This is a genomic window from Rhizobium sp. CC1099, assembly GCF_029714385.1.
Classification (GTDB): domain Bacteria; phylum Pseudomonadota; class Alphaproteobacteria; order Rhizobiales; family Rhizobiaceae; genus Rhizobium.
Window position 1 is genome coordinate 1,378,887 of the sequence record NZ_CP121642.1, and the last position, 113,199, is coordinate 1,492,085.

At 58.9% G+C, this 113,199-nt stretch carries 110 protein-coding genes, 1 tRNA gene and 10 pseudogenes (2 of these 121 running past the window's edge); 52 read left to right on the forward strand and 69 right to left on the reverse strand.

From position 1 onward, the window contains the following. The 4 genes and pseudogenes from QA644_RS27740 to QA644_RS27755 form a co-directional block, all read right to left on the reverse strand. A protein-coding gene (locus QA644_RS27740) for a hydroxyacid dehydrogenase (protein WP_283072537.1) crosses the window boundary here: on the reverse strand, positions 1-343 show its 5' portion. The gene continues 689 nt to the left of window position 1, outside the view; 343 of the gene's 1,032 nt are visible here — the first part of the coding sequence; the start codon lies at positions 341-343; its stop codon lies beyond the left edge, outside the window. Positions 344-419: 76 nt separating this feature from the next. Further along, a pseudogene (locus tag QA644_RS27745) lies at positions 420-518 on the reverse strand (isoprenylcysteine carboxylmethyltransferase family protein); the annotation flags it as partial. 29 nt (positions 519-547) lie between these two features. After that, positions 548-733, reverse strand: coding sequence for a hypothetical protein (locus QA644_RS27750; RefSeq protein ID WP_349254120.1), 186 nt, complete (start codon positions 731-733; stop codon positions 548-550). A 296-nt stretch (positions 734-1,029) separates the two neighbouring features. Continuing rightward, on the reverse strand, positions 1,030-1,536 hold the full coding sequence (locus tag QA644_RS27755; protein ID WP_239600549.1) for an Hsp20/alpha crystallin family protein: 507 nt from the start codon (positions 1,534-1,536) through the stop codon (positions 1,030-1,032). A gap of 335 nt (positions 1,537-1,871) precedes the next feature. Between QA644_RS27755 and groES the strand changes: the two genes are divergently transcribed. From groES to ugpC, 10 genes are all read left to right on the forward strand, one after another. Further along, a complete protein-coding gene (groES, locus tag QA644_RS27760) occupies positions 1,872-2,186 on the forward strand; it encodes a co-chaperone GroES (protein ID WP_074072045.1) in 315 nt (104 codons plus the stop codon). A gap of 41 nt (positions 2,187-2,227) precedes the next feature. Further along, positions 2,228-3,859: a chaperonin GroEL gene (gene groL / locus QA644_RS27765; RefSeq protein ID WP_283072538.1), complete on the forward strand. Its 1,632-nt coding sequence runs from the start codon at positions 2,228-2,230 to the stop codon at positions 3,857-3,859. A gap of 53 nt (positions 3,860-3,912) precedes the next feature. Further along, entirely contained in the window at positions 3,913-4,149 is a 237-nt protein-coding gene (locus QA644_RS27770) for a hypothetical protein (RefSeq protein ID WP_283072539.1), read from the forward strand. Between the two features lie 246 nt (positions 4,150-4,395). Continuing rightward, the gene (locus QA644_RS27775; protein ID WP_022716313.1) at positions 4,396-4,683 is read left to right on the forward strand and encodes a hypothetical protein; all 288 of its coding nucleotides are present in this window, start codon (positions 4,396-4,398) and stop codon (positions 4,681-4,683) included. A 145-nt stretch (positions 4,684-4,828) separates the two neighbouring features. Then, positions 4,829-5,857 (forward strand): LacI family DNA-binding transcriptional regulator, encoded by a 1,029-nt coding sequence (locus QA644_RS27780; RefSeq protein WP_074072047.1) that lies wholly within the window; start codon positions 4,829-4,831, stop codon positions 5,855-5,857. A gap of 40 nt (positions 5,858-5,897) precedes the next feature. Beyond that, entirely contained in the window at positions 5,898-7,136 is a 1,239-nt protein-coding gene (locus tag QA644_RS27785; protein WP_283072540.1) for a sugar ABC transporter substrate-binding protein, read from the forward strand. Between the two features lie 75 nt (positions 7,137-7,211). Beyond that, positions 7,212-8,126, forward strand: coding sequence for a sugar ABC transporter permease (locus tag QA644_RS27790; protein WP_283072541.1), 915 nt, complete (start codon positions 7,212-7,214; stop codon positions 8,124-8,126). Continuing rightward, a complete protein-coding gene (locus QA644_RS27795) occupies positions 8,123-8,986 on the forward strand; it encodes a carbohydrate ABC transporter permease (protein WP_283072542.1) in 864 nt (287 codons plus the stop codon). Before QA644_RS27790 ends, QA644_RS27795 begins: the two co-directional genes overlap by 4 nt. A gap of 22 nt (positions 8,987-9,008) precedes the next feature. Next, the gene (locus QA644_RS27800; RefSeq protein ID WP_283072543.1) at positions 9,009-10,937 is read left to right on the forward strand and encodes a glycoside hydrolase family 127 protein; all 1,929 of its coding nucleotides are present in this window, start codon (positions 9,009-9,011) and stop codon (positions 10,935-10,937) included. Position 10,938: 1 nt separating this feature from the next. Next, positions 10,939-12,015 (forward strand): sn-glycerol-3-phosphate ABC transporter ATP-binding protein UgpC, encoded by a 1,077-nt coding sequence (ugpC, locus tag QA644_RS27805; RefSeq protein ID WP_275593320.1) that lies wholly within the window; start codon positions 10,939-10,941, stop codon positions 12,013-12,015. A 34-nt stretch (positions 12,016-12,049) separates the two neighbouring features. Here ugpC and QA644_RS27810 read toward each other — a convergent pair whose 3' ends face one another. Genes QA644_RS27810 through QA644_RS27840 form a run of 7 tightly spaced genes read right to left on the reverse strand, consistent with a single transcriptional unit; the run spans position 12,050 to position 19,628 of the window. After that, entirely contained in the window at positions 12,050-12,661 is a 612-nt protein-coding gene (locus QA644_RS27810; protein ID WP_283072544.1) for an alkylhydroperoxidase domain protein, read from the reverse strand. Between the two features lie 12 nt (positions 12,662-12,673). Further along, on the reverse strand, positions 12,674-13,306 hold the full coding sequence (locus QA644_RS27815) for a CMD domain protein (RefSeq protein ID WP_074072055.1): 633 nt from the start codon (positions 13,304-13,306) through the stop codon (positions 12,674-12,676). Between the two features lie 30 nt (positions 13,307-13,336). After that, a complete protein-coding gene (locus tag QA644_RS27820) occupies positions 13,337-14,386 on the reverse strand; it encodes a putative FMN-dependent luciferase-like monooxygenase (protein WP_283072545.1) in 1,050 nt (349 codons plus the stop codon). Continuing rightward, positions 14,383-16,083: an ABC transporter ATP-binding protein gene (locus QA644_RS27825; protein ID WP_283072546.1), complete on the reverse strand. Its 1,701-nt coding sequence runs from the start codon at positions 16,081-16,083 to the stop codon at positions 14,383-14,385. Before QA644_RS27825 ends, QA644_RS27820 begins: the two co-directional genes overlap by 4 nt. Further along, the gene (locus tag QA644_RS27830; protein ID WP_283072547.1) at positions 16,080-16,997 is read right to left on the reverse strand and encodes an ABC transporter permease; all 918 of its coding nucleotides are present in this window, start codon (positions 16,995-16,997) and stop codon (positions 16,080-16,082) included. The genes QA644_RS27825 and QA644_RS27830 overlap by 4 nt, the downstream gene beginning before the upstream one ends. After that, positions 16,994-17,938, reverse strand: a complete 945-nt coding sequence (locus tag QA644_RS27835; protein WP_074072061.1) for an ABC transporter permease — start codon at positions 17,936-17,938, stop codon at positions 16,994-16,996. Before QA644_RS27835 ends, QA644_RS27830 begins: the two co-directional genes overlap by 4 nt. A gap of 52 nt (positions 17,939-17,990) precedes the next feature. Next, entirely contained in the window at positions 17,991-19,628 is a 1,638-nt protein-coding gene (locus tag QA644_RS27840) for a TIGR04028 family ABC transporter substrate-binding protein (RefSeq protein ID WP_283072548.1), read from the reverse strand. A 350-nt stretch (positions 19,629-19,978) separates the two neighbouring features. On the opposite strand from QA644_RS27840, the gene QA644_RS27845 reads away from it, so the two are divergent. Next, positions 19,979-20,707 carry a YoaK family protein gene (locus tag QA644_RS27845; protein ID WP_283072549.1) on the forward strand — a complete coding sequence of 243 codons (729 nt, stop codon included), beginning with the start codon at positions 19,979-19,981 and terminating at the stop codon, positions 20,705-20,707. A 17-nt stretch (positions 20,708-20,724) separates the two neighbouring features. Here the strand turns inward: QA644_RS27845 and QA644_RS27850 are convergent, their stop codons facing one another. Then, entirely contained in the window at positions 20,725-21,330 is a 606-nt protein-coding gene (locus tag QA644_RS27850; RefSeq protein WP_194731048.1) for a class I SAM-dependent methyltransferase, read from the reverse strand. Positions 21,331-21,615: 285 nt separating this feature from the next. Here QA644_RS27850 and QA644_RS27855 point away from each other — a divergent pair. Beyond that, positions 21,616-21,691 (forward strand) — tRNA-Val (locus QA644_RS27855). Positions 21,692-21,787: 96 nt separating this feature from the next. Here QA644_RS27855 and QA644_RS27860 read toward each other — a convergent pair. The 8 genes from QA644_RS27860 to QA644_RS27895 form a co-directional block, all read right to left on the reverse strand. Beyond that, positions 21,788-22,876 (reverse strand): hypothetical protein, encoded by a 1,089-nt coding sequence (locus tag QA644_RS27860; RefSeq protein WP_283072551.1) that lies wholly within the window; start codon positions 22,874-22,876, stop codon positions 21,788-21,790. Positions 22,877-22,966: 90 nt separating this feature from the next. Continuing rightward, positions 22,967-23,458, reverse strand: a complete 492-nt coding sequence (locus QA644_RS27865; protein WP_283072552.1) for a hypothetical protein — start codon at positions 23,456-23,458, stop codon at positions 22,967-22,969. A 2-nt stretch (positions 23,459-23,460) separates the two neighbouring features. Further along, the gene (locus QA644_RS27870) at positions 23,461-24,048 is read right to left on the reverse strand and encodes a hypothetical protein (protein WP_283072553.1); all 588 of its coding nucleotides are present in this window, start codon (positions 24,046-24,048) and stop codon (positions 23,461-23,463) included. Positions 24,049-24,209: 161 nt separating this feature from the next. After that, the gene (locus tag QA644_RS27875; RefSeq protein ID WP_283072554.1) at positions 24,210-24,350 is read right to left on the reverse strand and encodes a hypothetical protein; all 141 of its coding nucleotides are present in this window, start codon (positions 24,348-24,350) and stop codon (positions 24,210-24,212) included. Continuing rightward, complete coding sequence (locus tag QA644_RS27880) at positions 24,347-24,490, reverse strand: hypothetical protein (protein ID WP_283072555.1); 144 nt, start codon at positions 24,488-24,490, stop codon at positions 24,347-24,349. Before QA644_RS27880 ends, QA644_RS27875 begins: the two co-directional genes overlap by 4 nt. A 377-nt stretch (positions 24,491-24,867) precedes the next feature. Beyond that, positions 24,868-25,398 carry a hypothetical protein gene (locus tag QA644_RS27885; protein WP_283072556.1) on the reverse strand — a complete coding sequence of 177 codons (531 nt, stop codon included), beginning with the start codon at positions 25,396-25,398 and terminating at the stop codon, positions 24,868-24,870. A gap of 149 nt (positions 25,399-25,547) precedes the next feature. After that, complete coding sequence (locus tag QA644_RS35230; protein ID WP_349254121.1) at positions 25,548-25,787, reverse strand: DUF2293 domain-containing protein; 240 nt, start codon at positions 25,785-25,787, stop codon at positions 25,548-25,550. Positions 25,788-26,885: 1,098 nt separating this feature from the next. Then, positions 26,886-28,085 (reverse strand): IS256 family transposase, encoded by a 1,200-nt coding sequence (locus QA644_RS27895; RefSeq protein WP_283070916.1) that lies wholly within the window; start codon positions 28,083-28,085, stop codon positions 26,886-26,888. 123 nt (positions 28,086-28,208) lie between these two features. On the opposite strand from QA644_RS27895, the gene QA644_RS27900 reads away from it, so the two are divergent. After that, positions 28,209-29,123, forward strand: coding sequence for a hypothetical protein (locus QA644_RS27900; RefSeq protein WP_283072557.1), 915 nt, complete (start codon positions 28,209-28,211; stop codon positions 29,121-29,123). 728 nt (positions 29,124-29,851) lie between these two features. Here QA644_RS27900 and QA644_RS27905 read toward each other — a convergent pair. The 9 genes from QA644_RS27905 to QA644_RS27945 all read right to left on the reverse strand — a co-directional run bounded on the left by QA644_RS27905 (position 29,852) and on the right by QA644_RS27945 (position 41,664). After that, complete coding sequence (locus tag QA644_RS27905) at positions 29,852-30,523, reverse strand: hypothetical protein (RefSeq protein ID WP_194731047.1); 672 nt, start codon at positions 30,521-30,523, stop codon at positions 29,852-29,854. 20 nt (positions 30,524-30,543) lie between these two features. Further along, a complete protein-coding gene (locus QA644_RS27910; protein WP_194731046.1) occupies positions 30,544-31,728 on the reverse strand; it encodes a hypothetical protein in 1,185 nt (394 codons plus the stop codon). 43 nt (positions 31,729-31,771) lie between these two features. Continuing rightward, positions 31,772-32,533 (reverse strand): TfuA-like protein, encoded by a 762-nt coding sequence (locus QA644_RS27915; protein ID WP_239600529.1) that lies wholly within the window; start codon positions 32,531-32,533, stop codon positions 31,772-31,774. Between the two features lie 7 nt (positions 32,534-32,540). Then, positions 32,541-33,767, reverse strand: a complete 1,227-nt coding sequence (locus tag QA644_RS27920; RefSeq protein WP_283072558.1) for a YcaO-like family protein — start codon at positions 33,765-33,767, stop codon at positions 32,541-32,543. Then, the gene (locus QA644_RS27925; RefSeq protein WP_194731044.1) at positions 33,754-36,822 is read right to left on the reverse strand and encodes an AAA family ATPase; all 3,069 of its coding nucleotides are present in this window, start codon (positions 36,820-36,822) and stop codon (positions 33,754-33,756) included. The genes QA644_RS27920 and QA644_RS27925 overlap by 14 nt, the downstream gene beginning before the upstream one ends. 746 nt (positions 36,823-37,568) lie before the next feature. Next, positions 37,569-37,847, reverse strand: a complete 279-nt coding sequence (locus QA644_RS27930; protein ID WP_283072559.1) for a hypothetical protein — start codon at positions 37,845-37,847, stop codon at positions 37,569-37,571. A 242-nt stretch (positions 37,848-38,089) separates the two neighbouring features. Further along, positions 38,090-39,730 (reverse strand): chaperonin GroEL, encoded by a 1,641-nt coding sequence (gene groL, locus QA644_RS27935; RefSeq protein ID WP_283072560.1) that lies wholly within the window; start codon positions 39,728-39,730, stop codon positions 38,090-38,092. 25 nt (positions 39,731-39,755) lie between these two features. Beyond that, positions 39,756-41,018, reverse strand: coding sequence for a 5-aminolevulinate synthase (hemA, locus tag QA644_RS27940; protein WP_283072561.1), 1,263 nt, complete (start codon positions 41,016-41,018; stop codon positions 39,756-39,758). A 25-nt stretch (positions 41,019-41,043) separates the two neighbouring features. Continuing rightward, a complete protein-coding gene (locus QA644_RS27945) occupies positions 41,044-41,664 on the reverse strand; it encodes an SCO family protein (protein ID WP_283072562.1) in 621 nt (206 codons plus the stop codon). 248 nt (positions 41,665-41,912) lie between these two features. On the opposite strand from QA644_RS27945, the gene QA644_RS27950 reads away from it, so the two are divergent. The 10 genes from QA644_RS27950 (at position 41,913) to QA644_RS27995 (ending at position 51,122) form a co-directional block, all read left to right on the forward strand. After that, entirely contained in the window at positions 41,913-42,629 is a 717-nt protein-coding gene (locus QA644_RS27950; RefSeq protein ID WP_239600525.1) for a carboxypeptidase regulatory-like domain-containing protein, read from the forward strand. A 100-nt stretch (positions 42,630-42,729) separates the two neighbouring features. Continuing rightward, a complete protein-coding gene (locus tag QA644_RS27955; protein ID WP_074072072.1) occupies positions 42,730-43,869 on the forward strand; it encodes a metallophosphoesterase in 1,140 nt (379 codons plus the stop codon). Between the two features lie 11 nt (positions 43,870-43,880). Further along, positions 43,881-44,348, forward strand: coding sequence for a hypothetical protein (locus tag QA644_RS27960; RefSeq protein ID WP_194731040.1), 468 nt, complete (start codon positions 43,881-43,883; stop codon positions 44,346-44,348). A 47-nt stretch (positions 44,349-44,395) separates the two neighbouring features. After that, the gene (locus tag QA644_RS27965; protein ID WP_283072563.1) at positions 44,396-45,847 is read left to right on the forward strand and encodes a cbb3-type cytochrome c oxidase subunit I; all 1,452 of its coding nucleotides are present in this window, start codon (positions 44,396-44,398) and stop codon (positions 45,845-45,847) included. Continuing rightward, positions 45,844-47,514, forward strand: coding sequence for a cbb3-type cytochrome c oxidase subunit II (locus tag QA644_RS27970; RefSeq protein ID WP_283072564.1), 1,671 nt, complete (start codon positions 45,844-45,846; stop codon positions 47,512-47,514). Before QA644_RS27965 ends, QA644_RS27970 begins: the two co-directional genes overlap by 4 nt. A gap of 3 nt (positions 47,515-47,517) precedes the next feature. Then, positions 47,518-47,706: a hypothetical protein gene (locus QA644_RS27975; protein WP_283072565.1), complete on the forward strand. Its 189-nt coding sequence runs from the start codon at positions 47,518-47,520 to the stop codon at positions 47,704-47,706. Further along, a complete protein-coding gene (locus QA644_RS27980) occupies positions 47,666-47,881 on the forward strand; it encodes a hypothetical protein (protein ID WP_283072566.1) in 216 nt (71 codons plus the stop codon). Before QA644_RS27975 ends, QA644_RS27980 begins: the two co-directional genes overlap by 41 nt. A gap of 179 nt (positions 47,882-48,060) precedes the next feature. Then, positions 48,061-48,183 carry a hypothetical protein gene (locus tag QA644_RS27985; protein ID WP_283072567.1) on the forward strand — a complete coding sequence of 41 codons (123 nt, stop codon included), beginning with the start codon at positions 48,061-48,063 and terminating at the stop codon, positions 48,181-48,183. 33 nt (positions 48,184-48,216) lie between these two features. After that, the gene (locus tag QA644_RS27990; RefSeq protein ID WP_283072568.1) at positions 48,217-48,933 is read left to right on the forward strand and encodes a sulfite exporter TauE/SafE family protein; all 717 of its coding nucleotides are present in this window, start codon (positions 48,217-48,219) and stop codon (positions 48,931-48,933) included. 56 nt (positions 48,934-48,989) lie between these two features. Beyond that, positions 48,990-51,122, forward strand: a complete 2,133-nt coding sequence (locus QA644_RS27995; protein WP_283072569.1) for a cation-translocating P-type ATPase — start codon at positions 48,990-48,992, stop codon at positions 51,120-51,122. On the opposite strand, the gene QA644_RS28000 is transcribed toward QA644_RS27995, so the two are convergent. The 10 genes and pseudogenes from QA644_RS28000 to QA644_RS28045 all read right to left on the reverse strand — a co-directional run bounded on the left by QA644_RS28000 (position 51,074) and on the right by QA644_RS28045 (position 60,372). Further along, entirely contained in the window at positions 51,074-52,339 is a 1,266-nt protein-coding gene (locus QA644_RS28000; protein WP_349254122.1) for an NAD(P)/FAD-dependent oxidoreductase, read from the reverse strand. The genes QA644_RS27995 and QA644_RS28000 overlap by 49 nt on opposite strands. Then, positions 52,336-52,707 (reverse strand): c-type cytochrome, encoded by a 372-nt coding sequence (locus QA644_RS28005; RefSeq protein ID WP_194731034.1) that lies wholly within the window; start codon positions 52,705-52,707, stop codon positions 52,336-52,338. The genes QA644_RS28000 and QA644_RS28005 overlap by 4 nt, the downstream gene beginning before the upstream one ends. Before the next feature lies 1 nt (position 52,708). Next, positions 52,709-53,011, reverse strand: coding sequence for a thiosulfate oxidation carrier complex protein SoxZ (gene soxZ / locus QA644_RS28010; RefSeq protein WP_283074039.1), 303 nt, complete (start codon positions 53,009-53,011; stop codon positions 52,709-52,711). A gap of 45 nt (positions 53,012-53,056) precedes the next feature. Next, positions 53,057-53,506: a thiosulfate oxidation carrier protein SoxY gene (locus tag QA644_RS28015; protein ID WP_283072571.1), complete on the reverse strand. Its 450-nt coding sequence runs from the start codon at positions 53,504-53,506 to the stop codon at positions 53,057-53,059. Positions 53,507-53,753: 247 nt separating this feature from the next. Continuing rightward, positions 53,754-54,043, reverse strand: a pseudogene (locus QA644_RS28020) (cytochrome c-type biogenesis protein); the annotation flags it as partial. 14 nt (positions 54,044-54,057) lie between these two features. Further along, the gene (locus QA644_RS28025; RefSeq protein WP_283072572.1) at positions 54,058-56,040 is read right to left on the reverse strand and encodes a heme lyase CcmF/NrfE family subunit; all 1,983 of its coding nucleotides are present in this window, start codon (positions 56,038-56,040) and stop codon (positions 54,058-54,060) included. Further along, positions 56,037-56,174: pseudogene (locus QA644_RS28030) on the reverse strand (cytochrome c maturation protein CcmE); the annotation flags it as partial. The pseudogene QA644_RS28030 and the gene QA644_RS28025, both read right to left, overlap by 4 nt. Before the next feature lie 2 nt (positions 56,175-56,176). Next, positions 56,177-56,959 carry an ATP-binding cassette domain-containing protein gene (locus tag QA644_RS28035; protein WP_283072573.1) on the reverse strand — a complete coding sequence of 261 codons (783 nt, stop codon included), beginning with the start codon at positions 56,957-56,959 and terminating at the stop codon, positions 56,177-56,179. Beyond that, a complete protein-coding gene (locus tag QA644_RS28040) occupies positions 56,952-59,207 on the reverse strand; it encodes a sugar ABC transporter permease (RefSeq protein ID WP_022716257.1) in 2,256 nt (751 codons plus the stop codon). The genes QA644_RS28035 and QA644_RS28040 overlap by 8 nt, the downstream gene beginning before the upstream one ends. 82 nt (positions 59,208-59,289) lie before the next feature. Further along, the gene (locus QA644_RS28045) at positions 59,290-60,372 is read right to left on the reverse strand and encodes a substrate-binding domain-containing protein (RefSeq protein ID WP_283072574.1); all 1,083 of its coding nucleotides are present in this window, start codon (positions 60,370-60,372) and stop codon (positions 59,290-59,292) included. Positions 60,373-60,734: 362 nt separating this feature from the next. Between QA644_RS28045 and QA644_RS28050 the strand changes: the two genes are divergently transcribed. Beyond that, positions 60,735-61,376 (forward strand): alpha/beta family hydrolase, encoded by a 642-nt coding sequence (locus tag QA644_RS28050; protein WP_283072575.1) that lies wholly within the window; start codon positions 60,735-60,737, stop codon positions 61,374-61,376. A gap of 298 nt (positions 61,377-61,674) precedes the next feature. Here QA644_RS28050 and QA644_RS28055 read toward each other — a convergent pair whose 3' ends face one another. Together QA644_RS28055 and QA644_RS28060 are read right to left on the reverse strand one after the other, a co-directional pair. Beyond that, complete coding sequence (locus QA644_RS28055) at positions 61,675-62,658, reverse strand: AraC family transcriptional regulator (RefSeq protein ID WP_283072576.1); 984 nt, start codon at positions 62,656-62,658, stop codon at positions 61,675-61,677. Positions 62,659-63,050: 392 nt separating this feature from the next. After that, positions 63,051-65,012 carry a methyl-accepting chemotaxis protein gene (locus tag QA644_RS28060; RefSeq protein ID WP_283072577.1) on the reverse strand — a complete coding sequence of 654 codons (1,962 nt, stop codon included), beginning with the start codon at positions 65,010-65,012 and terminating at the stop codon, positions 63,051-63,053. Between the two features lie 305 nt (positions 65,013-65,317). Between QA644_RS28060 and QA644_RS28065 the strand changes: the two genes are divergently transcribed. Then, entirely contained in the window at positions 65,318-66,058 is a 741-nt protein-coding gene (locus tag QA644_RS28065) for an SDR family oxidoreductase (protein ID WP_194731027.1), read from the forward strand. Here the strand turns inward: QA644_RS28065 and QA644_RS28070 are convergent. Together QA644_RS28070 and QA644_RS28075 are read right to left on the reverse strand one after the other, a co-directional pair. Continuing rightward, on the reverse strand, positions 66,009-66,947 hold the full coding sequence (locus QA644_RS28070) for a LysR family transcriptional regulator (protein ID WP_283072578.1): 939 nt from the start codon (positions 66,945-66,947) through the stop codon (positions 66,009-66,011). The genes QA644_RS28065 and QA644_RS28070 overlap by 50 nt on opposite strands. A 133-nt stretch (positions 66,948-67,080) precedes the next feature. After that, positions 67,081-67,896: a class I SAM-dependent methyltransferase gene (locus tag QA644_RS28075; RefSeq protein ID WP_283072579.1), complete on the reverse strand. Its 816-nt coding sequence runs from the start codon at positions 67,894-67,896 to the stop codon at positions 67,081-67,083. Between the two features lie 101 nt (positions 67,897-67,997). Between QA644_RS28075 and QA644_RS28080 the strand changes: the two genes are divergently transcribed. The 5 genes from QA644_RS28080 (at position 67,998) to QA644_RS35235 (ending at position 72,502) form a co-directional block, all read left to right on the forward strand. Continuing rightward, entirely contained in the window at positions 67,998-69,128 is a 1,131-nt protein-coding gene (locus QA644_RS28080) for an ABC transporter substrate-binding protein (protein WP_283072580.1), read from the forward strand. Between the two features lie 92 nt (positions 69,129-69,220). Then, positions 69,221-70,357 carry an ABC transporter substrate-binding protein gene (locus QA644_RS28085; protein WP_283072581.1) on the forward strand — a complete coding sequence of 379 codons (1,137 nt, stop codon included), beginning with the start codon at positions 69,221-69,223 and terminating at the stop codon, positions 70,355-70,357. After that, on the forward strand, positions 70,357-71,424 hold the full coding sequence (locus QA644_RS28090; RefSeq protein WP_283072582.1) for an iron ABC transporter permease: 1,068 nt from the start codon (positions 70,357-70,359) through the stop codon (positions 71,422-71,424). Before QA644_RS28085 ends, QA644_RS28090 begins: the two co-directional genes overlap by 1 nt. Further along, positions 71,418-72,170: an ABC transporter ATP-binding protein gene (locus tag QA644_RS28095; protein WP_239600502.1), complete on the forward strand. Its 753-nt coding sequence runs from the start codon at positions 71,418-71,420 to the stop codon at positions 72,168-72,170. Before QA644_RS28090 ends, QA644_RS28095 begins: the two co-directional genes overlap by 7 nt. A 164-nt stretch (positions 72,171-72,334) precedes the next feature. Further along, positions 72,335-72,502, forward strand: coding sequence for a Thivi_2564 family membrane protein (locus tag QA644_RS35235; protein WP_338112404.1), 168 nt, complete (start codon positions 72,335-72,337; stop codon positions 72,500-72,502). Between the two features lie 109 nt (positions 72,503-72,611). Here the strand turns inward: QA644_RS35235 and QA644_RS28100 are convergent, their stop codons facing one another. From QA644_RS28100 to QA644_RS28110, 3 genes are all read right to left on the reverse strand, one after another. After that, positions 72,612-72,782 (reverse strand): hypothetical protein, encoded by a 171-nt coding sequence (locus tag QA644_RS28100; RefSeq protein WP_167521918.1) that lies wholly within the window; start codon positions 72,780-72,782, stop codon positions 72,612-72,614. A gap of 112 nt (positions 72,783-72,894) precedes the next feature. Continuing rightward, positions 72,895-73,104 (reverse strand): cold-shock protein, encoded by a 210-nt coding sequence (locus tag QA644_RS28105; protein WP_022716241.1) that lies wholly within the window; start codon positions 73,102-73,104, stop codon positions 72,895-72,897. Positions 73,105-73,446: 342 nt separating this feature from the next. Continuing rightward, entirely contained in the window at positions 73,447-73,752 is a 306-nt protein-coding gene (locus QA644_RS28110) for a DUF982 domain-containing protein (protein WP_283072583.1), read from the reverse strand. Positions 73,753-74,299: 547 nt separating this feature from the next. On the opposite strand from QA644_RS28110, the pseudogene QA644_RS35240 reads away from it, so the two are divergent. After that, positions 74,300-74,506, forward strand: a pseudogene (locus QA644_RS35240) (helix-turn-helix transcriptional regulator); the annotation flags it as partial. 407 nt (positions 74,507-74,913) lie between these two features. On the opposite strand, the gene solA reads toward QA644_RS35240, so the two are convergent. From solA to QA644_RS28145, 6 genes are all read right to left on the reverse strand, one after another. Further along, positions 74,914-76,080 carry an N-methyl-L-tryptophan oxidase gene (solA, locus tag QA644_RS28120; protein ID WP_283072584.1) on the reverse strand — a complete coding sequence of 389 codons (1,167 nt, stop codon included), beginning with the start codon at positions 76,078-76,080 and terminating at the stop codon, positions 74,914-74,916. Between the two features lie 10 nt (positions 76,081-76,090). Continuing rightward, positions 76,091-77,584, reverse strand: a complete 1,494-nt coding sequence (hutH, locus tag QA644_RS28125) for a histidine ammonia-lyase (protein WP_239600497.1) — start codon at positions 77,582-77,584, stop codon at positions 76,091-76,093. Then, on the reverse strand, positions 77,581-78,357 hold the full coding sequence (locus tag QA644_RS28130; RefSeq protein WP_283072585.1) for an ATP-binding cassette domain-containing protein: 777 nt from the start codon (positions 78,355-78,357) through the stop codon (positions 77,581-77,583). The genes hutH and QA644_RS28130 overlap by 4 nt, the downstream gene beginning before the upstream one ends. Positions 78,358-78,385: 28 nt before the next feature. Beyond that, positions 78,386-79,090 (reverse strand): ABC transporter permease subunit, encoded by a 705-nt coding sequence (locus QA644_RS28135; protein ID WP_283072586.1) that lies wholly within the window; start codon positions 79,088-79,090, stop codon positions 78,386-78,388. Positions 79,091-79,099: 9 nt separating this feature from the next. Next, positions 79,100-79,825: an ABC transporter permease subunit gene (locus QA644_RS28140; protein WP_283072587.1), complete on the reverse strand. Its 726-nt coding sequence runs from the start codon at positions 79,823-79,825 to the stop codon at positions 79,100-79,102. 95 nt (positions 79,826-79,920) lie between these two features. Next, positions 79,921-80,763 carry a transporter substrate-binding domain-containing protein gene (locus tag QA644_RS28145; protein ID WP_283072588.1) on the reverse strand — a complete coding sequence of 281 codons (843 nt, stop codon included), beginning with the start codon at positions 80,761-80,763 and terminating at the stop codon, positions 79,921-79,923. 197 nt (positions 80,764-80,960) lie between these two features. Between QA644_RS28145 and hutC the strand changes: the two genes are divergently transcribed. After that, positions 80,961-81,716 (forward strand): histidine utilization repressor, encoded by a 756-nt coding sequence (hutC, locus tag QA644_RS28150; RefSeq protein ID WP_239600493.1) that lies wholly within the window; start codon positions 80,961-80,963, stop codon positions 81,714-81,716. Positions 81,717-82,077: 361 nt separating this feature from the next. On the opposite strand, the pseudogene QA644_RS28155 reads toward hutC, so the two are convergent. Further along, positions 82,078-82,230: pseudogene (locus QA644_RS28155) on the reverse strand (four-helix bundle copper-binding protein); the annotation flags it as partial. A gap of 224 nt (positions 82,231-82,454) precedes the next feature. Here QA644_RS28155 and QA644_RS28160 point away from each other — a divergent pair. From QA644_RS28160 to QA644_RS28190, 7 genes and pseudogenes are all read left to right on the forward strand, one after another. Next, positions 82,455-82,862 (forward strand): hypothetical protein, encoded by a 408-nt coding sequence (locus QA644_RS28160; protein ID WP_283072589.1) that lies wholly within the window; start codon positions 82,455-82,457, stop codon positions 82,860-82,862. Positions 82,863-82,954: 92 nt separating this feature from the next. Next, positions 82,955-83,181: pseudogene (locus QA644_RS28165) on the forward strand (hypothetical protein). Beyond that, a complete protein-coding gene (locus QA644_RS28170) occupies positions 83,178-84,644 on the forward strand; it encodes a TolC family protein (RefSeq protein WP_283072590.1) in 1,467 nt (488 codons plus the stop codon). The pseudogene QA644_RS28165 and the gene QA644_RS28170 overlap by 4 nt, the downstream one beginning before the upstream one ends. A gap of 14 nt (positions 84,645-84,658) precedes the next feature. Continuing rightward, entirely contained in the window at positions 84,659-86,005 is a 1,347-nt protein-coding gene (locus QA644_RS28175; protein WP_283072591.1) for a copper oxidase, read from the forward strand. A gap of 33 nt (positions 86,006-86,038) precedes the next feature. Then, positions 86,039-86,518 (forward strand): plastocyanin/azurin family copper-binding protein, encoded by a 480-nt coding sequence (locus QA644_RS28180; protein WP_283072592.1) that lies wholly within the window; start codon positions 86,039-86,041, stop codon positions 86,516-86,518. A gap of 22 nt (positions 86,519-86,540) precedes the next feature. After that, positions 86,541-86,828 (forward strand): copper-binding protein, encoded by a 288-nt coding sequence (locus QA644_RS28185; protein WP_194731007.1) that lies wholly within the window; start codon positions 86,541-86,543, stop codon positions 86,826-86,828. Positions 86,829-86,883: 55 nt separating this feature from the next. Then, positions 86,884-87,345, forward strand: coding sequence for a DUF411 domain-containing protein (locus QA644_RS28190; RefSeq protein WP_283072593.1), 462 nt, complete (start codon positions 86,884-86,886; stop codon positions 87,343-87,345). A gap of 352 nt (positions 87,346-87,697) precedes the next feature. On the opposite strand, the pseudogene QA644_RS28195 reads toward QA644_RS28190, so the two are convergent. Beyond that, positions 87,698-87,883: pseudogene (locus tag QA644_RS28195) on the reverse strand (peroxiredoxin); the annotation flags it as partial. A gap of 217 nt (positions 87,884-88,100) precedes the next feature. On the opposite strand from QA644_RS28195, the gene QA644_RS28200 reads away from it, so the two are divergent. The 5 genes from QA644_RS28200 (at position 88,101) to QA644_RS28220 (ending at position 91,523) form a co-directional block, all read left to right on the forward strand. Next, complete coding sequence (locus QA644_RS28200; RefSeq protein ID WP_283072594.1) at positions 88,101-88,589, forward strand: cupin domain-containing protein; 489 nt, start codon at positions 88,101-88,103, stop codon at positions 88,587-88,589. Between the two features lie 208 nt (positions 88,590-88,797). Then, positions 88,798-89,532, forward strand: coding sequence for an MBL fold metallo-hydrolase (locus QA644_RS28205; protein ID WP_283072595.1), 735 nt, complete (start codon positions 88,798-88,800; stop codon positions 89,530-89,532). Between the two features lie 522 nt (positions 89,533-90,054). Then, positions 90,055-90,546, forward strand: coding sequence for a BA14K family protein (locus QA644_RS28210; RefSeq protein WP_283072596.1), 492 nt, complete (start codon positions 90,055-90,057; stop codon positions 90,544-90,546). An 80-nt stretch (positions 90,547-90,626) separates the two neighbouring features. After that, positions 90,627-91,019 carry a hypothetical protein gene (locus tag QA644_RS28215; protein WP_283072597.1) on the forward strand — a complete coding sequence of 131 codons (393 nt, stop codon included), beginning with the start codon at positions 90,627-90,629 and terminating at the stop codon, positions 91,017-91,019. A 39-nt stretch (positions 91,020-91,058) separates the two neighbouring features. Continuing rightward, positions 91,059-91,523: a hypothetical protein gene (locus QA644_RS28220; protein ID WP_283072598.1), complete on the forward strand. Its 465-nt coding sequence runs from the start codon at positions 91,059-91,061 to the stop codon at positions 91,521-91,523. Between the two features lie 140 nt (positions 91,524-91,663). Here QA644_RS28220 and QA644_RS28225 read toward each other — a convergent pair whose 3' ends face one another. The 5 genes and pseudogenes from QA644_RS28225 to QA644_RS28245 all read right to left on the reverse strand — a co-directional run bounded on the left by QA644_RS28225 (position 91,664) and on the right by QA644_RS28245 (position 94,276). After that, entirely contained in the window at positions 91,664-92,452 is a 789-nt protein-coding gene (locus QA644_RS28225) for a GNAT family N-acetyltransferase (RefSeq protein WP_283072599.1), read from the reverse strand. Between the two features lie 170 nt (positions 92,453-92,622). Further along, positions 92,623-92,934 (reverse strand): hypothetical protein, encoded by a 312-nt coding sequence (locus QA644_RS28230; protein WP_283072600.1) that lies wholly within the window; start codon positions 92,932-92,934, stop codon positions 92,623-92,625. 55 nt (positions 92,935-92,989) lie between these two features. After that, positions 92,990-93,172, reverse strand: a pseudogene (locus tag QA644_RS28235) (IS1595 family transposase); the annotation flags it as partial. Between the two features lie 165 nt (positions 93,173-93,337). Then, complete coding sequence (locus tag QA644_RS28240) at positions 93,338-93,733, reverse strand: NUDIX hydrolase (protein WP_283072601.1); 396 nt, start codon at positions 93,731-93,733, stop codon at positions 93,338-93,340. Positions 93,734-93,862: 129 nt separating this feature from the next. Next, the gene (locus QA644_RS28245) at positions 93,863-94,276 is read right to left on the reverse strand and encodes a GNAT family N-acetyltransferase (protein WP_283072602.1); all 414 of its coding nucleotides are present in this window, start codon (positions 94,274-94,276) and stop codon (positions 93,863-93,865) included. A 242-nt stretch (positions 94,277-94,518) separates the two neighbouring features. On the opposite strand from QA644_RS28245, the gene QA644_RS28250 reads away from it, so the two are divergent. From QA644_RS28250 to QA644_RS28265, 4 genes are all read left to right on the forward strand, one after another. Further along, a complete protein-coding gene (locus QA644_RS28250) occupies positions 94,519-95,412 on the forward strand; it encodes a Ku protein (protein WP_283072603.1) in 894 nt (297 codons plus the stop codon). Between the two features lie 12 nt (positions 95,413-95,424). Continuing rightward, complete coding sequence (locus QA644_RS28255; protein WP_283072604.1) at positions 95,425-96,240, forward strand: Ku protein; 816 nt, start codon at positions 95,425-95,427, stop codon at positions 96,238-96,240. 472 nt (positions 96,241-96,712) lie between these two features. Continuing rightward, on the forward strand, positions 96,713-97,333 hold the full coding sequence (locus QA644_RS28260; protein WP_283072605.1) for a hypothetical protein: 621 nt from the start codon (positions 96,713-96,715) through the stop codon (positions 97,331-97,333). A gap of 50 nt (positions 97,334-97,383) precedes the next feature. Then, positions 97,384-98,373 (forward strand): hypothetical protein, encoded by a 990-nt coding sequence (locus QA644_RS28265; protein WP_283072606.1) that lies wholly within the window; start codon positions 97,384-97,386, stop codon positions 98,371-98,373. Positions 98,374-98,678: 305 nt separating this feature from the next. Here the strand turns inward: QA644_RS28265 and QA644_RS28270 are convergent, their stop codons facing one another. Then, positions 98,679-100,370: an adenylate/guanylate cyclase domain-containing protein gene (locus tag QA644_RS28270; protein ID WP_283074040.1), complete on the reverse strand. Its 1,692-nt coding sequence runs from the start codon at positions 100,368-100,370 to the stop codon at positions 98,679-98,681. 270 nt (positions 100,371-100,640) lie between these two features. Beyond that, positions 100,641-100,905: pseudogene (locus QA644_RS28275) on the reverse strand (substrate-binding domain-containing protein); the annotation flags it as partial. Between the two features lie 221 nt (positions 100,906-101,126). On the opposite strand from QA644_RS28275, the pseudogene QA644_RS28280 reads away from it, so the two are divergent. Beyond that, positions 101,127-101,204, forward strand: a pseudogene (locus tag QA644_RS28280) (SOS response-associated peptidase); the annotation flags it as partial. A gap of 205 nt (positions 101,205-101,409) precedes the next feature. Here the strand turns inward: QA644_RS28280 and QA644_RS28285 are convergent. The 8 genes from QA644_RS28285 to QA644_RS28320 all read right to left on the reverse strand — a co-directional run bounded on the left by QA644_RS28285 (position 101,410) and on the right by QA644_RS28320 (position 110,452). After that, a complete protein-coding gene (locus QA644_RS28285) occupies positions 101,410-102,741 on the reverse strand; it encodes a hemolysin family protein (protein ID WP_283072607.1) in 1,332 nt (443 codons plus the stop codon). A 168-nt stretch (positions 102,742-102,909) separates the two neighbouring features. Further along, positions 102,910-103,674 carry a FadR/GntR family transcriptional regulator gene (locus QA644_RS28290; protein ID WP_194731001.1) on the reverse strand — a complete coding sequence of 255 codons (765 nt, stop codon included), beginning with the start codon at positions 103,672-103,674 and terminating at the stop codon, positions 102,910-102,912. Between the two features lie 24 nt (positions 103,675-103,698). Continuing rightward, positions 103,699-104,760, reverse strand: a complete 1,062-nt coding sequence (locus QA644_RS28295) for a four-carbon acid sugar kinase family protein (RefSeq protein WP_283072608.1) — start codon at positions 104,758-104,760, stop codon at positions 103,699-103,701. Next, on the reverse strand, positions 104,757-105,749 hold the full coding sequence (locus QA644_RS28300) for an oligopeptide/dipeptide ABC transporter ATP-binding protein (RefSeq protein ID WP_283072609.1): 993 nt from the start codon (positions 105,747-105,749) through the stop codon (positions 104,757-104,759). Before QA644_RS28300 ends, QA644_RS28295 begins: the two co-directional genes overlap by 4 nt. Next, positions 105,749-106,753 (reverse strand): ABC transporter ATP-binding protein, encoded by a 1,005-nt coding sequence (locus tag QA644_RS28305; RefSeq protein WP_283072610.1) that lies wholly within the window; start codon positions 106,751-106,753, stop codon positions 105,749-105,751. Before QA644_RS28305 ends, QA644_RS28300 begins: the two co-directional genes overlap by 1 nt. Continuing rightward, entirely contained in the window at positions 106,753-107,712 is a 960-nt protein-coding gene (locus QA644_RS28310) for an ABC transporter permease (protein WP_074072113.1), read from the reverse strand. Before QA644_RS28310 ends, QA644_RS28305 begins: the two co-directional genes overlap by 1 nt. A 2-nt stretch (positions 107,713-107,714) precedes the next feature. Further along, a complete protein-coding gene (locus QA644_RS28315) occupies positions 107,715-108,671 on the reverse strand; it encodes an ABC transporter permease (protein WP_028739795.1) in 957 nt (318 codons plus the stop codon). Between the two features lie 134 nt (positions 108,672-108,805). Continuing rightward, on the reverse strand, positions 108,806-110,452 hold the full coding sequence (locus tag QA644_RS28320) for an ABC transporter substrate-binding protein (RefSeq protein WP_194730996.1): 1,647 nt from the start codon (positions 110,450-110,452) through the stop codon (positions 108,806-108,808). 281 nt (positions 110,453-110,733) lie between these two features. Here QA644_RS28320 and QA644_RS28325 point away from each other — a divergent pair, with 281 nt between their 5' ends. The 3 genes from QA644_RS28325 to QA644_RS28335 form a co-directional block, all read left to right on the forward strand. Next, entirely contained in the window at positions 110,734-111,639 is a 906-nt protein-coding gene (locus QA644_RS28325) for a dihydrodipicolinate synthase family protein (RefSeq protein ID WP_283072611.1), read from the forward strand. A gap of 10 nt (positions 111,640-111,649) precedes the next feature. Further along, positions 111,650-112,837 (forward strand): exo-alpha-sialidase, encoded by a 1,188-nt coding sequence (locus QA644_RS28330; protein ID WP_239600482.1) that lies wholly within the window; start codon positions 111,650-111,652, stop codon positions 112,835-112,837. A 278-nt stretch (positions 112,838-113,115) separates the two neighbouring features. Next, positions 113,116-113,199: the beginning of an iron-containing alcohol dehydrogenase gene (locus tag QA644_RS28335; RefSeq protein WP_283072612.1), read on the forward strand. The gene runs 1,050 nt beyond the window's last position; the window shows 84 of its 1,134 coding nt (coding positions 1-84); its start codon is at positions 113,116-113,118; the stop codon falls past the right edge of the window.

The following is a 113,199-nucleotide window of genomic DNA, read 5'->3' on the forward strand; positions in this document are numbered from 1 at the left end:
TTTCCGCCACGGGTTCGGCAAAGACCTGTCCCGTTGTGACGACGTGAATGCCGCGCTGGAAGAGGATTTCATAAGGCATGTTGTTGATGAGATTGCTTTCGACGTTCAGCACGCAGCGTAGTTCGGGCATGCGCGCCAAGGTCCCGACCGACAACGGCGGCTGGCCGATGATGTAACGCGCCTTGCCGAGAACGTCATCGCCGAGCCCGGCGACATTCTCCGGATCGGCCTCGATGATCTGATATTTGGCGTGCAACAGTTTTCGCGCCTCGTCGGTAAAGATCAGATCGAGCGTGCGCGGTTCCGGTGCACTGATCGCCAGTGGCCGCTCGTCATATGCCATCTCTTCTCCTCCGCAGCCCTTCAGGGGCTGCCTGCTTTAACGCACCCTAGAGCAAACCCCGCATTCGTTCGCGAAGCTACCAGATGCCTGGCACAAGCCGGTGCTTCACCTTCCGGCGATAGCGATCATAGCCGGATAATTCCTTGACCAGGTACTTTTCTTCGTCGAGCAGCCTGGGACCAGGCCTGTAGCGGCAGACGCCTCTCAGTGATCGAGGTCAAGTTTGAGCTGCTCGCCGCCGCGGGTCTTTACGAGATAGGGGTTCGGCGGTCTCATCAACTGGATCCGCTCGAGCAGCTTTTCACGGCGTTCCAGATCGCGCTCGCGCGCCGAGCGGGATGCAGCAACAAAAGCCAAGGCATTCTGTATAACGAGTTCTGCGTGCGTCATGAGCATCTCCGTTACATTTGTTCCCTATATGTTCTCATTCATCGGCAAAGTCAACCTGCGACGCCCCGGTGCACGGCGATTCCCAGCGTCGCTTTTCCACAGACTACGGCTGAAGTGAGGCTTAAGCATTCACCGCGGGCGCCGATGCAACTGACGATATCCTCCTGGCGCTCGCTCAAAGCCGAATATAGCATCCATTGTCGCCAAAGGCCGAGGCGACGAGAACGGGGTCGCTGCCAGCGGTCCCGCCCTGTTTCTCGGCCCACGGATGCGGTTTGGCAACGGTGTTCGGCGGCCTAGCTGTTGATCGTAATGCGCTTGGCGGTCGATTGCGCCGTTTCCGAGCGTGGCAGGGTGATCGTCAAAACGCCGTTTTTGAACGAAGCGTCGACCTTGTCTTCCTGCACCTCGTTATTGAGCGACAGGCGGCGCTCGAAGCGGCCGTAGAACCGCTCGGAGAATTGCCGGTCCTTGTCCTCGCTGTCGGCCCGCTTTTCACCGCGGATCGTCAGGATGCCATTGTCGATCAGAAGTTCGATATCCTTCTCGTCCATTCCTGGGATTTCGGCGACGATACGGATGTCCTTGTCCGTCTCCGCGACTTCGATCTTCGGCCAGGCCGTTTCGAACATGAAACCGGACCCGACAGTCGGAAAATGGCCCTCGACGCCGCGGAAGACATCATCGAACAACCTGTTCATCTCGCGATGAAGCGCAAGGAACGGGTGCTGGTCTCTGCCTGCATAGCCTGTCGGGACCGGACTGTTGCTGCGGCCCCAGGGAATAAGATCACGAACGCTCATCTAAGCCTCCATGTTTTCAACGCGCCAGATCATCCGGCGCACTCGCCTTTGCCCTGGCGGGTATCAGGCGACAAGTCACTCTTCGGAATACACTTGACACTGCGCAGAACTGCCTGCGCCGCATCACAGATTAAACGCTGATGGGGAAGCTTCCGTTCCGCGCGTTAGCACTCTCCTGACACGAGTGCTAATTTTTTGCCGTCGCCCTCTTGAAATTCGAAAAAATCGGTAGCAGATTTTTTCCGCCGAGCGGTCAGCAAGGCTCGGTAGCCGCCCGGATTGGTCGCCTGGTCCGGGAGCGTGATAAGTGATCATCATCGTCCATGGAGGAAGACATGACGTTCCGACCGCTTCATGATCGCATTCTCGTCCGCCGGGTTGAGTCCGAAGAAAGGACCAAAGGCGGTATTATCATTCCCGACACCGCCAAGGAAAAGCCGCAGGAAGGCGAAGTCATCGCCGTCGGCCCCGGCGCGCGCAATGACGCCGGCCAGATCCAGCCGCTCGACGTCAAGGCGGGCGACCGTATCCTGTTCGGTAAATGGTCCGGCACCGAGATCAAGATTGACGGCGAAGACCTGCTGATCATGAAGGAAAGCGACGTAATGGGCATCATCGAGGTTCCGGCGGCCGGCAAGAAGGCCGCTTGAGGCGCCTTTCAGCTAACGCTACCCAATGGAGGAGTGAAGACATGGCTGCTAAAGAAGTCAAATTCCACAGCGACGCGCGTGACCGCATGCTGCGCGGGGTCGACGTGCTTGCCAACGCGGTGAAGGTGACGCTCGGCCCGAAGGGCCGTAACGTCGTGATCGACAAGTCCTTCGGCGCGCCGCGCATCACCAAGGACGGTGTTTCGGTCGCCAAGGAAATCGAACTTGAGGACAAGTTCGAAAACATGGGCGCGCAGATGCTGCGCGAAGTCGCGTCGAAGACCAGCGACGTTGCCGGCGACGGCACGACGACGGCAACCGTTCTTGCCCAGGCGATCGTTCGCGAAGGCGCCAAGGCCGTTGCTGCCGGCATGAACCCGATGGACCTGAAGCGCGGTATCGATCTTGCTGTCGATGCCGTTGTCAAGGAACTGACGAACAACGCTCGCAAGATCTCCAATAATGCCGAAATCGCCCAGGTCGGCTCGATCTCCGCCAACGGGGATGTCGAAATCGGCAGTTTCCTTGCTGAAGCCATGCAGAAGGTCGGCAATGAAGGCGTCATCACCGTCGAAGAAGCCAAGACCGCCGAAACCGAACTCGAAGTCGTCGAAGGCATGCAGTTTGACCGCGGCTACCTGTCGCCGTACTTCGTTACCAATCAGGACAAGATGCGGGTCGAGCTTGAGGATCCCTATGTTCTCATCCACGAGAAGAAGCTCTCGAACCTGCAGTCGATGCTTCCGGTTCTCGAAGCCGTCGTGCAATCGGGCAAGCCGCTGCTCATCATCGCTGAAGACGTCGAAGGCGAAGCACTTGCCACGCTCGTCGTCAACAAGCTGCGCGGCGGGCTGAAGATTGCTGCCGTCAAAGCTCCGGGCTTCGGCGACCGCCGCAAGGCCATGCTCGAGGACATCGCGATCCTCACCGGTGGTACGGTCATCTCCGAAGACCTCGGCATCAAGCTCGAGTCCGTTACCCTCGACATGCTCGGCCGTGCGAAGAAAATCGTTGTCGAGAAGGAAAACACCACGATCATCGACGGCGCCGGCGCCAAGTCCGACATCGAAGGCCGCGTTGTCCAGATCAGGGCGCAGATCGAAGAAACCACCTCCGACTACGATCGCGAGAAGCTGCAGGAACGTCTTGCCAAGCTCGCAGGCGGTGTCGCCGTCATCCGCGTCGGCGGCTCGACGGAAGTCGAAGTGAAGGAAAAGAAGGACCGCGTCGACGATGCACTGCATGCGACCCGTGCGGCAGTCGAGGAAGGCATCCTGCCAGGCGGCGGTGTGGCGCTGCTGCGCGCCGTCAAGGCGCTCGACAACCTCACCACGGGCAATTCTGACCAGCGTGTCGGCGTCGAGATCGTCCGGCGCGCAATCGAATCCCCGGCGCGCCAGATCGCCGAGAATGCCGGGGCGGAAGGTTCGATCGTTGTCGGCAAGCTGCGTGAAAAAGCCGAATTCTCCTACGGCTGGAATGCTCAGACCAATGAATATGGCGATCTCTATCAGATGGGCGTGATCGACCCGGTCAAGGTCGTGCGCACAGCGCTTCAAGATGCTGCCTCCGTTGCCGGCCTGCTGGTGACGACGGAAGCGATGGTGGCGGAAAAACCCAAGAAGGAAGCCGCCGCCCCTGCCATGCCCCCCGGAGCCGGCATGGACTTCTAGGTTGACATACGGCCCGCCCGGCAACGGGTGGGCCGTACGGAATGGAGGTCAAGATGGTTCAGACGATCATAAACAGATCGGACGTGCCGCTCGATACCCGTGACCTTGAGATGTGCCAATGCGTATTCGACGAGGTTCGATCGGAAGCCAAAGTATCCAAGGATTCCGAAGAAGCGGAGCGGATTGCTGCCATAACGATCGAACTCTATCGCCAGGGCGTGCGCAGGCCCGACCATCTGAAGGTCATGGTAGAGGCGGCTCGCGGTCTTATCGCGCAGCGCGAAAAGTAAAATGAATGGAGCCCAGGACTGTCATGGCCGTTTGAAACCCGCAAACGGGCAGGCAGTTGAGATGGGAAGACAAACGTTCAATAGTCAGGGACAGACGGTCTGCCGGCGACGCGCTGATGAAATTCTTTGCGGCCCTGTATGTCCGCCGCTTGCCGATGATCTGATTTTTTGCCCCTTTTTTGAGGAGGTTCCATGAATCTGTGCTAAGTCGCGGCAAAGAACGCCACCATAGGACTTATCGAACCCATGATTGAACTTACGCCATCGCAGGTCGCAGCACTGAAACTCGCAAGGGACGGCGATCTTTATCCTCAGCCGATGAAGAAGTGGACGCACCAAAACGCCACGGTGACTTACGCGAAAACCGACCGTTGGAAAGAACGGCCGCAGAAAGTGAAATCCGTAACCAGCAAGGCGCTGGACGAATTAAAAGCGTCCGGGTTTCTGGAACGGCGCCATCTCGATCATGATGCTTCAAAGGACGTCTACGGGATCACGATGGCTGGCAAGATGTGGCTGCTAAAGAACAAGTAGGCCTTACCGGATCCTCATCAGATCTTTGATGCTGACCAGTTTTCCGTTCGGCACAATCGCCTAAGATCGTTTCCCAGAAGGTGAGAAAACGTTTTCGCAGTTGACATTTTTGTTGCGAAAAGGTTTTCTCTTATGGGGTGGAAGAATGAGACTGGACCACACAGGAAGAAAGCAGAGCCGCATCACGATCCACGATCTTGCCGCTGCGGCCGGGGTCAGCATCTCGACGGCATCGAAGGCGCTGAACGATACGGGCCGCATGGGCGAGGAAACACGCGAGCGGGTCAAGCGCATCGCGCGGGAAATTGGCTTCAGGCCGAACGCGCTGGCGCGTGGCCTCTTGAGCAAGCGCAGCTTCACTATTGGGCTTTTGACCAACGATACCTATGGCCGCTTCACCCTTCCGGTGATGGCAGGCATTTCGGAAGCGCTTGTCGATCACGGAGTTTCGGTTTTCCTGTGTGCGATCGAGGACGATCCGGCCCTTGGGCAGATTCATGTGGATGCGATGCTGGACAAGCAGGTCGATGGCATCATCGCATCGGGAAAACGGGTCGATCGGCAGCTTCCGGTCGATTTGTCGAGCCTTCCGGTACCCGTGGTCTATGCCTTTACGGAAGGTATGCCGGGCAGCGTCAGCTTCCGCTCGGATGACGCACAGGGCGCAAGGCTCGCTGTGGAATGGCTGATCGGGCTCGGGCGTTTCCGCATCGCCCATATTACTGGTCCTGAAAGCTTCTTTTCGGTGCGCGAACGCGCTTTTGCCTATCGCGAACTGGCAGGTGACGGTGAACCGGTTCTTTACGGCGTGTGGGCAGAGGCCTGGGGCCACGAAGCGGTCGACCAGATATGGAGCCGCGCCGGAGAAAAACCCGATGGCATCTTCTGCGGCAACGATCAGATTGCCCGCGGCGTCGTCGACGCGCTGCGCGAACGGGGCGTCAAAGTACCGGAGGACGTTTCTGTGGTCGGCTTTGACAATTGGGAGATCGTCGCCGCACAGACGCGGCCGCCGCTGACGACGATCGACATGGAATTGAAGGAGCTCGGGCGTCAGGCAGGATTGACCGTGCTTGCCCTCGCCGAAGGCCGACCCGTCGAGCCCGGCGTGCGGAAATTGCCGTGCCGTTTGATCGTGCGGCAGTCATGCGGGAGTGATGCCCGCGAAGAATGAGAAGCGGCGCGAGGAGACGCGCCATATTGGGAGGAATGTCATGATCAAGCGCCTAATAGCAGCGACCAGCATCGCTACCCTATGCCTGGTATCCGGAGCATCGGCCGCCGAAAAAGTTGAAATGTGGGTCCGCTCGGGGATCGGCGACGCCTTCAAGAAGGTCGTCGAAGCCTATAACGCCAACCACGAAAACCAGGTCGTCGCAACCGAGGTGCCATTTTCCGAACTGGTGCAGAAATATGCAACCGCGATTGCCGGCGGACGGGCCCCCGACGCCCTTTCGATGGATCTTATCTATAACCCGGCCTTTGCTGCGGCCGGCCAGTTGGAGGACCTGACGGACTGGGCAAAATCTCTGCCTTACTTCAATTCGCTGTCGCCGTCACACGTTCGCCTCGGAACCTATCAGGACCGCATTTACGGCCTGCCGCTCTCCGTCGAGACATCGGTCTTCGCGTGGAACAAGGATCTCTACAAGAAGGCCGGTCTCGACCCGGAAAAGGCACCGGCAACATGGGACGAGATTACCGCCAACGCGGAAAAGATCCGCGCGCTCGGTGAAGACACCTACGGATTTTATTTCTCCGGCGGCGGCTGCGGTGGCTGCATGATATTCACCTTCACGCCGCTCGTGTGGGGTGCCGGCGCCGATATCCTGTCTGCCGACAGCAAGGCAGCAACGCTTGATACCCCGCAAATGCGCAAGGCCGTCGATATCTATCGCAACATGGTCAAGAAGGACCTCGTGCCGGCGGGAGCTGCAAGCGACAACGGCGCGAACTTCCTCACCTTCACCAATGGCAAAATCGGTCAGCAGAGCCTCGGCGCCTTTGCCATCGGCACGCTGGTGACCGAACATCCGGACATCAACTTCGGGGTAACGCTCATTCCCGGCGTCGACGGAAAGCCGTCCTCCTTCGCCGGCGGCGATAATTTCGTCATCACCAAGGGCACGAAGAAGATCGACGCCGTGAAGGAATTCCTCGAATACGTCTACTCAGTGGATGGCCAGAAGGTCATGGCGAAATACGGCAGCCTGCCGACGCGAGGCGATATCGCCGACAAGGTCCTGGAAGGCCTCGATCCGCGCATGCAGGTCGGCCTCAAGGCCATTGGCGTTGCCAAGACACCCTATACGCTGCAGTTCAACGATCTGATCAACAGCGCCAACGGCCCATGGGCCAGCTTCACCAATGCCGCGATCTTCGGCGACGATGTCGACGGCGCCTTTTCAAGCGCCCAGTCGGAAATGCAATCGATCATAGACAGCGGCCAATAATCCTCTCCCGGCCGCGGGCCGGGAGGCGGTGGCAGCTTCCCGGCCAACCTCAACGACAGATGCGGAGCGTTCTCGATGACAGGTTCAGGCTTACCGCGCCAATCTTCCGCGCGCAGGCGTCGGAGATCGCAATGGCGCGGCCTTGCCTATATCGCGCCGGCCATGGCGCTCGTTATCGTCTTCTTCATCATGCCGGTGCTTTTCACCGGATGGATGAGCCTTCACAACTGGCCGCTGATGGGCGCTTCTCGCTGGATCGGATTCAACAACTATTTTCGCATGTATAACGACGGTCGCTTCATAACAGCGCTGAATTTTACGGCCTATTATACCGTGATCGTCACGATCGCGATCTTTTCGGTGGCCTTTCCGCTCGCGATCTTCGTCGAGAAAGAGCGGCAGTTTGTCAGCGCCTACCGCACGGTCATCTTCCTGCCTGTGGTCGTCGGCCTTGCGACGGCCTCGCTGCTTTGGGTTTGGCTCGCCAATGTCGACAGCGGTTTCATCGGTCCCGCCTTGAAAGGCCTCGGCCTCGTGGCAAAGAGCCCCAACCTGCTTGCGACTTTCGACACGGCGTTTCTGACGATTGTCGTGATGGTCGTCTGGAAGATCGCAGGCTTCACCATGATCATCCTCCTGACCGGACTTCAGGCTATTCCCGCCGAACTCACCGAGGCGGCCCGCATCGATGGCGCCGGGCGTTGGCAACGCTTCGTGCACCTGACACTGCCGCTGATGCGCAAGACGATCGCACTGGCACTGATCGTCTCCGTCACCGGATCGATCCTCGCCTTTGACCAGTTCTACATCATGACGGCCGGCGGACCGCAGAACAAGATGATCTCGGTCGTCTACTACATCTTCAATCAGTCCTTCGTGTCCTTCAATCTCGGCTATGGCGCAGCGCTCTCGATCGCGCTGCTCGCGATCCTGGTGGCTATCAGCATCGTGCAGCTCTGGCTGCTCCGTGTCGGAGGGGATCACCCATGATTTCCGCGAAGGAAAAACGTGCACGAAAGCGCTTGCGCCAGAAATCGGCCTATCACCTGACCGGGATCGCCATCGCAATCTTCTTTCTGGCGCCTTTCCACGTCACGCTGCTTGCCTCGTTCCGGCATGGAACCGAAGCGAGCCTGCCGCCCCTGCCACCATGGCCGACCGCGGGAATAAGCTTCGATTCCTACAGATTGCTGGATACCTTCGGCGCCGGCATCTGGCGGCATATGATCAATTCTCTGCTTGTTTCCCTTGCCACCGTGGTGCTCACGGTTGCAGTCAGCCTGCTAGCGGGCTACGGATTTTCGCGCTACCGCTTTCCTCTGAAGAACGTGCTCTTCGTGCTGATCATCACGACACTGATGATCCCGTTCCAGTCGATCCTGACGCCGCTTTTCATCATCCTTGCAAAGCTCGGTCTCAACAATTCGCTGCTCGGGCTGACGCTCGTCTATGTGACGCTTCAGCTACCCTTTTCCGTCTTCATGATGCGAAATGCTTTCGACGCCGTGCCGAAGGAAATCGAGGAGGCTGCGCGCATCGACGGCGCCCGTGATTTAAAACTCCTCGGGCGCGTGCTATTGCCCCTCGTCTTGCCGGGTGTCGCCACCGTCGCGATCTTTGCGTTCCTGAATGCCTGGAATGAGTTCCTGGCAGCACTTGTGCTGCTCTCCAGCAACGAGAAATACACCCTGCCGGTTCTCATGACGGCGGTGCGCGCCGGCCGCCTTGGCGCCATCAACTGGGGTGCTGTGCAGGCGGGCGTCGTCGTCATGACGATCCCCTGCCTCATCGTCTTCCTGCTTTTGCAACGCTACTACATGCGCGGGCTGATGGCCGGCGCGGTAAAATGAACCAGCTACAACGGATGAAGCCATGAACAAGCCAAAACGAGACCGCCAGTTCCGCCCCCTGCCCGTTCCAAGCGTCGAGCTTTACGGGATCTTCGGTGACCGTCAGGATGCCATCTGCGAGTCCACGGCTGAGACACTTCTCGACCGCTGCGTGGAGGCGGGCATGCTGCGCGCGATCGATACCAGCCAGCCAGGCCCCGGTGTCGTCATTCCAATTCAGCCCTGGGGCGGTACGACGCAGATGTTCTGGGACAGCGACCTTGGAAAGTCGATCGAGACGGTCGCCTATTCGCTCTACCGGCGCCCCAATCCCCAACTTGAGGCGCGCGTCGACGAAATCATCGACATGTACGAGAAACTGCAGGGCACGGACGGTTACCTGAATGCCTGGTTCCAACGCGTTCAGCCCGGTCGCCGCTGGACCAATCTGCGCGATCACCACGAGCTTTATTGTGCCGGACATCTGATCGAGGGCGCCGTTGCCTATTATCAGGCGACGGGCAAGCGAAAGCTGCTCGACATCATGTGCCGGTATGCCGATTATATGATCAAGGTCTTCGGCCATGGCGAGGGCCAGATACCGGGCTATTGCGGCCATGAGGAGATCGAGCTCGCGCTCGTGAAACTCGCTCGGGTGACCGGCGAGAAGAAGTATCTGGATCTTGCCAAGTATTTCATAGACGAGCGTGGCACAGAGCCGCATTTCTTCACCGAAGAGGCGACCCGCGATGGGCGCGATCCGGCAAATTTCATCCAGAAGACTTACGAATACAATCAGGCGCATCAACCGGTGCGCGAGCAGAAGAAGGTGGTCGGCCATGCGGTGCGTGCGATGTATCTTTATTCCGGCATGGCCGATATCGCGACGGAATATAACGACGACACGCTGACTGCAGCGCTCGAAATACTCTGGGACGACCTTACCACCAAGCAGATGTATATTACAGGCGGCATTGGCCCGGCCGCGGCAAATGAGGGCTTCACCGACTACTACGACTTGCCGAACGAAAGCGCCTATGCGGAAACATGTGCTTCGGTCGGCCTTGTCTTCTGGGCAAGCCGCATGCTCGGCCGCGGCCCGAACCGCCGCTATGCCGACATCATGGAACAGGCGCTTTACAATGGCGCAATGGCCGGTATTTCGCTCGACGGCCGCACGTTCTTTTATGAAAACCCACTTGAAAGTGCCGGTAAGCATCATCGCTGGATCTGGCATCATTGCCCGTGCTGTCCGCCGAACATTGCCCGCCTGCTTTCCTCCATCGGGTCGTATATGTATGCCGTTGCCGACGACGAGATCGCCGTACATCTCTACGGAGAAAGCAAGGCCCATTTTGAAATTGATGGCTCCAAGATCACGCTCGCGCAGGAGACGCGCTATCCTTGGGATGGCGCCATATGTTTCGACATCGTAACGGAAAGGCCGGCGCGTTTCGCAGTGTCGCTTCGTATCCCCGAATGGGCAAACGGCGTCGCGATCAAGGTGAATGGCGAGGCGCTTGAGCTTTCATCCGTGGCGCTCGACGGCTATGCCCGCATCGAGCGGGAATGGAAAAGCGGCGATCACGTCGATCTCGACATTCCCCTTGCGGCGCGCTCGCTCTTTGCCAATCCGCTGGTGCGCCAGGATGCCGGCCGCACCGCTTTGATGCGCGGCCCTCTGGTCTACTGCGTCGAGGCAACCGACAACGGCACCGGCTTGAATGGAATCCGGCTCAATGGCGACGTTTCGAAAGCGACAACTTCCGAAGTCGCCGAGCTTCGTGGTGCCGTCGCTCTGGATTTGCCCGCAAGGCGCGATGAGGCCGATTGGGGCAGCGCCCTTTACAGGGCGTCGCCGCCGCATGCACGCGAAACGACTGCGCGCTTCGTGCCCTATCCATTCTGGGACAATCGAGCGCCAGGTGAGATGCTTGTCTGGGTAAGAGCAGGTGAAGCACGCGGTGAGTAAACTGGCTGACACTGGCGTCGTGCTGGCGGGCGTCCGCAAGAGTTTCGCCAGCCTCGATGTCATTCATGGCATCGACCTCGAAATTGCCGAAGGCTCCTTTGTTGTCTTCGTGGGACCGTCCGGCTGCGGAAAGTCGACGCTGCTTCGCATGATTGCCGGATTGGAAGAGGTCACCGACGGCGAGATCGAGATCAAGGGACGCAACGTCACCGATCTCGATCCTTCCGAGCGCGGCATTGCCATGGTGTTTCAGTCCTATGCGCTTTACCCACACATGAGCGTGCGCGAAAACCTCGCCTTCGGACTGAAGATGGCGAGAACGGCGGCAGCAGAGATCGAAGCACGTGTGAAGGCCGCGTCCGCGATCTTGAAGATCGAGCACCTGCTCGACCGCAGGCCCGGACAACTCTCCGGCGGTCAGCGCCAGCGCGTAGCGATCGGCCGGGCAATCGTGCGCAAGCCGGACGTGTTCTTGTTCGACGAGCCGCTATCCAATCTCGATGCCGAATTGCGGGTCTCGATGCGCATCGAGATTGCTCGGCTGCATCGCGAACTCGGCAACACGATGATCTATGTGACGCATGACCAGACCGAGGCGATGACGCTTGCGGACAAAATCGTCGTTCTGCGCGATGGGCGTATCGAACAAGCCGGAACGCCGCGTGAAGTCTATGAGAACCCGGCCAATGTCTTCGTAGCGGGTTTCATCGGCTCACCGCGGATGAATTTACTGCAAGCGACATGGTCAGGCGACGGCACAATCAGCATCGCCGGGACCGTCATCCCGGCGCCGATTGCATCTGGAAAGCTTTCGGCGGGCGAAAGGCTTACATTCGGCGTTCGCCCGGAGCACTTCATGGTCGCTGAAGCTGCGGCGCAGACGCTTAGAGCGCGCGTTGATTTTTTTGAGTACCTGGGCGGAACTCAGTACCTCTACTGCCAACTCGATGATGGCCAAACCGTTACCGCTGAACACAGGTCTTCGCTCACAATCGAGGCCGGCGACACCGTCCATCTTGCAAGCGAGATGACCAAGCGCCGCTTCTTCGATGCAGATGGAAAGCGGCTGGCGGATTAAAATCTTCTCTCTATCGAGATAAAATTCGGCGCCATCAGGCTTCAGCCGCAGGTGTCGGCTCGCCCAGCGAGAGCATCAGTCGGTTGGCCCAGTTGAAGAAAGCGGCACCATGGATGACGTCGGCAATTTCCAGATCGTTCAGACCTTCGGACCGCAACCGGGCGATCTCTTCTTCATTGAAGGCGGATGGTGTCGCCGTCAAAGCGACCGAAGCCTCGACGATTGCATTCCACCTGCGGCTGCCGAGGTCGGTATCCGTTCCTTCGTCGAGCAGGCGCTGAACATCGCTGGTGCGCTTGGAATAATGAGAGGCAAAACGGGAATGGACCGAGGCGCAGAAAATGCAGCCGTTCAGCCGCGACGCGGCCGTCGCAGACAGCTCCCTATCGGCGCGCGGCAGACCGGCCGCCGTATTGTAGAAGATGTCCTTGTCGGTCTTCGTGCGAGCCTCTAGGATCTCCGGATCGCGTACAAGCAGCATGAAGTAAGCCGACTTGGCGCGCGATGGATCAACGAGCCCGGCCCAATGCCGGTCTGTCAGTTCCTCTTCTACGAGCGGTGCCAGCCAGGGTGTCCAGCCAATCTCGGCCTGTGTGAAGGCGCTCGGGCGGTGCTCGAGCTCAGGATGGATTGCAATCTCGGTCATGTAATCGTCTCCTTATTCGGCTGCTGCCGAAGCAAGTGTTCCCTCGCCCGCCTTGGATAGCGCCGCAAGCCCCGTGACCACGCGGATCTGGAATGCAAGGAAGGAAACGATCTGCGAAAGCGTCACGATCGCCGTCGTGCTCCATCCGGCATCCAGCAATTTTTGCAAGGCAGCCGGAGACGCCTCTCGCGGCCGGAACACCAGCAGATGGCTATGTTCAAGCGCCGCCGAAAGCTTAACTCCGAGAGCGACGCGTCCAAAATCGGATACCTCAAAGACCAGGCCCGACTTGTCTCCAACCGATAGGGGTGCCGCACGATACTTGCCGTAGGGGCCATGCGTGCGCCCCTTCTCGACCTCTGCTCTGACGGCTGCGGCAAGAGAAGCGCCGCCCGTCGTCTCGATGATGCCGGCCGTATAGAATTCTGCTGCCGCGCTTGCATCGTGCAATCCCGCAACGAAGGCCGCAACGGCAAGCCGCTCCATCCGCAAGATGCCTCCTTCCTGTACCGGCTCGAAAAGTGCCAGATAGCTCTTCTGCGCATTTGAGCGTGTTTCAGGCCGTTCCGCACGAATGCGATCGACGAAGGATCCGGCGCGGATGCCGGCTAAAAGATCGATAACGTCAGGTGTCGAAGAGGTCATGGTCGTTACCCTTTCTTGGAGAGCCGAAAATCAGGCGTTGGCTGCGAGCCGCCGCTCGTGATGAAGCAGAGCCTGGCCCGTCCAGCCAAGCGCGGGCGCCACGATGGTTGCCGTCAATTCCAGCGAGCGCAGGATATGCTCTTGCGGCGGATCAACCGAATGCACCTGGAAGACGAGATCGGTCACTCGCGACAGCGCAGTATCGGCCTTAAGCGACGCAATCACGTCGTCCGGCGTTCCGACATGCACATCGAATGCCTTGATGAGGTCTTCTGTCGTCGTGCCGGTAATCTTATGACCGCTTGCGACAAAGCGCTCGACGCTGCGCTTAAGCCCGAGTTCGGCAAAATGCAGCGCCTCCTTCCGGTCATCGGCGACAAAGAGGCTGCGGGAACCGAGAATGCGCGGCGCGCGGCGGTCGGCCAACGCTCCGAGATAGGTATCAATGATCGGATTTTGCAATTCCCAAAGCGCCGCAGACGGGGCTTCAAGCGGACGCGGCTGCGTCCGCGAAAGCATCAGACCATCACCATCACGGCCAGCACGCTCGCCGCCGTCGACGGAAAACGTCGCCTGCCAGACATGATCAAGCAAGTGCGGCGCATCTGGATAGAGGCGGTTGCCGCCTTCCAGCTCGCGGCCGGCCCAGGCGCCGCGCACCATCGCAAGGCTCTTAGCAAAGACCTGGCCGCGATCGGCACTTTGCAGGCCGAACGGCAGGAAGGCTGCAGGCGTGCCGCCCGTGCCGAAACCGATTTCAAGGCGGCCATTCGAAAGGATATCGAGAACCGCCGTGTCCTCCGCAACACGAACCGCATTCTCCATCGGAAGCGTGATCACGCCTGTTCCGAGCCGGATGCGCGATGTTCGCGCCGCAAGTTCGGCAAGAAGGATAAGGGGTGAAGGAAGTCCCCCTTCTTCGCCATTGAAGTGGTGTTGGGCAATCCAGGCGCTGTTAAATCCGAACTTTTCCGCATGGATGACCTGCTCGACAACCAGCCGGTAGCGGGTTGCCGGATCGGCCTGGTCGAGTACCCGACTGAAAAAGCCGAGACGCTTCGGCTGGACTGGATATCTCATGGATTCGTTCCTGCATTGGTCAACGACGGCCGCCTCGGGATCGGCGGATACTTCTTGCCGGGAATGGCAGCGATCAACTCACGCGTGTAGGCATGCTGCGGATCGCCGAAGACACCCTCCACCGGCCCACTGTCGACGAGCTTGCCTTCTTTCAGCACCGAGACCGTGTCGGCGATCTGGCTGACCACGGCGAGATCGTGGGAGACGAAAAGATAGGTGAGCCCGAGCTCGCGCTGCAGTTTGTCGAGCAATGCCAGGATCTGCGCCTGCACGGTAACGTCGAGCGCTGAGACCGCCTCGTCGAGAACGAGGACCTGCGGACCAAGGACCAGCGCACGGGCAATCGCAACGCGCTGACGCTGTCCGCCGGAAAGCGCATGCGGCCTGCGCTGCAGCATATCGAGCGTCAACCCCACCCTTTCGAGTGTGCTTGCGACCCTTTCAGCCCGTTCGGCGCGTGAGATCGGATCAAAGTTCAAAAGTGGCTCCTCGACAATCCGTGCAATGGTCTGGCGCGGATCGAGTGAGCCAAAGGGATTCTGATAGACGAGCTGGATCTTCTTGCGAAAGAGCCTCAGCGTTTCACCGCCCAGACGAGCCAGGTCTAGACCATCGACGAACACGTTCCCCGCCGTCGGTTTCTGGAAGGCCGCCACAGTACGGATTGTCGTTGTCTTGCCGGATCCCGATTCACCGACAAGCGCATGAGTCGTGCCGCGCCGGACCCGAAACGAGATGTCGTCGACTGCGCGAAAGTGGCCTTTCTGTCCGCCGAGGCCGAAATCCTGGATTAGATTTTCGACAACGATGATATCGTCCGGCTCTGTGGCCGGCGCTCCTGCAGCAGCCGGCACGCGGCGTCGACCGGCATTGAGAGACGGCGCGTTGGCAAGAAGCTGTCGCGTATATGCACTTTGCGGCGCCCTCAGGATATCGCCGATACGGCCTTGTTCCTGAATGCGGCCATGTTGCAGCACCACCAGCTTGTCGGCCCGGTCGGCGGCAACTCCAAGATCGTGCGTCACCAATAGGAGCGCTGTCCCACATTCGCGGCGCAGCGCGTCGATGAGGTCGAGAATGTGCTTCTGGACCGTCACATCGAGCGCGCTCGTCGGCTCGTCGGCAATAATCAGCGAGGGTCTCAGTGCAATTGCAATCGCAATCAGCACGCGCTGCTTCATGCCGCCGGACAGCTCGTGCGGATACTGCTGGGCACGCAACGTCGGCTGATAGAGGCCGACGCGCCCAAGCAGTTCGATTGCCTGAGCATAGGCAACCGGTCCGGAAGATTGGTCGTGGATTGCGAAGATCTCCGCCACCTGTTTGCCGATAGTCTTAACCGGATTGAGCGCGTTGCCCGGATCCTGCGGTATCAAGCTCACGACTGAACCGCGAATGCCATCGAGCCGCTTCTGAGGCCAGCCGGCAATCTCCTGCCCGTTCAGCCGGATACTGCCTTTCTCGAGGCGTCCGTTTTCCGGCAGAAGGCCGATGATTGCCTGCGCAGTCGAGCTCTTGCCCGAACCTGACTCGCCGACAAGCGCCACGACCTCGCCCGGATCAACGCGAAAATCGATCCCGCGCACCGCAGTACGCGTTCCGTTCCGATCGCTGTAGGAGACCGTCAGCCCCGACACTTCGAGGACTGCGGCGGGCTGGGTCGCGCCGTTCGGCCGATTGACCGGTTGGATCGTCATCTCTGCACCTTTCCGATTGCCTGGCTGACCCGGTTAACCGAGAGAACGACGAGCACCACGGCGATGCCGGGTGCGGCCGTCAGCCACCATGCGGTTGCGATATAGTTGCGGCCTTCGGCAATCAGCAGGCCCCATTCCGGCGTCGGCGGTGGCGCGCCGTAGCCCAGAAAACCGAGGGTCGAAAGTTGCAGGATGGCCGACCCGACCTGCAGCGCTGCAAACGCAATGACAGATGTCAGCGAATTCGGCAGAACGTGCCGCCACAGCACTTTCAGGAACGTGGCGCCGCTGCCGAAGGCCGCCTCGACATATTCGCTGCGGCGCACCGTCACGACCTCCGAGCGCACGATACGGGCAAAGCTTGCAATCGACGTTACGCCGACGGCGATGGCAGCGTTTGTCGTGCCGAATCCGAGAAGGATGATGATACTGAGCGACAGCAATAGGGCCGGGATCGAGAGCAGCACATCCATGAGACGCATGATGACCCCGTCAACCAAACCGCCTAAGGAACCTGCAAGAAGGCCGAGCGCCGTGCCGATGGCAATGCCGATGGCGACAGCCGCAAGCGCGCCGGAAAGCGTATGCACCGAACCATGAACGAGCCGCGCGTAAAGATCGCGGCCGAGCGAATCCGTACCGAGCAGATGCGCTGTCCCAGGCGGTTTCAATTGCTGACCCGCCTGCCCCTGGATCGGGTCATACGCGGTAAAGAGCCCTGGAACGACAGCCCATAAAAGGACAAGGGTTAGGATCACAACAGCGAGCACAAAGTCGGGCTGGACGCGGATGCCGTGCCTCTTTCCTTCGGCGGTCGGCAGCGTCTCATCGGCGACCGGTGCTTCCGCGATCCAGTCGACCGGATCCGGACTTTTGATATTGAGGTGCCGTTCTGCACCGTCGAGCTGGGTCATCGCGCGGTCCCCAATTTGGTTTTCAGTCGCGGATCGAGCACGGGATAGAGCAGATCGATCGCAAGGTTTATGGCGACGAAGGTGGCTGCAGATATGACGACGATCGCCTGCAAAACCGCGACATCCTGGAAGGTCACTGCCTGTTCGGCGAGGCCGCCGATTCCGTTGAGGCCGAAGACGGCTTCGGTCACGACGGCACCGGCCAGCAGTTCGCCGAAGAGCACACCAGCCACCGTCAGTACTGGCAGCAGTGCGTTCCTTGCGACATGGCGCCACAACACCCAGGAATGCGATGCGCCCTTGGCGCGCGCAACAGCCACGAAGGGACGCGTAAGGACCTCATCGATGTTCCGAAGCAGGATTTGCGCCATCGGTGCGGAAATCGGAACGGCAACGGTCAGGACGGGAAGGATCAGTCCCTCCCATGGCCCGGGATTGATCACCGGCACGAGTTTCAGCCGGAACGAGAATATCTGGATCAGCATGATGCCGAGCCAGAAAGTGGGCACGGAGACGAACAGCGAAGGGATAGAATGAATGAACGAACGAAGCCGGCCGAGGCCCGGAATGTTGCAAAAGATCGCAAGAATGACCGCGAGGGTTAAAGCGGTGGCAAAGCCGAGCCCTGCAAGCCGGATGGTCGAGGGCAGGTTGACCGCAAGCTGCGCGCTGACGGCGACACCGCGCTGCAGCGAATAGCCGAAATTGCCTGTCAGGAAGTTGCCGATTGTTTGGAGATATTGCGACGCCAGAGACCCGTCTGCTGCGTAGGCTGCACGAATATCGGCCAGCTGTTCCGGGCTGAGGCCGTATTCCGGGTTCTGGAATTTGATCAGCACCGCGTCGCCGGGCATCGCCTGCAGCAGCACGAAGGAAATCGTGAAGGCGGCCCAGAGCACCAGAAGCGCCTGCCCTGTGCGTGAAAGAACATATCTTGCCATGGCAAACTCCGTCTCAGCGAACGAGCCCGGCTCTTGCCGGGCTTTCGGCCGGTTAGTGTTCAGCAAGCCAGATGCTGTAGAAGCTCGGGCGGCCGACCGCCTCGAAGGCTACCCCCTGCACATAAGGTGCGCCGGCAAAGGCCTGCGGCTCTTCAAAGATCGGGATGGCATAGGCCTGATCGATCACGTAGTTCTGAACCTCGCCGGCAATCGTCAGGCGCTTCGCACGATCGGGTTCTGACGAAAGCTGCTCAAGCAGGCCGTTCAGCCTGCCGTCCGCAAAGGACTTCACCTTGTCGCTCAATCCGCCCTTCTGGCGAAGCACATCGCGGTTCTTCGGATAGTACTGGCTCTTGATGACGTCGGGATCGGCGCGGCCCACCATCGCCGGCGAAACGGGCGTCTTTTCCGGATCGAGATCATCGACCGTCTTGCTGCCGGCATCGCCTGCAAGAACATTGAGCGTCACGCCGAGCTTCGCCCATTGCTGCGCGACAAGCTGTAGCGTTGCCTTGTTCTGGGGCTGCGGCGGCGATTCATAGGCTGTCAAGATAAGTGGCTGGCCGTCTTTCGCACGCACGCCATTGGCGCCGGCCTTCCAGCCGGCATCGTCGAGCAGCTTTGCGGCTTCGGCAGGGTCGTAGGCAAGCTTCGAGGACAGATCGACATAGCCCTGCGCCGTCGAAGCGATGATCGATTTTGCCTGGGGATAGTTGACGGAAAAGAGCGTCGACACGATCTCCTGCGTATTCGTGCCATGCAGCAGCGCCCGTCGGACGCGCAGATCGGCAACGAGCGGGTTGTCTGGGCGGAAGACGACGCTGTTGTTCACGCCGCGCGTGGGCGGCGTGAAGATCTTATAACCCTGGCTTTCGACCTGCTCTTCGTCATAGGCCTGCACTTGGCGGATGAAATCCGCCTGGCCGGAAAGCAGCGCGCCGATCCGCACGCTGTCCTCCCCGGTGATGACATATTTGATGCCGTCGACGTAGGCGCGGCCCTGATGTTTAAACTTTGCAGGACCCCAGTTGTAGTCTTGGCGCGCCTTCAGCGAGAGTTCCTTGCCGAGCGTTTCGCTTTCGACGACAAAGGGGCCTGAGCCAATGATCTTGGTTGCATCCCCGAGCTGTTCGAACGGCAAAGCCAGCGTCGTCAGCGAAACTAGGCCGGAGCCGATAACCGACGTTCCCTGCAGAAATCCCGGCGATGGCCTTTTGAAGTAGAATTTTACGGTGAGCGGGTCGATAACTTCGGAATGGTCGTAATTGTTGATGACTTCCGAAACCGGCTGCTTCAACGCTTTGTTGCCGAGACCGAACGTATCGTAGTTTTTCGCAACCGCATTCGCATCGAGCGGCGACCCGTCCGAGAAAGTCACGCCTTCGCGCAACTTGAAGGTATATTCCGTCGCATTCTCGTTGACCGTCCAGGACTGCGCGATCCAGGGCTCGATCTCGAGCGTCTTCGGATTCTGATAGGTCAATTTATCAGTAATCTGATTGAGCACGCCGCCATTCGGATAGAAACCGCCGGCCGGGGGATAAAGATTGGTGTGCGCCTGCTGCTCGAGATAGATCAGCGTGCCGCCCGTAACCGGCTTGGCCGCATCTTCCGCAATGCCCGCGGAAGCTGAAATCGTCAACGACAATGCCCCGATCAATGCGGCTGCGCCCAAATTTGTGAAGCTCATGTCTATTTCCCTCGGATGGAACATGGCCGAAGGATATGGTTTTCATGTTTTAATCCATAGAATTGATGTTCTATTTTACGCCGGCAGGATGAAATGAAGAACTCACGCAGGGATGAAACCGGCAATATCCGGCGTGGAGAGCCAAATGCGCCCGCCGAAAAGTCGAAACGCATCTGAAGTGTCGACCGTGTTGACGTTCAGATTTCAGGCGATAGAACTGAAAAATGGATGGATTGCACAGAATCCTCTGCTCTCGGCGACCGTCAAAAACGCCCGACCGCATCGAATTTTCACGGCATTGACCTTTTCTTCCTAGCATTGACCCGATCCCGCCACGTTGAAGACAGACCATGCTGATCCGCCAGGGGCACGAACGCAACGAACAGATTGACAGGAAGCTCGCCTCTTGTCTGGCGGCGATCGCCGGCGCGCTCAACGCGGCCGCCTTTTACGCGGTCGGCTTCTTTTCGGCGAACATGACCGGAAACATCTCCACATTTTCCGACCACATTGCCGTCGGCGCGTGGATTTCCGCCCTGTTCTACCTTGCGATCATCGTCACCTTCATCCTGGGCGCCACCGTCTCGACGCTGCTCATCAATGCCGGCCGCAGACGCAACATACATGCCATCTACGCCTACAGCATCCTGACCGAGGGGATATTGCTTGCGATACTCGGCTGTGCCGACCTTTGGCTGCTTGGAGAATGGCGGGCACCGGTTCTCGTGATCGGCCTTGCCTTTCTCATGGGCCTTCAAAACGCAGTCGTCACCCGTATTTCCAACGCTCGCGTAAGGACCACCCATATATCGGGAATGGCGACCGATGTCGGCATCGAACTTGGGATGGCGTTTGACATCCTACGTGGACGGGAGCGACCCAGCGAGGCGCAGTATGACCGCGCCAAGCTCCTTTTACATGTCCAAACCATCCTTGCGTTCCTGTTCGGCGGGATCCTGGGCGTCCTCGTCTATCGCTCCGCCGGCGGCTTGTTGCTTATCGCCACTGCCGCGCTATTGCTGGCGATTGCCATGGCCGGCATTTTCCGGGTGCAGCAGCAGCGGGCACAGGCCCCGTGACTTACGGGGCCGGTGCATCAGAGGCGCTGCAGGCAGAAGGAAAAATGCGCATCCGGATCCAGCGTCAGGTATTCGAAGCGCCATCCGTATTCCGCGCAGAACTTGTTGACGGCTTCCACGACGCCATAGACGATCGGCTTTACGGTGTTGCCGGTACAAAAATCGTGGCCGGCAATTCGCCCGCCGCGATTGACCTTGCAGTTTGACAGGACCAACTCCTTCCAGGTGAGTTCGAAGGAATGATCCGTGTCGATATAAACCCAGTCGAAAAAACCATCGTCAAACGTGCTGAGAGCTTCAAGCGACGTGCCCTGCCGGATCACCACCGTTCCCCCTTTTATCTCGTCGGCATATTTCTCGCTCACCGTCGCCATGCCGGCCGAGTAACGATCCATCCCCCACGGATCGATCAGGAAGAGTTTTTCGGGGCGGTTCCGCTTGAGGATTTCAGACGTGAACTCTCCTTCAGCGACGCCAATCTCGGCTGCAACTGCATGATTGGGCAGACGATAGAGGAGTTCATTGCGATCAGGCAGCAGTTTGGCGCCTTCGGTATGGACAAAATCAAGCCTTGTTCGAGGTGTGCTGCTCCTCAGACGCAGCCGCTCTTCGCGCGTTTTCACTCTGTGCTCCAGTGCGGAATGATTTGTTTGTCGCGACACAACACCAGAACGTGCCGCGACGCAGCCCATCTCTATACGCAAGTACGGCGTCACGAAAGCTTGCGAGACGAGAGGACCTGCCCCTTGCGGTTCACAATAATCTGAGCGTGAATCTGAGCGTGCCCGTAATGCACATGGGCTGATGATTGCCGGTTCGAAAAATTTGGAGAAAAAACCCGGCAATGGTCTTGCAGTTCTGCGCCGATATCGATAGAGAGCCTTCACGCTGGATGCTGCGGCATCGAGGGGCGATTAGCTCAGTTGGTAGAGCGCCTCGTTTACACCGAGGATGTCGGGAGTTCGAGTCTCTCATCGCCCACCATTTTTCTCAATGATTTCAATATGTTGGCGATGATGGAAGACAGGACTGTGTAGCAGTCTTGTGGGTGTTCCATGTGTAGCTGCTGAGAGGCGCGTGTTAGGTAGCGATTGCAGTTAAGTATTTCGCCCAACTAGAAGCGGCATCAGCGACAGCCTGAAGCGCGGCTTGAACCTCCTGTGGGTTTGCAGCGGCCCAAACTATCCCCGCGGGAATCGCCCATTGAATCGCTGCGTCTACTGCGGCATCTGCTTTTCTTCCGCACCAAGCGGCAATTGCTCCCGCCACCCTTCGGAACAACGATGCCTTGGCTTCTAATCTCACGGGATCCGGCATTTCCTCCTGCGCGTCAACCTTGAGCTCGATAACCACTTCCAGAACGATCTTAAAATCGGCCGGCGCTATTGGATCAGGTTCGACCAGTTCCGGTGGGTGATTGTGATTCCGTGGCGGGAGATGGGTGCTATAAGCCTCAAGGGCAGCCTCCAACCTGCCAATCCGGGTCTGAAGCTCCTGCTGATAAACCGCGTTTTGGTCAAACGCGGGCATGGGGTCGAACACAAGACGGTTGCCACTGTTGTCAACTATCCTATCGCCGTTGTCGGTCGCGAAAGAGTGCCCCGCAAAGGACCGCCCGGCGTAGGTTGGGCCGTTTATGACGTATTCACTCAGCGGAGCGCCACCTAACGCGCCCGACGATGGTAGTGCATCCACGATCAATGGGCGACCGAGCTTATCGGTCAGCACGCGGCCTTCCTTATCCGTCAAATAGGCTTGACCAGGAGGGAGGTCGGGGAACTGACTTCCGTCATGCTCATCATCATTGGCGTCTGGAATGTCTGGCAGCGGCTCATCAATAGAAAATACTTCGTCATCCGGATCAGCCGCCTCAGCGCGCCCCTCAATACCCGCCCTGATTCTTAAATCGCGGTCGTAATCCTCATCGGTGTAGTCCGGTTCATCGAAGGCATTAATGCTGAGCTGGCGGGTTAATTCGCCGGGACGAAGCCCTAGCTCAGCCAATATCTCTGGGTCCGTTTCATCATCAAAGCGGACACGGTAGCCGTAAACCTCGCCGTCATTGCCGTCGATTGCTTCCAAATTCCAATCGGTTTCCTCCAACAAATTGACGTTGACGCCCCATTCCGCCGCGATGGCCTCCGCCTGCCTATCTTCGTCAAACGCCATAACGCTTCCTATGATTCGCGAGATAGCTGCAGAATACACGCGGTATGAGAACAAGGAGAAGCCCGCCGATCTTCACGAACGGAGCGTAAATCAGACAAGCGCGGCGGCCAAACCGGTAACCAGCGTTGCGGCAAGCAGCCAGAATGTCACCATCTTTAGATCGCGTCGTTCATAGCTGTCGCGCTGGTAGATTATCGCCTCTCGAATTTGGTCGAAGCTGTGCGTGACCTTTTCTCGACTAAGAATACCTTCCACTTCCTCCAATGGATAAGCTTCAAGGTCGAAAGTCTTTCGTAGTCCCTGATGCATTCTGTCATACACGGTTGCGTTGACGCGTTGGGCTACGAAAATTCCATTGAGCGCACCAGTCAGATAGAAATTTCCTGTCGCCTGCCTGCCATCCATTTGCTTGGCAAACTGCCGCTCTGATTTCTCAATAAGAGCGTATGCGACTTTCCTATCGGCGACGTTCCTCTTTAGCTGAAATTTGGTGATTATATCGACCCAATCGAACAGAAGTGCTATCGCGGATAGAAAACCACATAGCACACTTATAATTGTCAAAACTGTTTGCACAGCCATCCTCACAGGCTCATGTAAAGCTTATGCATCATCGCAAAACCACCCGCACAGGCGGTGAGTAGGCTTAAAAGGAATACCACTCTATGGGCGGCACTGAGAGCGATCACTCGTTTCGCCTCCCCTTGAGTTTGTTCGAGGCGTAATGGCTCAAAATCCTCAACAGATACCAAGCTCTGGAAAATGTGGCCCAATTCCCCGACAGTTTTCAGGCGGACCTTCATGATGATGAACATTTCCCATAAGACAAATGTCGAAACGGAGATCATGCCCATCAGTCCGACGAAAGCGGTTACTTCTTTGCCTAGTGAATCTTTCGCAAGGCTCCATGTTGCGAAGTAGGCGGCGTAACCAATCACCGCGACTACGTTAATATATCGGGCGTTCTCATCGTTCAGATTTTTGATGTTTGAGGCCAGTTCAGAGCGATATGACTTGATCTGATCGTCTAGCTTTTGCGACTTTTCGCGCCATTCCCGCGCCCGTTCACGATGTTCGGCAGCGTTGCTGTGGTGTTCGAGTGCCTTCCAAAGATGCTGAATGTCGTCATCAAGGGCAAGCATATATTTCGCCGTCTCAGGGTTCATAGCCATTGATCAATCTCCATGATTCTGAGGCTATCGAATCTGAATTGAAATGAAAGCACTGGGATGCTTATGGTTGTGGGAAACTACAAAATCCAACAACGTCTAAGACAAAAAAGCCCGCCGATCTTCACCGGCGGGCTAAGCGTTCGGAATGGATATATAGGCTCTTACTTGCCCTTCTTTTCATCCTGGGAGAGGACGGAGGCAGCTAATTTCTTGGCGTCCGCCTGGGTCGCTTTCTTGCCACCCGACAGGATTTTCCCCGCGAGGCTTGATGTTGATGACGACGATTGCTTCTTCGCCATCATGCACCTACCGCCGGAGCTACGTCGCCAAATTTCTTGCCCGACTTGATCTCGCTAATTCGGCCTTGGTTGATACCGAACATCGCTGCAATGTCATGCTGCGCAAGGTTGTCGAGAAGGTAGCGCTTAATCTTCGCGGCCATCTCTCGCGTCACTTTTGGTGACCGTCTGCGTTTTGTCATGCTGTTGCCTTTCGCAACGCGCCGACTTGTTCAGCATAGCAAATCACTGTAAAGGTCATCTTGCTTAGGGAGTAGCTTCACAGTTGCTAGCCTGCCGCGTCGGCGTAACCTCCGTGTGCGGCTCACGAGTTGCCCGGCGGGCTCATCCCGTCGGGTTGCTCGAATCAAATGATGATCCGAACACTCGCAACTTAGTCGAGATTTTTGGGCCGCAATAGCTGTCAAGCTCCAATTCCACAGGATTCATCGCATGGCCGACATTTTCTGTGGGCGGAGTGTGGATAACTTGAATTAGTGCTGCGTCTTCATTGACATAGCGATCCTCCAAAAAGTCGGAGTCAGAATCCTCCATCCGGAATGAACGTGAAGGTGGTGACGTCAGCGTTCATCCAGACAGATAGAGACTTTTCGGCTTGTTTGGCACGCTCGTCATACTGACTTGGTGGGCGCTCCTTCCCCTCCAAAAGCATCTGCATTATCCCATGCGCCTGTGCTTCGGCTTCTGCCGCAAATTCGCTGTCAGTGAAAAGGAAAAACGAGTATCGGAAAACCTGCTGCGCTTGGTTCAGCTTAAATGTCGCGTCGATGGGCGATGGCGCAATTAGAAGGTGTTTGCGAGCTCGCATTAGGGAATTTATCGCCGCCAAAGTAATGGTCGGCCTGTCAAGCGGAAGAAGGCTTTCACGTATTCCTACGCTTTCAATGTATTTTTTTAGCTCTTGATCGCTCTCAATGGTATTTAAGACGACGCTACAAAGGTGATCCGACCCTCCGTATTTCACAATCGCCTCGTATGAGGCTTTCATTTCCCGAGAAAGGCCTTTCATTTCGGCGTTCTTTTTTATGCGCTCACGCAGCCACTGAAGCATGTAATCCCCCCCCCCAATACTGCCGAAGTATTCACTGATGCCGCAAACCAGCGCAATAGCGCACAGGGAGAAATCCTAAGATAGGATTAATAGCACAGTCGTATCGAAGCTAGTTTGGGGCGAATTTGGATGAAGAGCCGGCGGCTCCCTCATTTAGAATTCTTCCATGACGCGATCATGCCGTTAATGCTGGGCTGGACGCGGCGCCGCGCGTCTTCTCGCTTTGCGCCACAAAGAAGAAGCTGATCATAATCTGTCATCGAATGGCGAAGCACGTTCTGCATCGTGATGCCGACCGCCATTCCGATCGATGCGCCTTTCCAATCCTTCTTCGCGATTTCAGCGACAAAAAAAGCAACGGCGAAATCCGGGCATCGGAGCGATGTCATGCTTCCGGGCCTTGCCGCTGCAATGGACAAGATCGTTTCGATCAACCTAGCCTAGGTCAAGCGTCCCCGAACACTCCGACGCCAGGATGCGTTTGATCCGCGACCGGGCCAACAGAAAGCCATCGATCTCGCAAAGCAGGAAGTTGAGCTCGTGAATTCGATTGCCTGCATGAAACACGAACTTTCGCGATATTCCGTATGCGGACGGACCAGAATCTTATCGTCTGGGATTTATGAGTGACGAGGTCCCTTCCAGCGGGGAGCCCTATGCCTGCACGCGCGTTATGAGGATCACCGATCCGCAGCTCAAAAATTGCCGACACCACTCCCTGGGACGTCATCCCAAGAGAGGCCACACACCTGGAGTAGAGCAATCAAATCGATCCTGGTCTATCGCCTTTGTCTAGCTCGTGCTCATAGCCTTTTCGCCAGCTAGGTGCAGCATCTATCGCAGCCTGGTAACGCCACCGTTGTTTTGTCCGGGGCTTTACCCAATTAATCGACATCCGTTTGCCTTCATCGAGTGCGTGCTTTATTGCTGACTGCATCTCGGTAGTCGGCTTTATGTGCCTGGCCCATCCGGAAGCGGACCGAGTGCATCGATCCGGCGATCTTCTGAACTTTGCGTCTTCAGCGTCGCAGGCGTCCACCTCGGCAGAATCCAATCCAAATGCCATGACGATCGCGGTGACCCCCACAGCAATAAACCCTGCACAAAAGGACAAGCTTTCCTTAAAAAGGCAGCACGTGTATCTGAGGTTGACGCACTCGCTAATTGAATACTGTCATGATCGGATCGGCTATGTGGGCATATATCGACGAAAGTGGAAACACAGGGAACCGTCTATTTGACGCGGCACAACCTGATTTCGTGACCGCCGCAATGATGAGTAAAACAAACTTCGACCTGGTCTGGGGGGCCAAACTAAACGCTATAGCGAAAAGGCTAGACGTGAGTGCGCTACATGCCGGCGAATTAGGCGTGGCACGGCTAGACCTAATCGCAATTGAATTGTTGGACCTGCTAAGATCGTGTCCATGGAAGTGGTGTAGCTCGCGGCTGATGGCCGTGCTTTCCGACATAGGGCCGGAGGGATATCAGCGTGCCACAGCGGGCAGACTGATTTGGGGATCATCGCTCATTTGCGCCATGGTCTCAAGTGTCAGGTATCTGGCGCGTTGGACGGCCCATTCATCATTCTGTTCGAGCAGCAGTGCGCCGACGAGACGGACGATGGCTTCGTCGTTCGGAAAGATGCCGACGACCTCGGTGCGTCGCTTGATCTCGCCATTGAGACGCTCGATTGGATTCGTCGAATGCAGCTTTGCCCGGTGCTCTTTCGGGAAGGTCATGTAGGCGAGCACGTCCTCTTCGGCATCGTCCATGATGGTGGCGAGCTTCGGCACTTTCGGCCTGATCTGATCGGCGACGCTGCGCCATTGAGCGCTTGCTGCCTCCGGGGTCTCCTGGGCAAAGGCCGTTGCGATGAAAGCGGATACGACCCGCCTGCCGCTCTTTCCGGCATGTGCCAGGACGTTTCTCATGAAGTGAACCCGGCACCTCTGCCAGGTGGCGCTGAGAACCTTGGTGACCGCGGCCTTGAGCCCTTCATGCGCATCGGAGACGACGAGCTTGACGCCACGCAGACCCCGGCGTGTCAGCCTGCGCAGGAATTCCGTCCAGATCGGCTCAGCTTCGGACGTGCCGACTTCCATACCCAGAACCTCACGCCGCCCGTCGCTGTTGACACCGACGGCGATGATGACGGCGACGGAGACGATGCGACCACCACGCCGGACTTTGAGGTAAGTCGCGTCGATCCACAGGTATGGCCAATCGCCTTCGATGGGACGATCGAGGAACGCCTTCACCTTGACGTCGATCTCTTCGCACAGGCGGCTCACCTGGCTCTTGGAGATGCCGCTCATACCCATCGCCTTGACCAGATCATCGACTGAGCGCGTCGAGATGCCTTGGATATAAGCCTCCTGGATAACAGCCGTCAGAGCCTTCTCCGCCATCCGACGTGGTTCGAGGAAGCTCGGAAAGTAGCTGCCCTTGCGCAGCTTGGGAATGCGAAGCTCGACCGTTCCGGCTCGCGTCTCCCAATCCCGATCACGGTAGCCATTGCGTTGAGCGAGCCGCATCGGGTTCTTCTCGCCGAAGTCAGCGCCGGTGGCTCCGCCAACCTCCAGCTCCATCAGCCGCTCGGCTGCAAAGCCAATCATCTCGCGCAATAAATCGGCATCGGCGCTCTTCTCAACAAGCGAGCGCACGTTCATCATGTCATTGGTCATCGGTGGTCTTTCCGTCAGGTTGGTCTTGAACAACCCGACCCTACCGGAAAACACTGATGGCCACCTTACTCCTCAAAACCTACACCACGTGCCGGGACACGATCCCTGCTAAAGAAAGCAGACGTGCGTTTTTTCGTATCGCGCGTAGAGAAACGATATATTGCAGCGGCAAAATTCGTCGACACCTACTTTGACGCAGGTGAAAACAAGGCAGTTCCCTGGCATGTGTATTGGACAAGGCCCCTTAGGCTTACGATGGTTTTCAAGCTCTCGGCTTATGTGATTACAGAAGAAATCGCTCAGATCGTCTGGAACTGCGTCACAGCAACAAGCGAAGCCGTCTCAAAAAAATATTTTCTAGAGGGCGCGGCTGCGGCATTGGCCAGAGTCGCAAATATACCGGATGAACGCGTTCGAGTGATAACTTCAGAAGCATTGACGTGGGCTATTGCCCATCCTGGCGAGTTTTCTACCTTCATGCCGGCAAAAATTAACCGATACAGCCACGCGCCCAACTTTGTGGGCTTTAAAAGCCTTCTTGATGGCCTGGAGAATCAATCTACAAAATGGGCTCGCCCGGTTCGCGAGATCGTGCATGATGAGCAATCTCAGTTCGAAAAGACCCTGAAGCTTTGGCACGGACTCCTCTCCAAGCCATCTCTCGCTGATGAGCCCCCTCTTTATTGGCCAGGCGAAGACGCACCAATTCGATTTGGACGTGTGGCTGGCAGTGACTTCCGAATTGCGACAGACGAGAGTAGCCCTGGCTTACAAGTGGTAGATGTAGTCATTTGGCTGTTCAAACGAATGAAAGAAGGCAAGGATATAGGCAATAATTGTGGGCAGCTGCTCAATCGACTTCTGCGCAATGCTTACTACAACGATTTCTCGTTTGATGGCGTCAACGCGTCTATGGCGCCGAAAATTGCCAATATTATGAGCCAAGAAATACCGAGCGCTCAATCGATAGCAGGTAGAACTCTCCTTGAGAAAATCGAAGCCAGCCGGCAAAAAGCGTTGCAAGAGCACAAGGATTGACCTGGTCAAATGGAAAACATGGTTCCGCGATCCCTGTCAAAATTGAATTAGATCAGTTGAAGTGCGCCGCGATCGTGGCCCGATAGTTGAGCGTTCAGTCCTCAATATCCGAAAAAGAACCAACTTCGCAAAGCGGTCGTTCGGAACACACTGATTTTAAAGGTTCATAATGGCGGAGAGGGGGGATTCGAACCCCCGATGCCCTTGCAGGCATGCCGCATTTCGAGTGCGGTGCATTCAACCACTCTGCCACCTGTTGATTTGCACTGAGAAGTGACCCGGCATTGGGGGATATTTTCATCGAGAATTGAACATGGTGTTTCAATGTCGCTCGCAGGCGTCCAGGAAAAGCTGCCCACCTTCGTCGACGAGGATGGCAACGGCACGCCCCCACGCATACCATCAAACCAGACACCAACCTCATCGACTTCGCGCTCTCGGACATCGACCTGAAAAGCGAACGCATGACGATAGCCGACATGTTGAGCGTCTTCGTCGACAGGGAAGACTGAGGCCTCCCTGGATGATTTCGAATCTACGGTTCACAAGATTTGAACCTGCCGCCACGACATCCTCGGTTGGTTCAACCAAAACATTGACGGACCAGAAACTCCAATCCTTCGAAAGCCAAACTGTCTCGAATTGGAGACGGGCAATCGCCAAAGGACATGATCGATTTGATTGAGTGAGACGCCGTCGAGCGGCCTTGCGGCCGCCGGCGCGGTCATTTAGTAGTCACGCTGACGCGGCGAGGCCAGCAGCATTGTCTGCGCATAGGCCAGCGGCGAACGGTTGCCGGGCAGGTTCTCATCCAGGACCAGTGTTTTGATATCGTCGGAACGAACATCCAGCACCACGACGCGTTGAAGCTTGTCGAGCGACCAGACGGCGTAGCCAAGTTCTGCTACATAACCGCAATCACACCCGCAAGTGCCGCCCACGATCCGCCGCGCCTCCTCTGGCAGCAGCATGATTTGCGGCTTCGGCAATTTGTAGCAATGGCCCTCATATGCGTAACCATATATGACGCCCAAGCTTTTTATATATTGTTCGCCGTCTTTGCAGCATTGTTGCGGAATATTGATGTCAATAGGCAAAGTATAAAGCTTTTTTTCGTGCGATAACGCAAACGTAATATTTTCGCCAATTAAGGCGAGACTTTCAATATAAACGGATTTGACGGTGTCTCGTATGGCGGCAAAATTCTCTCTTCCAAGTTTCTTCTCAACTATTTGCTTTTCAATGATCTCATCGAGATCGTTGGCTTTCATCTCGAATAATTGAGGACCGGCGGGGCGGCCATACAATCTTACCTCGCCGGGATTGTAGGAATTCCCGGTTGGTTCAGTCAGCCCGGTTTGAGTGCTACCCACGCGGGGATGATCACAGCAACAGCTCATTTCCCTCTCCTTTCAAGGTTTTATCTTGAACCGATAATTTCACGCCAAACGAAATTTTCCTCCAGTTGATCAGCCGCGGCGCCATCGGCGGCCGAGATGATGGCACTTGCTGCCTGATCAAGCCGCATGGTGTTCGGATCCAAATTGCGCAGCGACGCGGCAAGCGCGCGCCCAACGGAGTCCCGGGCGGTGATCAGCGCCAGTTTGAAAAACAGCGGCCTTTGTCTGAAAGTTTCCTCGGTCAATTGCCGAAATCTGTCGAATTCGTCTTGCGCCAGGTCCCGAAGGTCGATGTTGAGAAGCCGCTTGTCGGCGCAGCCATTTGCGACGAGTTGGCGATGGTATAGCTCAACGATGCTATCGAACACGGCGCCGACGAACGGAAGGGAGCGGTCGTGAACCTCCCGCGTAACTTCCGACATCCTTCGAAAATTCGTCGCGAGGCGGATCTGGGTCTCCGGGCTTGTCTCCGCAAAACGGTTGAGTTCGTTATACAGCAGCAGGTTGCCTCTCGTGCGGCGCAGCAGCCGGTCGATGGCTGAATCGAAATGCAGGAACGAGATAAGCGACACGATGTCGGAAAAAGCCTCGGCAAACGGAAAGTAGTCGGCTTCGCGCGTTATCCCGGTTGGAACGCCTGTCTCCGACAAACTTATCAAATGCCCGATCTCGTGGGCGATGGTATCGAAGTTCAGCGCGAAGGGCCGTTCCACGCCACCGGCTCTTGAGCAGCCGAGTTCAAGGAAACCATAGCCGGCCTGAGCATTGCTCCACTCCAGGAAGGGAACGATTTCAAGTCGCGGATAGGTCTGATCGAAGAACCAGCGGACGGGCCGCCCCAGGTAGCTGCGCCAGATATCGATGACGAAATTCACGCACGCGTAGGCGTGGACGCCGAGATACGATCGCGACCGTGGATCCAGACTGTCGAAGTGCCGATCCGGGCCGGGCCTGGTCGGTGGACGCATGGCGCCGTCGAATGGCGGCAATCGGGAAAGACCGTAAGGTTGCTTGTCGAAAAGTGGATCCACCACATACATTGAGATGTCACTGGGACCATCACCGATCTCGTCGGGCAGTATGGATAGCCATACGCGATCCGGCTGTTCGTAGCCGGGGATGAAGGGAGGTTGAGGAAATATCCAGAATCGCGTGCCCAAACGCGATTCCACTCTTTCTAGTGTAGCGTTTTGGCGCAGTTCCATCACGGTATCTCACAATGAAGAAAGGGATGGCAACAACGTTTAATTAGTATGTGCTTAATAAGCTTATGTCAATATGAGCAGCCTCCAGATCTCTGATGAACGTGTTGGTGACGATCCATGGATGCGCGACGGCTGGGCGCGTGCCGTGCTGTGCCGAAAGGCGGGAAGCCATGCGCAGGGCAAGCAGCGCGTCGACTTTTTTTTGCCTTGTCACCATATCCTTGCCCAGCTCGGAAATTCTATGATCCGGCCATCCCACAGCACGGAGAACCGCCCCGAGCGAGCGGTCCCTAAAATTCATCGCGCGAGCGACTGACGTAAGAAGGCTCCGCTCGGCGGGCGTGATGATTTTTCGGCGCATCAGAGCGGAGAACGTCCGCTGAAGGTCGATCATGGAATCCGTCAGCGGAAGAAAGCCGAGCTCCGCCGGTCCGGACTGAACGGCGACTGCATCATCGGGAGCAAGCGGCCACCTTCGATACCATCTGTAGATCAGCCCAAGGCCGATCATGCCGAATTCGCAGAGTTCCGCCGCCCGCAGCGCTCCCATGCTCGCAGCGCCGATCATCAGAATCCCCTGCGACATGGCCCACAGGATTTCCTTATGCCGGACAGCCGGCCTGTCTTCGAACTGGCCGTCAATGAGCACCATCGCGCGAGGATGGAAGGCATGAGCGGCGAGCAGGATGTCGCCTTGGGAGGCTGGTTGCAGAAAGATGGCATCGAGCATTTTCTCTGCCGCCCCCAGCAGCAGGGTCGGGCCGAGAAATACCAGAATAGGGCCTTCACCGTTTGTAGCGGCCATGGGAGCTTCAACGCAAAATAGAGAAAGGATGTGCTGTTGGAAGAATGGTTCTGACGCATTGAACACCGGTTTCAGCATCCGACCCCACCGGCACAGCGAGCACAGGTCCCAGCCCGGCAGTAACGACCCTCTCGATCACATCGCCCGGACTGGAAACCACAAGGGCCTTACTTGATGAATCTCCTGCTGCGGGTGTCTGATTGAGAATGAGTTCGCGGGCCCTCGCAACGACGGCGTCAGTTCTTTTTTTAAAATGCCTTCTGGTTTGATCGTCTCGCGTACCCGATATCGCGCCGGCTCGCGCAGCCAAAGCCTCCAGCAGGGCGTCGGAGGCCGCAGCCTCGATGCTGGGACCCGCAGAATAACCCTCCGTGGGAAGCGCGAGAATGGGTTCGCTGGAGCCCGTCTCGATCGTCTGGCACCATACCACCGGAACCATTGCTGGCGAGGAGGCATGCCAAAGCCCGACTGAAATCCCGCGGGCGGCGACTCGAGACAGCATTTGATCGAAGCTGCTTCCCAATCCGGAAGTCGATATCCGCATTCGATCCAGAAATCCGTGGGTCTGGAAAGCGCGAGCGATAGCATCGCGCTCGATGCATTCGAACAGCCCATGGAGGAAAGCCTCGCAGGACGTCATATGACAGGCAAGGCCGGTTGTCGTGCGAACGAACAGCCCGTCGTGCGGCGGCGGCTCGATATAGCACGTGTCGACGAGCTCCAGCGGAACCGGCTGCAGAGAACCGGTGACGACGTCGGTCCCGGAGACCCAGGGAATGGTCCGTTCCCGCCAACCGTTCCGGCAATCCGTCAAGACCAGATTTTCAAATAGACCTGGGGCTATGCCGAGATCGTCTGCCGTGGCGAAAAAGACCCGGTCCGACGGTATCGTCTCGGCATAGAAGCGCTCCAAGGATTCCATGATGGCGCCGACCGCCGCGGCCGCGATGGAAAGACCACGTCCGAGCGACGTGACTTCGGACAGGGCGCCCGGCCGGGTGGCTTGAACAATCAGAAGGCCGAGACGGTCGAGGCCGGTCAGGTCTCCCAGCCTGGTAATTTGCGCGCGGCGGCAGAGCGACAGGATGGTCCGAAAGCAGCGCTCGGTCTCGTCCAGACTAGGCTGTTGCGGGAGCGGCGACCTCATCTTCGAAACGATTTCGCTGTGCAAAGCCAAAAGCGCGCCATCGTCCGGCCGATTCAATCTCAGGCTCCCGCGCTCAGAATTCGACATCAACGGCGAGTTCCCTGATCGAATGGATAGCCCTTTGATGCAGGGCGACGGCCCCCTGATTGGCAGCGATCTTAACGGCCGTCCGCAGATCTGCGGCGGCCAGTTCCCTACCAGCCTTTCCCTTGGCATGAAGGACGGCGCGTCCCCTGTAAAGCTCCGCCAGCCAATAAGCGTGACCAGTGTCCTTGGCTTCCCTGATCGCATCGGTCGCCACCTCGATCGCTGATGCATAGTTGCCCGCGAGCCCCAACATGGTCGCATGCATGTATAGGTAAATCGGCAGATCAGCGACTGCTCCCAGCCGTCTGAGAAGCGACAGCCCTTCCTGAAACATCTCAAAACCGGCGGAGCGATTCTTGCTGTGCGCATTGGCCCATCCCCCAAAGAGAAGGGAGAGCCCTGAGAGAGATTGCATCTCGTGTTGTCGGGCAAATTCTCCCATTCGCAACGAGATCTCGACGAGGCGCTCATGATCGTTCCGATAGAAGGCCGATACCGCTTCGGTGTCGAGCGAATGAGCCTTGCTTGGAGCATGGGATATTCCATCGACAAATGCGACCATCTCCGAAAGCGCTTTGTCCGATGCCTCGACCTGTCCCGTGAGCCAAAGCGACAGTGCCAGTTGCCCAAGGCCGCAAACCTTCGCGTCGTGGCCGCCAAACAACGTCCTGCTCGTTTTTGCCAGCCGCTCGTCATAAAGCGCTAGGCCTGCCGCAATCGCATCCTGCGTTTCCCGATGTCTGCCGACGTTGAATTCAATCGCCCAGATGCAATGATTGACCTGAAGCCTTGTCTCCGGATCGTCGACTTGGGACAGCATCACCTGCACTTCAAGCGCCCGTTCGTGCATGACAAGGAAATCCTTACCGGTCAGCCACCAACCCCAATAGATTGGAAACCATTCGGACTGCTCCTCCATTGGCCGCCGCCGGGCGATGGCGACGCCGTCCTCATATAGCTTACGCGCTGGTGGCGAGTTCTGCCCCACTGTTGCGGTTAAGACGGGCCCGAGGGCAGTCAATGCTGAAAGCTGCAGCAACTCGGCCGAACTGCTTTCGCTGATCTTGTCGCAGAGTGCCAAGGCATGTTCGAGATAGTGCTGCGCCTCCACCATCGCCGACCGGCTCGAACTTTCCTTTCCAGCCAAAATGAACCGATCGATTGCCTCTTCCAAGAGATCCGCATGCTCTGCATGCTCGGCAACCGCGCCGATATCGAACCAAGGGGCGATTTCACGATCTTGGCTTACTGCCGCAAAAAGGCGCCCATGCAGTATCCTGCGTTGTTTGCGAAGCAACGTATTGTAGATCGTCTCCCGAATTAGGGCGTGCCGGAAGCCATATGCGATTGTTCCTGGCATTCTGATCTGCGTAAGAAATCCGGTCTCGCAAAGCGCATCCGCCGCGGTCACCAGAGACTTCTTGCTAAAGTCGGGCAGAAGCGCGCGAAGGAGCGGCAGCGTGACGCGGGCGCCCGAGACTGCTGCGGCTAGCGCGATATCCCTCGCGAAGCCGAGGTTATCAAGCCGCGCATCGAGTATTCCCGCCAATGCCGGAATATGACCCGGTGTAGCCTTTCCTGACATTTTCATCGGGTCGGTCTCTGCACTTTCGGAAAACCACCGGCAGATTTCCTGGATGAACAGGGGAATACCCGCTGATATGCGCTCGGTGACTTCAATCAGTTCCGGGAGTAGGGCCTTGCGGTGCTCCGGCCATCCCGCCTCTATCGCCAGCCTCGCTTCTTCACGGTCGAGAGGCTCGAGTTCAATACGCGTCGGATTTCTCTCATTCAGCCACTCCATCGAGGGGCCGGGACGAAAGGTGGCGACGAGAAGTATAGGGAACTTCTCCACGACTCGCGAGGCTTCTGCCAGCAAGTCCTGCGAGGTCGGGTCGATCCAATGGATGTCTTCGATGGCTATGACGATCGGTCCATTGACGGACATCATCTCAAGCGCGCGGACCATGGCACGGCGGGCTTTTTCCCGCACGGCCTTGGGATCGAGGTTCGACAAAACCTCGTTCCGGCCCGACGCTCCGAGAATATGGGTAAATACTTCAATAACATCCGCATCAAAAACGCCATGGCGCTGAAACTGAGTTGCAACGGCGGCGGCGGTCAGCCGCGATTGTCCGCCCGAGTCGGAGCCGGGAAAGCTGTTCCGGAGCGGATGAAGGGTCGAGCGGAAGCCGCCGGGAAGGCATTGAAACAGGAATGATTTCGACCGGCCGCTTTGTGTAATTTTCCTGATTTCGTGCAAGAGCCGCGACTTGCCGATCCCCGCATCGCCTTCGATCGAGAGAACTTCACCATGCCCTTCAAGCACGCTTTTCCATGACTTCGCAACCATGCCGAGTTCACGTGTGCGTCCGATGAACGGACCATCAAGCCTTCCGAACGCATAAAATCTGTCGACCTCCTTTTTATGACCCAGCGCACGCCATACTTTCTCCGGTTCGGCAAAACCTTTAAGCGTTCGAATGCCTTCGAATACAAAGGCGTGCGACCGGCCCGCGAGGTTGCGCGTCTCCTCGGAGACGAGAACGCTATCGGGCGCGGCTATGGCCTGCAGGCGCGTAGCCATGGCGAGGGACGCACCTGCAATAGGTTCCTGCGTCTTGTCCTTCTCCTGTGCCTTCTGGATCAACGCGACCGATGTCGCGATGCCGATGCGAACGTGCAAATGGCGACCGACTTCCCGGCTAAGTCGCTTGCAGGCGTCGATGATCCCCAATCCCGCGCGGATGGCAAGCGACGCGGCATCCCTGGCGCCGAGTTCGGCCGGAAACAGCGCTACCCCTCCGTCTCCGGCCTCAACAAGCATGACGCCGGAACGCGCCGTTATCGACTGTTTCGCAGCACTTTGAAATCCAGCGATCAGATCCTGGTAATCTTCGATGTCCATCACGTGGAAAAGATCGGTTGATCCCACCAGGTCGTAAGAAAGCGCAGTTACAATGCGCCGTTCTCCGCCATACCCTGAAGAGCGGCCTTTGCGCCGAGGGGTCTTTGGCGATGATCGTGGTATGTTGCTCGCACTCTCGTGAGGCATCGCCACTCCGCCTTTTTGAGTATGGGTCCTGCGCTCCGTCAGCCGGCGACTATAGTATAACCCATCTCCATTGTCGGGTCATGAAACCTGCGCATTCATTTGTCGCCGCATTTGATGGAATGGGGATAGTCGATCTTGCCGGATTGATAGTGCCCGGCAGCAGCATGGCGTTCGGCACGACCCGAGCAGAAATCCACCGATGAAGGTTCCAACAGTCGAGCTGGCCGCCAGCAAAAGCGGGGGTTCGATGTCGCGGAAGGGGAATGGCGATCCGGCAGCGGATAGCCAGAACTCATCACCTAAGAGCCAGTGATAGAGGCTCACATACGAGAAGTCTGGATGGATCTTCTGCCCCACGCCGCCTATCCGCCCCTATGTCAAGATCGCAAGATGTTCTTCACAGGTTCGAACACGGGTCGGCATACTCGATATGTCTCGCGACCGTTGCTGTCGTAATCGAGGTGACGAGATCGGCCACCTGAAGAACACGCGAGTTGTTAAACGGCATCGTGAGTATGTTCGTCGCAAGATTTGCGAACTTGGCATAGACCGTTCCTGCTGAGACGATGTCGGCGCAGTCCGCGAGAAAGGCGTCTTCGCCACTGCGTCCGCCAGACGTGCCACTGTTTTACCATGCTGGAAAACTCTCGATGCTCGGATTGGATCTCCCATCCACTTTATCCACAGGCAAGCGCAGCAAGAGTCACAATTTTCGGGCCGTCACAATGTCACAAATTTCAATATCTCTATATGCTCAATCTTTTTTGTAACCAGATACTTAAGACTCTTCCCGATGAGAGCCTTGAGTTTTCGAGTCTCTCATCGCCCACCATTCCATTTTTTCCTATTTGATTATTCATCGCTTTTTCCCTCGTTTGTCTCACCCTCATTTTTGGCGGCAAAAGTGAGACATTTTGCTCGCTCAAATACTGCTCTCGGCGGTCAAAGGCGTTCGCCGTCATCCGCCGTTTGTTCGCTTTCTCGGCATTTGCTGAATGTTTGGGGGCTGAGAAGATCGCGACCAAGCATTGGAGCCCTCCTCGAGATCGGAAGCCCTGCATGCGCTCGCGTTTTCCATAACGGTCGTGCGACCGATGTTCGACGCCCATGGGCGCCCGAACTTGTCGGTGATCATTCGCGTTCTCTTTGGCACGATCCCTTACTTTCTCAGGGGCCTTGTCAATGACGGAAATCGGCCAATGGGGTTTTGTCCCCTATCGTGGAACCGGTCACGTTCATATTTTGGATTGTTGCAACCGTGTCTCGATTAGAATTCGATGTCCAGATTGTCCTCATGATCGTGATGGCCCGGAAGCTCGGGCGGCGGCGGCCCCGGAACCTCTGCCACCATCGCCTCCGTCATGATCATGAGACCGGCCACGGACGCAGCGCCCTGAAGCGCCGCGCGCACCGCCTTGACGGGATCGATGATGCCCGCTGCCATCATGTCGCCGAACGCTCCCTTCTGGGCGTCGTAGCCGTAGGCGAAATCATCTTTTTCGAGAATTCTCGCTGCAACGACCGAACCGTCCTCGCCCGAATTGGACGCAATCTGCCGCGCCGGCCAGCGTATCGCCTCCGCGACGAGGCGGATGCCTGCCTGCTGGTCGGGGTGATCGATCTTGAGCGCCTCGAGTGCCTTTCCTGCCCGCAAGAGGGCGGTGCCGCCGCCTGGCAAGATACCCTCCTCGATGGCAGCGCGAGCAGCATGGACGGCGTTTCTTATGCGATCCTTCTTCTCCCTGACCTCGATCTCGCTCGTTCCGCCGACCCGGACCACGGCGATCCCACTCGAAAGCCGCGCCAGCCGTTCCTCCAGCTTGTCGCGGTCATAGTCGAAGTCAGACTGTTCGAGCTGGCGCTTGATGGCGGCGATGCGCGTCTCGATATCCACCGGTAGACCACGCCCTTCCACGATCGTCGTGTTTTGCTTGTCGACCGTAATCTTCCCCGCGCGGCCGAGGACATCGAGCGACACGGTCTCGATGTTAAGGCCGAGATCCTCCGAGATGACCGTACCACCCGTCAACAGCGCAATATCCTGCAGGATCGCCTTGCGGAGCTCGCCGTAGGCAGGCGCCTTGACCGCTGCCACCTTGAGGCTGCCGCGCAGCTTGTTGACGACGAGCGCTGCTCTGACTTCGGCCTCGACATCTTCGGCGATGATGAGAAGAGGTTTGCCGGTCTGCACGACCTTTTCCAGGAGCGGCACCACTTTGTCGAGGCTCGCCAGCTTCTTCTCGCCGAGAAGGATAAAGGCGTCCTCGAACTCCACCCGCGTCCGCTCGCGGTTGGTAGTGAAATGCGGGGAGATGTAACTGCGGTCGAACTGGATGCCGGTGACGATCTCGATCTCGGTTTCGAGCGACCTGCCTTCCTCGACTGTGATCACGCCATTGTTGCCGACCTTTGCCATGGCTTCGGCGATGATGCGGCCGATTTCGGTGTCGCCGTTTGCCGCGATCGTGGCGATCTGGGCTATCTCCACATTCGAGGAAACGGCTCTTGCATTCTGCTTCAGCTCCGCCGCGACAGCCTCGACAGCACGATCGATGCCGCGCTTCAAGTCCATGGGATTCATGCCGGCCGCCACTGCCCGCACGCCGCCTCTGATAATAGCCTCGGCGAGCACGACCGCAGTCGTGGTGCCGTCGCCGGTCAGAAAGGAGGTTTTGACGGCAACTTGCCGGAGCAACCGGACGGCCATGTCCTCAAACCTGTCTTGAAGCTCGATCTCCTTTGCAACGGTCACGCCGTCCTTGGTGATTTTCGCACCGAAGGGCCGGGCCATGGCGACATTCCGCCCCCGCGGTCCAAGTGTGACGCTGACAGCCCTTCCGAGCGTACCCACGCCATCTAACATGCTGTCTCGCGCCTCGAAGGCGTATTTGATGTCTTTGGCCGTCATGGCCTTCCTCCCAAGAGTTGCCGCCTCACTCCGCGGCCTGAGCAGTATTGGCGTATGGTAATCCGAGCCGGTTCCAGACATCGGACAGCGCCGCCACAAGCTGGCTGATCATGATGTCATCGTGGCATGGCGACGGCGTGATGCGCAGCCGCTCGGTTCCCTTGGCGACGGTCGGATAGTTTATCAGCTGGATGTAGATGCCGTACTCGGCCAGTAGAATATTGCTCGCCGCCTTGCACTTTGCCGGATCGCCGACCCACACGGGAACGATGTGGCTGTCGCTTGGCATGACCGGCAGCCTTGCCGAATTCAGTTCGGCCTTGACGCGCCGGACGCGGTCTTGGTGGCTTTGACGCTCCGACTGCGAGGTCTTCAGGTGGCGGATCGCGGCGGTGGCCGCTGCGCAGATGGGCGGCGGCAAAGCCGTCGTGAAAATGAAACCCGGCGCGTAGGAGCGCACGGCGTCGATGAGATCGCTATTGCCGACGATATAGCCGCCGAGACATCCGAAAGCCTTGGCCAGGGTACCTTCGATGACGTCGATCCGCTCCATGGCGCCGTCGCGTTCGGCAACGCCGCCGCCTCTCAGCCCATACATTCCCACCGCATGCACCTCGTCGAGATAGGTCATGGCACCGTAGCGTTCGGCGAGCTCGCAGATGCAATGGATCGGCGCGATGTCGCCGTCCATGGAATAGAGGCTTTCGAGGACGATGAGCTTCGGCCGCTCGAAGGCGACGGCCTTCAGCAGTTCCTCAAGGTGTCGCACGTCGTTGTGGCGGAAGATCTGCCTTTCCATTCCGGATTGGCGGATCCCCTCGATCATGGAATTGTGGTTGAGCGCATCGGACAGGATCAGACAGTCGGGTATGAGCTTGGCGATGGTGGAGATGCCCGTCTGGTTGGATACATACCCCGACGTGAAGACCAGAGCCGCATCCTTGCCATGCAGATCCGCGAGTTCGGCTTCCAGTTCGACGAGCGGATGGTTTGTGCCGGAAATGTTGCGGGTACCGCCCGCACCTGTCCCGTGGCGTCGCGCAGTGTCAATCATGGCTTCGATCACCTTGGGATGCTGTCCCGTACCGAGATAATCGTTGGAGCACCAGATGACGACCTCCCGCGGCCCCGATGGGGAGCGCCAGGTGGCGAAGGGAAAACGTCCCGCGATCCGCTCCAGATCGGCAAAGACGCGGTATCGCTGCTCTGCATGGAGTCGTGATATGGCGGCGCCGAAGTACTGGCCGTACCGTCCAGTCCCCTTGTTCCCACCCTTCCCCCAGGTCATGTCCGTCCTCCTCGCCGGCGTCCGCTCAACCTCGATTGCGAGCGTCCGTCATCAGATGGCGCAAGGTGGCCGCGATGTCGTCCGCCGGCGTGTCAGCCGACATGCCTCGTGCAAACTTTCCCTCCGGCGACATTATGTAGATGTACGTGCCGTGATCGATGAGATAGTCGTCGCGGCCTGCTCCGGTGCGGTGCCGCTCGCTGTAGACGCCGTATGCCTGCGATACCGCTGCGATCTGCTCCGGCGTTCCCGAGAGCCCGACGATCCGCTTGTCGATTGCTTCGGTATATTCGCCCATTGCCTTTGGAGTGTCGCGCTCCGGATCGACCGTAATGAAGATCGGCTGCACCTCTTGCGCATCCGCCCCGAGCTGCTCGAGCGCGACCGCGATTTGGCTCAGCGTCGTCGGGCAGGAATCGGGGCAGAAGGTGTAACCGAAGAAAACCAGCAGCCACTTGCCGCGGAAAGTCGCATCCGTCACAGCTTCCCCGTCGGACGCGGTGAGGGTGAAGGGGCCTCCCACCGTCGTTTCAGAGACCGCGCGAACGGGCCAGGCGGTCACCACCGCCGTCGCCGCCAGCATGGTTGCAGCGAGGGCTAGCCACTGCCGCGCCGAAGCGCGATGGTCCTTCCATGGGCGATCCATCTTTTGCCTCCGGGGCCGCAACTGTACATTGCCGCACAGTTGAGGTCGGTAGCGATGGGACAGAACGTTCGCAGAACAGGTAAATCGGCTCGCGGTTACCATCCACACGCCACGCGCCGAGGGAATCTGCTTTTTCTGCCGCGTAAATCTGGCCGGTATTCCGCTACCAGTTCAGATCGATTTCCCCTTGATATTAGAACCATTCTGATCAAGAATGCAACATCTCCGTTAAGGAAGAGGAGGGTGCTGTGAGGAGGCATCATTTCTTCTCTGGATTTCTTACGGTTGCAACGGCGGCGATTGGCGTTCCTGGTCAATCCTATGAAATTACCGCCGTTGCGGGAGGAGGCTCCATCGAGGGTGTTGTCGTTTACAACGGCACCGTCCCGACGAAGAAGATCATCCCCACCAAAGACGTCCAGGTCTGTGGAACTCCACGCGACGAACCGTTGGTCCGGCTTGGCGCCGGCAAGGCCGTTGAAAGTGCGGTCGTATATCTGGTTGACGTGGCATCTGGCAAAGAATGGCCAACGGCAGGGAAGACGCCCGAACTCAACAATGAAAAATGCCGTTTCGAACCGGAAGTGCAGGTTATCCCGGCGGGCCCGCTGAATGTCGTGAACTCCGATCCCGTGCTGCATAACACGCATGGCTACTATGGCAAGCGCACGGCGTTCAACCTTGCCTTGCCCAACAAAGGCCAGACCATTCCCACCGAATTGCCCCGGCCCGGAACGGTACGTATTGACTGCGACGCGCATGGCTGGATGGAAGGCTGGATTTATGTTGCCAACAATCCCTATTACTCAGTCACGGGGAGCGATGGCAAGTTCTCGATCACCGACGTCCCGCCGGGTGACTACAAGCTCGTGGCCGTGCAGCCCTTCACCGGGCCTATGGAAATGTCTGTCAGCGTTGAGGGTGGCAAAGCCACGAAGCTCGATATCGAACTTAAGAAGCAGTAGTACGAAGTAAAGAGCAAAAAGAAAAGTCCTGATGTGGCCTAGCGCGTCACGTCTGCCTCTGTGACGGCCGAGCCTTTTTTGGCCAGGGAGGAGAAACCCCATGTCTGACGAGCTTGATCGTTTGCGCCGGGAAATGCATGCGGTACTGCAGCCCGCTGGGGTGCGTCCAGATGACACGCTCCAGATAACGCGCCGCACTTTCGTTCACAAATCGCTGTTGTTCGGTGCCGCCACGGTCGCGCAGACCTTCGCGTGGTGGCCGTTGCTCAACACGATCGACATCGCGCACGCAGCCGAAGAGCCGTTTATGTTCGCCTGGATTTCGGACACACACCTGTATCCGCGATCCCTGAACACGCGCTTCGTCGACAAAACCATACGCGCGGCCCAAGAGGTCAAGGCGATGAATCCGCCCGCCGACTTCCTGGTCTTCGGCGGCGATCTGGCGCAGCTCGGCAAGATCGAGGAGCTCGAGCTTGGCGTCGAGTTGCTGAAGGACGTCACAATACCCAAGCACTATATACCTGGCGAGCACGACTGGTATCTGGACATGGGCAAGAAGTGGGGCGAACTGTTCGGCCAGTCCAATTGGACCTTCGACCATAAGGGCGTCCGCTTCATCGGTCTCGATACAGTGAGCCGGGGACCGGACTACTGGAGCGCCAAGAACATGACGCCCGAGGAGCGCATGGGCCACATGGCGACCCTCGACGGCACAGTCGCCGGTCCCTGGGCCGGCGTCGGCCGCGACCAGCTCGACTGGATGGAGAAGACCCTCTCCGACTGGGACAAGGCAAGACCCGTGGTGATCTTCAGTCACAATCCGCTCTACGAATACTATCCACCCTGGAATTTCTGGGTCCGCGACTGGCGCGAAGTCCATCAGGTATTGATGCCCTTCAGCAAGGTCACGAACATCCACGGCCATACGCATCAGGTGCTCTATAACGAGATCGGCACGATGCGGTCTATCGGCATGCTTGCGACCTCGTGGCCGTGGCCCTATGCGCCCGAAGGCGTACCAAAGCTGACGAAGCCGATGATCCGCGTCGATCCCGGCGATCCTTATGACGGGGTCGGCTGGGGCAAGATCGACGTCGCCGCAAACGACGATGTAAACGCGGAATACGTGATGTGGGGCCGCAAGGAGGTCTTCGTCCAGTCTCCCGAGGACCACGACAAGAACGTGTCGGAAGTCATCCGTCCGCGGATCGCCGATAACATGTGGCCATATCGATAGGAGGAATAGCTATGACAAGCAAAGCAACCCTCCCCGGCACACTGCGGATTTCCTCGATAGGAGGCGCAATCGGCATTGCCCTTCTCGTCGGACCGGCCGGCGCGCACAAGGATCCGATAACCCCGCAACAGTTGAAGGCCTTTCAGGACGTTTTCCTGGAACAGGTCAGGAAGGGAGATCTGCTTTTTCATGGCGATCAAGCGACGGCTGACGCCATGGGCGTCGGCGACAGCCTTTCGACTACGGGAATGGCTTGCGCCATGTGCCACCCCATGGCGTCGGACACCCATCCGCAGTCCTTCCCGAAATTCCAGGCGCAAATTAACCAGTTCGCGACCCTGCGGGATATGATCAACTGGTGCATCGAGAAGCCGAACCAGGGCGTGAAGATCGATCCTGAGTCCGAGGCGATGAAGTCGCTGGAAGCCTACATTACTTGGTCCAATACGGGATCGGTGCTCCAGCCTGGCAAGTTTTAGGCTTCAGCCGCTGCCGGCGGTACCGGCACGCAAAGAGGAGACGTGTCTTGGCAGAAACCGCGACAGTGTTGCGGGGCCGCTTCGCCAATGTAGACCTCGATGAATTGGTCGACCGTCCGGTCGTGCGCGTCTGGCTCTACTGGGGCATGTTCTGGCTGATGGTGACGCCGTCCGTCGGGGTGGCGATTTCGGGACTGTTCAACTATCCGGACTATCTCGGCACCGAAAATCTGGCGCTCACTTTCGGGCGCCTCCGGCCGGTGCACATCAACGGCGTCATCTTCGGCGCCTTTTCGGCGCTCTTCATCGGGGAATGCTACTATCTGGTGCCGCGTCTCTGCGGCGTGCGGGTGCCTTGGCCGCGGCTGAGCGTCTCAATGGCCTGGCTGTGGAACATCGTTATGGCCGCTGCCCTCGTGGCACTGGCCCTCGGCGAAAATCACGGGCTCGAAGCGGGCGAGCTTCCGCTATTCGCCGAGATTCCGATCTTCGCCGTGATCGCGACGGTCACGGCGCAATTCCTGATCACCATCGCCCGGCGCCTCGAGCCGCCTCTCTACGTCGCGCTGTGGTATCTGATCGGGGCGTTCGTCTGGACGACGATGAACCTCGTGCTGGGCAGCTTCATCCTTCCCTACACCATCAGCGGAATCAACAGCGCCGCCTTCCACGGCCTCTACATCCACTACATCGTAGGCCTGTGGCTGACGCCGGCGGGCTATGTACTGATCTACTACTTTCTGCCGGTCAGCGCGCGCAATCCGCTCTTTTCCCACAAGCTTTCGCTGGTCGGCTTCTGGTCGCTCGCGCTCTTCTATCCCTTTGTCGGCATTCATCACTATCTCTTCAGCCCGATCGCCGACTGGGCCGAGACAATCGCAATCGTCACATCGATGCTGCTGATCATCCCGGTCTGGACGGTGCTGGTGAACTTCTTCGGAACCATGATGGGCAAATGGCATGAATTCGGCACGAACCTTCCGGCCAAATTCCTGATCATGGGCTCGATCATGTATCTCTTCGGATGCTTCCAGGGATCCACAGAAGCCTTGCGAGCCCTGCAGCAGCCGACGCATTTCACCGACTTCGTCATCTCGCACTCGCATCTGACCGTGTTCGGAACCTTTGTCGTCTGGGCAATGGGCGGGCTGGTGTACGCCTGGCCGCGTTTGTGGGGCCGCGAACTCTGGTCGTTTCGGATGGGCAACTGGTCTTTCTGGCTGATCACCGCCGGAATCTCGACCATGGGTATTGGTCTATCCGCCGGCGGACTTCAGCAGGGGTTTCAGTGGATGAACGGCGTTGAATGGCTGGATTCGATCGTCCACATGAAACCCTATTGGCTGCTGCGCACGCTGGCAGGCATCACCATGGATATCGGCATGTCGCTGCTCGTCCTCAACATGATGATGACCGTGATTAGAGAGCCCGTAAAGTTAAGAGAACGTGAGCCGATACCCGGCTCGAGCACCATACCGGTCGGTGGGCCCGCCCAATGAGCGCACGGTTCGTCGCACTGGTGGCTGGTATCGGCTTCTTCTTCCTTGCGGTGTTCACGCAGGGAATCCTTCCATTCTTCGAACCGTCAGCCCGCACGACGAAGGTCACAGCCGCTGTCCGTACCAGCTTCGGCCAGGTCAAATGGATGGTGGCCGATGCGACCGACTACACACCGCTGCAGAGCCGAGGCCGCGCCGTCTATTTGCGGGAAGGCTGCTGGTATTGCCATTCGCAGTTCGTGCGCCCGGTGACCGGCGAGACTCGCCGTTGGGGCCCAGTTTCGGAATCGGGCGAATTCGCCTATGACGTGCCACACCTGTTCGGGACGCGCCGCATCGGCCCGGATCTCACACGCGTCGGCCTGAAATACGGCGACGAATGGCACCTCGCCCATTTCTGGGATCCGCGCATGCTGGTTCCAGATTCGGTTATGGCACCCTATCGCGGTCTTTTCGATGAGCCGGAGGGACCCCTTAGGATTGTCGACGATGGTGCCGGCGGTCGCACACTGGAAAGGACGCCTGTTACCGAGCGTTTCTTCCGCTTTGACAGCCAGGATCTGATATCGTTAACGCCGAACGCCAACGGGCTGCTGTTCGTGCCGATCGAGGCGCGAGACAAGAAGCCAGTCATTCTTATCCCTAACGAGGAATTTACGGGCCAGACCGTAACGATCGCGGCTGAGACCGAGGATCTCCACGCGCTCGTTGCCTATCTGCAGAAGCTCGGCATGAACCGCGGGAAATGGCGCGACCTTTTCGAACCGCAGCAATTGCAGGTCGTCGACGTTTCCTTGCCACGGTCGCAGGAATGGATATTGCACGGCAAGAACGTCTATGAGCGCCGCTGCATTGGCTGCCACGGTGTGACGGGCAATGGCAATGGTCCGGCGGCAACTTTCATGTACAAGCAACGGCCGCGCGATTTCACGGCTGCCGTCTTCAAGTTCAGGCTGACGCAAGGGCCGCTGCCGACGGATGGAGACCTGCTGCGCACGATCACGCGCGGCGTGCGCGGCACCGCAATGCCTGCATGGCACGAACTGCCCATCAACGATCGCCTCGCCGTTATCCAATACATCAAGTTTGAGCTGGCGGTCGATCGCTCCGATCCCTCCGCGCCTTATGAATTCTTCACGGAAGAGCCCCCCGGCGGGCCGCTGCTGATCGGCGAGCTCCCGCAGCCTTCCGAGCAGCTTCTGGCGCATGGCAAGCAGATATGGCAGTCGGCCAAATGCTGGGAATGCCATGGACAGGAGGGGAAAGGCGACGGCGAGAAGGCCGCCGGACTGAAGGATGATCTCGGCTTCACCATCGTGCCTGCGGACCTCACCAGCGGCCAGTTCAAATCCGGCCCGGCCGTCCAGGACATATTCCGGACAATGACCACGGGACTGAGCGGCACGCCAATGCCATCCTACCGCAATGCGTTCCCGGACGAGGATCGATGGGCGCTCGCCTACTACGTTCTGTCGCTTTCCGCCTACAAGGATCCCCTGACCCTCGAACCGCTGAACATAGCCGAGGCCGACCGGAAGGCGCTCGACGACCTCAACCTTCAGGCGTCCTCTCCGGACAAGGCTTACGTACCGGGCGCCGGTGCGGCAACCAGCCGGCTCGACAAGGGCGCAGGCGATGCTCCGGCGAAAATTGCTCAGGGAGAATGACGCATGGCGGATTTCGGAATTGCTGGTCCCTATGTCGGCGCAATGTTGATGAGCCTCGGGGCTCTCTGCCTCTTCATATGGGGGGTGCTTTCGGGAGCTTTGAGCAACGCAGACAGGGTCTCGCAGGAATTCTTCGAGAGGGAGATGGAAAATGACAGAAGGACAGACCACGAAACCGGCCGGAAGCCGTGATGCGGACGTTTCCGAGAGTAGAGAGCATGAGATGGAGGAATATGCGGGCGGCCACATCGAAGCGCACCATGGATACATTCCCGTGTGGCTTCTGGCTGTCTATTTCGTACTTTTCGTATGGGGGCTTTACTACAGCTACAACTACTGGGGCGGACTTGGGCCGGGCCGGTTTTAGCGCATTGAAGCACAGCCTCTCGCGGAGCCCCGGATGGATTCAACGGCTGTGAGAAAGAAGGAGACCAATGATGTTGGCGCCGAGGATCATTATAGCCGTTGTGATACTGAACCTTCTCTTCCTGGTCAGCGGATTGGCGTTCAACGTCATCGCTGCTTTCTGAACTGTAGGAGGATGGGATGCTTGCTGAGACCATGTTTTCCTTCGCTGATGCGGGCTTCAACCAGACGCTCGCCTTCATCGGCGGCGGGGTCTTTCATATCGCCTTCTTCGCCTGGGTCGCTTACCTCGCTTGGAGATAGGACCGGCCTTTGATCAGGCAGGAGGAAGTTGCGATGACCCCGTATCTGGTACTTTTTGCAGCGGGCTTTGCCGGTAGCTTTCATTGCATCGGCATGTGTGGCGGTTTTGCCTGTGCACTCGGACGTGATCGGCATGGGCTGGGAGGGACAGTGCTACGGCATCTTCTCTACAATGGCGGGCGGCTGACCACCTATTGCTTCCTCGGCGCTCTTGCGGGCGCATTCGGCGCGGTGGTCTGTTCGAGCGGCGGCGGCCCGCCGGCCGTTCCGCTCTTCGGAGGCTACGTCGATCCTGCGCAGCGTATCCTCGCAATCGTTGCCGGCATCCTCATGATCAGCATGGCGTTGCAGTTCTTCGGTTTTTTGCAGGGGCTGCGTCGCGCAACAATCGGTCTGGGCGGCAGCGCGCTGGTCGTCTCGCTGCGGCAATTGCTCGCGGCACCTTGGAAAGCCGCTCCTCTCGCGTTCGGCGTCCTCAACGGCTTTCTCCCCTGCCCGCTCGTCTATGCCTTCGTTGCCCAGGCCACCAGCACCGCGGGAGCGCTTCCCGGCTTTCTCACCATGGCGGCCTTTGGTCTAGGAACTTTTCCGGCAATGCTGATGATGGGGGGCATCGGCCGGTCGCTCGCCCCGATGTGGCGGCAGCGCAGCGTCTGGCTAGCAGGCAGCTTCATCCTTGTGCTCGGACTCGTGACCCTCGGCCGTGGCGTCCTGCCGCTAGGCCTATTCCATGGAACTCACTTCATATGAGCACACCGGACGATGCATTCTGCAGTCACTGCTTGCTGCCGGTGGGACGGCGGGCCATGCAGCGCACTCTTGACGGCGAGGTCCACACCTTCTGCTGCTATGGCTGCTGCATTGCCTTTCAGGTGACGCGCGGCAGAAGCGAGGAATCGGAAGCGGCCTGGCTGCTCATCCGCCTCGGAGTGGGCGCGTTCCTTTCCATGAATATCATGCTCTTCAGCCTCCTGCTCTATGATGACACGTTCGCCGGGGCGGACGCCTACATGCTTCCATGGATTCACCTGCTGCTCTGGATTTTCGCCACCCCGGCGGTCGCAATCCTCGGCGGTCCCTTCTTCCGCGAGACGGTGCATGACGCCCTGGACGGACGCCTGACATCGTCGACCCTGATCGTCACCGGCGTCGGGGCGGCCTACCTTTATTCTGCCTTCGCGGTGCTCGCGGGCAGTACTCATGTCTATTTCGACACCGCTTCAATGGTGCTGACGCTCTTCACTCTTGGCCGCTATCTCGAGGCGACAAGCCGTGCCAAGGCGGCCCGTGATCTCGAACCGCTCCTTGCGGCAGAAAACGAGATCGCGACAGTCGTCGCCGGTGGAGCCGAGACGCGTCGGCCGATGCGCGAGATCCTCGCCGGCATGCTGGTACGAGTGCGACCGGGTGAGCGCATCCCCGTCGATGGCGTAATCGTCGAGGGAGAATCTGTCGCCGACGAGGCGATGATCACCGGCGAAAGCCATCCAGTTCCGAAAGCGGCCGGCATGTGTGTCATCGCCGGCAGCATCAATATCGACGGCGCCTTGCTCATCCGATGCAGCGGCGCGGTCAGTGATACGCAGTGGGTACGCATCTGTCGCTCGGTTCGCGATGCCCTATCCCACCGGGGCCCGACCCAGCGCATCGCCGACCGGATCATTGCGCTTGCTGTGCCGCTCGTGCTCGCACTCGGCGCACTGACGATTGCCTATTGGGCGCAATCGCAGCCTTTCGACCGAGCGTTGCTCATCGGGCTCGCAGTTCTCGTCGTTGCCTGTCCGTGTGCGGTTGGGCTTGCCGCTCCGCTTGCGACCACCCTCGGCATCGGACGACTGGCGCGCTACGGCTGCGTTGTTCGTGACCCCGGCATCCTGGAGGTGCTCGCAGAGCTCCGATCCGTGGCTTTCGACAAGACCGGCACGCTGACTAGCGGCAGGCTGCGTGTGGTCGAAATCTTAACCGATAAAGTCAGGTCTGAAGAAGTGCTGGCGCGCGCGAGCGGGCTGGAGCGGCATTCTGAGCATGCCATGGCAAAGCCCATCACCGCCGCCGCCGCTGCTCTCGGCGTTCCGCCAGATCAGACGCTGGCTACTCGCGCCGTTCCTGGCCGCGGCATCCGCGGCACCGTCGGCGGCATGCCGGTAGCTGCCGGCAACGCAGCACTTATGCGCGATTTGGGATGGGCGCTCTCGCCCGAGTTGCGAGAGCGTGCCCGGATTTCCGAGGCGACGGGCCACTCGCTTGTCCATGTCGGTTGGAACGGCCGCGTGCAGGGCGTACTCTCGCTCGACGACACGCCGCGCCCGGAAGCGCGCACAACGATCGAGGAACTGAGGAGCCGCGGCTTGCACGTTGTTCTCCTGACCGGTGATCTGGCAGAACCGGCCCGACGCATCGGTGCGACAGTCGGCATCGCCGATATCGAGGCCGGTCTGTCGCCGGAGGCCAAGCGGGACGCCCTGAACCGCCTCCGCCACAACTGCGGAAAAGTGGCCATGGTTGGCGACGGCCTCAATGACGCTCTGGTCCTGGCGGACGCCGACGTCGGTATCGCAGTCGGCTCCGCCACCGACCTCGCCCGCGAAACATCGGCGCTTGTTCTGCCCGAGGCCGGGCTGTGGATGCTGCCATGGGTCGTCGACATGGCGCGCGCGGTCCGCCGGACCATCCTTACCAATCTCCTTTGGGCCTTCGGCTACAACCTTGTCGCGCTGACGGCCGCCTCGCTCGGGCTGCTGCAGCCGATCCTCGCCGCCGCAGTCATGGCCGGTTCGAGCATTCTCGTTGTAATGAATTCGTTGAGGCTGCAACGGGTGCCGGATCCCGATCCGTCTTGCCTCTCCCTTCGGGGAATTCCCGTGGACGGTCAGGAATCTCAACGCCTTGATCAGCCGAACACGTCCGCCGTGAAGGCCGAATACCAGCCGACGGCCTGATGCGCCATCCGGCGTCGGACCTCCGCACTCTCGCCAACCTTGCTGATAAACATCTTGACGGTCTTTATGCTTCCGCCCTCGGGAGCGAAGGTAATGGCATTGGTGAAGGCATCGTCTGGCGCGAGGAACGTGTAGCACGAATTGAACAGGTGCGGAGGAAAGCGTGGCGAGCCTGTAAGCGAAGCGGCGATGGCGAAGGCGCATGCCTTGGCCTGACTATTGGCGGAGAAGGCGGATTTTGGCATGTCGCCGCCAATGATCGCGTCGCCTACCAGATGGATGGCGGGCTGCAGCGTCGACTCGAACGTCACTGGATCGACCGGACACCAGCCGGTGCTGTCGGTAAGGCCCGCCCTTTCAGCGATAAGCCCCGCCTTCTGCGGCGGAATGACGTTGGCGACGGCCGCCTTGAAGGTCTGGCTTTCCGTTATGACGGAACACGTCGCCACATGCACGCCTTTGGTTTTCCCTATGAACTGCGCCGGCAGCCATTCGATCATACCCGGATAGTGGCGTGACCAGGCGTCCTGGAACAGTTCCTGGCCCGAAAACTGGTCCTTCGCGTCGAGAATGAGTATCTTCGACTTCGGTTTGAACTGCTTGAAATAGTAGGCCACCAGCGAGGCCCGCTCATAGGGGGCCGGCGGGCAGCGGAAGGGATTTTGGGGCGCAGCGATAGCGAACACGCCGCCATCCTCCATGCTTTCGAGTTGCCGGCGCAGAACATCGCTCTGAGGTCCGGCATTCCAGGCATGCGGCATCATCTCGGCCGCTGCGTCGTCATAGCCGTCGATCTCGCCGAATTTGAAGGCGATCCCCGGGGCGAGCACGAGGCGGTCATAGGCGAGCCTTGACCCGCCCTGGAGGCTGACGACCCTCGCGGTGGCGTCGATCGCAGTCGCCGCCTTCCGGATGACAGTGATACCGTGGCGCTCGGCCAGCGCCTCGAAGCCGAAGGTCAGCGAGGCGAGCGAGCGAAGACCGGCGAGGTAAAGATTGCTGAAGAAGCAGGTGACATGGTTCGGCTTCGGCTCGATCAGGGTGACATCGAGCGTCTTCAGGTCGGCGAGGTATCGGGCGGCCGTCGCGCCGCCAATGCCGCCGCCGATCACGACGACCCTTGGCCGGCTCTGGCCGCGCGCAATATGCGGCGCAGCCGCGGCCATGAGTATCCCTCCCCCGAGGCAGCAGATCCGGCGCCGCGTCCAGTCTGTCATTGTTGCCCCCCGTCCTTTGCTTTTCCGGCAAGATAGCGCGCCACGGCCGCCAGTTCTCCATCGGTAAGCGACAGGGCGACCGCGTGCATCACAAGGCGTGGACTTGAGTTTGCGCGAAAGGCAAGCATGGCTTTTATTATGGTCTGCTCGTCAAGCGCCGTGATCGAGGGAATGGACTGCCCTCGCTTGTCCGGATGATGGCAGGATGCGCAGGTGGCGGCGATCTGAGCGCCTTCACTGACCTCAGCCGCAGCCTGGCCGGCAGGCACAAGGGGCGCGACTACAAGGAGCGACCTCAGAATATGACGGGTTTCGAAAGCGATGGCCTTCGCAAGGGGCGGTGCCGCGGTCGACGGTCCTTTCACCATCTCAGGTAACCACTATATCGTGGTTCAGAGAATAGACGGCGCCGCCGTCTTCCTTCCAGATGAACTCCATGCGTCCGCTTTCCGTCGCGAGCAGCGAGAATTCAAAAAAGGGATTGGCCGAAACCGCCTCGTGCAGGTCGACGCTGAACACCACAACGCCACCATAGCGACAGATGAATTTATTGATGATCTTGCGCGGGATCACCTCGCCCTCGCCGTCTGTCCGCAGCCCCGTTTCCATCTTGTGCTGAATGATGGTCTTGACCGGAATGACTTCGCCTTTGGCGGCGGTGCCGGGAACCATAACACGGGGTATCGGCGTCATTGCGCTTGCCCTCCTTCCATTCTGTCAACGGCAACCATTCGTGGCGACGCTGACCCAGCTCTTGGCCATGAGCAACCTGCCGTCGCTCATTTCGGCGAGCGCCACGACGTGCTGCGGCCCCGCAAGGCGAATCCGGGTCGAAACGCGGGCAAGGCAGCGCCGGGGTGAGAAATGGAACTGGGCTACCTCGACGAACGGGTTCTCTGGCGCGAAGACGCGGATCGACTTTACGTGGTCGGTTTCCGTCATCGGACTCTCCACCTGGATATCCATAGGCACCGTATAGCCGGTCGAAAATACGGTGGGCATTAGTAAACGAAGCTGGGTCGATTCGGTCGCGGCTCGTCCCGTCATCCGCTCGACGAAATCGAGAACATCATCACCTGCGCGCGCGCGCTTCGGCCACAGCGTAAGCGCCCAAGCGACGATTCCGATTGCGCCTGTTATCGACAACCGACGGCGCGTCAAGCTCATTGTCCGGTCTCCGCCACCGCTGGATTAGCGTTCGTCCAAAGCAGATGCAGTGTGTACCCAGCCTCTTGCGGGAACGCTTCGCTACCGCCGCGAGGGGCTAATGAGGAGCCTCGGTCTCTTCGAGGTTCCGAAACCGTCACCTCCGCATGTTTCCTGGAAGAGTACACCTTGTCCTGTGGCGCGTAAATGTTTCATCGTGCTTGCTTTCGGTTGAACGAACGGGAACTCGGCATTATCGTAAACTTGCTTAAACTCTGTCAGGATGTCCGATCGGATCCCGTTCCAAGCAATTCGTCAGCCGTGCCCGCTCTTCCACCGTCAACTGGTTTCCGGTCGGCTTGCCGGCCCGTCGCCGGGCGAAAACCAGCAGCGAGATGGCCCCGGCGACGATCAGCAAAATGGAGGCGCCCCAAGCAGAACCGTTCGAACGCTCAACCGGGGCTTCAGAAGCACGAAATGGCCGTAGCGCGAAACGATGTAGTTCAAGACCTCTTCGCCCGGATCGCCATCGGTCAGGCGCTCGCGCACCAGAAGCCGCTAGGCCGATCATTCTACCGGCCCATCCCTGCGGGAACCGCTCTTGCCTTGCGGCTCGGCGCACCGACGCGCAGCCGCCGGTCGGAGAGCGACACGAAGCCACCGACCGCCATCAGCAGCGTCCCGCCCCAGATCAACAGGATGAACGGCTTCCACCAGATGCGCACGACGATGCCGCCGTCCCTGGTCGGATCGCCGAGCGACACGTAGAGCTGGCTTGCCCCGAAGGTCAGGATGCCGGCTTCCGTCGTCGGCATCTGGCGGGCGGCATAGACGCGCTTTGCCGACCAGACATCTGCAACCTCGACGCCGCCGCGGCGGATACTGAAGTGTCCGCGATCTTCCTTGTAGTTTGGACCGGCCGCCGGCTGCATGCCGTCGAAATGGACGCTGTAGCCTCCCGCCTCCATGGTCTCGCCGGGCTTCATTTCAAGCACATGCGAGGTCGCAAATGTCGTAACGGCAACAATGCCGAGCACGGTGACGCCGAGCCCGGCATGCGCCAAGGCCGTGCCAAAAGCCGAACGCGGCAGGCCGGAAAGCCGCCGCCATGCGACCTCCGCCGCCATCTTGCCGAAGCCTGCGCGATACCAGAGATCGGCAATGGCACCGAAGACGAGGAACAGCCCGGCCGCCAGCCCGAGCACCGACAGCACCGGCCCGCCGTGCTCGATGTAGAAGACGGCGATCGCCGCGGCGAAGGCAACCCCTGCCACGACATAGAGCCGCTGCAGCACGCCCAGAAGGTCGCCGCGCTTCCAGGCAAGCAGCGGCCCGAACGGCACGGCGACGAGCAACGGTGCCATCAAGAGCCCGAAGGTCATGTTGAAGAACGGCGCGCCAACGGAGATCTTGTCGCCGGTGAGCGTCTCCAGAAGCAGCGGATAGAGCGTCCCGGTCAAGACGGTGCCGCAGGCAACCGTGAGGATCAGGTTGTTCAGCACCAAGGCGCCTTCGCGCGAGACCGGCGCAAACAGGCCGCCCGCACTCAAACGCGGTGCGCGAAACGCAAACAGCGACAGCGCCCCGCCGATGAAGAACATGAGAATGCAGAGAATGAAGACGCCGCGGCTCGGGTCGCTGGCAAAGGCATGCACCGAGGTCAAGACGCCGGAGCGCACCAGGAAGGTGCCGAGCAGCGATAGCGAGAAGGTGAGGATTGCAAGCAGCACGGTCCAGATCTTCAGCGCCTCGCGCTTTTCCATCACCAGCGCCGAATGCAGCAGTGCGGTTCCGGCAAGCCACGGCATGAAGGAGGCGTTTTCGACCGGATCCCAGAACCACCAGCCGCCCCAGCCGAGTTCGTAATAGGCCCAGTAGGAGCCCATGGCGATGCCGAGCGTCAGGAAGGTCCAGGCGGCAAGCGTCCAGGGCCTGACCCAGCGCGACCAGGCGGCATCGATCCGGCCTTCCATCAAGGCGGCGACGGCAAAGGAGAAGCACACCGAAAAGCCGACATAACCGAGATAAAGCAGCGGCGGATGGATGGCGAGCCCGATATCCTGCAGCACCGGATTGAGGTCGCGGCCCTCGGCCGGTGCGGGATCGAGGCGGACGAACGGGTTGGAGGTCAACAGGATGAAGAGGATGAAGGCGGCGGAGATCCAGGCCTGAACCGAAAGCACATTGGCCTTCAGCCTGTCCGGCAGATTGCGGCCGAAGAGCGCCACCAGGGCGCTGAACAGCGCAAGGATCAGCAGCCACAGCATCATCGAGCCTTCGTGATTGCCCCAGACGCCGGAATATTTGTAGATCAGCGGCACCAGCGAATGCGAGTTCTCCCAGACGTTCCTGACGGTAAAGTCGGAGACCACATGGGCATAGGTCAAAACGCCGAAGGAGAAGGTCACTAGCGCAAAGAGCACGACGGAGCCGAGCGGCGCGACATCCATCATCGCCTGGTCAAGCCTGCGCGCGCCGATTGCCGGCACCAGCGAAACAACGATCGCTGCCGCCAGCGCCAGGACAAGTGCGTAGTGACCGATCTCGATGATCATTGCGTACCCTCGCCTTCCTGCCACAGACCCTGCGCCTTCAGCCGGTCGGCAACGTCCTTCGGCATGTATTTCTCGTCGTGCTTGGCAAGCACCGTGTCGGCGAGGAACTCCCGGCTGCCGGCCGCAAACTTGCCTCTCAGGTCCGCCTTGCTTCATCGGCTGTCAGCGCGTGCTCTCGCGTGCCAGACACGATAATCTCGAGAACTTCATGCTCGTCGGTATTCTTAATGTAGCGGTCGCCCACATACTCGCCGCGCTTCAGCACCATGACGCGGTCGCCCACGGCGAAAATGTCGACGAGGCGATGCGAAATGATGATCTGTGCAACCCCCTGCTTCTTTAGCTCCAGCATGGTTTCGAGCAGGCGCTCGGTCGCCATCACGGAAAGGTTAGCTGTCGGCTCGTCGAGGACCACGACGCGCGGGCCAAAAGAAATCGCGCGGGCAATCGCCACCGATTGCTGGCGGCCACCCGACAGGCTTTCGACCTTCTGATAGACGGAGTTGACGTCGACCTTGAGCCGTTTCAGCACTTTGTCAGCTTCCGCATACATCTTGCGGCGATTGACGAAAGGACCTTTGAGCGGCCAGCGGCCAAGGAAGATGTTCTGACCGACATCCATGTTGCCGCACAGCGCGAAGTCCTGGTAGATCATCTCGATGCCGACATCCCGGCTTTCGTGCGGGCTCTTGAAATGCACCGGTTGTCCGGCAACAAGGATCTCACCGGCATCGCGCTGATAGGCACCGGTCAGGATCTTCATGAGCGTCGACTTGCCAGCCGAGTTATCGCCGACCAGGCCGAGTATCTCGCCGGGATAAAGCACGAGATCCACCTTGCGGAGGGCCTGCACCGCACCGAAGGCCTTTTCGATACTCCGCATTTCCACGATCGGCTCCGATTGTGTTACGTCAACCATGAGCGATTTCCTTACCCCTGCGCACTCTTGCGAGACGGGCTAGCAGGTGTCCGAAAATATTGGCTTGGCGCACCCATATATCGATCAGTACCGCGACGATGAGGATGAGGCCGATGAAGACGTTGATCCAGTGCTGCGGCATAGTGAATCCCTGGACGTTGAGCTGCATGAGAGCCCGCACGAGCGTAATCACCGCCGCGCCCGCGAGTGCACCGATCATCGTGCCGTAGCCACCGAAGATCGAACCGCCGCCTATGATGACGGAGGCGATGGCGTCAAGCTCGCGGAACTGACCGGCAACCGGATTGAAGCTCCGAAAATAGGCAACGTTGATGATCCCGGCCATGGCTGCACACAGTGCCGCCAGCATGAGTGCGATGAAGCGCACCCGGTTGGTATCGATGCCGGCATAGGCAGCGGCGCGGATGTTGCCGCCGGTGGCACAGACTTTCATCCCGAACGGCGTATAGGCGAGCACGGCGCCGGCCATCAGGGCGACGAAAAACATCCAGATCGTCTGAACGCTGACGACCTCCGCCACGGTACGCATAATTCCGGACGGCAGCGAAAGACCGAAATAGAGAAAAACGTCATTCATCTTCCGACCGAGGAGGTTATAGCCCTCCGGCCAGCCGGTCAGTTGCTTGCCAGCGACGAACCAGGCGGCGAGGCCTCGCGCGATATAGAACATGCCGAGCGTGGCGATGAAGGCCGGAAGCTTGAACCCGACCGTCACGACGGCGTTGACGAGCCCGGCAGTCATCCCCGCGAGCAGGCCCATGGTTACCGCTGTCAGCGGGTCGGCGCCTAGCACCTTCAGGAAATAGGCCGCAGTGCTGCCGGCCAGCGCGAGCACCGCTCCGACGGAGAGGTCGATGTCGCCAGCGGCGATAACGTAGGTGAGCCCGACCGCAATCAGCGCCAGTTCCGTATAGTTGAGCAGGATGGCGAAGGTGTTGGACAGGTGCCACCAATAGTCAGGTCTTAGCGCCAGACCTGTCAGCCACAGCACGACGGTCAAAATGATGGCGAGCGCGTCACGGCGGGCAAGGAACTTGCCGAGGCCGCTGGCCGACAGCGCCATATCGGTCGCCATCGCTCCTTTGGTCTGCACGCCTTCGAGCGCCACGCCGCCCATCTCGTAGGCTGGAGGGGGCGGCCGGCCGCGGAGCCACGCCCAGAACCGGGCCGCAAACTGGCGACGAATGAGGTGGGGCTCGATGAGGACAGCGATAACCAGAAGCAAGCCAAGGAAAACCAGCACTGCGCCCGCGGGCAAAGTGAACTTGGCATTGACCGCGATATTCTCGCCGTCGATGACGATGACGCGCGTGATCGGCCAACCTTCGCGCAGCACCTTGTCGATCAGGACGACGACCGCGGCGCCGAAGCACGAGCCGATCACACGGCCGCGGCCACCAAGGATCGATGCACCCCCGATAACGACGGACGCGATGACGGTGAGTTCCCAGCTAACACCATAAAGAGGGGTGACACCCTTGTCCTGCGCGGCCGACAGCAGAGCTGCGAGCGTGGCGCAAAGCGATGAGATCAGATAGGCGCGGATGCGCACCCAGCGGGTGGGGATTCCGGCATAGACGGCTGCCTGCTCATTGCCTCCGGTGGCCAAGGTTTCGTACCCCCAGCGGGTCTTGGCAAGCACATGGGCACCGACAACTGCCACGACGAGGAAGATTGCGATCTGGTTATTGAAGCCGAGGGCGTTCGTCTCGCCAAGCTGGAAAAAGAATGGAGCCGCCCTCGCCTTTTCCGAGTAGTAGATCGCCTGGCCGTGCGTCAGCGCGAGCACAAAGCCGCGGCCGATGAAAAGCATCGTCAGCGTCGCGATGAATGCCGGCACTTTCAGGGCGGTCACCAGGACGCCGTTGATTAAGCCAATCGCCGCGCCCAAAAGCAAACAGAGGCCGACCGAAGTAGCAATGTCGAAGTCCAGAAAACTCGGCGAAAAAAGCCGAGCGAAAGCCACGGCGACGAGACCGTAGGTGGAACCGACTGAAAGATCGAGATCGCGGTTGGCAATGACGAACGTCATTCCAACCGCGATGATCCCCACACGCGACGTGTCACGGAGTAGCGCGTGCAGTGCCTCCGCTGACCCGAAGAACGCCGGGTTGACGAGGGCTCCGGCGAGATAGAGCAGCGCGAGAAAGGCCACGAGACCGCCCTCCCAGCCGCCGAAGAGCTGAGGCGGCGCACGGCCGAGCGAAGTCGTCGTGGTAGGCGCCATGGGTTTCTCCGGTCGATCCTGCGTCCGACGGTAGGAGGCATGTGCGCCGCCTCCTGCATTTGTTCAGAAGTTTCAAGCGCCATCAGTTCTCGAAACGCTTCCCGACGTTTGCCACGGTCTCCTTAGTCACGAGCTGGGCGCGCGTATCGAGATTGGCGGCCGAGATGCCGCGATCGATCTGCAGATAAAGCTGCATAACCGGCCAGAAGCCCTGCAGGAAAGGCTGCTGCCCGAGCGAACCGGTCAGGTTCCCAGCGGCGATGCCTTCCTGCTGGGCCGGGCCGAGATCGAAGCCAAAGGCGCAGATCTTGCCGGTCATTCCGGCCTGTGCGACCGCTTTGACGAGCGGGGGCGTGAAGACGTTGTTGGCGGTGAAGACGCCGACCACATCACCGCGCGATTCAAAGAGCGTAACAAGCCCATTGACCGGGTCGTTCGGGTTCGTGTCGATCCCGACATTCTCCGGGCCGGCGTCAACCTTGAAGGCGTCGAGCTTGCCGGCATCCTTCAGCGTCTTGACGATTGCATTGAAGGCGGAAGTCACGCGGTTGTTCACCTCGATGTTGCCCATGGCTGTCGAAGACGGCAGCACGATCGAGCCGCTGGTCTTGCCGCTGTCGAGCACGCATTTGGCGAGCGCCTCGCCGCCGATTGCCGCAGCCGATGCGTCCTGGCCGGTGTGACTTATGGTGCTGCGGTTCAGGATGGTCTCGTCGAACGAGTTGGTTGTCGCGACCGGGATGCCCTTGGCCTCGGCGGCCTTCACGATGTCGTTGTAGGCGCCGACCTGCGGCGTCGTCATGATAATCCCGTCGATCGTCGGGTCCTGAACAATCTGGTTCAGGATTTCGATTTCGCGGGCAGGGTCATCTACCGGCGATTCCGAACCCAGCAACAGGATCTTGGCGCCGATCATGTTACCGGCAACCGTCGCGCCGACATAGACCGGGTCGAAGAATCCATTGCCAGCCGTGTGTGTTACAATTGCGAATGTGAGATGGCCGTCTGCCGAATGGAAATCCTTCGTGCCGGCAGCCTCCTTTGCGGCTTCATCGAAATTGTAGCCGCCAACCGCTTTCTCGACGCTACCCGATTGCGCGAAGGCATACGAGACGCCAAGCGATACCATCGCGGCCGATACCGCGAGCAAAATAATTCTCCTCATGATTGGTCCTCCCTTACCAGGATCGGAGCCCATTCGAGCGCACTTACCGAGTTGTTCGAATGCTCTTCCCTCCATATTTGCTAATATTCTAATATGCAGCGCAAATCCCGCGGAAGTAAATGGCGAACACATCGTATTGGCGAATTTATTCAATCTCGAAGCGAGTCCGTTCACCGGATTGAGAGAACGGGTGTGGTCGGGCCGGTTGCGAACAGTGCCGAGGGCCGCGGCATCTTAAGCGACGTCGTCGGGGGTCTCCGGCTCATCGAGCAGGTTCGGCGATTGGAAGAGGCAACCCATCGGTAGCCCTAATTTGCCATCAGTGTGCTGACAAAGGCTGGACGACCCCTTATGAATTGCGCATGCACAAAGGCTTTCTGATAAACGGCCCCGACGACGCCGCGTTTACGGTCCTGCTTGCTCATGGCGCCGGCGGGGCGATGGATTCGCCGTCGATGACGGCTGCGGCCGAAGCTCTGGCAGCCATTGGCTTTCGCGTCGCCAGGTTCGAATTTGCCTATATGGCGGCAAGGCGAACCTCCGAAGGCCGCAAGCCGCCGCCGCGCGCTGACAAGCTCATTGCCGAATATGGTGCCGCAATCGAGCGGCTCGGCGTGCGCAGTCCTTTGATCATCGGCGGAAAATCGATGGGCGGCCGCGTTGCCAGCATGATTGCCGACGACCTTTTCGCCAAAGGCACGATCGCCGGCCTCATCTGCCTCGGCTATCCGTTCCACCCGCCGGGCAAGCCCGAAGAGCTCCGCACAAAGCATCTCGAAACGCTGAAGACGCCGGCGCTGATTGTCCAGGGAACGCGAGACGTGTTCGGCACTCGGCAGGAGGTCCAAAGCTACAAGATGTCCAACAAAATTGATCTCGTTTGGCTTGAAGACGGCGACCATGATCTGAGGCCGAGAAAGAAGATATCGGGCTTCTCACTGGCAGATCATCTGGCAAGCATGGCAGCGGCCGTCAAAACCTGGGCATCTCCGTTGGCACCATAGCCGCGATGTGCTTGAGCCGCGGGCGCTCACCGTCGCGGGCCGCAGGCGATATACGCATAGCGAATCCCCTATACGGAAGCCGCAGGAAAGTGGACATTGAATTGTCGACCATGGGCACAAAGCATTGATGTTCAGCATTCGGCCGGGCAGGTTTTGGAGGTCAATGCGGCGGTCATGACGGCCGCCCGCTTGAGCATCGGCCGCCCATCGACCACCCCTATCTCGATGGGCGGTCCCCCGCAGAACACCCGGTCAGATTTTTTCGATGGCCGGTAAGTGACCTGAGCTGTCGTTCGCTTTAGCCTCTTGTAAACCGGCGCGTCTCCGTCGGCATTTCGCCGAAGGTTTCCCGGTAAAGAATGGAGAAGCGCCCGACATGCGTAAATCCCCATTGCCGAGCGATATCGGAGATGGAGACCCCATCCTGACGGCCAAGAAGGAGGTCTTTTCGGGCACCCTCCAAACGAAGTTGGCGGAGATAGTTCAGGGGTGTCGTGTTCTTGAACTGCTTGAATGCTGCCTGAAGGGCACGGACGCTGACCCCCGCATCGCGCGCGATCTCATCGACGCTTACCGCCGTTGCAATGTTGGCCATCATATAGTCGATCGCGCGTTTCATCTGCCGCGGCATTGCAGGCGAGACGGGGCGTTCCAGCAAAGCCGAATAGCGATGCGGCACGTTTTCGAGGAGCGCGACCATGATCGTGCGGAAGAAGAACTCCGTGGAAGGTGCTGAGATGGTGCCCGCCGGTTCGCTGATCAGACTATCCCAGAGCAACTGGGCCATCGCGGCGAGTTTCGCACCCGCACCCGAACGTGCATCGTACTCGGCAAAGAGTTCGATATCATGAATGACCGGCGAACCGAGAAGTTCGCTCAGCTGGCGGGTAACGGACTGGCGGCTGAAAGCTATACCGATATGGCTGCGTTCGCTATGCAGCCTCAGAAGATTGGCCTTAGAGAGGTCGGCGGCCAGAAGCGTGCCAGGCGCGGACGTCAACTGATGCGAGCCTCCGCCCATTTCCATCGCACCCGTTATCGGCACATAAAGCGCGTAGGCGTCCGGCGGCTCCGAGAAATTGACCTCCATGCCGGATTGGCAAAGCCCCGACCAGATGTCGAATTCTCCAACGGAGAAATGGGTGTCTTCCACCGATATCGTACAACTTCGGTCGATCGGGCTGACCCGAACGGGCTTCAACGTATTGGCATAGTGTTCGCGCAATTCGTCAACATCGGCGTCGAAGATGCAAAAACGGGAAGCGTGCAGGTTGCCCGTCATGGCCTAAACTGCTCCGGAACAACGCAAGCCGTCACGCCGCTGTATAAGATGAGGCGACGCTTTGATCGAGGCAGCAGGACGGCCGTGCCGTGCAGAGTTTCACGAAGAATGCGCCACTCTCCCCGGTTGACAAGTCCTCCTCCGACCTGTGCGGCTTCGCATGCATTAGTATTACTTTATGCACACATTAGTGTCTTCGTAAATGTCTGACGAGATCAACGCATATCCAGAGAACGAATAGAATATCCGCTGCGCGCGTGGGATTGTCGTTTCAGCGGCCTTGAAGGATGGGCCGAAAGCGTGAGACCCATTTCGCGGACATGATTTGAACATGAAAAGGCCCGCAAAAGCGCGGGCCTTGAATGTCATCTCCGGCACGTGGCGAGGGATTGTCAAAATTCCTCCCAATCAGCTGACACCGCAGCCGCTGCCTGGGGCTTTGCACCAGTGAAAGCTGATGAAATTTTACGGATCATGGCAGCAGGCGCAGAGGGTCTCGGCAGGGGGGCGAGGCCCGCTTGACGGACGGCCACCGACTTTGCACCGTCGAAGCGGAACTTTGCCAGCTGTGCTGAAAGCGCTGCTGCTTCAGCTGCCAGTTTTTGTCCGGCGGCCGACGTCTCTTCGACCATCGCGGCGTTCTGCTGGGTCGATTGATCCATCGCATTGACGGCATTGTTGATTTCCCTCAGAGCCGTCGACTGCTCCTTTGCCGATTCAACAATCGAATCGACATGGCGGTTGATCTCCTGCACTTCCAGGACGATTTCCGTCAGTGCCTTGCCTGTTTCGTCAACGAGCGCCACGCCGCAGCGCACCTGTTCGGCGGATGTGTGGATCAATTGTTTGATTTCCTTGGCGGCCCTGGCGGAGCGCTGCGCCAATTCCCGCACTTCCTGTGCCACCACGGCAAAACCCTTGCCGGCCTCGCCCGCACGGGCCGCTTCAACGCCCGCATTGAGCGCCAAGAGATTCGTCTGGAAGGCGATTTCGTCGATGACACTGATGATGTTGTTGATTTCGCTGGACGAACTTTCGATTTGTCCCATCGCAAGGACGGCGCGCTTGACGACGTCGCCCGACCGTTCGGCATTCTGCCGGGTTTTGGCAACAACCGTGCGCGCTTCTTCAGCGCGTGCGGTCGAGCCATTAACGGTTGCTGTAATCTCGTCGAGCGCGGCTGCAGTTTCTTCGAGGGAGGCAGCCTGCTGCTCCGTGCGTCGAGCAAGGTCGTTGGAGGCCGTGCTGATTTCGGCTGCACCAGCGTCGATCGAGAACGCATTGCCGCCGATTGCCTTCAAGGACGACTGCAGCTTGTCGGCGGAATTGTTGAAGTTTATGCGCAGCGTGTCGAGCGCCGGACCGAATGGCCGCACGAGGCGGAAGGCGAGATCGCCGTCAGCCATTGCCTCAAGTGCCTGACCCAATTGCGCAACGGCATCGTTGGTTTCTGTTGCCGCAGCCTCACGCTCCCTGGCGGCGCCTTCGAGCTGCTCGCGTTCTGCAGCGGCGCGTCTCGCGTCGTTTTCGGCCCGGTGCGTCGCCTGTGCACTGAGCGCGTCGCGCACGGCGCCGACGGCGCGCGCAAGATCACCGATCTCGTCGCGCCGTACATCGAGCGTGGAATCGGCTGCGACCCCTTCTCCGCCAGCCATGTGCTGCAGTGCCGACTGCAACTTTGCGATCGGTCTCGTAATCGAGCGGCTTGCGAAAAAGGCGGCGATGATCGCCAATATGATGGCGCCGGCCAGTGAGCCGAACGCCAAAGTCTGGAAACCGCTGGCGGACTGACGAACGTCGCCGCCGACCTTCTGGTTCAGGGTCTCCTGGTAATCGATGAATTTGTTAATGGCGCCGAGCCAGGCGACGAACAGCGGACGGGCCTGTTCAAGCAGGATTTTCTTTGCCTGCGCTCCATCGCCTTTTGCCTGCAGATCGATGATCTGGGCAACGAGCGGATTGGTTTTCGATTGGATGTCGGCAATCTCAGCAAGGATTGTCCTTTCCTCGGCCGAGGCGGCCGCCGGCGAAGACACCATCTCCGCCATTTTTTTCTCGTTGACGGCATAGGCCTCGGCCAGTTTTGCAATCAGTTCCACCGCTGCCTGCCGGTCTGCAGCTGCTTCGACCAGGGTAACATCCCGGATTGCAATAGCCCGGTCGTGCACGCTGCCGCGGTAATTGATGGCAAAGCGCTGCTTGACGCTGTTGACGTCGTTGATCTGGCTAAGATCCCGATTGATGGTGTTGACCTCAGTCACCGAATACTGGGTCAGCGCCAGCATCAGGAGAAGGAGGAAACCGAAGCCAATCCCCAAGCGTGTTCCAATTCGAAAGCGGGTCATTTTCCTCATCAGAATTTCCAGTCTGAATGTGGCCAGGCGCCTGGCATTTGATATATAAGTAAAATTCACTACAAATCTTAAATAACATTGAAGTATCCAAAAAACGAAATTCTATCCTTCAAACGACCGGACATAATACAGTCTACGGCAATAAGGTCGTCACAAAATACAACGGCAAGTTATACATTCGCAGCTAAAAGCTCCCGGCGCCCCGGCGCTCCATCGGAGCTTTCGATAGTGCCATCGTTTTTCTCCGTTTTCTGTGTCTGGCCTTCTTTGCCAATTTCTCGGCTGCGGCAATCACCTGCAGGAGAATGGAAGACATGGCTATATTTTCGAATTCAAGGATCCTCGTTGCCGGGGGCGGTTCCGGAATGGGCCTGGCGCTGACGAGGCGCTCTCTCGCCGCCGGTGCGGAAGTCGTCATTGCCGGGCGGAACGCAGAAAAACTGAAACGCGTCAGACAGGAACTACACAACCCCGCGGCACTCCACACGGCCGCAATCGATATAACACAGGAGGATCAGGTTGCCGGCCTGCTTGGAAAGATCGGTCGGCTCGATCACATCGTCAGCACAGCCGCCGATATCGAAGGCGCTTATGAGCTTTTGCCATCGCTTGACCTTAAGGCAGCGCAACGGGTCGTGGAAAGCAAGATTTACGGACCGTTGCTGCTGGCAAAGTATGGCGCACCTTTGCTCCCGGCCGGCGGCTCCATTACCTTTACATCGGGTATCGCAGCCTACAGGCCATCGGCACGCGGGGCAGTTGTGGCCGCCGTCAATGCCGCGTTGGAGGGACTGGTGCGCGCCCTTGCGATCGAGTTGGCACCGATCCGTGTCAATGCCGTCTCGCCCGGCTGGGTCGACACCCCCATTTGGACCTTTGTGGCCGGCGACAAGAAGGACGACGCGCTGGGCGCAATGGCAGATAGGCTGCCGGTCGGACGCGTGGGACGTGCGGACGATATCGCCGACGCCATCAGCTTCCTGATAGGCAATACCTTCACGACGGGAACGGTGTTGCACGTCGAGGGTGGGCATCGGCTGATCTAGCTGGCCCGAAAGCATCGCTTGCCGCCGCCAGCAGCAACTTCAGGGCTGGCGGTTGCACGCGCCTGCGCCGCCAGATCATTACAAGCAAAGCCGCCTGCGTGGCGTTTGGCCAAGACATCTCGCTGATTTCGCCGCGATCAAGGGCCTCGACGACCGCAAAACGCGGAACCAGACCTAAGCCTGCACCTTCGGCCACGAGCCGCCCGATTGTGCCGATGCTGTCAACTTCGGCGGCAAGCCTCGGTGCGGCAATGCCTGCTTCAGCAAACGCCTTGTCGAACAGATGCCGGTAGACGCACCCGACCTCGGTCACCACGAAGCGTGCCGAAGCAATCGCGCTCAAATCGAGTTTCGTTGATGCGAGTTCCCGTCCAGGAGGCGCAATCAGAACCAATGGCTCCGCGGCAATCGTGCGCTTGGCGAAACGTTCGCCGACGCCCTGCTGATCGAAGCAGAAGGCGACTTCGATTTCGTTTGCTTCGAGCTTTTGCAGCAGGCCGCCGCTGCCGGCGACCTTCAACTTGAGACCGATGCCGGGATGATGGCTTTGAAAACCGGACAGCCATCTTGGAAGCTTGACGGAAGCAATCGTCTCCAGCGCACCAATCGTAACCGACCCGGCATTTTGCGCTGTGATTGCTGCCACGGCTGCGCGGGCCTCGTCTGCCAAGATCAGGATGGCTTGGGCATGGGACCTCAACACCTCGCCTGCTTGAGTCAGCTCCAGACCTGATCTCGATCGGATAAAGAGAGCCGTGCCAAGTTCGATTTCCAGGGCTTGGATCTGGTCGCTGACGCTCGATTGTGCAAGGTGAATTTCTGCCGCTGCCCGCGTGAAACTTCGGTGCCGGACAACCGCAAGGAATGTCTTGAGTAGTCTAGGATGCATCGAGAGGGGCCGCAGCGCCAAAATCAGCGCGATAGAATAGCGAGATGAGCGCCGACGCTGTCATGTCGCGCGCATGCCGTCAATGGATTGCAGAACGATTGCAGTGAGGAAGCGCCGAGATCCCATCAAAGCCTTAGCGAGGTTTGCACGCACTGATCGCGTAGCGATGCTGGAGGCCTCTGGAAAGCGCCTTGAAATAGTTCCAGTGGCGGGCCTGCGCTTTGTGCACTTCCCGCAGGTTTTCATCGATCTGGACGTGTTCGAAACCGGCATTCTTCAAAAGTGCGGCGATCTTGTCCGCCCGCGCTCCCTTTGAGAAATAGACCCGCGACAGGATACTGCTATGGATCTCTGCCATTCCGGGCGCATGCCCCGGATCCGCTTTCAAAAGTCCGCCACCTTCGAGCAATTTCATCACACGCTTCACCAGCCGCTCGGCAAAATTGGCACTGACGAAATCGCCATCGACGATCAGCAGCGTTCCGCCAGGCTTCAGCACACGCATCCATTCCGCGAAGGCTTTTTCGGGATCAACCAGCGTCCACACCAGATGGCGGGTCACGATGACGTCGTAAGTGTCATCCAACTCCGTGGTGTTTTCGACATCAGCCATTCGGAAACTGATCATGCGGCCACGGCTCTTTGCTTTGGCACGGGCTCGTTCCAGCATCGGCTCGGCCCACTCGAGGCCGGTCACCTCGAAACCGAGATCGTCCATGAGATGGGAAATGACCCCCGTGCCGCTCGCCAGGTCGAGCGCACGCCTGCCCTCTCCCGCCCCAAGATGCTTTACGATCAACCGATGCCAGGCGCTGCGCTCCGTCTCGGTGAAAATCTCGTGGCCCGGCGACTGGTCGAAGGACTCGGCTCTGGCCGACCAATAGGCCTTGATCTCGTCACGAAGCCCGTAATTCTCGCCGCCCGCCACTTGCCCGTCCATTACCGTCATGCCCGCCAGTCCCAGTTTGAAATTGTTCTAATAGATATAACTTGACGATTACAATCATAAAATAATAGACGGCATTTCAGTTTTCCACGGAGTGAATTTTAATGCGCATTACAGGCAAAGCGGCCGTTCTTGCAATGGGCCTTGTCGTCACCGCCGTCTGGCCGGCCCTTGCCGACAAGATCACCGTGAAGGACGTGACCGGGCGCGAGGTCGAGGTGAACGCCCCGGTCAAGCATATGATCCTCGGCGAGGGCCGACAGATCTATTTTCTCGCAGCACTGGATAAGGAAGCCCCCTTCGAGCAAGTCGTCGGATGGCGCGACGACCTGCCGAAGGCAGACCCTGAATCCTACGACGCCTACCTTGCGAAGTATCCCGAGATTGCCAAGCTGCCGACCTTTGGTGGCATGAAGGACGGCACCTTCGATATCGAACAGGCCGTCGCGCTGAAGCCCGACGTGATCTTGATGAACATCGACGCGAAGACCGCGACCGAAGAAGCCGGATACATCGAAAAGCTCGGTAAAGTCGGCATTCCGCTCGTCTATGTCGACTTTCGCGAAAAGCCGATGGAGAACACCGAGCCCAGCATGCGCATCATGGGCAAGCTGATGGCCAAGGAAGCGCTTGCGGAAGACTTCATCAAATTCCGCGCCGACAGTATCAAGCGCGTGACCGACGCGCTTCAAAAGGCCAACCCGCCGAAGCCTGTCGTCTTCGTCGAACGCGCGGGAGGCTATTCCGAGGATTGCTGCATGTCCTTCGGCAACGAAAATTTCGGCAAGATGGTCGAAATTGCCGGCGGTACCAACATGGCCAAGGACATCATCCCCGGCACGTTCGGAACGGTCAATCCCGAGCAGATCATTGCTTCCAATCCGGACCAGATCATCGTCACCGGCGGCAACTGGGACAAATATGTGCCCGGCGGCGCCTGGGTTGGCGTTGGCTATGGCGCAGATCTGAAGGAAGCCCATCGCAAACTCGAAGCCCTGACCAAGCGTCCGGCCTTTACTGGCGTCAAGGCGGTGGCCGATCATAATGTTCATGCCATCTGGCACCAGTTCTACAACAACCCTTACCAGTTCGTCGCCATCCAGGAGATCGCGAAGTGGCTCCATCCGGATCTGTTTGCCGATCTCGATCCTGAGGCGACCTTCAAGGAATTGCATGCCCGCTTCCTGCCGCTCGACTACAAGCCGGGATATTTCGTTTCCCTCAAGGACGAATGAGCATGACTAACCGGGCCGACCGCGCAGAAGCGTACCGTCGGCCCGACCATTTCTCACCGGCGCGCCAATTCCGCGTCGATAAGGAGCCTCCCATGCGGTTTTCTGCCATTCGACACATCGCCGCCATCCTGCTTGGCCTGGTTGCGTTGCCCGCGACGGCAGCCGAGATCACCGATGTTGCGGGCCGCACACTCAAGATCGACCTGCCGGCAAAACGCGTCATCGTTGGCGAGGCACGGCAGATCCACGTCATCGCCGCCCTTAAGGGTGACAAGACTTTCGATCAGATTGTTGGCTGGCGCGATGATCTGATCAAGAAGGATCCAGACAGTTACACAGCCTATGTCGAGGCATTTCCCAAGATTGCCGACCTGCCACGTTTCGGTTACCTGCCCCAAGGTGAGTTCGGCCTCGAAGCGGCAATTGCGCTCTCGCCCGATGTCATCACCCTCAATCTGGAAGCGCAAAAGTCAGCCACGGATAGCGGCTTTGAGGAAAAGGCCGCCGCCGCCGGCATAAGGATCGTCTATCTCGATTTTCGCCTCGATCCGGTTCGCAACACCGAGGCGTCGATCGAACTGCTCGGTCGCCTTTTCGGCGCCGAAGACCGAGCCAAGGAATTTATTGCCTATCGGCGCACGCAAATCGCCCGCGTGACCGACAGGCTCGCAACGATCAAGGACCTGAAACGCCCGAAGGTCTTTGTCGAGCGGGCGCCGGGTATTTCCGGGGAAAACAGCTGCTGCCGCACCTTCGGACCGGTCAATTTCGGCGCCATGGTGGAAGAAGCCGGTGGCCATAATGTCGCATCAGATATTATTGCCACGACCTTCGGCGATCTCAACCCCGAACAGCTTGTCGTGTCCGATCCCGAACATGTGATTGTCACCGGCTCGAACTGGGCAGCCGAATCCGACATCAACCAGTTTGTGCCCGTGGGCCGCGACGCGGATATGTCGCTTGCCCGCGACAGGCTCGCAAAACTGATGACGCGCGCACCCTTTCCGGCGCTAAAGGCTGTTAGGAGCGGACAAGTTCACGCCGTGTGGCATCAGTTTTATGGCGCGCCATACGAGTTCTATCCGATCCAGCAATTTGCCAAATGGCTTCACCCCGAGCTGTTTGCTGATGTCGATCCCGATCAAACATTCAAGGAATTCCATGAGAGGTTTCTTCCCGTGACCTTCAAGCCTGGCTATTTCGTATCGCTGGAACGGGGATCAAACTGATGGCTGAGGCAACCCAGACACTCGTTGCGCCGGCGGGACGCGTGCGATATCGCGCTCTAGCAACGCGCAGGATCCTGATCCTTACCGGGTTGGTTGGCGCGCTGTGCCTCAGTGTCGCGGCCGATATGGCGCTTGGCCCGGCGCGCTACAGCCTGACGGAGGTTATCTCGGCGATCTTCGGCCCTGGTGAAGTTGCAAACCAGCTGAGGGTCGTTATCTGGGATATCCGCATGCCAATCGCGCTGATGGCGATCACGGTCGGCGCATCGCTTTCGGTCGCCGGTGCCCAGATGCAGACGATCCTCTCCAATCCATTGGCGAGCCCTTTTACGCTTGGCATTTCGGCGGCCGCCAGCTTCGGCGCAGCACTCGCACTGGTTGGCGGCGTCGCCCTGTTTCCCGGCGCCATCGAATACGTGGTGCCGCTGAACGCCTTTATCATGGCGATGGTCGCCGCACTCTTCATCCACTTCGCCTCCACGATGCGCGGTGTCAGCGTCGAAACCATCGTGCTGCTCGGCATTGCCCTGGTCTTCACGTTCAACGCAGCCCTCTCCCTCCTCGAATATCTGGCTTCCGAACAGGCGCTCGCGGCGGTCGTCTTTTGGACCATGGGCAGCCTGACGAAGGCCACCTGGGCCAAGGTCTATTTCACCGGCGCGGTGCTTCTCGTCACCGTGCCGCTGTTCATGAAGGATGCCTGGGCGCTGACCGCTCTTCGCCTCGGTGACGACAAGGCTGCCAGCATGGGTGTCAATGTCCGCCGCCTGCGGCTGCAGACAATGATGATCGTCAGCCTGCTTGCGGCAATCCCCGTCTCCTTCGTCGGCACCATCGGCTTCGTCGGGCTTGTCGGACCGCATATTGCCCGCATGCTGGTCGGCGAGGACCAGCGCTTCTTCCTGCCAGGAGCCGTCATTTGCGGCGCGCTTCTGTTGTCGACGACATCAGTCGTCAGCAAGATGCTCATTCCTGGCGCCATCCTTCCGATCGGCGTGATCACCGCGCTCGTCGGCGTTCCCTTCTTCTTCGTTCTCATATTCAGTAACCGGAGGCGTGCATGGTAGCTCTTGCGCTTCAGGACGTTGGAGCCGCTTACGGCCGCAGGACGGTGCTTTCCAGCGTCAGCACGGACATGCTCCAGAGCGGCAGTGTAACGGCGGTGATCGGCCCCAACGCGGCAGGCAAGTCGACATTGTTCAAACGCATCGCCTCATTGATCTCCGGGCCGGGGCTCGTTGAACTCTCCGGCACGGAGCGCGGGCCGAGAACGATCTGCTACATGCCGCAGGATACCGGCGCCAACGCCGTCCTGACGGTCTACGAATCGATCCTGCTGTCTGCCAAACAGGGCAGCGGCTGGCGCGTTCACGACGATGAGCTCGCCGAAATCGACACCGTTCTGAAGGCACTGCGGATTGAGGATCTCGCATTTCGAGAGCTCGGGGAGCTTTCCGGCGGGCAGCGCCAGCTGGTATCGCTGGCACAGGCGCTCGTGCGCCGACCCGAGGTCCTCCTCATGGACGAGCCGACTTCCGCGCTCGACCTGCATCGCCAGGTAGATGTCCTTACCTTCATTTCCGACCTGGCAGCGCGCAAGGGCATGATCGTTCTGGTCGCGCTCCACGATCTCAACCACGCTCTTCGCTACTGTCAGAATACGATCGTCATTGCCGACGGTTCCATGGCGATCAGCGGCGATACATCGGCCGTCATCACCTCCGAAATGCTCCGCGACATCTATAAAGTCGCAGCCCGCATCGAGACCTGCTCGCAGGGACGCGCCCTGGTCATCGTCGATAACGCCATATAGCGGCGAAGCTGCACTGCGCCGGGGCCTCATGGCCGCCCCGGCCGATACGTCGGTCGAATTAAAGAGCATTTTGGAAACGTCAATTCCCGCTCTTTCCTTTACCCTGCCATCCGTTAGTTAAACGCCTGTTGTCCAAAGGCTTTCATCCAAAGGAGTAAGGATAAATGGGTGCGTCAGTGATAATCGGAATCTTGATCACGTTTCTCGTAATCATTCTCGTCTTATACTTGGTTCAGCGGCTGCCGATCGATGCCCGCATGCGCCAGATCGTGCAGATTGTCGTGATAATCATCGGAATTGTATCGCTCCTGAAGTATCTGGCCGTTTGGTAATATCAGGCGGACTGCGACTGGCCGACAACATGAGCCGTCGGCCCTTTGTAGCGAAGACGATGCCCGCTGCTCTAGAGCAACGGGCACTCTTGATCCGGTCGACGCCGGCTTATCGTCCGTTGGTATTCCTGCGAACCTTATCGCTTTTCGCCTTCACTGATGACGTCTTAGCGTCATAGGCCTGTCCGAAATTGGTACCGCCTAGATGCCCGCCGGCGCTCGTGTTGGCGACCTGGCGCTTGGCCCGCTGAAGAAGGTGATCTGCATTGGTTTTCTTCATCTCGTAGCTCCAAAATTGGAAATTTAAAAAGGCCGTACAAACCCGACCTCAATTCGTCGTAACGGACCAGTGCCAGTATATTCGTGGTCAATGGCCGATCTGGTTGGATGGCTTACGCAGCGAGAAGATTCTCGGCGGCATTCTTTCCGCTTTTATTGTCGCGCACGATGTCAAAGGTGACCTTCTGGCCTTCCCTTAGATCAGACATGCCGGAGCGCTCTACTGCAGAGATGTGGACAAAAACGTCCGTTGATCCATCGCTTGGCTGAATGAAGCCGAAGCCTTTGGCCGAATTGAAAAATTTAACAGTTCCGCTGTTCATGACGATTTCCTTTCAATCGCACAGGACTAGTCGCTCGGCCGCATTGCCGACGACGGATGATCGATTTTGAGAGGAAAGACCGCCTTGAGCGCGAAGGGGCGCCAAAACAAAGCTTAACAGGCAAGCTCGATGCCGGCTTTTAGGCGACAACTGTGTTTACATAAAGGCTGGAGCGCACTACCTGGGCTGGCATGCGCGCCTGAAACGAAAGCGGTCCGCCGCTTTGCCAAGCAACGGACCTAATTTCGTGTTCTAGGAGGATTAATGCGGTCGCTACACATTACCTTCGCGACACCGCCAGAATGCTCGTCGACCATTAAAAAACTATAACAATGCCGTCAATTATGCACTTATTGCAGGGTTCGGCGATGATGCTTGTGAACGTGCGGCGACCGTGCCTGCCAATGCCGGCATGCCAGCCTCCAGGCAGGCTGCGATAAATGCTTCGCGGGCCACCTCTGCGGGGACGACTCGGCTCAGTGCTCCCCGGCACTGGTTGACGGCTCGATGGTAGCGCTCACCTCGCCGCTCGGGCCACTCGTTCTCAAGAAAATCAATAGTCTCAAAGGCTGATGTAAATGTCCGCTCAAGTCCGCACTCCAAGCGGACCGTTACCGGAACCCGCCAAGGCACCTCACTGACAAGCATGGTGTTTTCTCCTCTCTAGATGCCGCTATTCGACCCAAGAAAATATTGGTTTTGATAGGTTTTCGTTCAAGAGGTAATTGCCTAAACCAATCGGATGAGGTCCTGCAGCGATCGTGATCAGGACGCATTCATTTTGAGAATACCGGGCGGGCGCTTCTGATATGGGCGCAGGTCGTGACCGCCGATCTGAGGCAAACTCAGAATCGTCACCTTCCTACTGCCGGCACGCCGACAGCGGCGGCGAGTACAACGTGCACCGCCCATCCTGCCGGTTTCTGTCCGGCAGGATGGGCTTGGAAAGCTGATTCACGAGCCCTAGGAGCAGACGACGTCCGTCTCCCCGATCTTCATAATAAGCTCGTACACTCTCAATCGTGCCGGCGACGACCGTGACAGGCGAGTACACCCTTCGTCGCCAGGACTTGATGCTTCTACCAATGAGACCGCCGATGGTGTCGCGGGCAGGGTTTCATCTTGATTGATCAAAATCGCTCAGTGTGATAATTAATATCCTCGCAAACAGAGGCGGCTAGCGGCCCAAATCACCATGCGTGAAATCAATCACATCACCGGCAAACAGCTGGCAGCGGCGCGTGTGTTGGCGGGTCTTGGTCAAGTCGAACTTGCCAAGGACGCCAATGTTTCTGCTCCCACCTTACGCCGGATGGAAGCCAGCGATGGAGAGGTCAAGGGTATGGCTAACAACGTCGTCGCCGTCGTTCGTGCCCTCGAAGCGGCCGGCATTGCCTTCCTCGACGGCGACTATTCAGGCTCCGGCGGCCCAGGCGTTCGCCTTCTGGCACCTGCGCGCGGGTCGATCGACGTCGATGAGAAACAGACGATTCAATACCGCGAAGTTTTCGAAAACGATGCCCCTCCTGGCGCAGGCGGCTGATATGGAAGAGCATTTCGGCAATCGCCGCGACGAGCCGCTTACGTCTGAAGATCTGACCGTCTGCAATAACGTCCTTGATGATCTGTGTGTTCAGATGGATATATCACCGACAATGAAACGGTCGCACGTCTGGCGTCGATCATCATAGAATTATATCGCCAAGGCGTGCGCGAACCGGAGCAATTGAAGCTCTTGGCGGGCGCGACGCGTGATGACCCCGACGCGTGACGGACGGCGTGGATCATCGGTTGTCAGCAGACGCTTGGTTACTTGACGCCCAGAGATTGCGAATGGCGATGTCTTTCGAGGGCGTCAAAAGAGAAAGCGGCGATCTCCAACGCGGTGCCACCATCGAGTGCAAGGTCAGACAGAATCTCACCGACGATGCTCGTGAATTTGAAACCATGCCCGGAACAGGGCGATGCAACGACAATGTTTGGCTGTCCGGGCAAAAGGTCGAAGAGGAAATCCTCGCTCGGCAACATCGTATAGCGGCAGGTGGCCGCGCGAACACGAAGCCCGGCAGCCGAAGGCAGACGTCTGGACGCAAAGCCGTCGAGCAGTGCGGTATCCTGGTCGTTGATCGGCGGATTGGGTTCGTTGGGGTCGATCGGCTCGCGGAAATGCGCGTGGCGGCCAAGCTTGATGCCGTCGGTGCCGATCGCAGGGAAGCCAAAATAAGAACCATCCGCACCTTCATCGCGAAGGAAACATGGCATGCGCTGCGGCTCTGCTACAAAGCCGTCCTTTGGCTGATACCACGCCACGACCTGACGGATCGGGGTCGCGTGTGATTTCAGGTGCGGAACGAGTTCCGCAATCCAGGATCCCGTCGCGATGACGACCTTTCTGGCGTGGTAGCGGCCACTCGCTGAAGAGATAGTGACACCGCCGTCACCCGGATCGAGCGCCATAACCTTCTCGCCAAAATGGAGCATCGCTCCGCTTTCGGCCGCAAGTTTGATGTAGCCCATGACGGCAGCTTCCGGGCGCAGATATCCGCCTTGCGGATCGAGGATCGCAACCTCATCGTCATCGAGCTGAAAGGCAGGAAAGCGGCGCGCCATTTCCGCCGCGTCGAGCTCTTCATGGGCAAGACCGTGTAGCCTGCACGAAGTGCGCGTGCCGCTCACAATCTTGCTGTCTGGCGGACCAATCTGCAACACGCCGGTGATGGTCAGGATATCGGTCCTTAGACTGGTTTCGAGCGCTCGCCAGTTGCGATAGGCACGTTGAAGAAGCGGCACATAGGACGGGTCCTCGAAATAGCCGAGCCGAATGAGCCGGCTGTCGCCATGCGACGAGCTCATTGCATGCGCGGGAAAATAAGCGTCGATACCAATCGCTTTGACGCCGCGGGCGGCGAGAAATGCAAGTGCTGCGCTTCCCATGGCCCCAAGGCCAATCACAGCGACGTCGAATCGAGCGATCATGGCAACCCCTTTAAGTATCCGCCGGTGGCGAGCGATCCCGAAGCAAAGTGCGCAACGCCTCCATGTCCCCACCAAGCGGGCGGTCATCGGCATAGTGCAGCACATGCGCACGCACGATAATATGGATTTCTTCCGTTCCTCTCGCCCTCGGCGCCGTCGCCTCGAGAAAATCATGGGCCTGGGCTGCAGCCATCAATTCGATCGCCAGGATGTATTCAGCATTATCGATGACGGAAAGCAGCTTGTTTGCAGCAGCTGTCGGATGCGCGAGAAAATCCTCCTGCAGTCCCGATGTCAGGCCGCCATCCGTCGAGGCCGGAGCAGCAAGACGGCGGTTCTCATTGCTGAGCGCCGCAGCCGTGTACTGGGCGATCATGAAGCCGGAATTGCTGCCGGCATCACTGGCAAGGAAAGGCGGAAGACCGCTTACCAACGGATTGACAAGCCGATCAATTCGCCGCTCGCTCATTGCGCCGATTTGAGCGATTGCGATTGCAAGGCTGTCGGCCGCCTGCGCGAGTGCCGGAGCAACGGCATGCGCTTCTGACGAGACGATCGGATTGTCCGGCGTGCCCGAGATCGCCGGGTTGTCGGTGACGGACGCGAGCTCCCGGTCGACGGTCTCGGCTGACTGCTCGAATACGTCGCGCGCGCCGCCATGCGCATGCGGTATCGCACGCAAGCTGAGCGCATCCTGCGTACGTCTTGCGAGGGCGGCCGCAACAAGCCCGCTGCCCGAAAGCCGATTGCGGATGGACGCACCGACCGTCGCGATACCCCTCGAAGGGCGAAGCGCAAGCACCGCTTCGTCGAACGCTGCCAGCTGGCAGCCGGCAGCTTCCAGGGTAAGGGCGGCGATTGCATCGGCCCAATCGAGCAGGCGGGCGGCACGTGCGAGAGCGATGCTCGAAAGACCGGTCGCGCAAGCCGTGCCATTGACAAGGCTCAGCCCTTCTTTGGCCTTGAGGACGAGTGGCGCAAGCCCGATCGCCGTCAACGCGTCTCGCCCGTGCATCGGACGACCGGCCACGCGCGCAGAACCCTCCCCAATCAAGACGAGCGCACTATGGGCATTATGGGTGAGATAGCCGGCTGAGCCTTTCGACGGCACATCGGGAATGCAATCCCTCTCGAGAAAGGCAGCCAGGTTGCTGACGATTTCCGGCCGCACGCCTGAATGGCCGTGGGCAAAATTGGCGATCTGCGCGGCAATAATCGCCCGCACCTCGCGTGGTGCCAAGAGCGGGCCGACGCCGCATGCGTGACTAAGTACGATATTGCGCGAAAGTCGGCTTTGCGAGCTACGATCAACGACCGTATCCGACAGCGCGCCGACGCCGGTATTTATACCGTAGGCTCGCACCCCGCTTTCGACGATGCGCCCGACGATACGGGCAGCGTGGGCGATACGTTCCTCTGCAGCCGGCGACAGTGCAAGTGCCTCGCCTTCGCCGACCTGAGCGATGTCGCGCCAGCCAAGCCTGTCCCCGATCGTGACGGTCATTGTCCGCTTCCGAAATGGCCGATGAACTGGCGAAAGGCTGGCGATGCGCCGCCGCCGAACATTTCGTCCGGCGCGCCACTGCTTTCCACAAGACCTTCGCGCATGAAGATGACGCGATTAGAGACGTTGCTGGCAAAACTCATTTCATGGGTAACGACGAGCATGGTCATGCCCTCTTCGGCGAGGCCACGCATGACGCGGAGTACCTCACCGACGAGTTCTGGATCAAGTGCAGAGGTCGGCTCGTCGAAGAGCATCACCTTCGGCTTCATCGCAAGCGCGCGCGCGATCGCGGCGCGCTGCTGCTGGCCGCCGGAAAGATGCGCCGGATAGGCATGACGCTTGTCGGCGATGCCGACTTTTTCGAGCAGCGCCTCGGCTTCGGAAATGCATTCTGCACGCGGCCGTTTGAGGACATGCACGGGGCCTTCGATCACATTCTGCAGGATGGTCATATGTGACCAGAGGTTGAATTGCTGAAAAACCATGCCGAGTTCGGAGCGGATATGATCGACCTGCTTCTGGCTCGCGGGCCTGCTTCTTCCGTTCTTATGCACCATCTGGATCTCTTCACCATCGACCCAGATCTCGCCACTCGTCGCCGTCTCGAGAAGGTTGATGCAACGCAGGAACGTCGATTTGCCGGAGCCCGAGGCGCCGAGCAGCGAAATCACATCGCCATCCTGTGCGTCGAGGGAAATTCCGCGTAACACCTCGTGAGTTCCGAAGCTCTTGCGGATGTTGCGGACCGAAAGTCGGGTTAGACCGGGCATGAAGGCTCCAATCGGGTTCAGTCTGATCCTACGCCTTCAGCGCCGCCGGAACGGCGCGGCGATGTCGGGAGAGCGAATATTCAAGCAGGGTCATGCCCTGAAGGATGATGAAGTTCAAAACAAGGTAGATGAGGGCAGCACAGAGAAAGACCTCCATCGTGCGATAGGTCTGCGAGATCAGACGCTGGGCGACACCTGTGACCTCCCATACTGTGACGAGGCTTGCGAGAGCCGTCGACTTCATCATCAGCACGATCTCGGTCGAATAAGCAGGCAGGGCGTGCCGGAAAGCGATGGGCGCCAGGATGCGGCGCACAAGCAGCAAGCCCGACATGCCGATCGAGCGGGCGGCCTCGATCTCCCTTGGAGAGATTGCACGAATGCCGCCGCGGAAGATTTCAGCCGTGTAGCCGGCGGTGCAGAGCGCCAGCGACAGGACGGCACAGACGAAAGGCTCGCGCAGGAACGGCCAGAGGAAGGAATAGCGGATGAAACCGAATTGCCCGAGGCCGTAAAAGACGAGAAACATCTGGATCAGAAGCGGTGAGCCGCGGAAGATAAAGACGTAGCCCTTGGCAATCGCCGAAAGCACCCGATTGCCGCCAATGCGCATCCAGACGATCAAGAGCGCCAAAAGGAGGCCGAAGAAGATCGACGCGGAAAAGAGCGCCAGCGTCATCGGCACGGCCTTCAGCAGCGTGATCATGGTCTGCGACAGAAAGGTGAAATCCATGGTCGTTCCTCAGGCCTGGCCCATCGCAGCTGCCGGCATGCTGCGGTTTGTCCGCCGCTCGGCACCGTTGAATACCCGATCGGAAAGGCTCGTCAGGATCAGATAGAGCGCGCCACCGACGATGAAGAAGAGGAAATATTGCCGGGTAGAGCCGGCCGCGACCTGGCTGGTCCGCATCAATTCGGCGAGACCCGTCACCGAAACCAGCGCCGAGTCCTTGAGGCTCAATTGCCAGACATTGCCGAGACCGGGAATGGCAAAACGCAGGACCTGCGGCATGATAATGCGGCGGAAGCGCAAGCCACGGGGCATGCCGATTGCGGATGCCGCCTCAAGCTCACCCTTGGAAATCGCAAGGTAGGCGCCACGGAAGACCTCCGCCTGATATGCGCCTGAAATGATTCCGACGGCCAGCGCACCGGCCGCGAAGGAAGGAAGTCCGAGGAAACCCTCGTAACCCATGGCCGTGCCGATCGCCGTCATCGCGGATGATCCGCCGAAATAGATCAGATAGATGATCAGCAGTTCGGGAACGCCGCGAAAAACGGTGGTGTAGAGACTGCCGATGGCAAAGAGCAGCCAATTGCCGGATAGCTTGGCGCCGGCGACGATCGTTCCGAGCAGCGCCCCGATTGCGAGCGCCGTCGCCGTCACGGCGAGCGTCGTCGCCGCACCGAGCAGCAGCAGTGCCCCCCACCCCGTCGAGCCGAAGCCAATCAGTTCCAGTGTCGCCATATCCGTTCCCCGCGCTGCCCTTGAAGGGGCTGTCAGAATAACATGCGGTCCCCGTCAAAAAAGCGGGGACCGGAAGTTTCGGCCGGAACCGGCGCTTACTGTTGCGGGCTGACGTCGACCTTGAACCACTTCATCGAGAGGTTTTTGACGGTGCCATCGGCAAGGGCCGACTTGATGGCCTGGTTGAACTTGTCGCGCAGATCCGTATCTGCCTTGCGCAGTCCAAGACCTTCGCCCTCGCCCCAGATGGAGCCGGCGATTTCGGGACCGGTAAAAGCAAGCGCACCGTTTGCGGCTTGGAACGCGTTGTTGAAATAGACCGCATCGTCGAAGCCGAGATCGATACGGCCGCTCTGCAAGTCAAGGTCGCGGTCTGCACCGGTCTTGTATTCACGAATCTCGGCGATGCTGCCGAAGTTGTCGTAGACGAATTTGGCGTAGACAGTCGCCGCCTGAATGCCGATCGTCTTGTCCTTGAAGACTTCCTTGAGGCCTTCAATTTCCTTCACCCCAGTCTGGCCGGGGGTCATCTTGATGGTCGTGCCTGTGCCTGCGGCGTTGGCAAGCGGACTATCCTTGGCTGTCGCAAAGGCGGCGGGGGTCGCGGCATAGGGAACCGTAAAGTCGATGATCTTCTTGCGCTCCTCGGTGATCGACAAGGCGTCCATGATGACGTCGAACTTGCCGGCGTTGAGCGCTGGAATCATCCCGTCCCAGTCGGAGGCGACGAGCTTGCACTCGATCTTGGCACGTTCGCAAAGGATCTTGGCGAGTTCGGGTTCGAAACCGCCAAGCGAGCCGTCGGCATTCGTCAGATTCCACGGCGCGTAGGCGCCTTCGAGCGTTATCGTCGCGGTCTTCCAATCCTTGGCGGCGAGCGGGGCGGCGAAGGCTGCAAGCGTAAACCAGGTAGAAAGAAAAAGCGTCTTGAATCTCATTATCATCAATCTCCTCTGAAGTTGTCATTGACCTTGTGGCTGCATGAAACCGGTCTGCGCCGGCTTGCCTGTCGTCATCGATTTTACTCGAAGGCTCGATCAGGAGGTTGTATAGGGTAGCATATGAGAGATTTCATGATATGCAAGAGAAAAGTCTGTTTATCGGGCAGATTCCATCGATGCAAAAGGAATGGGCAATGAAGCGTCCGGGCGAGATGAAGCGCGAGTTTTCGGAAAATGACACCGCACCGCTTTATGCCGGCGTCAAACAGATGATCCTCGATCGCATTCACAGCGGCGAATGGCCGCCGAAGCATCGCGTGCCTTCCGAGAACGAGCTCGTCGTCGAGCTCGGCGTCAGCAAGATGACCGCCAATCGGGCGTTGCGCGAGCTTGCCAGCGAGGGTGAGCTGGTGCGCATCCAGGGTGTCGGTTCGTTTGTTGCGGAGCGCAAAGGCTATTCTGCGCTTTTTGAAGTGCGTAATATTGCTGATGAGATTGCCGAGCGCGGAAACGCGCATGAGGCAGCGGTCATTGTTCTTGCGAAAGAAACCGCCTCCCCGGAAGTGGCTGACGCGCTGGAGCTCGAAATCGGCGGCTTTGTCTTCCACTCGCTCATCGTTCACAGTGAAAACGGCGTTCCGGTGCAAATCGAAGACCGCTTCGTCAACCCGTCGGCGGCGCCGAATTACCTGGAGCAAGACTTCTCTTCAGTGACGCCGAATGCTTATCTCACGGCCGCAGCGCCATTGAGTGGATCCGAGCACGTCGTCGAGGCGGCAATGCCGAGAAGCTGGGAATGCAAGCTGTTGATGATCTTGAAAACGGAACCCTGCCTTGCGATCCGGCGACGGACCTGGTCGGGCAAGAAGATTGTCTCGACTGCCAGACTTGTCTATCCGGGGCACCGCTATCGGCTGGAAGCGCGCAGCGGCAGGATGGTTGACGAATAGGGTATCTGAGTTCCATATGGAAGTTAACGTGGGCAACTCGGAGGTGAAGGGTTCGGAGCGCCTCCGCCTTGGGGCCAATCAGCCATCAGTGCCTTGTAATGCCTTCAACGTCAGCCTGAGATGGTGTTCTGCGAAGGCATAGGTCACGTCGGGTGATATCGTCGAATTTGCTGATGGGCGGGAGCGGCATCAAAAACCGCTCCGCCCTCCCGGAAAATACATTTCTGCGCTGCGGAACATGCCTGCGCGACCCGACGATCCTGAGCCCGCCGCCCTTCGCCCTGCCGATCACCCTCTCATGATAGGCTGCGAGGCGATTGTTGCGCATTGACAAGTCGTACACTGGCCCGTCGCAATCGCCTCAGGGGGCCATCTTCTCACGGCTCTCGGCGCACTTCCGGCAGGCGTCGACGCAGCTCTGCATGTCGCCGATCCGTTCGCAGTCTTCGGCGCACGGAACGCAGATTTCGGCACATTCCCGGCGGACATGCTTGTGGTGCTGAGAGCCGATTAAACACAGGCTCCGACTGCATTGGTAATATCGTTGCTGCGCCAAGAGCCGCGATGAATGGGCGCGAGATCAATCATGGTCAGAAAGAACGGCTCCCATTGACGTTACCGCCGTTGGAAGCACTAGCCTGTGCACAACGTGGTATTCGCGCCATATAAAGGACTCGAACATCGACAACAGATAGGTCCTAATTGAAATCGGGCTGCTTTGCATGTAGCTCGTTGGGAATGGGCAAGATGTACCGAATCACAATGAGCAGGCTGCTCGTGATGATGCGGCTGGTGGTCATCGTATCACTGGCGGGGTACTCGCTGTCGAACGCCAACGCGGCGATGCACGGCTCCTCGTTCCCCGAACTGGAAGCCGTCGCCTCGGACGTGACGCCGTCTCACGAGGGCCACGACGTGGCGGACATGGCCCATCATGACCACTCGCATGGCGACATCTCCGATAGAGCCGATGGTGTATCGAAGCTGGTCAAGCAGGAATGCTGCAGCGATTTCTGCGGCGGGCTTGGCATGATTTGTGAAGGCCCCGACGTCGGCGGACCCGTCGAGATTTCCATCCGGCAGTTCGTCGACGACCGGACGACGCTTGGCGAACTGCCGCCCCTCCACCGTCCCCCGAATATCTGAATAGAGACGCGCCCGCTTGATCGGGTCCAGCCGGACACCTGCCTTCGTGCGGTGGGTGCCCCGTAGGCAATCTCTTATTCGGAAATTTCATAATGAAACCCTCGCTTTTCGTGGTGGGGCTGCCGCTTGTTATCGGCGGCTGCGCATCCACACTTCCTCCCGACGTGGTAAGTCCTCCGCCGCAGTCGAACAGCCGTCCGCGCGCCCGGTCGCATACCGGTCGCCGATCTCGGCCTACGTCGCCAGGCAGCCCGTCGACCCCAAGCCGTGGCGCAGACAGAACGATCTGCAGTCTCCAGCCAATGGAGACGCCTCATGATCGAGCCTAGAAGAACGATGGTGGCGCTGGTATTCCCGCTGGTGCTGAGCGGCTGCGTCACGGGCGCAGAGTATTCCAGCAAGGAAGCCGGCTTCACCTCCGTTTCAAACAAGACCGCCGCTGTCACGGCGAAGCAGACCGTCTGGATCCAGAACCAAAACCAGGCCCGGTCGGCAGCCGCGCAGGTAAGAAGCCTACTCGCTGGAAAGAAGGCCCTCGACGTCGAGACGGCCGTCCAGGTCGCCCTGCTCAACAACAGGGGCCTCCAGGCGACCTACGGCGATCTTGGCGACAGCGCCGCCGACGCCTGGCAGTCGACGATGTTCATCAACCCGACCGTCTCCATCGGCACGACTGGCATGGGGACGCCGGAACTGGAGGCGTTCAAGACCATCGAAGGGATGATCACGACGAACATCCTAGCACTCGCGACGAGGAACCGGGACGTGGCGATCGCCGACACCCGCTTCCGGCAGGCGCAGTTGACCGCGGCCGTGAAAACGCTCCAGGTCGCCGCCGACACGCGGCGTGCCTGGATCGGCGCGGTGGCAGCCTGGGAGAACGTCGGGCAGCTCCAGCGCGCCCAGGCGACGGCGGACGCCGCTTCCGAGCTCGCGGAGAAGCTGGGCGAGACCGGCTCGATGACCAAGGGCGCCCAGGCCCGCGAACATGTGTTCGTCGCCGAACTCGCCGGAGAGACCGCGAAAGCCCGCCTGGCGGCCCGTCTCGCCAAGGAGGAGCTGACACGGCTCATGGGCCTTTGGGGCACGGACCTGGACTACCAGGTTCCAAACAGCCTGCCTCCCCTTCCAAAGTCCGTCGTCAGGCGCGACACCATCGAGGCCGAAGCACTCCGAAATCGGATAGACCTCCAGGTGGCGAAGCTCGAACTCGAGGCAACTGCCAGATCCTACGGCCTCACCGAGGCGACGCGCTACGTCACCGACCTCGAAATCCTGACCGGTTTCGAAACCGAACGGGAAATCGAGGACGACGAGAAGAAGACCAGGACGACCGCCCAGGTCGAACTGGAGTTCGCAATCCCGATCTTCGACACCGGCAAGGCCCGGATGCGCAAGGCCGAGGCGGCGTACATGCGGGCGGCGAACCAGCTCGCGGAGAAGGCCGTCAACGTCCGCTCGGAAGCGCGCTCCGCCTACGAGGCCTACCGCTCGAATTACGACATCGCGCGGCACTACCGCAACGCCGTCGTGCCGTTGCGCACCAAGGTCGAGGAGGAATCCCTGCTGACCTACAACGGCATGATCACCAACACCTTCGAGCTGCTCACCGACACCCGCGACAAGATCAACTCCATCCTGCTCTCCGTCAACGCGAAGCGAGACTTCTGGCTGGCCGAAGCCAACCTCGCGCCAGCCATCTATGGCGGCGGTGCGACGAACGCGTCGGCAGAGACCGAGGTCGCCGCTGCTCCCGAAAGCAGCGGTGGCGGCGGCCATTGAGAAAGGACATCACCATGTTCAACAGACGACAACTGTTCGGTGCGAGCGCGGCCCTCCTTTCGACGGCCGCCTGGACAAAGACGTCGGCAATGGGCTTGCCGGACGCACCAACGATGGCATCGGCGGACATGCAGCCACCGCTCCACCCAAGCTCGGGTCCAGACTATCAGCCAGTCGTCACCCTCAACGGCTGGACCCTGCCCCACCGGATGAACAACGGCGTCAAGGAGTTCCACCTCGTCGCCGAGCCGGTCGAGCGTGAGATGGCCGACGGCATGACGGCCTATCTTTGGGGTTACAACGGCCAGTCTCCTGGCCCGACCATCGAAGCCGTCGAAGGAGATCGCGTGCGAATCTTCGTGACAAACAAGTTGCCGGAGCACACGACGATCCATTGGCACGGCATGCTCGTGCCGTCGGGCATGGACGGCGTCGGTGGATTGACGCAGCCGCACATTCCGGTCGGCAAGACCTACGTCTACGAGTTCGACCTCGTGAAGTCCGGCACGTTCATGTACCACCCGCATTCCGACGAGATGGTGCAGATGGCCATGGGCATGATGGGCTTCTTCGTCGTCCATCCAAAGGACCCGAAGTTCATGCGCGTCGACCGCGACTTCGTCTTTCTGCTCAACGCCTACGACATCGATCCTGGATCGTACGTGCCGCGCATCATGGAGATGACCGATTTCAACATGTGGTGCTGGAACAGCCGCGTGTTTCCGGACATCAGCCCGCTCGTCGTTTCCAAGAACGACAGGGTGCGGGTCCGCGTCGGGAACCTGACTATGACGAACCATCCAATCCACATGCATGGCTACGACTTCGAGGTGACGTGCACCGACGGCGGCTGGGTGCGGCCGGAGGCGCGGTGGCCGGAGGTGAGCATCGACATCCCTGTTGGTGCGATGCGGGCCTATGAGTTCGACGCCAAGTACCTCGGCGACTGGGCGATTCACTGCCACAAGTCGCACCACACGATGAACGCCATGGGTCACGACATCCCGACCTTCATCGGGGCCGACAAGTCGAAGGTCGCCGAGAAGATCAAGAAGCTGCAGCCGGAATACATGCCCATGGGCACCAAGGGCATGGCCGACATGGGCGAAATGGAAATGCCCATTCCCGAGAATACCATTCCGATGATGACCGGCTGGGGGCCGCACGGCCCCATCGAGATGGGTGGCATGTTCTCGGTCGTGAAGGTCCGCGAAGGCATCTCGGCGGGCGATTACTCCGACCCGGGCTGGTACGAAAACCCGCCCGGGACCCAGGCTTGGGAGTGGACCGGCGAACTGCCGGACGCGACCAAGGCCAAGGACGCGAAAACGCAAATCACGCCCAAGCCGACAAACGGCTGAGGCTCAATCTTCCACATCAAAAAGGATTTACCCATGAAGAACTATGTATTGGCACTGGCGCTGGTCGCCCTCGCAACCCCAGCCCTGGCTACCGGCAATCATGCCGGCGGTCACGGTGAAAAAATGGCTGTCGGAGAGCCCGGCGACAAGGCGAAGGCGACGCAGACGATCCGCGTCACGATGAAGGAAACCGACGACGGGAAGATGATCTTCACCCCCGCCGTCTTCAACGTCCGCAAGGGGCAGACGGTCAAGATCGCGATCAAGAATGCCGGAGCCGTCGACCACGAGTTCGTGCTCGATCAGGAAGACAAGATTCTCGAGCATAAGGCAGTCATGGAGAAGTTCCCCGAGATGGAACATGACGATCCGAATTCGATCCGCCTTCCGGCCGGTCAATCCGGTGAGATCGTCTGGAAGTTCACCACCGACGGCGAGTTCAAGTTCGCCTGCCTGATCCCCGGCCACTATGAAGCCGGCATGCACGGCGACGTCACCGTCGCTGGCAAGTAATCCGTAAAAAGGAGTCACAAGCATGAAAACTGCAATGATCAAGATCGGCATCGCCGCCCTGCTCTCCGCCAGCGCGGCCTTCGGTGCGTTTGCCCAGGAATTCACCAAAGGCGTCGTCAACAAGATCGACGCCAAGGCGAAGAAGGTCACCATCAAGCATGAAGACCTGAAGAGCCTCGACATGCCGGCGATGACGATGGTCTTCCGCGTTGAAAACGCGGCTCTGCTCGAAAAGCTGAAGGAAGGTTCGAACATCGAGTTCGTTGCCGAACGCGTGAATGGCAAGCTGACCGTCACCGAGGTAAAATAGCGGATCCGTGCCGCCCGGATCCGCCCGGGCGGCAGGACATCGAGGAGTGGAGACGATGCACAGGAGAAGCTTCATAGCATTGGCGGCATCCGCCCTGGCGTTCGTTGGTGGAGGGGTCCGCGCCGCGGCCCCGTCGAAGATGACGGTCTACAAGGATCCGAACTGCGGCTGCTGTCATGAATGGTCGAAGGCGATGGCCGCGGCAGGATTTTCCGTCGACACCCGCGACACCGACGACCTTGCCGCGGTCAAGGCGCGGCTTGGCGTGCCTGCCGCCGTGGAGGGATGCCACACTGCCATCGTCGAGGAATACTACCTTGAGGGGCATGTTCCGCTTGAGGCCGTTCAACGCCTGCTGCGGGAGCGGCCGCCGGTCCGAGGGCTGGCCGTGCCGGGCATGCCACCTGGCTCGTTGGGGATGGGAGACGACCCGCAGGCGTCCTATGACGTCTATGCGATCCCTTCGGGAACCGGCGCACCATACCTATTCATGGAAGTCCGCCCCCGGAAGGTCTGACGTCGCGATCGACCGGACCGCGCCGAGCGCTCAGGGCAGCGCAGAGCGCAACCGTGAGATCTTGCTTCCAGTCGATTATGCATGCATCCCGTCGGTTCGGGCACCGAAACATCGACCGCATGTCAGCGGAAATGATCCATAGCGCGCGAGCGGCGCATGCTTGCGTCCACCACCGTACCTCGCTAGAGCTTATCGAGCGGCTGCCGCCGAACGAAGCGATGTGGAAGACGCGGACGGACGACATGAGTGCGGATTGTGCAAAGGATCGGGGACAAAGGATCGGGCGTATCTCCCGCTTCCGTGGTCAATGCGGGCCGATCCTATCATGTCCGCGGAGGCTCCGAGGCTCCAATCAGCCGGTCGGCTGCTTGGTCTTCCTGAGATAAGGAAGGACGGTGTCGAAAGAGCCGAAGCGCGAGATCGCGTCATCGTTCGAAACCGCAGCCGTGATGATGACGTCTTCCCCTTGCTGCCAGTTAGCAGGTGTCGCTACCTGATGCTTGGCCGTCAACTGGATGGAGTCGATGGCACGCAGGATGTTCTATAGTTCGCAACGCGGAAAAGTGATCGCGGCTGGCCTGTTTGATAAGCATGTTCGATCCGAATTCGTGTCTCGTGGGCAACGGGGAGATTGGCACATTTTGGTGAAGGGCTGGTTTCAAGAGCGGCATTTATTTGTTGATTTGACAGCTTATACTATCGCGCTCAAGTTGATCTATTGGTGCGCCACATGCACCGGGTAGATGGAGGAAGCGATGAGACCGATAAATCGCAGATCGACACTTGCCTTTTGTACTACAGTTGCAGCAGTTCTGACCGTATGTGGAGGTTCGGCATTCGGGCAGCACACAGGCGTGACACTGCTTAGGCCCGATAAGCTGGCATGGCAGGATGATCCGGGCCTGCCGAAAGGGGCTCAAATCGCCATTTTGTTGGGCGATCCGACGAAAGCTGGCGACGTGGTCGTTCTGCGCGCCAAGTTTCCGGCCAACTATCAGGTGCCGCCCCATACTCATCCACATGCCGAGGCCGTCACCCTGATCAGCGGTAGCATTGGCTTTGGTGTTGGCGAAAAGGTCGAAAAGACTGGCGACCTGATCAAACCGGGAGCGTTTTTCGCGCAGCCAGCAAATCACGCCCACTATGGCTGGACAGGAGACCAAGAGGCCATCATCGAAGTCCATTTTGTGGGACCGGGAGGGATCACTTACATCAACCCGGCTGACGATCCGCGCAAGAAGTGAAATGCTGTTCAGCCGGTTACTTTGCACCGCTGATCGCTCGAATAGGAGCGCAAGCTTTACATCGCGCGGATAAATGCGACCGTAAACAAATGGAAGGCAACCGGCAGAAGCAGGCTTCCTTCCGCCGTCGCAATTGACTCTGAGTTATCCGACGACATCGCTGGTCAAGTCCCGTCCGATTTTCAACGGTCAACGAAGGGAGGAATTCATGGAAACCAAGGTCAACGAGATTGCCGACGGCATCTATCGACTTTCGACGTTTGTTGAGGAGATTGCGCCGCCGGCAGGTTTCACCTTCAACCAGTTCCTTGTCCTCGGAGACGAACCCTTGCTGTTCCACACGGGTCTGCGGCGGATGTTCCCCCTCGTCCGCTCGGCGATCAGCAGGCTTATTCCGGCCGAACGGCTGCGCTGGATCACGTTCGGCCACTACGAAGCCGACGAGTGCGGGGCGATGAACGAATGGCTCGCGGTCGCACCGCAGTCCGAGGTCGCCCACGGCGAAACGGGCTGTCTGGTCACGCTGAACGATGTGGCTGACCGCGCACCGCACATCCTGCAGAACGGTGAAGTGATTGATCTGGGCAAGGGCAAGCGTGTTCGATACCTCGATACGCCGCATATTCCTCATGGTTGGGAAGCTGGCATATTTTACGAAGAGGCGACCGGAACCCTGCTGTGCGGCGATCTCTTCACCCAGGTTGGCAACGGTCCCGCATTGACGGAATCCGATATCGTCGGGCCCGCAATCGTGGCCGAGGACATGTTCCAGTATTCCAGCCTTAACCCCGGCATGGGCGCGACGATCCGCCGTCTTGCCGAGTTCTCTCCGCGCACCTTGGCACTCATGCACGGTCCCTCCTTTTCCGGTGATGGCGCGGCTGCACTGCACGCCCTTGCGGATAGCTACGACCAACGCATTTCCAGTTACGCTGTAGGTTAAGCGCAGTTGCGTGCATCGTCGCGGGCCACCCCACGGGGGTTGACTTGTTAACTATGGGGACGAAGCCGATCGGGCAGAGCCGCTACCTCGTGCCGACGACTACGGTTGCCGTCGAATGCAGGTGAAAACTTTTCCATTGATTGCCGATGGGATCGGTAAAGGTCCGGTGATGGCGGCCGAAAGCAATCAGGACTCGATTTAAGGGAACATGCAGTCACGAAATCTGCAGTTGTTGGGATATCGTGTTGTCCAGACCGTTCCGGCGGACGCGAGGCCCCGCACACGCCCGGCTACCTGGTCTGGCAAAATTTGGGGAGCGTTCACGATCAACAAACTGCGTTTTACGCGCGGGGCGATGCGACACCGCGAATGGGCCATTATTGAAAGAAAGCTTTCCTGCTAATGCATAATTCCTCGAATCAAGATCGATTTTAAGGTAAAATTACGCAGCGCATTTAAAGGGCTGCAGCGTCCTTGCGCGCCGTATTCGACGCGGGGCGCTGTAGAGGAAAGGTGAGGCCAATGAAAAGGTTAGCAATCGTTACCCTGTCGCTGGTGACGGCGCTGACGAGCGTCCCGCCGGCCATGGCGTTTCCCACCGTTGCCGTGCCGAAGATCGAAGTCCCAGAGGCGCAGCCGGTCCAGTACAGGCGTTACCGTGGCGGCTACAACCGTGGATACCGGGGCGGCTATCGAGGCTACCGCGGGCATAGACACCACAATGGTGACGACGATTGGGCTTGGGCACTCGGCGGGCTCGCGACCGGCGCAGTTATCGGCGGATTGCTGGCGCAGCCGAGGTATTATGGCCCCAGCTACTACGATCAGGGCTACTACGGGCCGACCTATTACCGTCCGCGCTACTACGCGCCACGCTATTACCGCCAGGTCTATTCTGGCGGCAACGCACATACGCGCTGGTGCTATGCGCGCTACCGGTCCTACAGGGCTTACGACAACACGTTCCAGCCCTTCAACGGTTCGCGACGCGCGTGCGCCTCACCCTACTATTGATTGCGGGCGTACTTGGCGATCCACTTTGCTTGGCGTCTTTCAGGACGCGCAGTCGCGAGAATGTCGTCAAAGAGTGGTGGATGCGCAAATCATTTCCCCTACGCCCCGTAAGCATTAACGGCGCGAGCGGCGCATGCGACGATCGCCGCTTCCGTTCGGCGCGGACGAGATCAACCTCCTTCGATGGCATAAAGGACGTTTCGATTCCCCCCGCTTCCAGACAACATCGCCAAGAGATCATCGACGATCTGCGCTTTTATGAGGAAATTGCCCCGCTGGGTTTTCATGATCGCCCGCGTTCTCAGCAACGCCGCCTCAAGCTTTGCAGCGACGGGGCTGGTGGCGCTGACAAGAGCGAAGGGTTCTTTTTCGCGATACCGAAGGGTATCCTTTATTGCCAGGCATCGCAGATCGCTCTTGTTGGCAACCCAGAGGTCGCCGCCATTTTTCTCGGCGTCAATGTCGACAGCTAGCACGACAGCGCCAAAGCGGACGATCTAGCCAAGATTGACTTGGGTCGTTTCGATGTCACTCGTAATCTGAACGTCGCATATGACTATGCATTCCAGACCGGAGCACACTGGATTTTCGGGTTGGACGAGGATTTCGAGATCGCTGCGTTTGGACAAGGGGTCAATTACTGCTCGTTCGAGGGCGCGGTCTCCCCTTACCATTACGATGACAGCAAAGTGCGGCACGTCGTGGACATGGCGCTCGGGCGCTTCAAGCTTGAACGGGAAGACGATCTTACAATCCGTGAACTCGCTCTTCTTGCTGGCATGACAGAAGCCGCAGTTCGAAACTCCCTGAGCAAGGAATCGATCGAGACACAGGGCAAACCCGCAAAGGTTTCGAGTGATATCGCAGTGATGTGGCTCCAAGGGCGGCGTGGGTTTAAAGGCTTATCCCGTTCGCACAGGGACACACCGCCTTTTGTGTATGAGCGATCTCTAAATCGAGATTACAAGGACGGTTGATTCAACTTATCGTAGGCGCGAGCGCGCATGAGATTCCGTTGCGCAGGAACACTGCGCAGATTCGCCAGCTTGTGTCGCGTCACGCCGCCATCTCTTCTTTGTCGTCCACGGGCGAGGAACCCCAGCCGCGATGCCGCTGGCTATGTTGTAAAGCGCGCGTCAACTGTCGGCACTGCAAGGCCACAGACGAGCGCCGGGTCGAGACGTAGGCCGCATGATTCGACCATACGGCGCGAAACCGTGTTGTCGGCGTGCACGAACTCGACGACTGCGTTTGCGCCCAGGCCTTCGACCGCCGCCATGATCGCCAGCGCGTTGATAGAGCGGCCGAGGCCGCGTCCACGCCGCTGCGCCGCCACCGTGATCAGCCCCACCCACGCGGTACTTCGATGTCTGCTGTGGGAATTGAAGGCCATGTTCGCATGTGCCGTTGCGGCGATGTGGCCATCGACATCGGCGAACGCGATCGTGGCTGCGGGCACCACCTTGCCGATCAGCATCGCGCCGGAGAACGGCGCGATGCCATTTTCAGCCATGCAGGTTTGAATAAGCCTGATCGCCTCGTCTGGGGAGTGATCGGTCAGGTCGACGTGTGTCAGGCCATCGGGCAGATCAGCTTCCAAAATTGACGTGCAGGCGGCGATTGCCGTGTCTCGATCGGCGCTAAAGACGCTCCACATGTCGAGCCGATAGGACGATCCCAGCTGCTCGCGGATTTCGTCGATCCGAGTGGTCGGCATCATGCGAAATCCGAACACACCGTCGCTCGCGAGGCGGTCTTCGACAAAAGCCCAGTCGATGCGGTCGATGTCATCGACGGAGAAGAACCTTCCCGCCTGCACAAGGCCGGGCGTGGCCGCAATCATCGACTGCGCCTCGTCACTTTGCCGCTGGAGACGTTGCTGTTTCTCAGTGCCGTAGTAGTTCATCGCCCCTCGCATTGATCCTGGTCGGCCGCCTGATACCGACAGCCGGACGGTCCACGGCGCGCGCACATGCTTGCTGCATTCAGTCGGGGTCCAGCGGTCCGCGCATTCACGCGCTCCCATTCGAACCAAAGGAACATCTAAGCCTAGCAGATTCACTGGGTCGTGTCGCGTCACGCTGCGATTGCAGTCTTGTCGTTCACAGACGACTTCTTTCGCGACCCCGTGATTTTCGATCCGGTGGGGATATGGCGCAGATATCCGGCCGCGATCTCGTCGGGCGACAGGCTCGGCGGGTGGACGTATCTGCGGGTGTTTCTCACCTCGCCCGACCGCCTCGGCGGTAGCGCCGGGCGCTTCGGCCGCCGCCGGAAATACCTGTGACGCTTCTCCTCACGACGGACCTCGTCGAGGGCGTCGAAGATATCGCAGCGGTTCTCGAAGGCGTATTTCTCGGCACGCTTCAGGCACTCTGGATCGACCAAGTCGAGAATCTGGTCGCGATGGTCGTGCTTCCACTGCCGCGTGTCGCCGACGATGCCACGCCAGGTTCGTCTCGTCGATCTCGACGACGCCCCGCAGCGGCTTCCGATCCGGATCGACCATGGCGCGGCGGAGCTTGTGGAGCAGCAGCCAGGCGGCCTTGTAGCTGCCCAGCCCGAGCTTGGCCTGGAGCTGCAGTGCCGACATGCCGTTCGAATGCGTCGCGACGAGATAGGCGGCGCTAGGTTCTCAAGGAATTTTTTGTCGCAAAACTCCCTCGCAGATGTCGGCGTTTCGCTACCGACTTTTGCGGCAGCTTAATGACCGCAAAGGGCCGAGAGGCTACCTCGACCATATTCGGAACGCGCCAAATGCGGTCATGAGCTAGGCCGTCTCAGAAACAGGTCAAACCATCGAAAGGATGGGAATGACTGTCGGATGAGCAAATGGTGTCATGGAGTTGACATTTCCTATCGCAATCCAAGCTAGATCGGTGTGTTCCTCTCCCATCAATCGCGGAGCGCCACCTGACCATTCGGTGACTGCATATACCTGGTATCTTATATTTTCACAGTCGGGAGTCGCCACGTCAGCGAAGGTTTTCAGGTGCCGAACGTTAGTTGGGGTTATGCCGACTTCCTCCTGCGCCTCCCTAACAAGAGCGGCATCGGCAATCTCCCCTACTTCGACGTGGCCGCCGACTAAATCCCAATGCTCCGGATATTGCCGCTTATGGGCGGCGCGTCTCACCAACAGTACCTGGCCGTCGTGGATGAATGCTGCGAGAACGATAGTTGTCATAATCCCTCCGTCGCTTTCGGCTGGCCGACACCGTACTATCCATGTGGAGATATTTGCAGGTTTTTGCGAACGGCCGCAATGGGAGGCCGGAAGAAGACCTCATTCATGACCGGATCGCGCCTTTTGCGGTCATCGATCAGATGGGTCTGCATCTTTTGCTTTAAGTCGCATGAGACCTGCTTCGGTCGGTCGGAAACCACAATTTCTGTAGAACGAAGTTAAATGCGGTTCGAAATCGACATGCAGCCATCCTGCCCCGCGATCTCGGGCTATTCTGGCTGCTTCCCTCACCAGTTGCGTAGCGATGCCTTTTCGACGCATGCGCGGGTGAACGCAGGTATCGAGGATGAAAGCGTGTGTACCGCCATCCCAAGCAATGTTGACAAAGCCAATGAGATGTTCGCCGTCATAAGCCCCGAGATGCGCAAGGCTTCGCGCTAAGATTCTGCCGAAGTCTTTTCTCTCACGACTACCCCAAGCTTCTGCCCAAAGGTCATTCAGTTCGTCATGCGACGGGAATGGATTAATAAGGACTGTAACCATTTCACCGTCTCCGAGGTGACTAGAAACGAAGATGAGCATCGAGAATATTGCAATCCGACATCCATAGAATGACCGCAAATAGGCCCGACGGCGGTCCTGGCCAGGGACAAGCCCATACCGGAGCCCGCTTCTGCATGACGGTTCGCTCCGAGGCGGCCCAGCGAAACCAGAATTGCTTCAGGTCGGAACGAATCGTCTCCGAAACAATTGATTCGCGACTCAGTGATTCGGAGTAAAGTGTCATGGTCGGCCACCGCGCACAGTGGAAAGGATTCATAAAATTCGGCGAAGTGAGTTGCGGGGTCGGTCTCTATACGGCCACGAGCACCTCAGAGCGCATTGCCTTTAATACTGTCAACAAGGCGACCGGTAATCGCGTGAACCGACTGTTCATCGACGGCGAAACAGGTGATCCCGTGCCGCGCGAAGCCCAGGTCAAGGGGTTCGAGATCGAGAACGGCCAGTACATCATGATCGATCCCGAGGAAGTTGCGGCGGTCATTCCGGAGAGCAACAAGACCCTGGAGATCGAGGCCTTCATCCCCTGCTCCGACGTCGACGACGTCTATTTCGACAAGCCATATTACCTCACGCCGAGCGACAAAGTCTCGGAAGATGCCTTCGCCGCCCTGCGAGACGGCATGCGGAAGTCGAATGTCGCCGCTATCGCGCAAACTGTTCTCTTTCGCCGGATGCGGACCGTGCTCATCCGCCCTCATGGAAGAGGGCTGATCGCAACCACCATGCATTACGACTACGAAGTCCGATCCTCGGAAAAGGCTTTCGAGGAGATGCCGAAGATGAAGATTGCGGGCGAAATGCTCGATCTCGCCAAGCATATCATCTCAACCAAGAAGGGGACGTTCAATCCCGCTGAGTTCGACGACCGCTACGAGAATGCGGTTGCCGAACTGGTGAAGGCGAAGATGGAGGGCCGTGCGCTTCCGAAGAAGAAGCCGGTCAAGGTTTCCCAGCCGAACGACCTCCTTGCGGCTCTACGCGAGAGTGCGGGGATGATGAAGGCGGCCGACACGCCAAAACGGGCGGCTGCCAACGCGAATGCGAGCGCAGGCCGCCGTCGGGCATCACAACCGAAATCCCGTTCTGGCGCTGCCGCTCACCGCAAGGCCAGCTGAGGAGGATCGGTGATGGCACCACGCCCATACTGGAAGGGTTACCTGAAGCTTTCGCTGGTCACCTGCCCCGTTGCAATGTCCCCCGCTACGTCTGAATCCGAGAAAGTCAGGTTCCACACGCTGAATAAGGCGACCGGCAACCGTGTCGTATCGCAGTACGTCGACTCCGTTACCGGAAAGCCAGTGAAAGACGAAAACGAGGCGAAGGGATACGCCCGAGGTGAAAATGACTACATCATCCTGACGGACGATGATCTAGATACCGTGGCTCTTGAGACCGTACGCACAATCGATATCGAGAAATTCGTGCCACAAGATAGCATCGAGTGGGTCTATCTGGAGAAGCCGCACTACCTTATGCCTGATGACCCGGTCGGACACGAAGCGTTCGCGGTCATCCGCGATGCCATGGAAGCCGACAAAGTCGTCGGCGTCTCACGCCTGGTGATCGGCCGCCGCGAGCGGGCCGTCGTGCTTGAGCCACGCGGCGAAGGCATCGTTCTCTGGACACTACGCTTTGGCGACGAGGTAAGGCCGGAGGAAAGCTATTTCGAAGACATCGACGAAGAAGCAGACCCAGACTTGATCCCGCTCGTGCGGCAGCTCATCAAGCAGAAGACGAAGAAGTGGTCGCCTGCCATGGTGACCGATCCGATCCAGGAAAGCCTGCTGAAAATCATTGCCGAAAAGAAGAAAGCTATGAAGCCGAGGAAGAAGGCGGCGAAAGGCAAGGCTGAGCCTGAAGCGCCTAGCTCGAACGTGGTCAACATCATGGACGCTCTTCGGAAGAGCGTAGAGGCCGATCTTAGGGCGCGGAAGAAGGCATGATCATATTGGCGTCCAGCTCTGTATTGGTCGGCATAGGAGGTCCGCCCAGCCCCAGGGCGTCGATGGCCCTCAGTCCCAAGGGAGAAAGCTGAAGGTCAAACTAGCTCATACGCCTCGGCCCACGCTTTCGCGTGGAGACGACTTGCAGACGAGACGTTAGCTGAACCTTGGCAGGAACCCCGTTGTCAGAAAGACGATGCCCAGCACGATCAGCGGTAGCGGCATGACAATGCGCTGCCGTCCAATGAAGATTACGCCCCGAGACGCTTCGGAAAGCAAAGTAGTGGTCACAAACTCCGCGATCATCCTCCAATCTCCCTGTGAGCTCATAGCAAGTATCCATTGCGCGTAGCGGTTGACACGCTAGCATGCGGTTTGGAGTATTTAGGGGTACATCGTCTTGTTCTTGCGTGGCACAGTTCTGGGAGTCTTGGTATCCGTGTTCTGCTTTGAAGCGGCTCGCGCGGATGTCATGTTACAGCGCATTCAGATCAAGAGCGGCCCTCCCGTCATTCTGCTCAAGGGCGAATTCAGCCAGGTTGATGATCCTGAACTCCTTTCGCGCGAGGTAGCGGCGAGCGGAGCGAAGGTGATAACCTTCGACAGCAACGGCGGCAATGTCCTTGCCGCAATGGCCTACGGTCGGATGATCAGGTCGCTCGGCCTTTCGACATTTCAGCTCCGGACAGTCCAATGCGCCTCCGCCTGCACGCTGGCGTTCGTCGGCGGCGCGATCCGTCAAGCAGAACCGGGGGCGATCGGTGTTCATCAGTCTTCGTTCTCACCAGAGAGCGATCTCGACGGCCACGCGGCCGTTGCCGCCGTCCAAACGATGACCGCACAGATCATGACCTACCTTATCGAGATGGGTGTCGATCCCAAGCTGCTGCAGCTTAGCCTGTCCGTCTCTACCGACGACATGCGATATCTAACCGCCAGCGAGATGCAGACCTACAACGTAACGTCAGGTAGCGCGGGTGATGCGCCGGAACGGTTGGGGACGACGGCTAACGCGGTTCCGCCCGCCGTCCCATCCACGACGACCCGGGAGGTCTCACCCTCGACAACCGAGCAAAGGCCCTTGCCTTCGTGACCGCCTATCACGACGCGTGGTCCCGCGAGAATGCCGATGCTTTCGCATTCATGGAAAAGGCTTACGAAGAAACCGTTGAGTTCTACGGGAAGACGACGCCCAAAGCTGCGGTCATCGAAGAGAAGCGCAAGTTCGCGACGCGATGGCCGGTCCGGGCCTACAGCGTGAAACCAGGATCGGCGCAGGTGGTCTGCTCGAACACCTGTAAGGTGGATGGCGTCGTAGACTGGTATGCCAAGCGCGACGTTGGTGATCGCGTTTCGTCAGGAACGGCCGAGTTCTCTCTGGTTTGGGACCAGAGGGCCGGGACGATCATCTCTGAAACCGGAAAAGTCATCGCCGCCGACAAGGAAGTTTACCAGCCTGTCCGGCTAATCTCCCAGTGGCGCGAACAGAACTCGGCGTGTCGGGGCGGCAGTGGGGATTCAGATGAAACGCTATCAGCCTGCGACCGACGAGAGGCCTTAGGTTCGAAGCTCAAGGCCGTCGGCTGGTGCTTTGGCCGCGAAGGCGAATACGGCTACCAGATGGACTGGCATGCCTGCGATGCATCGTCCCAGGAGGCATCGGCCGCCATTGTCTCCGGCGTATCGGATGCCGCGCGGCCGAAGCCTGGCGATTTCCCGACCCGAGATCGACTTACTAGGAAGACGGTGCTGCCAGACTTCAAGGGCAGAGATCGCGACTTCAACAGCTTCAGAACCCGTATTCGAGAAGGAATGCGTCAGGGACCGAACTTCGCCGGACACTACTCGGTCATCCAGATCGGATGCGGTGCTGGTTGCTCATTCGTCATAGTCGCAGATAACAGGACGGGTCGGCCTACAAATTTCCCGCGCGGCGGCGAAGGGAATATGTATCTCGACCTGGACTATCACCTCGATAGCCGACTTCTGGCCGCGCAGTGGCTGGATTACGATGTGGGCCGATGCTTTCTTGAGTATTTCGACTTCGACCGCGAGGCATGGAAACCCCTAAGCAAGACCGATATCGGGACTACCGAAGTCTGTTATAAGCCAATCAGGGACAATCTCCGCTGATCTCGCAGAACAGGCGGGAACGGTGCGATGCAGAACGAAATGACGCTCAGGGAAACCGCCCTAAGGCCTCGCTTTCGCTAGCGCAGTGGTCGAAATCGCCCGCCGATTTCGGTCTCAATCCGGCTTCGGCCGACGACCAGCTCGTGGCCGCCACGATGACATTCGCCCCGGGGCAATGCTCCTCTCGTACGCTACCGCTCCAAGAATTTCAGCCAGGCGTGCAACGCTGACCGCATTTGAGCCGGGGACGGACTACGCTATCTCGGTCAAGCCGCGTGGCGGGTTCTAGGCCATAGCCTTGCCGCTCATTTTGGCAGCCCTGCCTTGATATAGCCTTCGATAAAATGTTGGCGGTCGGCATCGTCACGGAACGGCTGTGTATTTCCCCACTTCCGGGCCGAAAAACTCGGGAATTCCGAGAGGAAGTTCCGCCCGACTTTATGGGCTTCAGCGGTCTGTCCGAGTTGCGCGAGCGCGGCGGCAAGATTGCGTTTTGCGCCAGGTCCACCGGCCTGTGGTTGGCGAAGCGTCTCGACAGAATCTTGATATCGACGAGCCGCATACTGGGCCCAGCCGAGGAACGAGTAGTAGTCGCCAGGCGGGTACGGGTTGAGACGAAAACTATTCTCGGCACATTCGACGGCATCTATCGCGCGCCCCTCGAACACCCTGAGATCGGCAAGCAAGGCCCAGCCTTCGGAATGATTGGGATTGAGGCGAAGCCCCTGCTCGAACTCGGCCACTCCGGCTTCGAATTCCCCCTCGTAGGCACGCAGGTAGCCTAGAACGATATGCGCGTCAGCGTTTCCCGGATCGATCTCGACGGCTTTCTCCGCGGCAGCACGGGCGGCAGCACGATGTTCGTCTACAGATTCCCCATAGTACAACGCATCGAAATGGTGGCTCATCGCGAGCCAGGCATGTGCCCCGGCAAAGTCCGGATCAATCTCGATGGCCCTGACCAGGAGTGGACGAGCGGCCCTTGTTTCCCGAAGTGATTGCGTGGCGAGCGCGCGGCCGCGAACGAACAGATCGTATGCCTGAAGATTGGTGGCCCTGCGACTCGGAGGAGGCCTTGCCGAGGGCAAAGCGTCAGCAAGGGCGATTACGATTTTGCCGACAACTTCGTCCTGCAGCGTGAAGATGTCCGCCAGGTCGCGGTCGAACCGTTCAGCCCACAGGCAGCTGCCGTTGGACGCGTCGATGAGCTGCGCATTGATCCGCGTGCGCGTCTGCACCCTACGCACGCTTCCTTCGATGAAATAGCGAGCACCAAGCTGCCTGGCGATCACGCGCAAATCAATCGATCGATCCCTGTAGGCAAAACTCGAATGCCCTGCGATCACCAAGAGTCCGCGAACCTTGGAGAGATCGGTAATCAGGTCTTCAGCGAGTCCTTCGGCAAAATACTCCTGCTCGCCATCGCTGTTCGGTGTGGCGAACGGCAAGACGGCGATGGAAGCCATTTGAGGGAGTCCCAGCGGAGTTTCCCTCAGTACGCGATTCTCCTGCGCAAGCGAGTCAGGCCCTGCGAGGGTGGCCTCCCAGCACACTCGATAGACCCGAATCGGGCGGGCTATGTTCTTCAACGCACACTCGCCCTGATCGTCAAAGCGGACCGGCAGCTTGCGATCAACGTGCTCATGAACGGTGTGGCTTATAAGGACGCCGCCTGGTTCGGCCATGGCCTCCAGCCGCGCCGCGACATTGACGCCATCACCGAACACGTCATCGTGGTCGGTCAGGATGTCACCGAGATTGATGCCAATGCGAAAAGCCAGTCGTCGATCTTCGGCGACATCTTTGTTGCGTTCCGCTATCGCCCGCTGGAAGTCGACGGCGCAGCGCACGGCTTCGATGGCGCTCGCGAATTCCGCCAGGAATCCGTCCCCTGCTGTCTTGAAGATGCGCCCCCTGTGTGTTCCCACCGCTGGCCGAACGACGTCCCGCAAGAGCAGTTGCAGCCGCCCGTGAGTTCCCTCCTCGTCCCGCTCCATCAAGCGACTGTAACCTGCGACATCAGCCGCAAGTATCACTGCCAGCTTCCTCTCGGGTCCGGCAGAAACCAAGACTGGTTCGTCATCGTCCGGCATTCGGTGAGGTTACGCCGCACCAAATTTGCCTTCAAGCAAGAATGTTGACACGATTGGGCGTCGGAGTCCGACAGTATAAGGCGCAGAGACCATTTTTTCGCTGGTTCGGCAGCCCGAATTCATCAACGAAACAGCATTTCAGAGTTCGAGCGTTTGTGGCGACGCTCACTTAGCGGCCGCCACCCCCATTGCTATCCGGCCAAACGCTACCTGGCTCCCAGCCGTGACCTTTCCCAAGGAGATCAGGTCCTCAACCAGGTTCGGATTGATGATGACGAGGTCAAAGGGTTCCCCAGCTTCAATCTGCTTCTTTACTGTCGGATTGAGCTCCCACTTGACCGAAACTGTGAAACCTGTGGCCGCTTCGAACCGGGGATATGAGAGCAAGGACGGCGGGTCGGACCGCAATAGCGCCAAAAAGCCGGATTTCCTGATTCATGGCCTAACCTGAAATCGGTCGAAACGACCTTATAATACGTATCAAGCCTGCATTCCACGGCTGCCCGGCCATTCTATGCTCAGCGCCCCGACGCGCGTGTCTGCATCGACACACTTTCCCGTGCCCTAATTATTCGCCACGATTCCAGACGTTGTTCCCAGGTTGGCAGCGGAGTCTGCGTCAGCTACCGTTCGCCGACTGAATGGAGGATGGCTGACGATATGTGCAATCTCTATCGGATGGACGACCGCGACTGGGTCAACAAATGGGCGCAGGATGCCGAAAGCCTGATCAACTTGCGAGGCGACGACGCGCTCGTTCCTCGCGCTTGGCTGGCCGAGCCATCGTAAACACCTGCATGCATTCCCAACTCGGCAATGTTTCGATGCAGAAAGTCTTTGCTCGTGCATGGCAGGCATAATTGCAGTTGCGGTAGAGATTTCAAAAGTCGTTGGCGATCGGATACATCGGATCAGTCATCTGGGATCGGCAACGGCAGCCACCCTAGATATCCGCTCCTTGCGTCGAACTGCGCGTCGCCAAGATCTTGTCGATGCGCATACCATCCATATCGATGACCTCGAATCGCCATCCGTCAAACTCGAAAACCTCACCGGTCTCCGGGATGTGCTGGAGCTGATGAAGGGCAAAGCCCGCAAGCGTATGGAAATCGGCATCCGGTTTATTGCGCAGGCCTAGTTTTTCGAAAGCGTCGAAGGCCGGCATCATTGCATCAACAAGCAGTGAGCCGTCTTCGCGAACGACGATAGCCGGTTCCTCGTCGGACCCCGGCAATTCCCCGGCGATCGCCTCCAGCAAGTCCGTTTGCGTGACAATCCCCTCCAGACTGCCATATTCGTCGATGACGATAGCGAGGTGGACCGGTGACGCCTTGAAGCTGCTGAGCACGCGGACCACCGAGGTTCCTTCGTGAAGCACCAGCGGCTGCTTGATGACATCCATCGGCCGGATCTTGCCGCCGTCCAAAACTTGATCGAGCAGGTCCTTCTTAAGAACCATCCCGATCGGCTCGTCGATTGAGCCGCGAGCGACGAGAAGCTGTTCGTGCCTGCATTCCCTAATCGTCCTCAGGATTTCTGCCTCGCTGTCGTCGGCGTCGAACCACTCGACATCGAGACGCGGTGTCATGACGTCGGAGATTGGTCTCTCGCCGATATTGAGCACGCGCTCGACGAGCTGCTGCTGCACCTGGTTGAGAAGACCCGCCTCCTGGCTTTCGGCCACCAGCAACTTCAGCTCTTGCGGTGAATGGAAGGAGGATTCGCCAGTTCCGGCATGAAGGCCGAAAGCACGAAGCACGAGGTTACCCATACCATTGAGGGCAAATATCGCCGGCTTGAATATGATAAGAAAGAACCCAAGCGGCCGGACCACGGCCAATGACGTTCCCTCGCTACGCTGGAGAGCGAGGCTCTTCGGTGCCAGTTCGCCAAGCACGATGTGAAGCGCCGTTATGATCACGAACGCAATGACGACTGCGATGGCATGAGAGCCTGTCCTGGCCCAGCCACCGGGCAGCCATGCCAATAGCGGCTCGATCAGATGCGCCAGGGCCGGTTCGCCGACCCAGCCCAGAGCGAGTGAAGAGATCGTTATGCCGAGCTGTGTTGCCGCAAGGTTTGCATCGAGATTGTCCACGGCCCGCTGAAGCGCTGAAGCGTTCATACGTCCGGCGGTCACGAGCTCGGTCACGCGGCTGCGCCTGACGGAAACCAATGCGAATTCGGCAGCCACGAAGAAACCGTTGGCGCCTACGAGAAAAAACACGGCAAGAATCCCGACATAATCAAGAATACTGCCATCTTGGCCCGTCATGAGTTGATCGTCCCTAACTGTTGAAGGAAACAATATCGTAGCATGTGCAAGCGCAAACGGGCACGCGCCAATAGAGACTGTTTTGTCTTTTCCATGAGCAGGAGCGCAGACGAAAGTGTCGATCGCAAACCGTGGCAGCGACCGACCTCCGTGCAGCGTCGCTGATGCCTAAAAGGAAAGGTCGAGAACCCGGCCCTCGAAGAGGCGATCTCTCGATCCTTCAAGATGGGCCTGCATCAGATCCCGGGCGTCGTCTGCCCGGCCGTCGGCAATTGCCTTGTAGATTTCATCGTGTTCCTGAAACACTTTCTGAAGCCCTTGTCGGGGGCCGAGAAGCGAGAGCCCATGCAGATGCATACCGACCGCGATATGCGGTTTGAGGGCGTCCATGGAGGCCGTGTAATAGTGATTGTTCGCAGCCTCAGTGACAGCCCGATGAAACAGGAAATCGGCGTCCGTTCGATGAAGCTGGTGATTCGTCGCCTCGCGAAGATCCGCAAGCGCTGTTGCGATCTTCTCAAGCGCTGCACTGTCGCGGCGTTTGGCGGCGAAGTAGGCCGCCGCGGGCTCGATCGTCAGGCGGAATTCGTAGCAACGCTGAATGTCCGCGATCGTCTTGACAGGCGAGTATGCCAGTTGCGCGGCAGGCGAACCGTGGGCGCTGACGAAGGTTCCGGCCCCCTGTCGGGCATAAACCATGCCCTGGTCGCGCAAGCGTGCGAGCGCGTCGCGAACGATCGGGCGCGATACGCCGAGCATCGAAGCCAGTTCATGCTCTCCCGGCAAGCGTGAATCAGGAGGATAGTTTCCGGCGCGAATACGCTCCAGAAGCTGGTCGAAGACGCGATCGACCAGCTTCACGGCCTTTCCGCGTTCTGGCTTTGCAGCTGGGCCGGTGCCCGCGTTCAAAGATGCGCCATTTGCTTCATCCACGTTCATTCTCCCCGCCGGCATCCGCTACGCCGCCTGATTCCGCACAATCAGTCTTAGCAAACTATCGGCGCTGCCGAAGCCCCCGGACTTTACCGCAGAACGGAGATGCCGCCCGTCTGCGGCTGTAACGTCGAACCACGGCACACCTGCCTCGATTTCACCTTTCGGGACAAGGAGGCGGATACCAAGCTCGCGAAACACCGCAAGCGCAGTATCACCACCGCCAACCATCAATATATCCGGCCGCGTATCGTCCATGGCCGATTTTACGCCTTTCGCAAAGCGATGCGCTACGGCTGCAGCATCATCTGCTATTTCGCCGCTACAGCGAAGCAGAGCCGGCAGCGCCAAGCCTTCGCCGCATTCCACAACCCCCATCGGTGCGTCGGCGACCGTGCGCAAGGCACCGGATGCCTCAAGGCGGTCCATCTGCTGGGCCGTAATCGGATCGCGGGAACCGAAGGCAAAGAGCGTCTTGCGGGCCGGCTCAAAGGTTTGGCTTTGCCCGCCTGCTTTACCCAGGCGTCGGGCCAGGGCCGCGCCAAGGCCACGCGCGCCGACGGCAAGAACCGAACGCCAATCATTTTCGCCGGCGATAGAGTCGAGATCAATATCGTCCTCGGCATCTGCAACAGCAACTGTTTGCGAATGGTTGGCAAAAAGCTCGGCAACTGGGATCGGATTATCGACACCGCGCCCGACGACGCAGCCGCGATAAGTAAAGCGCTCCTGATCTGGAACCGCCGGCGCGACCAGAACCGACTTGAAGGCGAATACCTCGGCAAGGGCCGAGCTTTCGGCAGCGACGTTGCCTTTTAACCTGGAATCGATCTTCTTCATGACGATCGCAGGTTCGGCGGGTAGCAAGACCTCTGCTGCGAGCCGCACCCTGTATGCGGCGGCATCCTCGGCAAGAGCACGCGAGGCTGTGTTGATCACGACGACATCGGCGCTCATCGCAATCGCCTCTTTTGCCGCCTCGACATCAATGGCAACCGCAACCGCAAGCCCTGCCTTCACGAACGGCGTGCCCGTATCGAGCGCCCCGGTCAGATCGTCGGCAATGATGGCGACTTTCAGCGTCATGTCGTCTGTCCCGTATTGACGGCGTGGCAGGCAACGAGATGGCCGGGTTTTGCTTCCTTCCATTCCGGAACGAGCCTGCTGCAGACATCGATTGCGATCGGGCAGCGGGTGTGGAAGCGGCAGCCGGGCGGCGGGTCGAGCGGACTTGGAACGTCACCCTGCAGGATCTGGCGCTTGCGGCTTCGCTCGTGAGAAGGATCGGTTTCCGGCACGGCCGAAAGTAGCGCCTTCGTATAGGGATGCAGCGGATTACCGAACAGCTCTTCGCGGCTGGCAAGCTCGGCAAGCCGGCCGAGATACATGACGCCGACGCGCGTGCTGATATGGCGGACGACCGCCAGGTCATGCGCGATGAAGAGATAGGTGAGGCTGTATTTTTCCTGCAGGTCGAGCAGCAGATTGATGATCTGTGCCTGGATCGACACGTCGAGCGCTGAGATTGCCTCGTCGCAGACGATGAATTTCGGCTGGCAGGCAAGCGCACGCGCGATGACGACGCGCTGGCGCTGGCCACCTGAAAGCTCATGCGGATAACGCTGCGCAAAGCGCGTCGGCAGCCCTACATCACTCAGGAGGGTTGCGACCCTGTCCTTGAGCTCGGCCTTGGCGCACAACTTGTGGAAGAGGATCGGTTCGCCGATCGCCTCGCCGATCGTCATACGCGGATTGAGCGTCGAATAGGGATCTTGAAAGACGATCTGCAGGTCGCGGCGGAATGGCCGCATTTCCTTTTCGCCAAGCCTCGACAGATCCTGACCCTTGTAGACAACCTTGCCGCTCGTCGCCTTGTAGAGATTGAGGATCGTGAATCCGGTCGTCGATTTGCCGCAACCAGATTCCCCGACAAGGCTCAAGGTCTCGCCTTCCATGATATCCAGATTGACGTTGTCGAGCGCATAGACGGTTGCCGAGCGCTCGCCGAAAGCGCCGAGCTTGACGTGGAAGTGCTTGACCAGGTTTTCGATCTTAAGAAGCGGTTCCGCGCCCATCACGCAGCCTCCTGCATTTTCTGGACCACAAAACATGCGGCGCGGTGGTTGGCGGCTCCAGCCAAAGGTTCAAGCTTCGGAACGCGCTCGTGGCAGATCGCCTCGACAAGCGGACAGCGCGGGGCAAACGGACACCCCTTCGGACGGCTGCCAGGCTCAGGCGGTGTTCCCCCAATCGAACTTAGACGGCTTGCAGGCGCATCCGAAAGCTTAGGGATCGACGCAAGCAGCCCCCGCGTATAAGGATGGCTCGGCCGGGCATAGAGCTCATCGACCGGCGCATCTTCGACGACAGTGCCGGCATAAAGCACGGCCACGCGATCGACGAGACCTGCAATCAGCGCCAGATCGTGCGTGATCCACACGACCGACATGCCAAGCTTGGCCCGCAGCTCCTTCACGAGATCGACGATCTGGGCCTGGATCGTGACGTCGAGCGCCGTGGTCGGTTCGTCGGCGATCAGAAGCTTCGGATTGCAGGCAAGGCCGATTGCGATCATCACGCGCTGGCGCATGCCGCCGGAAAGCTCATGCGGGTAGGCCATCAGGCGTTCCTCAGGGCCGGGAATACCGACCAGTCGCAGGAGTTCGACCGCCCGTACGCGGGCATCTGCCTTGCTCATCTTGCGATGATAGATCAGCGGTTCGCAGATCTGGTCGCCGACACGCATCACCGGATTGAGCGAGGTCATCGGATCCTGGAAGACGAAGCCGATGTCACCACCCCGCACCTTCCGCAAATCGGCGTTCGACATCGTCTGCAGATCGCGTCCGTCGAAATATGCCGTGCCCCTGGCGACCTTGATCTTGTTTGGCAGGAGCCGCATCAGGCTCAGCATCGTCAAGCTCTTGCCGCAGCCGGACTCGCCGACGACGCCGAGCGTTTCGCCCTTGTTGACGTAAAGATCGATGCCATCGACCACGACGGCGGTACCGCGGCGTGTCTCGATCTCGACGGTGAGGTCGCGCACGTCCAGAAGGTGTTCAATGGTCGTCGTGTTCATTACTTGCTGCCCCGCGGATTGAGCGCGTCATTGAGACCGTCGCCCAGGAAACTGAAAGCAACCGAGGCAAGGCCAAGCACAGCCGCCGGCGCGGCAAGTAGGTGCGGATAATGCTGCCAGACACGCAGGCCATCAGAGATCATGTTACCCCAGCTGGGTGTGGGCGGATTGACGCCGACACCGAGGAAACTGAAGGCGCTTTCAAGCACCATCGCCGTACCGAGACCGGCGCTGACGGAAACGATCAGCGGACCGAGCGCATTCGGAATGACGTAGCGCTTGATGACGATCCAGTTCGAAAGGCCGAGCGCCTGCGCCGCCGTGATATAGGGCCGGCTGCGGATCGACAGGACCTGGGCGCGGACGAGACGGGCGTAAGGCGGCCAGGCGATCAGGGCCATTGACCCGAAAACCAGGATGAAATCCACCCAAACCGTCTGACGATAAAAAGGATTGAGCGTCTCCAGGTAGCGGGCCTCCATCCAGTTGGTTATCGGCGATTTCAGCGAAGCGTTGATGACGACGACCAGGAGCAGGTTCGGCACGGACATGGTGACATCGGTCAGCCACATGAGGACGCGATCAAACGGATCACCGAAGAAGCCAGCGACAGCGCCGAGGGTCAGTCCGATCAGAACGGCGACGAGCGTGACGATCACGGCGACGAGAAAGGCAGTGCGTGTGCCGTAGACGACGCGGCTGAAGACATCCCGGCCAAGATCATCGGTGCCGAATAGATGTGTCAGCGAGGGCGCGGCGTTGCGGGCCCCAAGGTCCTGGCCCAGGTAGTCATAGGGCGTAAGGTATGGTCCCAAGACCGCTGCGAGGGCCAGCACAAGGACAACGGCGAGGCCGAAAAGGGCAAGTCTGTTGCGCTTCAGGCGGAACCAGGCATCGCGCCACAGGCTGACTGGCGGTTCTTCGGCGGTCTCGATCGTCGAGAGGGGGACGGCGGACATTGTCAGCGGCTCCTTCTTGCATCGTTGGCGCGTGGGTCAAGCAGCGGATAGAGAACATCGACCAGAAGGTTCGAGACCATGACTAGGAAGGATCCGATGAGCGTGATCGCCAGGATGACGGGATAATCGGAATTCGTGAGCGCCTGCACGGTTAGGCGGCCGAGGCCGGGTAGGCCGAAGACCAGTTCGACGAAGATCGCACCGTTGACGATGGTGATCATGATGAGCCCGAGCTGGGTGACGACCGGGGTCAGCACCGGGCGCAGGATATGCCGGAGAGCGACGACGATTTCCGGCACGCCCTTGGCGCGTGCCGTGCGTACAAAGTCCTCCGACAGCACTTCAATGACTGCCGCACGCGTCTGGCGTACGATAAGCGCGATCGGCTGAAAGGACAAAACAATCAGGGGCAGCAGAATGCGGACATCAAAGATACCGCCCCAGCCGTAGGGAACCTTGATCATCGGCAGGAAGACGATCAACCCGACCATGAGCAGCGGGCCGGCGACATAGGCAGGAATTGCCCATAAGAACAAGGCCGAGCCGAGGATCGTATAGTCGAGCTTGGAATTCTGATTGAGCGCTGCGATCATGCCGAGGGGGATGGCGACGACCGCTGTCAATATGATGGAACAGAGCGCCAGTTTGAAGGAGACGGGGGCGGCTGCCGAAACCATCGCCCAGACCGAGCGGCCCGAGGTCAGCGAATTGCCGAACTGGCCATGCAGCAGGTTCCAGATGTAAAAGCCGAACTGCTCGATGAATGGTTTGTTGAGGCCGGCGCTCTCTCGAATGGCTTCAATACGCTCCGGATTATAGGCGACGTCGCCCGGTGCACGAAGAAAGATCAGCTTGATCGGATCGCCGGCACCGTAAAATGCCATCGCATAAACCGCCATCATCACGACAAGGACGGACGGAATCCAGATGGCAAACCGCGTTAACACGTAGCGAAACAAAGCCACCTCCACCTGTTGTTCGGCGCAGTTTTCACGGGGGGTCGCCGCGGACAACCGCGCCTTCTGCTTGAACATGCGCGAAGGCCTCATGGTCTTCGCGGTTGCCGTTCAGCTACAAAGATCGGCGAAAGCCGTCATGCTTGGCCGATGGAAATGTCCCATGGTGCAACGACTTGCCAGTCGAGGTTCTTCTCCATGCCCTTGACCTCCTTCGTCGCCCAGCGGGACATCGCCTGAGAATACCATGGAATGAAAACCCAATCGTCGCGGAACGCCTTTTGAGCCTCCTGCGCCAATTTCACGCGCTGCGGGTCGTCGGCAGCCTTGGTCGCGGCTTCGGCAAGCAGGCTGTCCACCTTGTCGTTCTTGTAACCGCCGAGCTTGTTCTGGGCGTTCGAGGACGTGGAGGCGATGGAACCGGCAAGATAGGAAACGGCATCCGGGACGCGCGTGCCGACATCGTCGCGGAAAATCTGAACCGAGTTCTGGTCGGGCCCGGCATAGGCGTCCTGCTGCGGCTTCATGTCGACTGCGGTAATGCCGAGGTTCTGGCGCCACTGTTCCGCGATGAACTGGGCAGCTGCCTGGATCGCGGGCGCCGAGACGCCGACGAACATGATCTTCGGCAGCCGCTCGGGACCACCATAGCTCGATTCAGCAAGCAGCTTCTTTGCGCCTTCCGGATCAAAGGGATAGGGTTCGAATCCGGAGCCGTCCGCACCTGGTACGGAATTCAGGATCTGGTCTGCCTTCTTGTGCGGCCCATCCGGATAAGACGCCTTGAAAAGACCGTCGCGATCAACCGCCATGATCAGTGCCTGACGCACTTTCGGATCGTTCATCGGTGCACGCGAGGTGTTGAACCAGAAGTGCTGGCTCGTAGGAATGATCGGGCCTGCCGAAAACTCCGGGCCGAGATCCTGGATAATCGTCGAGGTGACGAGTTCCGTGTGGACGTTGTATTCACCGGAATTGATGAGCGAAGTCGCCGTCACGTTGTCTTCGATCGAGCTGATCTCGATGCGAGCAAGCTTCGGCTTCGCACCGAAGAAATTCTCGTTCGGCTCAAATGTCAGAGTCCCTGCGTCGATGTCGATGCTCGTGAGCTTGAAAGGACCCGAATAGACGGCATTGTTGTCCGGCTTATACCAGTCGGCAATCTCCTCGCCGTCGCTGCCTCTCGACTGCGACGCCTTGGTCACCGGAATAATATGGTTTGCCAGGCGCATGAAGAAAATCGGGTCAGCTTGCGTGAGCGTAACAGTGACCGTTCCTTCATCCGGCGTTGCAACCCCGGTAAGCTCAGTGCCGGAACCGGCTCCGATCTCTTTGTAGCCTTGCACCTTGCTCAGCACTTGGTCGGCGCGCTGGCTCTTGGTGTTCGGCATCGAGGCCACTTCCCATGAACCCTTCACATCCGCCGACGTGATCTTGCTGCCGTCGGAAAAAACAGCTTTCGGATCGATCTTGAAGGTCCAGACCTTGTTGTCGGACGATTCCCAGCTCGTGAATACATAAGGCTGCAACTTGCCTTCTGTGTCGAAATACATCGGCGATGCCCACCAGAAAGAATTCCAGCGGAAGGTTCTGCCGCCGCCGCGCAGCGGCGACCAATCCTGGTCGAAAGCCGGATTGATGGCTTTCAGAACCTGACCTTCCTCGGCCATGACAACACGTGCGCTCATGCCGAACATCGTCAGGCCGACGCCTGCCGCGAGGCCGAGCTTCAGCGCATCACGGCGCGAAATTTGTGAGACAGTCTGGTGCTCGCGAATTGTCATCTGCTCCTCCCATGAGCATTCAATGCGCCCTCGAAAGCCCTCCCCGAGCCAGCGCGATGGAATGAGCCGCAGAGTTGCGCGACAATGTAAATCTGTCAATTAAAAACTCGAATTTCAGGCTTCAAAATTCTTGATGTGAATTTTTATGACGTTATAACAGTAACTTATGCTTAATTCGGCATCAACACATAGCTTGTAAGATTGACAACAACTTATCCTATGAACGAAAACACTGGAGCAAAAACGCATAAAGGCGCTGTCGCTCTGACGAGGAGGAAGAGATGAACAATCATAAAATTACAGGCGTCTTCAGCGCCGCAACCACGCCTCTCAACGCTGACAGCAGCCCAGATCTTGGCCTTTTCACCGAGCATTGCCAACGTCTGCTTTCCGAGGGATGTCACGGTGTGGCGCTTCTCGGCACGACGGGCGAAGCGAACTCATTCTCGATGGCTGAACGGCGCACCATTCTTGAAGCGGCCCTGAAAGCCGGCATTCCAGCCGAAAACCTTCTGCCGGGGACCGGCGTTGCCGCCATTCCCGAAACCATCGAGCTCACCAATCATGCGCTTTCACTCGGAGTGACGAAGGTCGTGATGTTGCCTCCCTTCTACTACAAGGGCGTATCGGACGATGGCCTCTTCAATGCTTATTTGCAGATTCTGAGCCGAGTGAACGACAGTCGCCTGCGCGTCATTCTCTATCATATCCCGCAGGTCTCCGGCATTCCGATCTCGATCCCATTGATCGGCAGACTGGTCGACGCCTTCCCCGAAACCGTGGTTGGCATCAAAGAATCGGAAGGCGATTTCAATAACATGCAGGCAATCATCGCCGCCCATCCCGGCTTTTCGGTGCTCTGCGGCGCAGACCCATTGCTGCTGCCTTTGTTGAAGGCAGGTGGTGCCGGCTGTATTACGGCCACGTCCAATTTGGTCGCCTCTTCGCTCCGCACCGTCTATGACCACGTTCACGACGCGACACGCGCCGCAGAGGTCCATGTGGCGCAAGACCGTATCAATGCCTATCGCACGCTGTCGAACTCCTATGTGCAGATCCCGGCGATCAAGGCGATGGTCGGCCTCAAGACGGGCGTCAGCGCGTGGAAGCGCACGCGTCCGCCACTGGTAGCGCTCAATGACGCCGAGTATGCGGCTTTGTCCGAAAACTACGCGCAGCTGCCATAAGGAGAACATCATGAGCCTGACAGCTTTGCCGCCACAACAGGTCCCCGCATTGATGACCGGCCTCATCAAGCCGAATTCCGCACACGCTGGCCGCGCAGACGCCTACCTGCCCTCGCCGTGCATCCAAAATCATGCCGCCAACCTTGCCTTTCTCCCCGACGGGACCTTGAGCTGCGTCTGGTTCGGCGGCACGATGGAGGGCATGGGTGACATATCGGTTTACATGTCGAAGCTCACCCCGGGCTCCACGCAATGGTCAGAGCCGCAGAAACTTTCAGACGATTCTTCAAAATCCGAGCAGAACCCTTTGATTTTCAAGGCCCCTGACAAGATCGTGTGGCTGCTTTACACATCGCAGACCTCCGGCGATCAGGATGGCGCGGTTGTCAAATGCCGAGTATCCGACGACGACGGAAAAACCTTCGGGCCGGTTCGGCTTCTTTGCGATCTGCCTGGAACCTTCGTCCGGCAACCGATCGTGGTCAACTCCAAAGGAGACTGGCTTTTGCCGGCATTCCGTTGCGTCAGTCTGCCGGGTCAACGCTGGAGTGGCGATGCAGACACCGCAGGCGTGCTGATTTCCCGCGATCAGGGGAAGTCCTGGATGATGACCGACGTTCCCGATAGCCTTGGCGCAGTCCATATGAACATTCTGGCACTTGGCAAAGGCAGGATGATAGCCTACTTCCGCAACCGCTTTTCGGAGAACGTCCTCTCGGCTGCGTCCGAAGACGACGGCGAAAGCTGGTCTCGTCCACGTCCGATCAACCTGCCGAACAACAACTCGTCCATCCAGGCTGTTTTGCTGAAGGACGGCAGGATTGCAATGGCTTACAACCACAGCAATGCCGAGACTTCCAATGCGCGACGCAGATCGCTTTACGACGAGATCGAAAGCGATCAGATGGAAATGGGCGCCGCTGCGCCGGTGACATCGGGCCGCAAGGCAGTATGGGGCGTGCCGCGCGCGCCTCTCAGCCTTGCCGTATCGAACGATGGCGGTGCAAACTTCGATCGCCTTGTCGATCTCGATACCGGCGACGGCTATTGCCTGAGCAACAATTCCAAGGATTCGCTCAATCGCGAATTCTCCTATCCCTCAATCGTCGAAGGCCCGGACGGAACACTGCACATCGCCTATACCTATTATCGTCGGGCAATCAAATATGTCCGGCTTCCGGCTGAGGCACTCGGCTAGTCAAGTCAGCGTCGACAATTGACAAATATACGTTCAAACCGCAGGGGTGCTTTTCCAATAGTGCCCGCACGGCACCGGGGCCGGCGCCGTTTGTCATTACTAAACAAAATCAAATCGATATGTAGTTTGTGTGCGCTCCGTTTTCGACTTCGCCCATCCAGACTTTTCATGATCTTTCGAGTGTCTGAGCATTGTTCTTGCCAGAAACATACAGCTGATATAACAACTTTACATCACTGACGGCGATCGGCCGTTTCTGTTAGGGAGGAGCCGCTTTCATGGCCAGTCTGGGTTCGCCTATCACGACCATCAGGCCGAACATCATCGAGTTCGGCATCGGCACGGCTGGCAAACTCGGCAAA

What these genes read in the sequence shown, in the direction of transcription:
- QA644_RS27750 (WP_349254120.1), bottom strand. Translation starts at nt 733, where the DNA reads ATGACGCACGCAGAACTCGTTATACAGAATGCCTTGGCTTTTGTTGCT.
- QA644_RS27755 (WP_239600549.1), bottom strand. Translation starts at nt 1,536, where the DNA reads ATGAGCGTTCGTGATCTTATTCCCTGGGGCCGCAGCAACAGTCCGGTC.
- groES (WP_074072045.1), top strand. Translation starts at nt 1,872, where the DNA reads ATGACGTTCCGACCGCTTCATGATCGCATTCTCGTCCGCCGGGTTGAG.
- groL (WP_283072538.1), top strand. Translation starts at nt 2,228, where the DNA reads ATGGCTGCTAAAGAAGTCAAATTCCACAGCGACGCGCGTGACCGCATG.
- QA644_RS27770 (WP_283072539.1), top strand. Translation starts at nt 3,913, where the DNA reads ATGGTTCAGACGATCATAAACAGATCGGACGTGCCGCTCGATACCCGT.
- QA644_RS27775 (WP_022716313.1), top strand. Translation starts at nt 4,396, where the DNA reads ATGATTGAACTTACGCCATCGCAGGTCGCAGCACTGAAACTCGCAAGG.
- QA644_RS27780 (WP_074072047.1), top strand. Translation starts at nt 4,829, where the DNA reads ATGAGACTGGACCACACAGGAAGAAAGCAGAGCCGCATCACGATCCAC.
- QA644_RS27785 (WP_283072540.1), top strand. Translation starts at nt 5,898, where the DNA reads ATGATCAAGCGCCTAATAGCAGCGACCAGCATCGCTACCCTATGCCTG.
- QA644_RS27790 (WP_283072541.1), top strand. Translation starts at nt 7,212, where the DNA reads ATGACAGGTTCAGGCTTACCGCGCCAATCTTCCGCGCGCAGGCGTCGG.
- QA644_RS27795 (WP_283072542.1), top strand. Translation starts at nt 8,123, where the DNA reads ATGATTTCCGCGAAGGAAAAACGTGCACGAAAGCGCTTGCGCCAGAAA.
- QA644_RS27800 (WP_283072543.1), top strand. Translation starts at nt 9,009, where the DNA reads ATGAACAAGCCAAAACGAGACCGCCAGTTCCGCCCCCTGCCCGTTCCA.
- QA644_RS27810 (WP_283072544.1), bottom strand. Translation starts at nt 12,661, where the DNA reads ATGACCGAGATTGCAATCCATCCTGAGCTCGAGCACCGCCCGAGCGCC.
- QA644_RS27815 (WP_074072055.1), bottom strand. Translation starts at nt 13,306, where the DNA reads ATGACCTCTTCGACACCTGACGTTATCGATCTTTTAGCCGGCATCCGC.
- QA644_RS27820 (WP_283072545.1), bottom strand. Translation starts at nt 14,386, where the DNA reads ATGAGATATCCAGTCCAGCCGAAGCGTCTCGGCTTTTTCAGTCGGGTA.
- QA644_RS27825 (WP_283072546.1), bottom strand. Translation starts at nt 16,083, where the DNA reads ATGACGATCCAACCGGTCAATCGGCCGAACGGCGCGACCCAGCCCGCC.
- QA644_RS27830 (WP_283072547.1), bottom strand. Translation starts at nt 16,997, where the DNA reads ATGACCCAGCTCGACGGTGCAGAACGGCACCTCAATATCAAAAGTCCG.
- QA644_RS27835 (WP_074072061.1), bottom strand. Translation starts at nt 17,938, where the DNA reads ATGGCAAGATATGTTCTTTCACGCACAGGGCAGGCGCTTCTGGTGCTC.
- QA644_RS27840 (WP_283072548.1), bottom strand. Translation starts at nt 19,628, where the DNA reads ATGAGCTTCACAAATTTGGGCGCAGCCGCATTGATCGGGGCATTGTCG.
- QA644_RS27845 (WP_283072549.1), top strand. Translation starts at nt 19,979, where the DNA reads ATGCTGATCCGCCAGGGGCACGAACGCAACGAACAGATTGACAGGAAG.
- QA644_RS27860 (WP_283072551.1), bottom strand. Translation starts at nt 22,876, where the DNA reads ATGGCGTTTGACGAAGATAGGCAGGCGGAGGCCATCGCGGCGGAATGG.
- QA644_RS27865 (WP_283072552.1), bottom strand. Translation starts at nt 23,458, where the DNA reads ATGGCTGTGCAAACAGTTTTGACAATTATAAGTGTGCTATGTGGTTTT.
- QA644_RS27870 (WP_283072553.1), bottom strand. Translation starts at nt 24,048, where the DNA reads ATGGCTATGAACCCTGAGACGGCGAAATATATGCTTGCCCTTGATGAC.
- QA644_RS27875 (WP_283072554.1), bottom strand. Translation starts at nt 24,350, where the DNA reads ATGATGGCGAAGAAGCAATCGTCGTCATCAACATCAAGCCTCGCGGGG.
- QA644_RS27880 (WP_283072555.1), bottom strand. Translation starts at nt 24,490, where the DNA reads ATGGCCGCGAAGATTAAGCGCTACCTTCTCGACAACCTTGCGCAGCAT.
- QA644_RS27885 (WP_283072556.1), bottom strand. Translation starts at nt 25,398, where the DNA reads ATGCTTCAGTGGCTGCGTGAGCGCATAAAAAAGAACGCCGAAATGAAA.
- QA644_RS35230 (WP_349254121.1), bottom strand. Translation starts at nt 25,787, where the DNA reads ATGACATCGCTCCGATGCCCGGATTTCGCCGTTGCTTTTTTTGTCGCT.
- QA644_RS27895 (WP_283070916.1), bottom strand. Translation starts at nt 28,085, where the DNA reads ATGACCAATGACATGATGAACGTGCGCTCGCTTGTTGAGAAGAGCGCC.
- QA644_RS27905 (WP_194731047.1), bottom strand. Translation starts at nt 30,523, where the DNA reads ATGAGCTGTTGCTGTGATCATCCCCGCGTGGGTAGCACTCAAACCGGG.
- QA644_RS27910 (WP_194731046.1), bottom strand. Translation starts at nt 31,728, where the DNA reads ATGGAACTGCGCCAAAACGCTACACTAGAAAGAGTGGAATCGCGTTTG.
- QA644_RS27915 (WP_239600529.1), bottom strand. Translation starts at nt 32,533, where the DNA reads ATGGCCGCTACAAACGGTGAAGGCCCTATTCTGGTATTTCTCGGCCCG.
- QA644_RS27920 (WP_283072558.1), bottom strand. Translation starts at nt 33,767, where the DNA reads ATGTCGAATTCTGAGCGCGGGAGCCTGAGATTGAATCGGCCGGACGAT.
- QA644_RS27925 (WP_194731044.1), bottom strand. Translation starts at nt 36,822, where the DNA reads ATGCCTCACGAGAGTGCGAGCAACATACCACGATCATCGCCAAAGACC.
- groL (WP_283072560.1), bottom strand. Translation starts at nt 39,730, where the DNA reads ATGACGGCCAAAGACATCAAATACGCCTTCGAGGCGCGAGACAGCATG.
- hemA (WP_283072561.1), bottom strand. Translation starts at nt 41,018, where the DNA reads ATGACCTGGGGGAAGGGTGGGAACAAGGGGACTGGACGGTACGGCCAG.
- QA644_RS27945 (WP_283072562.1), bottom strand. Translation starts at nt 41,664, where the DNA reads ATGGATCGCCCATGGAAGGACCATCGCGCTTCGGCGCGGCAGTGGCTA.
- QA644_RS27955 (WP_074072072.1), top strand. Translation starts at nt 42,730, where the DNA reads ATGTCTGACGAGCTTGATCGTTTGCGCCGGGAAATGCATGCGGTACTG.
- QA644_RS27960 (WP_194731040.1), top strand. Translation starts at nt 43,881, where the DNA reads ATGACAAGCAAAGCAACCCTCCCCGGCACACTGCGGATTTCCTCGATA.
- QA644_RS27970 (WP_283072564.1), top strand. Translation starts at nt 45,844, where the DNA reads ATGAGCGCACGGTTCGTCGCACTGGTGGCTGGTATCGGCTTCTTCTTC.
- QA644_RS27975 (WP_283072565.1), top strand. Translation starts at nt 47,518, where the DNA reads ATGGCGGATTTCGGAATTGCTGGTCCCTATGTCGGCGCAATGTTGATG.
- QA644_RS27980 (WP_283072566.1), top strand. Translation starts at nt 47,666, where the DNA reads ATGACAGAAGGACAGACCACGAAACCGGCCGGAAGCCGTGATGCGGAC.
- QA644_RS27985 (WP_283072567.1), top strand. Translation starts at nt 48,061, where the DNA reads ATGCTTGCTGAGACCATGTTTTCCTTCGCTGATGCGGGCTTCAACCAG.
- QA644_RS27990 (WP_283072568.1), top strand. Translation starts at nt 48,217, where the DNA reads ATGACCCCGTATCTGGTACTTTTTGCAGCGGGCTTTGCCGGTAGCTTT.
- QA644_RS27995 (WP_283072569.1), top strand. Translation starts at nt 48,990, where the DNA reads ATGCAGCGCACTCTTGACGGCGAGGTCCACACCTTCTGCTGCTATGGC.
- QA644_RS28000 (WP_349254122.1), bottom strand. Translation starts at nt 52,339, where the DNA reads ATGACAGACTGGACGCGGCGCCGGATCTGCTGCCTCGGGGGAGGGATA.
- QA644_RS28005 (WP_194731034.1), bottom strand. Translation starts at nt 52,707, where the DNA reads ATGGTGAAAGGACCGTCGACCGCGGCACCGCCCCTTGCGAAGGCCATC.
- soxZ (WP_283074039.1), bottom strand. Translation starts at nt 53,011, where the DNA reads ATGGTTCCCGGCACCGCCGCCAAAGGCGAAGTCATTCCGGTCAAGACC.
- QA644_RS28015 (WP_283072571.1), bottom strand. Translation starts at nt 53,506, where the DNA reads ATGAGCTTGACGCGCCGTCGGTTGTCGATAACAGGCGCAATCGGAATC.
- QA644_RS28025 (WP_283072572.1), bottom strand. Translation starts at nt 56,040, where the DNA reads ATGATCATCGAGATCGGTCACTACGCACTTGTCCTGGCGCTGGCGGCA.
- QA644_RS28035 (WP_283072573.1), bottom strand. Translation starts at nt 56,959, where the DNA reads ATGGTTGACGTAACACAATCGGAGCCGATCGTGGAAATGCGGAGTATC.
- QA644_RS28040 (WP_022716257.1), bottom strand. Translation starts at nt 59,207, where the DNA reads ATGGCGCCTACCACGACGACTTCGCTCGGCCGTGCGCCGCCTCAGCTC.
- QA644_RS28045 (WP_283072574.1), bottom strand. Translation starts at nt 60,372, where the DNA reads ATGAGGAGAATTATTTTGCTCGCGGTATCGGCCGCGATGGTATCGCTT.
- QA644_RS28050 (WP_283072575.1), top strand. Translation starts at nt 60,735, where the DNA reads ATGCACAAAGGCTTTCTGATAAACGGCCCCGACGACGCCGCGTTTACG.
- QA644_RS28055 (WP_283072576.1), bottom strand. Translation starts at nt 62,658, where the DNA reads ATGACGGGCAACCTGCACGCTTCCCGTTTTTGCATCTTCGACGCCGAT.
- QA644_RS28060 (WP_283072577.1), bottom strand. Translation starts at nt 65,012, where the DNA reads ATGAGGAAAATGACCCGCTTTCGAATTGGAACACGCTTGGGGATTGGC.
- QA644_RS28065 (WP_194731027.1), top strand. Translation starts at nt 65,318, where the DNA reads ATGGAAGACATGGCTATATTTTCGAATTCAAGGATCCTCGTTGCCGGG.
- QA644_RS28070 (WP_283072578.1), bottom strand. Translation starts at nt 66,947, where the DNA reads ATGCATCCTAGACTACTCAAGACATTCCTTGCGGTTGTCCGGCACCGA.
- QA644_RS28075 (WP_283072579.1), bottom strand. Translation starts at nt 67,896, where the DNA reads ATGACGGTAATGGACGGGCAAGTGGCGGGCGGCGAGAATTACGGGCTT.
- QA644_RS28080 (WP_283072580.1), top strand. Translation starts at nt 67,998, where the DNA reads ATGCGCATTACAGGCAAAGCGGCCGTTCTTGCAATGGGCCTTGTCGTC.
- QA644_RS28085 (WP_283072581.1), top strand. Translation starts at nt 69,221, where the DNA reads ATGCGGTTTTCTGCCATTCGACACATCGCCGCCATCCTGCTTGGCCTG.
- QA644_RS28090 (WP_283072582.1), top strand. Translation starts at nt 70,357, where the DNA reads ATGGCTGAGGCAACCCAGACACTCGTTGCGCCGGCGGGACGCGTGCGA.
- QA644_RS28095 (WP_239600502.1), top strand. Translation starts at nt 71,418, where the DNA reads ATGGTAGCTCTTGCGCTTCAGGACGTTGGAGCCGCTTACGGCCGCAGG.
- QA644_RS35235 (WP_338112404.1), top strand. Translation starts at nt 72,335, where the DNA reads ATGGGTGCGTCAGTGATAATCGGAATCTTGATCACGTTTCTCGTAATC.
- QA644_RS28100 (WP_167521918.1), bottom strand. Translation starts at nt 72,782, where the DNA reads ATGAAGAAAACCAATGCAGATCACCTTCTTCAGCGGGCCAAGCGCCAG.
- QA644_RS28105 (WP_022716241.1), bottom strand. Translation starts at nt 73,104, where the DNA reads ATGAACAGCGGAACTGTTAAATTTTTCAATTCGGCCAAAGGCTTCGGC.
- QA644_RS28110 (WP_283072583.1), bottom strand. Translation starts at nt 73,752, where the DNA reads ATGCTTGTCAGTGAGGTGCCTTGGCGGGTTCCGGTAACGGTCCGCTTG.
- solA (WP_283072584.1), bottom strand. Translation starts at nt 76,080, where the DNA reads ATGATCGCTCGATTCGACGTCGCTGTGATTGGCCTTGGGGCCATGGGA.
- hutH (WP_239600497.1), bottom strand. Translation starts at nt 77,584, where the DNA reads ATGACCGTCACGATCGGGGACAGGCTTGGCTGGCGCGACATCGCTCAG.
- QA644_RS28130 (WP_283072585.1), bottom strand. Translation starts at nt 78,357, where the DNA reads ATGCCCGGTCTAACCCGACTTTCGGTCCGCAACATCCGCAAGAGCTTC.
- QA644_RS28135 (WP_283072586.1), bottom strand. Translation starts at nt 79,090, where the DNA reads ATGGATTTCACCTTTCTGTCGCAGACCATGATCACGCTGCTGAAGGCC.
- QA644_RS28140 (WP_283072587.1), bottom strand. Translation starts at nt 79,825, where the DNA reads ATGGCGACACTGGAACTGATTGGCTTCGGCTCGACGGGGTGGGGGGCA.
- QA644_RS28145 (WP_283072588.1), bottom strand. Translation starts at nt 80,763, where the DNA reads ATGAGATTCAAGACGCTTTTTCTTTCTACCTGGTTTACGCTTGCAGCC.
- hutC (WP_239600493.1), top strand. Translation starts at nt 80,961, where the DNA reads ATGAAGCGTCCGGGCGAGATGAAGCGCGAGTTTTCGGAAAATGACACC.
- QA644_RS28160 (WP_283072589.1), top strand. Translation starts at nt 82,455, where the DNA reads ATGGGCAAGATGTACCGAATCACAATGAGCAGGCTGCTCGTGATGATG.
- QA644_RS28170 (WP_283072590.1), top strand. Translation starts at nt 83,178, where the DNA reads ATGATCGAGCCTAGAAGAACGATGGTGGCGCTGGTATTCCCGCTGGTG.
- QA644_RS28175 (WP_283072591.1), top strand. Translation starts at nt 84,659, where the DNA reads ATGTTCAACAGACGACAACTGTTCGGTGCGAGCGCGGCCCTCCTTTCG.
- QA644_RS28180 (WP_283072592.1), top strand. Translation starts at nt 86,039, where the DNA reads ATGAAGAACTATGTATTGGCACTGGCGCTGGTCGCCCTCGCAACCCCA.
- QA644_RS28185 (WP_194731007.1), top strand. Translation starts at nt 86,541, where the DNA reads ATGAAAACTGCAATGATCAAGATCGGCATCGCCGCCCTGCTCTCCGCC.
- QA644_RS28190 (WP_283072593.1), top strand. Translation starts at nt 86,884, where the DNA reads ATGCACAGGAGAAGCTTCATAGCATTGGCGGCATCCGCCCTGGCGTTC.
- QA644_RS28200 (WP_283072594.1), top strand. Translation starts at nt 88,101, where the DNA reads ATGAGACCGATAAATCGCAGATCGACACTTGCCTTTTGTACTACAGTT.
- QA644_RS28205 (WP_283072595.1), top strand. Translation starts at nt 88,798, where the DNA reads ATGGAAACCAAGGTCAACGAGATTGCCGACGGCATCTATCGACTTTCG.
- QA644_RS28210 (WP_283072596.1), top strand. Translation starts at nt 90,055, where the DNA reads ATGAAAAGGTTAGCAATCGTTACCCTGTCGCTGGTGACGGCGCTGACG.
- QA644_RS28215 (WP_283072597.1), top strand. Translation starts at nt 90,627, where the DNA reads ATGCGCAAATCATTTCCCCTACGCCCCGTAAGCATTAACGGCGCGAGC.
- QA644_RS28225 (WP_283072599.1), bottom strand. Translation starts at nt 92,452, where the DNA reads ATGAACTACTACGGCACTGAGAAACAGCAACGTCTCCAGCGGCAAAGT.
- QA644_RS28240 (WP_283072601.1), bottom strand. Translation starts at nt 93,733, where the DNA reads ATGACAACTATCGTTCTCGCAGCATTCATCCACGACGGCCAGGTACTG.
- QA644_RS28245 (WP_283072602.1), bottom strand. Translation starts at nt 94,276, where the DNA reads ATGGTTACAGTCCTTATTAATCCATTCCCGTCGCATGACGAACTGAAT.
- QA644_RS28250 (WP_283072603.1), top strand. Translation starts at nt 94,519, where the DNA reads ATGGTCGGCCACCGCGCACAGTGGAAAGGATTCATAAAATTCGGCGAA.
- QA644_RS28255 (WP_283072604.1), top strand. Translation starts at nt 95,425, where the DNA reads ATGGCACCACGCCCATACTGGAAGGGTTACCTGAAGCTTTCGCTGGTC.
- QA644_RS28260 (WP_283072605.1), top strand. Translation starts at nt 96,713, where the DNA reads ATGTTACAGCGCATTCAGATCAAGAGCGGCCCTCCCGTCATTCTGCTC.
- QA644_RS28265 (WP_283072606.1), top strand. Translation starts at nt 97,384, where the DNA reads ATGGAAAAGGCTTACGAAGAAACCGTTGAGTTCTACGGGAAGACGACG.
- QA644_RS28270 (WP_283074040.1), bottom strand. Translation starts at nt 100,370, where the DNA reads ATGGAGCGGGACGAGGAGGGAACTCACGGGCGGCTGCAACTGCTCTTG.
- QA644_RS28285 (WP_283072607.1), bottom strand. Translation starts at nt 102,741, where the DNA reads ATGACGGGCCAAGATGGCAGTATTCTTGATTATGTCGGGATTCTTGCC.
- QA644_RS28295 (WP_283072608.1), bottom strand. Translation starts at nt 104,760, where the DNA reads ATGACGCTGAAAGTCGCCATCATTGCCGACGATCTGACCGGGGCGCTC.
- QA644_RS28300 (WP_283072609.1), bottom strand. Translation starts at nt 105,749, where the DNA reads ATGGGCGCGGAACCGCTTCTTAAGATCGAAAACCTGGTCAAGCACTTC.
- QA644_RS28305 (WP_283072610.1), bottom strand. Translation starts at nt 106,753, where the DNA reads ATGAACACGACGACCATTGAACACCTTCTGGACGTGCGCGACCTCACC.
- QA644_RS28310 (WP_074072113.1), bottom strand. Translation starts at nt 107,712, where the DNA reads ATGTCCGCCGTCCCCCTCTCGACGATCGAGACCGCCGAAGAACCGCCA.
- QA644_RS28320 (WP_194730996.1), bottom strand. Translation starts at nt 110,452, where the DNA reads ATGACAATTCGCGAGCACCAGACTGTCTCACAAATTTCGCGCCGTGAT.
- QA644_RS28325 (WP_283072611.1), top strand. Translation starts at nt 110,734, where the DNA reads ATGAACAATCATAAAATTACAGGCGTCTTCAGCGCCGCAACCACGCCT.
- QA644_RS28330 (WP_239600482.1), top strand. Translation starts at nt 111,650, where the DNA reads ATGAGCCTGACAGCTTTGCCGCCACAACAGGTCCCCGCATTGATGACC.